This window comes from Streptomyces sp. JH002 (genome assembly GCF_050916115.1).
Taxonomy (GTDB): domain Bacteria; phylum Actinomycetota; class Actinomycetes; order Streptomycetales; family Streptomycetaceae; genus Streptomyces; species Streptomyces xiamenensis.
The window spans coordinates 1,314,994-1,430,336 of record NZ_CP087989.1; the positions used below are offsets into that span (position 1 = coordinate 1,314,994).

Annotated in this window: 99 protein-coding genes and 2 pseudogenes (2 of these 101 only partly in view); 34 read left to right on the top strand and 67 right to left on the bottom strand. The window is 71.7% G+C overall.

From position 1 onward, the window contains the following. The 4 genes and pseudogenes from H7827_RS05500 to H7827_RS05515 all read right to left on the bottom strand — a co-directional run. A protein-coding gene (locus H7827_RS05500) for a ribonuclease J (protein ID WP_200363708.1) crosses the window boundary here: on the bottom strand, window positions 1-424 show its start. 1,262 nt of this gene lie to the left of the window's left edge; 424 of the gene's 1,686 nt are visible here — the first part of the coding sequence; the start codon lies at window positions 422-424; its stop codon lies off the left edge, out of view. Between the two features lie 196 nt (window positions 425-620). Beyond that, window positions 621-1,520, bottom strand: a complete 900-nt coding sequence (gene dapA / locus H7827_RS05505) for a 4-hydroxy-tetrahydrodipicolinate synthase (RefSeq protein WP_046724970.1) — start codon at window positions 1,518-1,520, stop codon at window positions 621-623. A 194-nt stretch (window positions 1,521-1,714) separates the two neighbouring features. After that, window positions 1,715-2,914, bottom strand: coding sequence for an FAD-dependent thymidylate synthase (thyX, locus tag H7827_RS05510; protein WP_432747940.1), 1,200 nt, complete (start codon window positions 2,912-2,914; stop codon window positions 1,715-1,717). 159 nt (window positions 2,915-3,073) lie between these two features. Then, window positions 3,074-3,346 (bottom strand): annotated as a pseudogene (locus H7827_RS05515) (FAD-dependent thymidylate synthase); the annotation flags it as partial. A gap of 159 nt (window positions 3,347-3,505) precedes the next feature. On the opposite strand from H7827_RS05515, the gene H7827_RS05520 reads away from it, so the two are divergent. Next, a complete protein-coding gene (locus H7827_RS05520) occupies window positions 3,506-3,661 on the top strand; it encodes a hypothetical protein (RefSeq protein WP_158708085.1) in 156 nt (51 codons plus the stop codon). Window positions 3,662-3,720: 59 nt separating this feature from the next. After that, window positions 3,721-4,269: a hypothetical protein gene (locus H7827_RS05525; RefSeq protein WP_200363711.1), complete on the top strand. Its 549-nt coding sequence runs from the start codon at window positions 3,721-3,723 to the stop codon at window positions 4,267-4,269. A 69-nt stretch (window positions 4,270-4,338) separates the two neighbouring features. On the opposite strand, the gene H7827_RS05530 is transcribed toward H7827_RS05525, so the two are convergent. The 6 genes from H7827_RS05530 to eccD form a co-directional block, all read right to left on the bottom strand. Further along, window positions 4,339-4,782, bottom strand: coding sequence for a hypothetical protein (locus tag H7827_RS05530; RefSeq protein ID WP_386542047.1), 444 nt, complete (start codon window positions 4,780-4,782; stop codon window positions 4,339-4,341). A gap of 2 nt (window positions 4,783-4,784) precedes the next feature. Further along, window positions 4,785-5,540: a 4-hydroxy-tetrahydrodipicolinate reductase gene (dapB, locus tag H7827_RS05535; protein ID WP_432743104.1), complete on the bottom strand. Its 756-nt coding sequence runs from the start codon at window positions 5,538-5,540 to the stop codon at window positions 4,785-4,787. Between the two features lie 41 nt (window positions 5,541-5,581). Next, entirely contained in the window at window positions 5,582-6,988 is a 1,407-nt protein-coding gene (locus tag H7827_RS05540; protein WP_432743106.1) for a M16 family metallopeptidase, read from the bottom strand. Continuing rightward, window positions 6,985-9,207, bottom strand: coding sequence for a polyribonucleotide nucleotidyltransferase (locus H7827_RS05545; RefSeq protein ID WP_432743108.1), 2,223 nt, complete (start codon window positions 9,205-9,207; stop codon window positions 6,985-6,987). The genes H7827_RS05540 and H7827_RS05545 overlap by 4 nt, the downstream gene beginning before the upstream one ends. Window positions 9,208-9,521: 314 nt before the next feature. Next, window positions 9,522-9,812: a 30S ribosomal protein S15 gene (gene rpsO, locus H7827_RS05550; protein ID WP_030738110.1), complete on the bottom strand. Its 291-nt coding sequence runs from the start codon at window positions 9,810-9,812 to the stop codon at window positions 9,522-9,524. Between the two features lie 168 nt (window positions 9,813-9,980). Beyond that, the gene (gene eccD, locus H7827_RS05555; RefSeq protein ID WP_432743110.1) at window positions 9,981-11,444 is read right to left on the bottom strand and encodes a type VII secretion integral membrane protein EccD; all 1,464 of its coding nucleotides are present in this window, start codon (window positions 11,442-11,444) and stop codon (window positions 9,981-9,983) included. Window positions 11,445-11,573: 129 nt separating this feature from the next. On the opposite strand from eccD, the gene eccCa reads away from it, so the two are divergent. Then, window positions 11,574-15,530, top strand: a complete 3,957-nt coding sequence (gene eccCa / locus H7827_RS05560; RefSeq protein ID WP_432743112.1) for a type VII secretion protein EccCa — start codon at window positions 11,574-11,576, stop codon at window positions 15,528-15,530. A gap of 114 nt (window positions 15,531-15,644) precedes the next feature. On the opposite strand, the gene H7827_RS05565 is transcribed toward eccCa, so the two are convergent. Genes H7827_RS05565 through H7827_RS05575 form a run of 3 tightly spaced genes read right to left on the bottom strand, consistent with a single transcriptional unit; the run spans window position 15,645 to window position 16,813 of the window. Next, a complete protein-coding gene (locus tag H7827_RS05565; protein ID WP_432743114.1) occupies window positions 15,645-15,944 on the bottom strand; it encodes a WXG100 family type VII secretion target in 300 nt (99 codons plus the stop codon). Between the two features lie 36 nt (window positions 15,945-15,980). Then, complete coding sequence (locus tag H7827_RS05570) at window positions 15,981-16,340, bottom strand: WXG100 family type VII secretion target (protein ID WP_432743116.1); 360 nt, start codon at window positions 16,338-16,340, stop codon at window positions 15,981-15,983. Window positions 16,341-16,387: 47 nt separating this feature from the next. Continuing rightward, window positions 16,388-16,813, bottom strand: coding sequence for a hypothetical protein (locus tag H7827_RS05575; protein WP_432743118.1), 426 nt, complete (start codon window positions 16,811-16,813; stop codon window positions 16,388-16,390). 199 nt (window positions 16,814-17,012) lie between these two features. On the opposite strand from H7827_RS05575, the gene H7827_RS05580 reads away from it, so the two are divergent. Together H7827_RS05580 and H7827_RS05585 are read left to right on the top strand one after the other, a co-directional pair. Next, window positions 17,013-17,288 carry a hypothetical protein gene (locus tag H7827_RS05580; RefSeq protein ID WP_053116276.1) on the top strand — a complete coding sequence of 92 codons (276 nt, stop codon included), beginning with the start codon at window positions 17,013-17,015 and terminating at the stop codon, window positions 17,286-17,288. Window positions 17,289-17,360: 72 nt separating this feature from the next. Beyond that, entirely contained in the window at window positions 17,361-17,624 is a 264-nt protein-coding gene (locus H7827_RS05585) for a DUF397 domain-containing protein (protein ID WP_030738130.1), read from the top strand. Window positions 17,625-17,647: 23 nt separating this feature from the next. Here the strand turns inward: H7827_RS05585 and H7827_RS05590 are convergent, their stop codons facing one another. From H7827_RS05590 to eccB, 3 genes are all read right to left on the bottom strand, one after another. After that, a complete protein-coding gene (locus H7827_RS05590; protein ID WP_432743121.1) occupies window positions 17,648-17,818 on the bottom strand; it encodes a hypothetical protein in 171 nt (56 codons plus the stop codon). 1,109 nt (window positions 17,819-18,927) lie between these two features. Then, on the bottom strand, window positions 18,928-20,169 hold the full coding sequence (mycP, locus tag H7827_RS05595) for a type VII secretion-associated serine protease mycosin (protein WP_432743123.1): 1,242 nt from the start codon (window positions 20,167-20,169) through the stop codon (window positions 18,928-18,930). 14 nt (window positions 20,170-20,183) lie between these two features. Then, on the bottom strand, window positions 20,184-21,704 hold the full coding sequence (gene eccB / locus H7827_RS05600; protein ID WP_432743125.1) for a type VII secretion protein EccB: 1,521 nt from the start codon (window positions 21,702-21,704) through the stop codon (window positions 20,184-20,186). 122 nt (window positions 21,705-21,826) lie between these two features. On the opposite strand from eccB, the gene eccE reads away from it, so the two are divergent. From eccE to H7827_RS05625, 5 genes are all read left to right on the top strand, one after another. After that, entirely contained in the window at window positions 21,827-23,182 is a 1,356-nt protein-coding gene (gene eccE / locus H7827_RS05605; RefSeq protein ID WP_432747941.1) for a type VII secretion protein EccE, read from the top strand. Next, window positions 23,182-23,865, top strand: coding sequence for a hypothetical protein (locus H7827_RS05610; protein ID WP_432743127.1), 684 nt, complete (start codon window positions 23,182-23,184; stop codon window positions 23,863-23,865). The genes eccE and H7827_RS05610 overlap by 1 nt, the downstream gene beginning before the upstream one ends. 84 nt (window positions 23,866-23,949) lie before the next feature. Continuing rightward, window positions 23,950-24,249 carry a hypothetical protein gene (locus H7827_RS05615; RefSeq protein ID WP_432743129.1) on the top strand — a complete coding sequence of 100 codons (300 nt, stop codon included), beginning with the start codon at window positions 23,950-23,952 and terminating at the stop codon, window positions 24,247-24,249. A gap of 120 nt (window positions 24,250-24,369) precedes the next feature. Then, window positions 24,370-24,831, top strand: a complete 462-nt coding sequence (locus tag H7827_RS05620; RefSeq protein ID WP_432743131.1) for a hypothetical protein — start codon at window positions 24,370-24,372, stop codon at window positions 24,829-24,831. Between the two features lie 256 nt (window positions 24,832-25,087). Continuing rightward, on the top strand, window positions 25,088-27,856 hold the full coding sequence (locus H7827_RS05625) for an SCO5717 family growth-regulating ATPase (RefSeq protein ID WP_432743133.1): 2,769 nt from the start codon (window positions 25,088-25,090) through the stop codon (window positions 27,854-27,856). A gap of 76 nt (window positions 27,857-27,932) precedes the next feature. On the opposite strand, the gene H7827_RS05630 is transcribed toward H7827_RS05625, so the two are convergent. The 8 genes from H7827_RS05630 to rimP form a co-directional block, all read right to left on the bottom strand. Beyond that, entirely contained in the window at window positions 27,933-28,871 is a 939-nt protein-coding gene (locus tag H7827_RS05630; protein WP_386537175.1) for a bifunctional riboflavin kinase/FAD synthetase, read from the bottom strand. A 93-nt stretch (window positions 28,872-28,964) separates the two neighbouring features. Continuing rightward, complete coding sequence (gene truB, locus H7827_RS05635) at window positions 28,965-29,909, bottom strand: tRNA pseudouridine(55) synthase TruB (RefSeq protein WP_432743135.1); 945 nt, start codon at window positions 29,907-29,909, stop codon at window positions 28,965-28,967. Then, complete coding sequence (gene rbfA, locus H7827_RS05640; RefSeq protein WP_432743137.1) at window positions 29,906-30,427, bottom strand: 30S ribosome-binding factor RbfA; 522 nt, start codon at window positions 30,425-30,427, stop codon at window positions 29,906-29,908. The genes truB and rbfA overlap by 4 nt, the downstream gene beginning before the upstream one ends. Window positions 30,428-30,480: 53 nt before the next feature. Then, window positions 30,481-30,777 carry a DUF503 domain-containing protein gene (locus H7827_RS05645; protein WP_030738161.1) on the bottom strand — a complete coding sequence of 99 codons (297 nt, stop codon included), beginning with the start codon at window positions 30,775-30,777 and terminating at the stop codon, window positions 30,481-30,483. A 77-nt stretch (window positions 30,778-30,854) separates the two neighbouring features. After that, complete coding sequence (gene infB / locus H7827_RS05650) at window positions 30,855-33,911, bottom strand: translation initiation factor IF-2 (protein WP_432743139.1); 3,057 nt, start codon at window positions 33,909-33,911, stop codon at window positions 30,855-30,857. 153 nt (window positions 33,912-34,064) lie between these two features. Then, window positions 34,065-34,361, bottom strand: a complete 297-nt coding sequence (locus H7827_RS05655) for a YlxR family protein (RefSeq protein ID WP_078635853.1) — start codon at window positions 34,359-34,361, stop codon at window positions 34,065-34,067. Window positions 34,362-34,465: 104 nt separating this feature from the next. Then, window positions 34,466-35,479, bottom strand: a complete 1,014-nt coding sequence (nusA, locus tag H7827_RS05660) for a transcription termination factor NusA (RefSeq protein WP_030738172.1) — start codon at window positions 35,477-35,479, stop codon at window positions 34,466-34,468. A gap of 2 nt (window positions 35,480-35,481) precedes the next feature. Continuing rightward, a complete protein-coding gene (gene rimP, locus H7827_RS05665; RefSeq protein ID WP_432743142.1) occupies window positions 35,482-36,030 on the bottom strand; it encodes a ribosome maturation factor RimP in 549 nt (182 codons plus the stop codon). Between the two features lie 257 nt (window positions 36,031-36,287). Between rimP and H7827_RS05670 the strand changes: the two genes are divergently transcribed. From H7827_RS05670 to H7827_RS05685, 4 genes are read left to right on the top strand one after another with little or no spacing between them, the layout of a single operon-like run. Next, window positions 36,288-36,785, top strand: coding sequence for a hypothetical protein (locus H7827_RS05670; protein ID WP_432743144.1), 498 nt, complete (start codon window positions 36,288-36,290; stop codon window positions 36,783-36,785). Continuing rightward, window positions 36,782-37,270, top strand: coding sequence for a ferritin-like domain-containing protein (locus tag H7827_RS05675; RefSeq protein WP_432743146.1), 489 nt, complete (start codon window positions 36,782-36,784; stop codon window positions 37,268-37,270). The genes H7827_RS05670 and H7827_RS05675 overlap by 4 nt, the downstream gene beginning before the upstream one ends. Then, on the top strand, window positions 37,267-38,163 hold the full coding sequence (locus H7827_RS05680) for an aminoglycoside phosphotransferase family protein (RefSeq protein WP_432743148.1): 897 nt from the start codon (window positions 37,267-37,269) through the stop codon (window positions 38,161-38,163). The genes H7827_RS05675 and H7827_RS05680 overlap by 4 nt, the downstream gene beginning before the upstream one ends. 31 nt (window positions 38,164-38,194) lie before the next feature. Next, the gene (locus tag H7827_RS05685) at window positions 38,195-38,791 is read left to right on the top strand and encodes an alpha/beta hydrolase (RefSeq protein ID WP_432743150.1); all 597 of its coding nucleotides are present in this window, start codon (window positions 38,195-38,197) and stop codon (window positions 38,789-38,791) included. 179 nt (window positions 38,792-38,970) lie between these two features. On the opposite strand, the gene H7827_RS05690 is transcribed toward H7827_RS05685, so the two are convergent. The 6 genes from H7827_RS05690 to dxr form a co-directional block, all read right to left on the bottom strand. Beyond that, the gene (locus H7827_RS05690; protein ID WP_432743152.1) at window positions 38,971-40,683 is read right to left on the bottom strand and encodes a proline--tRNA ligase; all 1,713 of its coding nucleotides are present in this window, start codon (window positions 40,681-40,683) and stop codon (window positions 38,971-38,973) included. An 81-nt stretch (window positions 40,684-40,764) separates the two neighbouring features. After that, entirely contained in the window at window positions 40,765-41,334 is a 570-nt protein-coding gene (locus H7827_RS05695) for a GNAT family N-acetyltransferase (RefSeq protein WP_386537206.1), read from the bottom strand. A gap of 24 nt (window positions 41,335-41,358) precedes the next feature. Next, window positions 41,359-42,207, bottom strand: coding sequence for a GNAT family N-acetyltransferase (locus tag H7827_RS05700; RefSeq protein WP_432743154.1), 849 nt, complete (start codon window positions 42,205-42,207; stop codon window positions 41,359-41,361). Window positions 42,208-42,438: 231 nt separating this feature from the next. Continuing rightward, window positions 42,439-43,596, bottom strand: a complete 1,158-nt coding sequence (gene ispG / locus H7827_RS05705) for a flavodoxin-dependent (E)-4-hydroxy-3-methylbut-2-enyl-diphosphate synthase (protein WP_046724952.1) — start codon at window positions 43,594-43,596, stop codon at window positions 42,439-42,441. A gap of 86 nt (window positions 43,597-43,682) precedes the next feature. Next, window positions 43,683-44,987: a M50 family metallopeptidase gene (locus tag H7827_RS05710; RefSeq protein ID WP_386537214.1), complete on the bottom strand. Its 1,305-nt coding sequence runs from the start codon at window positions 44,985-44,987 to the stop codon at window positions 43,683-43,685. Next, window positions 44,984-46,270, bottom strand: a complete 1,287-nt coding sequence (dxr, locus tag H7827_RS05715; RefSeq protein ID WP_432743157.1) for a 1-deoxy-D-xylulose-5-phosphate reductoisomerase — start codon at window positions 46,268-46,270, stop codon at window positions 44,984-44,986. Before dxr ends, H7827_RS05710 begins: the two co-directional genes overlap by 4 nt. A gap of 239 nt (window positions 46,271-46,509) precedes the next feature. Here dxr and H7827_RS05720 point away from each other — a divergent pair, with 239 nt between their 5' ends. The 3 genes from H7827_RS05720 to H7827_RS05730 are packed head-to-tail and all read left to right on the top strand — an operon-like array spanning window position 46,510 to window position 49,767. Continuing rightward, window positions 46,510-47,022 carry a hypothetical protein gene (locus H7827_RS05720; RefSeq protein WP_432743159.1) on the top strand — a complete coding sequence of 171 codons (513 nt, stop codon included), beginning with the start codon at window positions 46,510-46,512 and terminating at the stop codon, window positions 47,020-47,022. Window positions 47,023-47,032: 10 nt separating this feature from the next. Beyond that, window positions 47,033-49,189, top strand: a complete 2,157-nt coding sequence (locus H7827_RS05725) for a hypothetical protein (protein WP_432743161.1) — start codon at window positions 47,033-47,035, stop codon at window positions 49,187-49,189. Next, window positions 49,186-49,767 carry a hypothetical protein gene (locus H7827_RS05730; RefSeq protein WP_432743163.1) on the top strand — a complete coding sequence of 194 codons (582 nt, stop codon included), beginning with the start codon at window positions 49,186-49,188 and terminating at the stop codon, window positions 49,765-49,767. The genes H7827_RS05725 and H7827_RS05730 overlap by 4 nt, the downstream gene beginning before the upstream one ends. Window positions 49,768-49,945: 178 nt before the next feature. Here H7827_RS05730 and H7827_RS05735 read toward each other — a convergent pair whose 3' ends face one another. Beyond that, complete coding sequence (locus H7827_RS05735) at window positions 49,946-51,886, bottom strand: acyl-CoA dehydrogenase family protein (protein WP_432743165.1); 1,941 nt, start codon at window positions 51,884-51,886, stop codon at window positions 49,946-49,948. 245 nt (window positions 51,887-52,131) lie between these two features. Between H7827_RS05735 and H7827_RS05740 the strand changes: the two genes are divergently transcribed. Next, complete coding sequence (locus tag H7827_RS05740; protein ID WP_432743167.1) at window positions 52,132-53,178, top strand: LacI family DNA-binding transcriptional regulator; 1,047 nt, start codon at window positions 52,132-52,134, stop codon at window positions 53,176-53,178. A gap of 175 nt (window positions 53,179-53,353) precedes the next feature. Here the strand turns inward: H7827_RS05740 and H7827_RS05745 are convergent, their stop codons facing one another. From H7827_RS05745 to H7827_RS05765, 5 genes are all read right to left on the bottom strand, one after another. Further along, window positions 53,354-54,067, bottom strand: coding sequence for a GH12 family glycosyl hydrolase domain-containing protein (locus tag H7827_RS05745; protein ID WP_432743169.1), 714 nt, complete (start codon window positions 54,065-54,067; stop codon window positions 53,354-53,356). After that, window positions 54,037-56,079: a beta-galactosidase gene (locus H7827_RS05750; protein WP_432743171.1), complete on the bottom strand. Its 2,043-nt coding sequence runs from the start codon at window positions 56,077-56,079 to the stop codon at window positions 54,037-54,039. Before H7827_RS05750 ends, H7827_RS05745 begins: the two co-directional genes overlap by 31 nt. A gap of 55 nt (window positions 56,080-56,134) precedes the next feature. Continuing rightward, window positions 56,135-57,073 (bottom strand): carbohydrate ABC transporter permease, encoded by a 939-nt coding sequence (locus tag H7827_RS05755; protein WP_386537239.1) that lies wholly within the window; start codon window positions 57,071-57,073, stop codon window positions 56,135-56,137. After that, window positions 57,070-58,146, bottom strand: coding sequence for an ABC transporter permease (locus H7827_RS05760; RefSeq protein WP_386537242.1), 1,077 nt, complete (start codon window positions 58,144-58,146; stop codon window positions 57,070-57,072). Before H7827_RS05760 ends, H7827_RS05755 begins: the two co-directional genes overlap by 4 nt. Window positions 58,147-58,283: 137 nt before the next feature. Further along, window positions 58,284-59,633 carry an extracellular solute-binding protein gene (locus H7827_RS05765; RefSeq protein WP_386537245.1) on the bottom strand — a complete coding sequence of 450 codons (1,350 nt, stop codon included), beginning with the start codon at window positions 59,631-59,633 and terminating at the stop codon, window positions 58,284-58,286. A 637-nt stretch (window positions 59,634-60,270) separates the two neighbouring features. Between H7827_RS05765 and H7827_RS05770 the strand changes: the two genes are divergently transcribed. From H7827_RS05770 to H7827_RS05780, 3 genes are all read left to right on the top strand, one after another. Next, complete coding sequence (locus H7827_RS05770; RefSeq protein ID WP_432743174.1) at window positions 60,271-63,150, top strand: glycoside hydrolase family 3 C-terminal domain-containing protein; 2,880 nt, start codon at window positions 60,271-60,273, stop codon at window positions 63,148-63,150. Window positions 63,151-63,176: 26 nt separating this feature from the next. After that, window positions 63,177-64,241, top strand: a complete 1,065-nt coding sequence (locus tag H7827_RS05775) for a TRM11 family SAM-dependent methyltransferase (RefSeq protein WP_386537251.1) — start codon at window positions 63,177-63,179, stop codon at window positions 64,239-64,241. 184 nt (window positions 64,242-64,425) lie between these two features. Next, window positions 64,426-65,379: an IS481 family transposase gene (locus H7827_RS05780; RefSeq protein WP_432743176.1), complete on the top strand. Its 954-nt coding sequence runs from the start codon at window positions 64,426-64,428 to the stop codon at window positions 65,377-65,379. On the opposite strand, the gene H7827_RS05785 is transcribed toward H7827_RS05780, so the two are convergent. Then, the gene (locus H7827_RS05785) at window positions 65,376-66,830 is read right to left on the bottom strand and encodes an aldehyde dehydrogenase family protein (protein WP_432743178.1); all 1,455 of its coding nucleotides are present in this window, start codon (window positions 66,828-66,830) and stop codon (window positions 65,376-65,378) included. The two genes, H7827_RS05780 and H7827_RS05785, sit on opposite strands and share 4 nt — an antisense overlap. A 217-nt stretch (window positions 66,831-67,047) precedes the next feature. Between H7827_RS05785 and H7827_RS05790 the strand changes: the two genes are divergently transcribed. After that, window positions 67,048-68,415, top strand: a complete 1,368-nt coding sequence (locus tag H7827_RS05790) for a M14 family metallopeptidase (protein WP_432743180.1) — start codon at window positions 67,048-67,050, stop codon at window positions 68,413-68,415. A 103-nt stretch (window positions 68,416-68,518) separates the two neighbouring features. Here the strand turns inward: H7827_RS05790 and H7827_RS05795 are convergent, their stop codons facing one another. Together H7827_RS05795 and H7827_RS05800 are read right to left on the bottom strand one after the other, a co-directional pair. Continuing rightward, entirely contained in the window at window positions 68,519-70,102 is a 1,584-nt protein-coding gene (locus tag H7827_RS05795; protein ID WP_200363790.1) for a PucR family transcriptional regulator, read from the bottom strand. 276 nt (window positions 70,103-70,378) lie between these two features. Then, the gene (locus tag H7827_RS05800) at window positions 70,379-72,751 is read right to left on the bottom strand and encodes an ATP-binding protein (protein ID WP_432743182.1); all 2,373 of its coding nucleotides are present in this window, start codon (window positions 72,749-72,751) and stop codon (window positions 70,379-70,381) included. 252 nt (window positions 72,752-73,003) lie between these two features. Here H7827_RS05800 and gabT point away from each other — a divergent pair, with 252 nt between their 5' ends. After that, window positions 73,004-74,362 (top strand): 4-aminobutyrate--2-oxoglutarate transaminase, encoded by a 1,359-nt coding sequence (gene gabT, locus H7827_RS05805; RefSeq protein ID WP_432743184.1) that lies wholly within the window; start codon window positions 73,004-73,006, stop codon window positions 74,360-74,362. 221 nt (window positions 74,363-74,583) lie between these two features. Here gabT and H7827_RS05810 read toward each other — a convergent pair whose 3' ends face one another. After that, window positions 74,584-75,021, bottom strand: coding sequence for a hypothetical protein (locus H7827_RS05810; RefSeq protein WP_375879269.1), 438 nt, complete (start codon window positions 75,019-75,021; stop codon window positions 74,584-74,586). A gap of 203 nt (window positions 75,022-75,224) precedes the next feature. Continuing rightward, window positions 75,225-76,265 carry a hypothetical protein gene (locus H7827_RS05815; protein WP_432743186.1) on the bottom strand — a complete coding sequence of 347 codons (1,041 nt, stop codon included), beginning with the start codon at window positions 76,263-76,265 and terminating at the stop codon, window positions 75,225-75,227. Between the two features lie 98 nt (window positions 76,266-76,363). Between H7827_RS05815 and H7827_RS05820 the strand changes: the two genes are divergently transcribed. From H7827_RS05820 to H7827_RS05835, 4 genes are read left to right on the top strand one after another with little or no spacing between them, the layout of a single operon-like run. Further along, a complete protein-coding gene (locus H7827_RS05820; protein ID WP_432743188.1) occupies window positions 76,364-77,386 on the top strand; it encodes an adenosine deaminase in 1,023 nt (340 codons plus the stop codon). After that, window positions 77,383-78,075 carry a glycerophosphodiester phosphodiesterase gene (locus tag H7827_RS05825; protein WP_432743190.1) on the top strand — a complete coding sequence of 231 codons (693 nt, stop codon included), beginning with the start codon at window positions 77,383-77,385 and terminating at the stop codon, window positions 78,073-78,075. The genes H7827_RS05820 and H7827_RS05825 overlap by 4 nt, the downstream gene beginning before the upstream one ends. A 57-nt stretch (window positions 78,076-78,132) precedes the next feature. After that, window positions 78,133-79,500: an SWIM zinc finger family protein gene (locus tag H7827_RS05830; protein ID WP_432743192.1), complete on the top strand. Its 1,368-nt coding sequence runs from the start codon at window positions 78,133-78,135 to the stop codon at window positions 79,498-79,500. Between the two features lie 24 nt (window positions 79,501-79,524). Then, the gene (locus H7827_RS05835) at window positions 79,525-82,263 is read left to right on the top strand and encodes a DUF6493 family protein (protein ID WP_432743194.1); all 2,739 of its coding nucleotides are present in this window, start codon (window positions 79,525-79,527) and stop codon (window positions 82,261-82,263) included. A 78-nt stretch (window positions 82,264-82,341) separates the two neighbouring features. On the opposite strand, the gene H7827_RS05840 is transcribed toward H7827_RS05835, so the two are convergent. Next, on the bottom strand, window positions 82,342-83,775 hold the full coding sequence (locus tag H7827_RS05840) for a gamma-aminobutyraldehyde dehydrogenase (protein WP_432743196.1): 1,434 nt from the start codon (window positions 83,773-83,775) through the stop codon (window positions 82,342-82,344). A 387-nt stretch (window positions 83,776-84,162) separates the two neighbouring features. Here H7827_RS05840 and H7827_RS05845 point away from each other — a divergent pair, with 387 nt between their 5' ends. Together H7827_RS05845 and H7827_RS05850 are read left to right on the top strand one after the other, a co-directional pair. Continuing rightward, complete coding sequence (locus H7827_RS05845; protein WP_432743198.1) at window positions 84,163-84,870, top strand: ABC transporter ATP-binding protein; 708 nt, start codon at window positions 84,163-84,165, stop codon at window positions 84,868-84,870. Continuing rightward, window positions 84,852-86,069, top strand: coding sequence for a hypothetical protein (locus H7827_RS05850; RefSeq protein ID WP_432743200.1), 1,218 nt, complete (start codon window positions 84,852-84,854; stop codon window positions 86,067-86,069). The genes H7827_RS05845 and H7827_RS05850 overlap by 19 nt, the downstream gene beginning before the upstream one ends. Before the next feature lie 51 nt (window positions 86,070-86,120). On the opposite strand, the gene H7827_RS05855 is transcribed toward H7827_RS05850, so the two are convergent. The 10 genes from H7827_RS05855 to rpsB form a co-directional block, all read right to left on the bottom strand. Further along, entirely contained in the window at window positions 86,121-87,695 is a 1,575-nt protein-coding gene (locus H7827_RS05855) for a family 10 glycosylhydrolase (RefSeq protein ID WP_432743202.1), read from the bottom strand. 75 nt (window positions 87,696-87,770) lie between these two features. Beyond that, window positions 87,771-88,814, bottom strand: coding sequence for an ABC transporter ATP-binding protein (locus tag H7827_RS05860; protein WP_432743204.1), 1,044 nt, complete (start codon window positions 88,812-88,814; stop codon window positions 87,771-87,773). A gap of 14 nt (window positions 88,815-88,828) precedes the next feature. Continuing rightward, window positions 88,829-90,451 carry an ABC transporter permease gene (locus H7827_RS05865; protein ID WP_432747942.1) on the bottom strand — a complete coding sequence of 541 codons (1,623 nt, stop codon included), beginning with the start codon at window positions 90,449-90,451 and terminating at the stop codon, window positions 88,829-88,831. Window positions 90,452-90,540: 89 nt separating this feature from the next. Then, complete coding sequence (locus H7827_RS05870; protein ID WP_432743206.1) at window positions 90,541-91,620, bottom strand: thiamine ABC transporter substrate-binding protein; 1,080 nt, start codon at window positions 91,618-91,620, stop codon at window positions 90,541-90,543. A gap of 236 nt (window positions 91,621-91,856) precedes the next feature. After that, entirely contained in the window at window positions 91,857-92,963 is a 1,107-nt protein-coding gene (gene rlmN, locus H7827_RS05875) for a 23S rRNA (adenine(2503)-C(2))-methyltransferase RlmN (protein WP_200363812.1), read from the bottom strand. 35 nt (window positions 92,964-92,998) lie between these two features. Beyond that, window positions 92,999-94,030: a phosphatidate cytidylyltransferase gene (locus H7827_RS05880; RefSeq protein ID WP_432743208.1), complete on the bottom strand. Its 1,032-nt coding sequence runs from the start codon at window positions 94,028-94,030 to the stop codon at window positions 92,999-93,001. Window positions 94,031-94,111: 81 nt separating this feature from the next. Next, window positions 94,112-94,669, bottom strand: a complete 558-nt coding sequence (frr, locus tag H7827_RS05885) for a ribosome recycling factor (RefSeq protein ID WP_030738298.1) — start codon at window positions 94,667-94,669, stop codon at window positions 94,112-94,114. Between the two features lie 44 nt (window positions 94,670-94,713). Then, window positions 94,714-95,484: a UMP kinase gene (gene pyrH, locus H7827_RS05890; RefSeq protein ID WP_030738299.1), complete on the bottom strand. Its 771-nt coding sequence runs from the start codon at window positions 95,482-95,484 to the stop codon at window positions 94,714-94,716. Window positions 95,485-95,675: 191 nt separating this feature from the next. Further along, window positions 95,676-96,521, bottom strand: a complete 846-nt coding sequence (gene tsf / locus H7827_RS05895) for a translation elongation factor Ts (protein WP_030738302.1) — start codon at window positions 96,519-96,521, stop codon at window positions 95,676-95,678. A gap of 53 nt (window positions 96,522-96,574) precedes the next feature. Next, window positions 96,575-97,462 carry a 30S ribosomal protein S2 gene (gene rpsB / locus H7827_RS05900; RefSeq protein ID WP_386534777.1) on the bottom strand — a complete coding sequence of 296 codons (888 nt, stop codon included), beginning with the start codon at window positions 97,460-97,462 and terminating at the stop codon, window positions 96,575-96,577. Between the two features lie 392 nt (window positions 97,463-97,854). On the opposite strand from rpsB, the gene H7827_RS05905 reads away from it, so the two are divergent. The 5 genes from H7827_RS05905 to H7827_RS05925 all read left to right on the top strand — a co-directional run bounded on the left by H7827_RS05905 (window position 97,855) and on the right by H7827_RS05925 (window position 102,732). After that, window positions 97,855-98,262 (top strand): YraN family protein, encoded by a 408-nt coding sequence (locus H7827_RS05905; protein WP_386534774.1) that lies wholly within the window; start codon window positions 97,855-97,857, stop codon window positions 98,260-98,262. Continuing rightward, complete coding sequence (locus tag H7827_RS05910; protein ID WP_432743212.1) at window positions 98,262-99,881, top strand: YifB family Mg chelatase-like AAA ATPase; 1,620 nt, start codon at window positions 98,262-98,264, stop codon at window positions 99,879-99,881. Before H7827_RS05905 ends, H7827_RS05910 begins: the two co-directional genes overlap by 1 nt. Then, complete coding sequence (gene dprA, locus H7827_RS05915) at window positions 99,878-101,044, top strand: DNA-processing protein DprA (protein ID WP_386534768.1); 1,167 nt, start codon at window positions 99,878-99,880, stop codon at window positions 101,042-101,044. The genes H7827_RS05910 and dprA overlap by 4 nt, the downstream gene beginning before the upstream one ends. Window positions 101,045-101,198: 154 nt before the next feature. Continuing rightward, window positions 101,199-102,041 (top strand): RNA polymerase sigma factor WhiG, encoded by an 843-nt coding sequence (gene whiG / locus H7827_RS05920; RefSeq protein ID WP_030738314.1) that lies wholly within the window; start codon window positions 101,199-101,201, stop codon window positions 102,039-102,041. 55 nt (window positions 102,042-102,096) lie between these two features. Next, a complete protein-coding gene (locus tag H7827_RS05925; RefSeq protein ID WP_386534764.1) occupies window positions 102,097-102,732 on the top strand; it encodes a TetR/AcrR family transcriptional regulator in 636 nt (211 codons plus the stop codon). A gap of 54 nt (window positions 102,733-102,786) precedes the next feature. Here H7827_RS05925 and H7827_RS05930 read toward each other — a convergent pair. The 15 genes and pseudogenes from H7827_RS05930 to H7827_RS06000 all read right to left on the bottom strand — a co-directional run. Next, a pseudogene (locus H7827_RS05930) lies at window positions 102,787-103,206 on the bottom strand (peptidoglycan DD-metalloendopeptidase family protein); the annotation flags it as partial. 112 nt (window positions 103,207-103,318) lie between these two features. Further along, window positions 103,319-103,654, bottom strand: a complete 336-nt coding sequence (locus tag H7827_RS05935; protein WP_030738319.1) for a DUF2469 domain-containing protein — start codon at window positions 103,652-103,654, stop codon at window positions 103,319-103,321. A gap of 28 nt (window positions 103,655-103,682) precedes the next feature. Next, window positions 103,683-104,429: a signal peptidase I gene (gene lepB / locus H7827_RS05940; RefSeq protein WP_386534760.1), complete on the bottom strand. Its 747-nt coding sequence runs from the start codon at window positions 104,427-104,429 to the stop codon at window positions 103,683-103,685. A gap of 57 nt (window positions 104,430-104,486) precedes the next feature. Then, a complete protein-coding gene (lepB, locus tag H7827_RS05945) occupies window positions 104,487-105,440 on the bottom strand; it encodes a signal peptidase I (protein WP_432743215.1) in 954 nt (317 codons plus the stop codon). Beyond that, entirely contained in the window at window positions 105,340-106,509 is a 1,170-nt protein-coding gene (lepB, locus tag H7827_RS05950) for a signal peptidase I (protein WP_432743218.1), read from the bottom strand. The genes lepB (H7827_RS05945) and lepB (H7827_RS05950) overlap by 101 nt, the downstream gene beginning before the upstream one ends. Beyond that, window positions 106,502-107,203, bottom strand: coding sequence for a signal peptidase I (lepB, locus tag H7827_RS05955; RefSeq protein WP_364244972.1), 702 nt, complete (start codon window positions 107,201-107,203; stop codon window positions 106,502-106,504). Before lepB (H7827_RS05955) ends, lepB (H7827_RS05950) begins: the two co-directional genes overlap by 8 nt. 33 nt (window positions 107,204-107,236) lie before the next feature. Beyond that, a complete protein-coding gene (gene rplS, locus H7827_RS05960; RefSeq protein WP_030738334.1) occupies window positions 107,237-107,587 on the bottom strand; it encodes a 50S ribosomal protein L19 in 351 nt (116 codons plus the stop codon). A gap of 133 nt (window positions 107,588-107,720) precedes the next feature. After that, the gene (gene trmD, locus H7827_RS05965) at window positions 107,721-108,530 is read right to left on the bottom strand and encodes a tRNA (guanosine(37)-N1)-methyltransferase TrmD (protein WP_432743221.1); all 810 of its coding nucleotides are present in this window, start codon (window positions 108,528-108,530) and stop codon (window positions 107,721-107,723) included. Then, complete coding sequence (gene rimM, locus H7827_RS05970; protein ID WP_432743223.1) at window positions 108,527-109,078, bottom strand: ribosome maturation factor RimM; 552 nt, start codon at window positions 109,076-109,078, stop codon at window positions 108,527-108,529. The genes trmD and rimM overlap by 4 nt, the downstream gene beginning before the upstream one ends. A 102-nt stretch (window positions 109,079-109,180) precedes the next feature. Further along, entirely contained in the window at window positions 109,181-109,420 is a 240-nt protein-coding gene (locus H7827_RS05975; RefSeq protein WP_019435522.1) for an RNA-binding protein, read from the bottom strand. 1 nt (window position 109,421) lies between these two features. Further along, window positions 109,422-109,871, bottom strand: coding sequence for a 30S ribosomal protein S16 (gene rpsP / locus H7827_RS05980; RefSeq protein ID WP_432743226.1), 450 nt, complete (start codon window positions 109,869-109,871; stop codon window positions 109,422-109,424). A gap of 237 nt (window positions 109,872-110,108) precedes the next feature. Further along, window positions 110,109-110,726, bottom strand: a complete 618-nt coding sequence (locus tag H7827_RS05985) for a hypothetical protein (RefSeq protein ID WP_030738346.1) — start codon at window positions 110,724-110,726, stop codon at window positions 110,109-110,111. Between the two features lie 110 nt (window positions 110,727-110,836). Beyond that, window positions 110,837-112,252, bottom strand: coding sequence for a proline--tRNA ligase (proS, locus tag H7827_RS05990; protein ID WP_432743229.1), 1,416 nt, complete (start codon window positions 112,250-112,252; stop codon window positions 110,837-110,839). 65 nt (window positions 112,253-112,317) lie between these two features. Further along, the gene (ffh, locus tag H7827_RS05995) at window positions 112,318-113,871 is read right to left on the bottom strand and encodes a signal recognition particle protein (RefSeq protein WP_432743231.1); all 1,554 of its coding nucleotides are present in this window, start codon (window positions 113,869-113,871) and stop codon (window positions 112,318-112,320) included. 78 nt (window positions 113,872-113,949) lie between these two features. Then, on the bottom strand, window positions 113,950-115,343 hold the 3' portion of the coding sequence (locus tag H7827_RS06000; protein ID WP_432743233.1) for a [protein-PII] uridylyltransferase. The gene runs 1,168 nt beyond the window's last position; the window shows 1,394 of its 2,562 coding nt (coding positions 1,169-2,562); its start codon lies off the right edge, out of view; its stop codon occupies window positions 113,950-113,952.

Below are 115,343 nucleotides of genomic sequence, written 5' to 3' on the forward strand. Positions count from 1 at the left end.
AGGGGCCGATCCGCTCGCTGGTGCCCTCCGCCACCTCCAGGGTGTAGGGGCGGATGCGGTGCTCCTGGAGCTTGGCCTCGATCAGGGCGAGGGTCAGCTTGGAGCCGATCAGCGGGATGTCCGGCTTCTCGCGGAGCAGGTACGGCACGCCACCGATGTGGTCCTCGTGGCCGTGGGTGAGGACGATGCCCTCGATGTCGTCGAGACGGTTCCGCAGGGACGTGAAGTCCGGCAGGATCAGGTCGATGCCGGGCTGCTCCTCCTCGGGGAAGAGCACTCCGCAGTCGACGATCAGCAGCCGGCCGCCGTACTCGAAGACCGTCATGTTGCGGCCGATCTCGCCGAGGCCGCCGAGCGGGGTGACCCGCAGGCCGCCCTCCGGGAGTTTCGGCGGCCGGCCGAGTTCTGGATGGGGATGACTCAAGAGACTCTCCTGACCACGCGCGCCGGGCGGCCTCGTCGAGGCGGCGGGCACGCGTGTGGGATTTCGTATGTTGATCTGTTGATATGTCGGAGTGCTTCGACGGGTCGAACCCACTCCGGGGGTACTGCCGTGCCGGGCGAACCTGATCGGTGCCGCTCGTTGTGCTGGTGCTGCTGGTCTTGCGAAGTCTGGGTTCTCAGATCTGTACCCCGCCGGCGGCCAGATCCCGCTTGAGCTGTTCGGTTTCCTCGTCGGTGAGCCCGACCATCGGGAGCCGCAGCGGACCGCCGGGCAGACCCTGGAAGCCGAGGGCCGCCTTGGAGGTGATCACACCCTGGGTGCGGAACATCCCGGTGAAGACGGGGAGCAGCTTCTGGTGGATCTCCGTGGCCTTGGCGACGTCGCCGCCGGTGTAGGCGTTCACCAGGGAGCGCAGCTCGGGGGTGACCACATGGCCCACCACGGAGACGAAGCCGACGGCGCCCACCGACAGCAGCGGCAGGTTCAGCATGTCATCGCCCGAGTACCAGGCGAGACCCGTGGTGGCGATGGCCCAGCTCGCCCGCCCCAGGTCGCCCTTGGCGTCCTTGTTGGCCACGATACGCGGGTGCTCGGCCAGCCGCACCATCGTCTCGGTGTTGATCGGCACCCCACTGCGCCCGGGAATGTCGTAGAGCATCACCGGCAGCTCGGTGGCGTCCGCGATGGCGGTGAAGTGCTGGACCAGGCCCTCCTGCGGGGGCTTGTTGTAGTACGGGGTGACGGCGAGGATGCCGTGCGCCCCGGCCTCCTGGGCGGCGCGGGCCAGCGCCAGGCTGTGCCGGGTGTCGTTGGTGCCCGCTCCGGCCACCACGTGGGCACGGTCTCCGACCGCCTCGACCACGGCGCGCACGAGCTGGGCTTTCTCCGCGTCGGAGGTGGTCGGGGATTCGCCGGTGGTGCCATTGACGATCAGGCCGTCATTGCCGGCGTCCACCAGGTGGGCGGCGAGTCGCTGCGCGCCGTCGAGATCCAGCGAGCCGTCCGGGGTGAACGGCGTGACCATCGCGGTCAGCACCCGTCCGAAGGGTGTGAGGGGTGTGGAGGTCGGAGCCATGGGAACCACGCTACTCGCAGCTCGGCGTCCCGCGATCCACCGGGATGCCCTACATGTGGATCCCGGCGCTGCCTGCTCGGGGGTTCAGACAGCGCCGGGGTCCGTTCAATCACCCTAAATGAACTTCTCGAAATGTCGCAATACGGACACTTCGCTCAGCTTTTCGGGCACCCGGGCGCCCCGGGGGGCCGAGGCTACGGGGCCACTCGGCCATTGGCGTTGAAGGCCGCGTACGTCAGTGGCATCAGCCGCGCCCACTCCGCCTCCATCTTCTCCGCGACCATCTCGATCTCACGCTGCGGGAAGGAGGGCACCGTGGCCTGTTCGTGCTGGGTGCGCAGCCCGAGGAAGTGCATGAGTGAGCGGGCGTTGCAGGTGGCGTACATCGTGGAGAACAGCCCGACCGGCAGCGTGGCCCTGGCCACCTCGCGCGCGACCCCGTCGGCGAGCATTTCCCGGTAGGCCGCGTAGGACTGCCGGTAGGAGTCCTCCATGGTCTTGCCGAGCGCCGCGTGCTGCTCGGGGGTGCCGTCGACGAACTCGTACTTGCCCGGCCGGCCGCGCTGCACCAGCTTGCGGTCCTCACCCGGGATGTAGAACACCGGCTCCAGCTCCCGGTACCTTCCGCTCTCCTCGTTGTAGGAGTTGTGGACGACCACCCCATTGGCGAGGAAGTTGTGCCACGGCCCCTCGACCGACAGGTCGTAGGTCATTTCCTCGGCATCCGGTGCGACGGAGACGATCGGGTCCGGCTTGGCCACCGCGAGCTTGCCGCCCCGCCGAGCCAGCTTCTGTTCGGTCGCGCTCTTGCGCGTGTGGCAGTCCTGGCAGGCCGGCGCGAGGTTCGTTTCGTCGAGAGCGGCACGCAGGTTCTCCGCCACTGGGACGACGTGGTCCAGGGCAAGGGCTTCCCTGGGATACGCCTCGCCACACAGATGACAGCGGTCCGTGTCCGCGATGAGCCGCTCACGCTGCATCGAGGTCCACACTCCGATGCCCCGGCGCAGACTGGGCGGCACCAACCGTTCCGACGGCCTGGGCGCGGTTGCTGCCACCATGACCGCGTCGCCCACCGCCAACTCTCCGGCCTTCGCCCAGCCCTCGGGGGTGAGAATGGCGTGGTCGACGGAGCAACGGAGGCTGCGGCCACTCGCCGTGGAGATTTTGATGAGCTGTTTCACGCCCGACTCGATCACGTCCGTGATGGGCGCCCGCTGGGCCATCAGGGTGTCCTCGTCGTAGCAGCGCACATGATTGCGCCGCACGGAGTCGAGTTTGCGCAGACGGGTGGACGGGTGCTGTTCACGGAATTCCAGCACCGCGCTCTGCGCGGCCTCACGGTTCTCGTACAGTCCGAGATAGTGCTGGGCGCCCTGATGTCCGACTTGGGCCATCCACTTACCGGCCTTCGCGTGCCAGGTGACCCCGCCCGCCGACCACGGCAACCGGTCCTGGACTCCGTGGTGCCACTGCTGGTAGAGATCGCTGATCTTCCGGCGGTGGAGATGACCGGCCTCGCTCTCGAGCGTCACCTCCGTGTCACCGGCCAGGCACCAGCCGACCCGGTGCCGATGGAACTCGCGGAAGACGAAGATCGGCGCGCTGACGAAGAAGGTCATGGAGTTGTGCTCGAACGGGCTGCCGTGCCGGTCCCGCATCAGATAGTTGATCAGCCCCTTGGACCGCTCGGGGTCCTTGCTGACCTCTTCGAGTGACTGCTCCCCCGCGGTGGAGACACGGGCCGCCCACAGCACATCGGTGTCGGAGGCGCTGTGCTTGACCAGTTCGACGGTCACATCACTGCGGAAACTGGGTGTATCGGTCACCGGCGGGCCCTTTCAGGAACGTACTGCGAGTAGCGGGGCCCACCCTACGGGCCGCCGCCGACAGTCCCGTCGGCGACCGGACAGACCAGGACCGACGGGCCGAGTCGGACTGTTCGGCTGATATTTTTGTTTTGGGGCCATTTAGGGGAAGGAGAGGGTATGCGACAGCTGACGATCGGCGTCCTCGTCACCCGCGCGCTCCTGGGCCTCGCCCTGCTGTCCGCCCTGGTCGGGGCCGTACTGCTGGCCCGGCCCGCCCTCGACGTGGAGCACGGGACCACCGCCGTGACACCGGAGGCGGCCGAGGGTTCCTGAGCGCGATAACCTCACCCGTGCACTGCCAGCGGCGAACGTGACACGAACGAGGACGAGCCTTGCCCCTGCCCTTTCTCGCGGCCGACCGTGACTTCGACTCCACCACGTCGGACGCATCCCTCCCCCACGCCGGAGCCGATCAGTGGCGCCGCCCCTACCGGCTCGGCCCGCAGCGGGTGGCGGTCTCCGCACTGGCCCTGCTGCTCTCGGCGTACCTGCTGATCTCCGCGCTGATCATCGCCATCGCCGGCACCGTCGGCGCGGCCGGGGTCACCCTGGTCATCGCGGCCGTCTCCATAGCCTTCGCCCTGCGCGTCCTGCGCATGGGCATCTGGGTCAGCCCGCGCGGACTGCGCCGGGTGGGCCTGCTGAGCACCCGGACGCTGCGCTGGCGGGAGATCGAACGGGTCTCCACCGTCCAGCAGCCGGTGCGCTGGCTCGGACTGCCGCGCACCGTACAGGGCCAGTCCATCCACATCGAGCCGCGCCGCGGTGAGCCCCTGCGGCCGCTGCTCACCGACCACAGCGCGGACTTCCTCAGCCGGCGGAAGGCCTTCGAGCGCGCCGCCGACGTCCTGGAGGCCTGGGCCGCCGAGCACCGCCACTGACGTCCGCCCGGCACACGGACCGCGGCCCGGTACGGCACACCGCCGTACCGGGCCGCGGTCCTTCCCGTCTCAGGCCCGGCCCGCCCGCAGCGCGATCGCGTGCTCCATGGCCTTGCGGGCGCGCGGGGTGTCCCGGGCGTCGTGGTACGCCAGGGCCAGGCGGAACCAGCAGCGCCAATCGCGGGGATTCGCCTCCGCCTCCGCCTGCCGCTCCGCGAACGCGGCGTCGGCCGCCGCCTGCTCGACCCGGCCGCTGGGGGTACGCGGCAGATCGTCCACCGGCAGCCCGCCCTCGGCCTCCAACTCCTTGGCCAGCTTCCCGGCGTCCCGCGCGAAGCGGGTGGTACGCCACAGGAACCAGGCACCGATCAGTGGCATCACCAGCACGGCGATCCCGAACGGGACCGTCACCCAGGTGCCCTGCCCGATCAGCACCACCCCGCGGTGCCCGGCCAGCACGAAATAGCCGACGAGCAGCACCGACACCAGCGCGTAGCCGATCTTTCCCGCCATCGCTAGCGGTCCAGATCCATGAAGTGCTCCAGGCCCAGGGTCAGGCCCGGCGCGCCCGTGACGCGGCGCACGCCCAGCAGCACCCCGGGCATGAACGAGCCACGGTTCATGGAGTCGTGGCGCAGGGTGAAGATCTCCCCCTCGTCGCCGAACAGCACTTCCTGGTGGGCCACCAGGCCGCGCAGCCGGACCGCGTGCACCGGCACCCCGTCCACGTCGGCGCCGCGGGCGCCCTCCAGCGCGGTGCTCGTGGCGTCGGGCTGGGCCGTCAGCTTCGCGTCCGCACGGGCGCGGGCGATCAGCTGGGCGGTGCGCACGGCCGTGCCGCTGGGGGCGTCGGCCTTGTGCGGGTGATGCAGCTCGACGACCTCCACCGATTCGAAGAACCGGGCGGCCTGCTGGGCGAAGTGCATGGTGAGCACGGCGCCGATGCCGAAATTCGGCGCGATCAGCACCCCGGTGCCGGGGGATCCGGCCAGCCAGGTACGCAGCAGACCAAGCCGTTCCTCGGTGAACCCGGTGGTGCCGACCACGCCGTGGATGCCGTGCCGGACGCAGAACTCCAGGTTGTCCATCACCGCGTCGGGGTGGGTCAGGTCGATGGCGACCTGGGCCCCCGTCCCGGTCAGCGTCTCCAGCCGGTCCCCCCGGCCGAGTTCCGCGACCAGCTCCAGGTCTTCGGCGGCCCCGACGGCCCGTACCGCCTCGGAGCCCATTCGCCCGCGGGCTCCCAGGACGGCGACGCGCAGCTTGCTCATTCGTTCTCTTCCGCTCTTCCGCTCTCGTCCGCTTCTCGTGCTCAGGCCATGGCCTCGTGCAGCTTGGCGGTGTGCTTGTCCTTCAGCGGACCGATGACGGACAGCGAGGGCTTGTGGCCGAGCACCTGGGCCGCCACCTCCCGCACCTCGTCCGGGGTCACCGCCCGGTACCGCTCCAGCAGACCGGTCACCGACAGCTGCTCGCCCCAGCACACCTCGCTCTTGCCGAGCCGGTGCATCAGGGCGCCGGTGTCCTCCAGGCCCAGCACCGTGGAGCCGGCCAGCTGACCGATCGCCCGCCGGGTCTCCTCCTCGCCCAGTCCGTGCTCGGCGATGTCGGCCAGCGTCTCGCGGGAGATCGCCAGCACATCGCCCAGCCGCTCGGGGCGGCAGCCGGCGTACACCCCGAACAGGCCGCAGTCGGCGTACCCGGAGGTGTGCGCGTACACGCTGTAGGCCAGCCCGCGGCGCTCCCGTACCTCCTGGAACAGCCGCGAGGACATGCCGCCGCCCAGCGCCGTGGACAGGACGGCCAGCGCCCAGCGCCGCTCGTCGTGCCGGGAGACGCCCGGCATGCCCAGGATCAGGTGTGCCTGCTCGGTCGCCCGCTCCTGGACGTCGACGGCACCCGCCGTACGGATCAGCCGTGCGCCGCCGCGCGGGTCCAGCGGGCTCGCGTCCGCCGTTCCCAGCGCGCCGGCCCGGTCGAAGGCGGCCCGCACCTGCTCCACGACGGTGTCGTGGTCGAGGTTGCCGGCCGCGGTGACGACCAGCCGGGTGGGGTCGTAGTGCCGCCGGTAGAAGCGCGCGATCTGCTCCCGGGTGAGGGCCCCGACGGTCTCCTCGGTGCCCAGCACCGGGCGGCCCAGCGGGGTGTCGCCCAGCAGGGTCTGGGCGAAGAGGTCATGGACACCGTCGCCCGGATCGTCGTCCGTCATGGCGATCTCTTCGAGGATGACGTTCCGCTCGGCCTCCACCTCCGCCGGGTCGATGACCGAGGAGGTGAGCATGTCGCACACGACGTCGACGGCCAGCGGCAGATCGCTGTCCAGCACCCGGGCGTAGTAGCAGGTGAACTCCTTCGTGGTGAAGGCGTTCATCTCACCGCCGACCGCCTCGACGACGGAGGAGATCTCCAGCGCGCTGCGCCGCTCGGTGCCCTTGAACAGCACGTGTTCGAGGTAGTGGGTGGCGCCGGCCAGCGCCGGGGTCTCGTCCCGGGAGCCGACCGCGGCCCAGATGCCGAAGGAGACCGAGCGCACGGAGGGCACGGTCTCGGTGACGACGCGCAGGCCGCCGGGGAGCACGGTCTTGCGGACGGCGCCGCCGCCCCCGGTGGGGGCGCCCCCGGCCGAGGGCCGCGGGACGGTCACGGCGTGCGGACAGGGCACGGCCCGCCCCACCGGTGCGGTGGGGCGGGCCGTCCTGGTACCGGGGGTACGCGTCACTGGTCGGCAGCGTCCTTCTCGGCGGTGTCCTCGGCGGCCTCGTCCTCCATGACGGGGATCAGCGAGAGCTTGCCACGCTGGTCGATCTCGGCGATCTCGACCTGGACCTTCTGGCCCACGCCCAGAACGTCCTCGACGTTCTCCACGCGCTTGCCACCGGCGAGCTTGCGGATCTGCGAGATGTGCAGCAGTCCGTCCTTGCCGGGGAGCAGGGAGACGAAGGCACCGAAGGTGGTGGTCTTCACCACGGTGCCCAGGTACCGCTCGCCGACCTCGGGCATCGTCGGGTTGGCGATGCCGTTGATCGTGGCGCGGGCGGCCTCGGCGGCCGGGCCGTCGGCGGCACCGATGTAGATGGTGCCGTCGTCCTCGATGGTGATGTCGGCGCCGGTGTCCTCCTGGATCTGGTTGATCATCTTGCCCTTGGGGCCGATGACCTCACCGATCTTGTCCACGGGGATCTTCACGGTGATGATCCGCGGGGCGTTCGGGGACATCTCGTCGGGCACGTCGATGGCCTCGCCCATCACATCGAGGATGTGGAGGCGGGCGTCGCGGGCCTGCTTGAGCGCGGCGGCCAGAACCGAGGCCGGGATGCCGTCCAGCTTGGTGTCCAGCTGGAGGGCGGTCACGAACTGCTTGGTGCCGGCGACCTTGAAGTCCATGTCGCCGTAGGCGTCCTCCGCACCGAGGATGTCGGTGAGGGTGACGTAGTGGGTCTCGCCCTCGATCTCCTGGGAGATCAGGCCCATGGCGATACCGGCGACGGGGGCCTTGAGCGGCACACCGGCGTTCAGCAGCGACATGGTGGAGGCGCAGACCGACCCCATGGAGGTCGAGCCGTTGGAGCCCAGCGCCTCGGAGACCTGCCGAATGGCGTAGGGGAACTCCTCGCGGGTGGGCAGCACCGGCACCAGCGCGCGCTCGGCGAGCGCCCCGTGGCCGATCTCGCGGCGCTTGGGGGAGCCGACCCGGCCGGTCTCACCGGTGGAGTAGGGCGGGAAGTTGTAGTTGTGCATGTAGCGCTTGCGGGTCACCGGGGAGAGGGTGTCCAGCTGCTGCTCCATGCGGAGCATGTTGAGCGTGGTGACACCCAGGATCTGGGTCTCGCCGCGCTCGAAGAGGGCCGAACCGTGCACCCGCGGGATGGCCTCGACCTCGGCGGCCAGCGTACGGATGTCGGTGACACCGCGGCCGTCGATGCGGACCTTGTCCTTGATGACGCGCTCACGGACCAGCTGCTTGGTGAGCGAGCGGTACGCGGCGGAGATCTCCTTCTCGCGGCCCTCGAACTGGGGCAGCAGCTTCTCGGCGGCCACGACCTTGACGCGGTCGAGCTCGCTCTCGCGCTCCTGCTTGCCGGCGATGGTCAGCGCCTGGGCCAGCTCGTCGCGGACCGCGGCGGACAGCGCCTCGAAGACGTCGTCCTCGTAGTCCAGGAAGACCGGGAACTCGCCGGTGGGCTTGGCGGCCTTGGCGGCGAGGTCGGACTGGGCGCGGCACAGCACCTTGATGAAGGGCTTGGCGGCCTCGAGACCGGCGGCGACGACCTCCTCGGTCGGCGCGGCGGCACCGCCCTTGACCAGCTCGATGGTCTTCTCGGTGGCCTCGGCCTCGACCATCATGATCGCGACGTCACCGTCGGGAAGCACCCGGCCGGCGACGACCATGTCGAAGACGGCGTTCTCCAGCTCGCTGTGGGTGGGGAAGGCCACCCACTGGCCCTGGATCAGCGCGACCCGGGTACCGCCGATGGGGCCGGAGAAGGGCAGGCCGGCCAGCTGCGTGGAGCAGGAGGCGGCGTTGATGGCGACCACGTCGTACAGGTGGTCGGGGTTGAGCGCCATGATCGTCTCGACGACCTGGATCTCGTTGCGCAGGCCCTTCTTGAAGGAGGGGCGCAGCGGGCGGTCGATCAGCCGGCAGGTGAGGATGGCGTCCTCGGAGGGGCGGCCCTCGCGCCGGAAGAAGGAGCCGGGGATCTTCCCGGCGGCGTACATCCGCTCCTCGACGTCGACGGTCAGCGGGAAGAAGTCCAGCTGGTCCTTCGGCTTCTTCGAGGCGGTGGTGGCCGACAGCACCATGGTGTCGTCGTCCAGGTAGGCCACGGCGGAACCGGCGGCCTGCCGCGCGAGGCGGCCGGTCTCGAAGCGGATGGTGCGGGTGCCGAAGGCGCCGTTGTCGATGACGGCCTCGGCGTAGTGGGTTTCGTTCTCCACCTGGGATGTCTCCTGTTTCTCGCCCCGCCGGGTGTGACCGGGCGGGACGTCAATCGGTGGAGCACCTCCGTACGGGCCGGCCATCGATCGAAGCTCCCGGGAAGTCGCCCGGGGGCCACTACCGAGGACCGGCGACGGATGAGAAGGCGCTCCGCCTCATGCTCTGTCGTTGTGCAGTGGTGGGACCAGCCTACAAAGGCATCGGTCCGGGGGCCCGGTTTCCGCGTCGGGCGGTCGCCCGCCGGGGTGCCTGCCGGGCCGGATACGGCGAAGGGAGCGGCCCCGCCAGCGGTGGCCGCTCCCTCTCCGACGTCTTAGCGGGCGCCCGCCGCGCCGCGGCGGATGCCGAGACGCTCCACCAGGCTGCGGAAGCGCTGGATGTCCTTCTTGGCCAGGTACTGGAGCAGCCGGCGGCGCTGGCCGACCAGCAGCAGCAGGCCGCGGCGGGAGTGGTGGTCGTGCTTGTGGGTCTTCAGGTGCTCGGTCAGGTCCGAGATACGGCGGGACAGCAGCGCCACCTGGACCTCGGGGGAACCGGTGTCACCCTCCTTGGTGGCGAAATCCGCGATGATCTTCTGCTTCGTGGCGGCATCGAGCGACGACACACGTACTCCTCATGGAATCGGCCCGGAAGCGGCCCCTGGTCTTCTTCACAGGGGCACAGGGATGGTGAAAGACAACTCACCGGGCGCACGACACCCTATCAGCCGGGCCGGGGTGGTCCTGACCGGTTGTTCCCTTTGTGCGGCCTTCCCCCGCGCCCAACCGGTTCGTCAGTCGCTGGTCAGCCCGCGCGCACGGGCGTAGATCCCGAGGACGGCCAGGCACAGCGGGATCAGGGACAGCAGCAGCGCGGACTCGGTGAGATCCAGGGCCCGTCCCCAGAAGGGGGTGAGCCCGGCGCGCGGCACGATGAGCGCGATCGCGGTCAGGACGGCCGCGGCGGCGGCGAGGACGGCGGTCAGCCACAGGGTGCGCAGGTCGAGCGCGGTGCTGTCACCGGCCAGCAGGTCGCGCACCGCGCCGGCGGGCGGGTGCAGCAGGAAGCCGGTGACCAGCAGGGCGAACGCGGCGAGGCCGGCCGTCAGCAGCACGGACACCTGGACGGCGTACCGGAAGAGCCGGGAGCGGGTCAGCAGGGTGCCCGCGGTGGCCAGGGCGAGCAGCTGACCCCAGCCGCTGGAGGAGAAGCCCAGCACGGCGACGGCGGTGGTGGCGGCGATGGCGCAGCCGGCGGTGAGGCCGAGCAGGATCTGGTGGCCGAGGCGGGCCTGGGCGGCTATCCGCTCGGCGTCGACGGGGCTCTCGGGCGGCGCGGGCCGGTCGGGGTCCGCGGTGTCGAAGTCGGCGCGCGGGGCCTCGTAGCCGATGGGCAGCCGGACGAGCGCCGCGGACAGTCCCGGCAGGAAGCCGAGGGCGCCGATGGCGACGGGCGCGGTGAGCGCTGCGGCGGACACCGGGCGGGCGTCGGCCACGATCGCGGCGAAGGTGGCGAGGGTGCCGATGAGGGCCGCGGTGGTGGTGGCCACGAACGGGGCGGCGGCGTCGGGCAGGGCCGCCGCGGCGACGACGGACAGCACCAGGACGGCGACGCAGCCCAGCAGCAGTTCGAGACGGCCCACGCCGTGCCCGTCGGCCAGCGGCAGGGCGCCAGTGCCCGCGATCAGCCCGTGCGGAAGGGCGGCGAGGCCGAACGCCACGGCGGCGGGCCGGTCGCCGTACACCCGGGCGCGCACCACGCTGAAGGAGATCAGCAGGACGGCCAGCACCCCGGCGATGATCCCGGGCAGGCCGTGCAGGTCGTGGCGCACCGGGTCGGCGTACCACAGCACGGCGGCGGCCAGGGTGGTGAGGACGGCGGCGCCGGTCAGCCCCGCGGTGCGCAGCCGCTGGTCCTGCCACAGGGCGCGGTCGTGGGTGACGGCGTCGGCGACGGCTTCGCTGACGTCGTCGTGCACCGGGGGCGGCAGGGCGTCGGCGACCGGGCGCAGGACGAGCACCTCGCCGTCCAGGACGCGCTGCGCGGCCAGGGTGCGGGAGCCGTCCAGAACGCTTCCGTCACGGCGCACGAGATGGTAGCCGACGGGGGCACCCTCGGCGGGTGCCTGGCCGGTGAGCTGGAGTAGCTGGGCGTAGAGGTCGGCCAGAGGCATGTCCTCCGGCAGCGCCACGTCGATCCGGCTGTCGGGCGCGGCGACGGTGACGCGGCAGAAGCCGGTGGCCGCTGTCGAGTTCACGTGTGATTCCCCCAAGATGCGCGCGGACGGGCTTGCGCACGGACTGCGTTGGTCACCCTACCGGCTGTACTCCTGGGGCCGGTCAGTAGGATCGGGCGGCGCCGAGGGGTTGCCGGATCGGGGGGCCGTATGAGCCAGATCATTGTGAAACGTCCGCCGCGTACGCTGCCGGCCGAGGTGCCGGGCGAGGAAGTGGCGGTGCAGCCGCCGCCGGAACTGCCCAAGGGGCAGCAGGACGGCGTACTGATGCAGCTCATGCCGATGCTGGGCATGGGCTCCTCCGTGGTGTTCTTCTTCATGCCGAACGCCCATCCGTTCATGCGGATCATGGGCATGCTGATGATGGTGTCGACCGGCGCCATGGTGGTGGCGATGATCATCCGCCACCGGCGCGGCACACAGGGGCAGATGGGCCAGCTGCGGCGGGACTACCTGCGGTACCTGGCACGGACCCGGCGCGCGGTGTGGGGCACGGCCCGGGCGCAGCGGGACGCGCAGCTGTATCTGCACCCGGCGCCCGAGCAGCTGTGGGCGCTGGTCGCCGAGGGCAGCCGGCTGTGGGAACGGCGCCCGGGTGACGGGGACTTCGGACAGGTGCGGCTGGGTCTGGGCGAACACGGCCTGGCCACGCCGCTGGTGCCGCCGCAGACCGCGCCGGTGGACGAGCTGGAGCCGCTGACGGCGGGCGCGATGCGGCGGTTCCTGGCGACGCACGGCACCGTGTCGGGGCTGCCGATGGCGGTGTCGCTGCGCGGCTTCTACCAGGTGGTGCTGGCGGGGGACGTGGAGGCGGCGCGGGGGACGGCGCGTGCGCTGGTGGCGTCGCTGACGGCGCTGCACTCGCCGCAGGACGTGACCGTTGCGGTGGCGTGCTCGGCCGGCGCGGCGGACGCATGGGAGTGGGCGAAGTGGCTCCCCCACGTCCAGCTGCCGTCGGTGGACGGGGCGGGTTCGCGGCGGCTGATCGCCCGCGGGGTCACGGAGCTGGAGGAGGAGCTGACCGAACGCCTGGAGGGCCGGGGCCGGTTCTCCGCGAACGGCAAGCCGGTGCTCGACCAGCCGCACGTGGTGCTGGTCCTGGACGGCGTACGGGTACCGCCGCATTCGGCGTTCGCGTCGGCGGAGGGGCTGCAGGGCGTCACGGTGGTGGAGGTCCTGCCGGGCGAGCCGGAACCGGCCAGGGGCCGGCTCTCGGTGCGGTGCGCGGCGGGGTCGCTGCGCTTCGACGCGGGAGACGGGGTGTCCTTCGACGGCGAGCCCGACCAGCTGCCGGTGGCGGCGGCCGAGGCGCTGGCGCGACAGCTGGCGCCGCTGCGGCTGAGCACGGGCGCCGAGGAGGACGAGCCGCTGCTGGCCGAGCTGGACTTCGGCGACCTGCTGGGGCTCGGCGACCCGGCGGCGGTGGACGTCTCGCGCACCTGGCGGCCGCGGTCGGCCGGGGAGCGGCTGCGGGTGCCGATCGGGGTGGACGAGAGCGGCCAGCCGGTGATGCTGGACCTGAAGGAGGCCGCGCAGGAGGGCATGGGCCCGCACGGCCTGTGCGTGGGCGCGACCGGCTCCGGCAAGTCGGAGCTGCTGCGCACGCTGGTGCTGGGGCTTGCCGTCACCCACACCTCGGAGACACTGAACTTCGTCCTGGCGGACTTCAAGGGCGGCGCGACGTTCGCGGGCATGGCGCAACTACCGCACGTCTCGGCGGTGATCACCAACCTGTCGGACGACCTGACGCTGGTGGACCGCATGGGCGACTCCATCCGGGGCGAACTCCAGCGCCGCCAGGAACTGCTGCGGGCGGCGGGCAACTACGCGAACCTGCAGGACTACGAGAAGGCGCGGGCGGCGGGCGCTCCGCTGGTGCCACTGTCCTCGCTGGTGCTGGTGATCGACGAGTTCTCCGAACTGCTGACGGCGATGCCGGACTTCATCGACATGTTCATCCAGATCGGCCGCATCGGCCGCTCGCTGGGCGTGCATCTGCTGCTGGCCTCGCAGCGTCTGGAGGAGGGCAGGCTGAAGGGCCTGGACACCTATCTGTCGTACCGGATCGGCCTGCGGACGTTCTCGGCCGCGGAGTCCCGCACGGCGATCGGGGTGCCCGACGCGTACCACCTGCCGCAGATCCCGGGCTCGGGCATCCTGAAGTCGGGCACCGAGGAGATGGTCCGCTTCAAGGCCGCGTACGTCTCGGGCGCCTACCGCGAGGGTCCGGCGAAGCCCGCGCCCTCGGGCCCGGCCCCCATGCAGCGTCATCCAGTGCTGTTCACGGCGGCCCCGGTCCCGGTCCGCCACGCGGAACCCGACCCGCGCACGGCGATGGCGGCCACCGAACCGGCCCCGCAGGACGACGCCCTGGCGGACACGGTCCTGGACGTGATCGTGCGCCGACTGGAGGGGCAGGGCCCCTCGGCCCACCAGGTCTGGCTGCCCCCACTGGACTCGGCGGCGACGCTGGACGAGTTGCTGCCGGAGCTGGTGTCCACCCCGGAACGCGGTCTGCAGGCGCGGGGCGCCACCGGCAACCTGGTGGTTCCGCTGGGACAGGTCGACAAGCCCTTCGAGCAGCGCCGCGAGGTATTTCACCGCGACTTCTCGGGAGCCGGCGGCCACATGCTGATCGTGGGCGGCCCGCAGTCCGGCAAGTCCACACTGCTGCGCACCCTCATCACGTCCTTCGCGCTGACGCACACGCCGCGGGAAGTGCAGTTCTACGGACTCGACTTCGGTGGCGGCGGGCTGTCGTCGCTGGCCGGGCTCCCTCATGTCGGCGGCATCGCCTCCCGGCTGGACGCGGACCGGGTCCGCCGCACGGTCTCGGAGGTGGCGGGCATCCTGGCCAGGCGCGAGGAGCTGTTCCGGCAGCGGAACATCGACTCCATCGCGACGTACCGGCGGCTGCGCGCCATGGGCGAACTGGCGGACGAGTCCTGGGGAGATGTCTTCCTGGTGGTCGACGGCTGGGCGGCGTTCAAGCAGGACTACGACATGACCCTGATGCCCACGGTCACGGATCTGTCCACCCGGGGCCTGGGATACGGCATCCATGTGATCGTGACGGTGTCCCGGAACATGGACCTGCTCGGCGCGATGCGGGATCAGCTGGCCAACCGTCTGGAGCTGCGGCTGGGCGACACCATGGACTCGGACTTCGACCGCAAGGTGGCGGCGGCCGTCCCGACGAACGCCCCCGGCCGGGGGCAGACCCCCGACAAGCTCCACTGGATGGCGGCGCTGCCCCGGCTGCACGGCGGAAGGTCCCCCGACGAACTGTCGGAGGGGACCGCGGTGCTGGTGAAGGCCGTCCAGGACGCGTGGGCGCACCCGCCGGCGCCGCAGGTGCGGCTGCTGCCACGGCTCCTTCCGGCGTCCGACCTCCCCCGCGGTGCCGCGGGCGATCCCGGATTGGCCATCGGCGTCGGCGAAGAGGATCTGCGGCCTGTCTTCCTGGACTTCGACCAGGAACCCTTTCTCCTCGTCTTCGGCGAGGGGGAGTCGGGAAAGACGGCGGCGCTCCGCATGCTGGTGCGTCAGATCTGCGACCGTTACCCGCCGAAGGAGGCCCGCTTCCTGGTCGGTGACTACCGCCGGTCCCTGCTGGGCGCGGTGCCGGAGGAGTACATCGGCACCTACGGCACGATGGGCCCCAAGCTGTCGGCCGACATGAAGGCGACCCGTGGCCTCATGGAGAACCGCCTGCCGCCGACCGACATCACACCCCAGCAGCTGCGAGCCGGCCGCTGGTGGGAGGGCCCGGTCGCGTTCGTGATCATCGACGACTTCGACCTGGTCGCCACGGGATCGAACCATCCGCTGGCCCAGTTGGTGGATCTGCTCCCCTACGCGCGGGACACCGGCGTACGGTTCATCATCGCCCGCAACTCCGCCGGCGTCTCCCGCGCCATGTTCGACCCCTTCCTGCAGCGGCTGCGCGAACTGGGCGCCCAGGGGCTGGTGCTTTCCAGCAACCGGTCCGAGGGGGAGGTCCTCCCGGGCGTCCGGGCCCGTTCCCTCCCTCCCGGCCGCGGAACCCTGGTCACCCGCAAGGGCGGTCCCCGGCTCATTCAGGTGGGCTGGCTCCCGGAGGAGTGAGCCGGGCCCGGGACGGGCCGTCCGTCCCGGGCGGGCCCGGCCTCCCGACCGCCGAACAGAACATGGGTGGGGCTCCGGAGTTCCGGAGCCCCACCCATGTGTGCGGGTCACGCTTCAGGGCCCGGCGAAGCCCCTGCCGCCGAGCGCGTCGATGTACTGGAAAGCGGTCGTCGCGTCGCCCGCGCGCGTCGATGTGTTGTTCTGGATCTCCGCGAGAGCCTCGATGGCCGCGCGCATGCGCTGCTGCTGGAAGAGGAAGGCCTCCTTCGTGGAGCCCTCCCACACTTCCGAAACGCGGCGCACCTCCCCCACCAGGTATTCGACATGCTCTTTCATGCCTTCGGCGTTCCGGGTGATCTCCGCGGCCTTCTCGAGGACGCCCCCGTACCGCATCATCGTTCCGTCGTTGCTCATGTGCTCTCCCTCCCGCGTCGGGTCAAGGTGCCCGTATCAGTACATGATCGGAGTCGCCGGCGCGTCGTCGATGCTGCTCTCCACCCGACGCATCTGGTTCAGCTGCTCCAGTTCCGTTTCGCCGAGGTTCTGCAGGCTGTCGTTCAGCAGATCGGACATGACCTGGAGGCTGCTGCTGATCTCGTGAAGCCGCTGGGCCGCTTTTGCCTGCGCCTCACGGAACGCCTGTCCCGAGGGGCCGCCCCACACCGCGACCGATTCCTGGCGGACGTTCTCGGTCTTCTGCCTCAAGGTCTCGAATGCCGAACTCGCCTCGGCCAGATCGGGAACCAGATCCTGGACCGTGAGACCGGCCTGTACACCACCGCCGCCGCCGCCCGTTCCTTCTCCACTCATACAACCACTTCTCCTCGTTCTCCTGCGTACTCCGTCAACAGCACCCTCTAGGGCAAGGGCGTGAGTCCCGGCCGACCGTAGAGATCCTCATCGGTGACCGGTGGCGGTGGCGTGTAGTCCTCCGCCAGATGGGACATGATCTGCTGGAGGCGCTGCCGTTGTTCCGCTTCGACGTTCTCGAAGCCTCGTTCCGAGATCAGCGTCGCGATGGTCAGGGCCTCGATCAGGTCCTGCTGGATCCGTACGAACGCCTCCAGCCGGTCCACCGCGTGGCCGAATTCGTGGGCGATCTGCGTCATCCCCGGAATGAGACCGCCGTAGTTGGCCTGGTCCATGCGCAGGTCGGCCATCAGTGAGGGCGTCAGCCCCGCGGCCTGCGTGGTGGTCAACACATCATCCAGTCGGCCCCGGAACGATCCCAGTGCCTCCGGGGAGACGACCAGGTCCACCGCCGGGCTGTTTTCGTCAGGCATACCCCACCCCCATCGTTCCCTCTACCCCCCGTGCCCCCTCCATCGCCGTTCGTAGCCCATCTTATGCGGGAGCTACATCGGGCAGACACGTGGGTAACCACGCGAGTGAGACTAGTGACGGTTCCCGGCCCGGACATCCGTGCGGATACTCATCCACGGCACTGAGTACCGAGGCACACCGAACGTCTATGCTCTTGACGTGACTTCGACACCACAGGGACTCACCCCGCGGCAGGCCAGACGGCTTCGCATGGGCATCGCTGCGGCGGCGATGACCGTGATGGCGGTGGTGCTCGTCATGCAACTCGGTGACGGTTCCTCCCTGGTGTCTCTCGGCCTGTACGGGGCCGCCTTCGTCCTGTCGGGCGCCGTCATCGAGATGAGCCGCCGTGGCCGGACCCGGCTGGGGATGGCGGTCCTGGTGACCGGCTTCGTCCTCGTCCTGGTCGCCGAATGGCTCTTGCGCAGCCGATAGTCCGCGCGCGGGTGCGCTGCGTTACGATCGCCCTCAGACCACAGCGTTGAGGGAAGAAGGGAGCCTCCGCCGATGTCCGGGACGGAGACCGAGGCCGAGATCGCCGCTCGCAAGGAGCGCGAGAAGAACGAGCTGTACGCGCTGGACATCTCGGGTGTGGAGTGGCTGAGCGCCCCGGGCAGCCCGGAGGAGGAGCGGGTCGAGATCGCCTACCTCCCCGGTGGCGGTGTCGGCATGCGCAACTCCAGCGACCCGGACACCGTGCTGCGTTACACCGCCGCCGAGTGGGAGGCCTTCGTTCTCGGGGCCAGGGACGGCGAGTTCGACATCGAGTAGTCCTGCGCGCCCGCTTCCTCGGATCAGCGGTACGCGAGCAGCGCACTGCCGGGCTGCTGTTCTCGGCTTGGTGCGTAGTCGCCCCTCGCCATGACGAAGGTGTGGCTCTCGATGTCCCAGAACATCCGCACATGGTTGATTTCGCTGGACCACAGGTCGTGCTCCATCGCTGCCGCCGTCGCGTCGAGCGCCATGACCATTCGTTCCAAAACAGGGTCTCCGGATCGATGGCCACCACGGTGCCCGCGAGTGCCTCGGTGCCCGGCCGGTATGCGAGGATCTCGCCCTCCACCACGGTCACCGGGTGATTTCCCCGGCCGTTGGCACTGACGTCCCCCACGAGATCGCCTGTGCTCAGGTCGACGATCGACAGGCCGACAGCTCCCCTGGCGGTCAGCGCGAGGTAGTCCCCATCGGCCACCGCTCGGTTGCACCACCGGATGTGCGAACTCTCGCACGGTGCATGGTGCCTGTCGGTGAAGTCGTAGCTGACTTCTCGGAGGATTGATTCCCGGGTGTCCTCCACCACGTATATGCGCGAAGTGTGGAGAGAACCATCCAGCTCCGCGAAGACCACCAGCGGATCGATGGAGATCACTCCGCTGATCTCCATCCGCGACCCCTCGGTCTCCACGTCAAAAGTCCACCGCCACAGTTCCTGACCCCCTCGGAAGCCGAGGCTGCCCGCGATGGAACTCACCACCACCTTGTCCCCCAGGATGGCCAGCCCGGCATGAGGCTGCGCCAGCCGTGCCGTTTCCAGTGAGAAGCTCGCGTGTTCCTCGCCCGTCACGACGTCGATCACGAGCAGATGTTCGCAGTTCATTCCGGAGAGCACGGCGATACGGTCGCTGTCGATCCGGTGAGAGTACAGGCGTCCGTTCACACCGGCGGCCAGCGGCACACACCACAGTTCCTCGCCCGTGGCCGGCCCGTGTGACATCAACGCCTCGGGCGTGACGCACACCACGGCGTTGTCGTGGAGCCAGAGACCTCCACGATCGACCCGTTCGCTGAAGGAACTCAGGTCGGGTGAAGGCGCCCGCCACGCCAGCGTGGCGTCGATCGGCTCCGCGGGCAGCCCGGCAGGGCGAGGCGATCCGCCTGCCGCCCGCAGTGCCCGCTCGGCCTCGTTCCGGTGCTGAACGGCCCAGACCAAACCGCCGACCGACGCCGTCACGGCCGGGGCCAGAGCGATCAGGAATGGTGCGGCCCACCGGGGATGCGCCTGCGTGACGGGCCGCACGGGAATGGCTGGGCCGAAGCCGTCTTGCGGATGAGACAGGCCGGCCTCCGGGAAGGGTCAGGGCGTGGCGGAGTCGGCGGTACGGCGCCGGCGGCGGTCGCGGAGGATCAGGGCCGTGCCGGCCACCGACGCCGTCACGACGGTGCCGGTCAGCAGGACGTAGGTGCCCAGGCGTTCGGCGCGGGCGGCGTAGGACTCGCCCAGCTCCAGCTCCGGGATGTCCGGTGCCGGGGCGGGTGGGGCGGGCTCGTCCGGGACCGGCGCGTCGCCGGGGGCGGTGGGGTCCGTCAGGGCCCGTACCGGGTCGACCACGCCCCAGCCCAGGTACGGGTCGGGTCCCGGGATGCCGCGTTCCGCCGTCTGCTGGAGGTGGGCGACGACCTGCGATGCCGTCCAGTCCGGGTACTTGGCGCGCAGCAGCGCGGCGACACCCGCGACGTACGGGGCCGCGAAGCTGGTGCCGTTGTCCACGCACTGGCCGCCGCCGGGGACCGTGGAGACCATGTCCACACCGGGCGCCGCGATGCCGACGAAGTCGCCGGCCTGGGAGAAGAAGGCCCGCTCGTTGTTGCGGTCGGAGGCGGCCACCGCCAGGACACCCTCGTACGCCGCGGGGTAGGTCTCCTTGAGCTCTCCGTCCGCGCCGTCGTTGCCGACCGAGGCGATCACCACGATGTTCTCGTCCAGCGCCCTGTCGATGGCGACCTTGAGGGTGGTGTCGTCGCTCAGGGGTATCTCGCTGTCCTGCGAGATGTTGATGATGTCGGCGTCCTGGTCCACCGCGTGGTCGATCGACCAGGCCAGCGATTCGACGGTGCCGTTGCCGTACTCGTCGTTCTGCCGCACCGGGATGATGACGGCGTCCGGGGCCAGTCCGACGAAGCCACTGGCCTCGTCCGGCCGGGCCGCGATGATGCCCGCCACCTTCGTGCCGTGACCGACGGTGTCCGTCGTACCGTCCCCATGGCTCGTGCGGGTGGGCTCGTCGTCCTCGCGCGGGTCCTCCGGGGTGAAGTCCGCGCCCGCCGCCTTGTCGACGGCGCCCGCCAGCTGCGGATTCGCCGCGTCCACACCGCTGTCGATGACGGCCACCCGCACGTTCTCGCCCGTGGTGTCCTGCCACAGCCGGTCGAGCACGACGCGTTGCAGCGACCAGGGCTGCTCCACGATCGGTTCCGAGGGGAAGGTGCAGCGCCGGTCGTCCGCCCGAGCGGTGGCCACGGGGCCGTACGGCACGTACAGGATTACGGCGCCCGCCGTGAGGGCGAGTGCCGCCGCTGTGGCGTTCAGCCGTCTCATCCGCGCTCCCCCGCTCATGAGCCCTGCGGCTGCTGTGCGCTCGCCCGGTCCAGGCGCGGTCCGACCGGCAGGAACTGCGACCAGTGGGCGGGCACCGGCACCGGGGTGACGTCCCGGTAACCCAGTCTGATCTGCGCGTCGTCGGCGCTCTTGTCGGTGGTGGCACCGGCGTCCACCGCGTACCGCAGTCCGGTGTCCGTGACCAGGTACAGGCCGCCGGCCTCCGCCTGTTCGCCCTGTACCTGGCGGTAGAGGAGCCCGGATCCCGGAGTGACGTACGCGCTGCCCGCCTCGTTCACGATCGTGGCCGGGTAGCCGGTGCCGGCCCAGGTACTCAGCTCGGTGCTTCCGTCGTCCTCATCCACGCCCCGCAGCACGGAGCACACGGTCTCGCGCGGAGTGTCGTCCCCCGCCAGGGCGTTGACCTGTTCGGCGGCGGCAGCCGGCCAGTCGTGATCGCGGTCGATGCTGTCGGCCGCGGGGGCGGGCGTGAACGTCTGGGCGCCGACCTCCAGCGCGCCACTCGCCTGGCCCAGCGAACCCGCGTCCGGGCTGTCCAGCAACAGCCGTGCGGTGAACTCCGAAACCGGTACCACCTTTCCGGGCAGCACCACATAGTGCTGCGGTCCCGCGCCGGTCGGGGCGAGCAGCACCATGCCGACGCGATCCGTATCCGGGTCCAGCCCCGGTACCCCGGCGCTCTCCCCGATGGCGCCCTCCAGCTGGGGGAAGACGATGGGGCTGCCCTCGTTCAGCGTGGCCAGCCACTCCTCGGTGACGGGCTGCGGATCGTGCTCGCTGCCGACCAGGGAACGGTGCAGCAGCTCGGTCTCGTCCTCGGCCATGTCCGCCCAGTCCGGGCCGCCGATGAGGTACTTGGTGCCCGTTCCGTCGACGAGGTAGCGGGCCTGGTCGCGGGTGGAGGTGACGTACAGCACCTGTCCGTCGCGCAGCCGCTGCCGTCCCTCGACGCGGTCGGCGTCGCGGTCGCCCAGGACGAACACGGCCTGCTGCACATGGCCGGCCTCGGCGCCGCCGGACCCGCCGGGGCGCTGGCACACCGCCCACCGCTTGGCCGTTCCGGCGTCGTCGGCGGAGGGCAGCCGGTCGGGGGCGTACGGGATGCCGAGGGTGGCGCCGTGCGGGATACGGCCGTTGTCCAGTTCGCGTTCGTTCACGCTGACGATGTCGAAGGAGTCGGGGTCCAGGAGCAGCCGGGCGGAGGAGAGGTTGAGCACCGGATGCAGTTGGTCGCGTCCGTCGGTGGTCAGCACGACGTACCGGGTGGTGGACTCGCTGCCGATGATGACGTTCTTGTTGGGCTTGTCCCACTGCGCCGGGACGGCCGGCTTGAACATCCCCCAGGCGCCGAAGCCGGCCAGCACCAGCGCGCCCACCACCATGCCGGGCACCACGGCGCGCAGGGGGCGCGGGGCGCCCTCGTCGCTGCCGGTGGGAGAGGGTTGCACAAAGGCGGCGACCCTCCGCTTCTTGGCGTACGTGTACGCGTTCAGCTCGTCCTTGCGCGAGGCCATGGCCGGGCGCTCCTCCCCCATGCGGCTGGTTCAACTGTCCGGGTCGGCTGTGCCGACCGTCGGAGTGGACATCTACTATGCCGGGTGACGGTCTGATCACCGGGAGGAGGGGGGCGTTGACGATGGCGACCACGGTGACGGGGGCGCGTACGGCGGGACCTGCCGCGACGCCGGAGCGTGCACAGCCGGTGGTGCCCAGGAGTACGCGGGCGTCCTCGGGTGGTGCGGGCGCGGCGGCCGGTCCCGGGTGGGCGGTGTGGCCCCTGGTCTGTGTACAGGCGGCGGTGGCCCTGCTGTTGGGCGGCTGGGTGGCGGACAGCTGGGCACTGATGGCGGCGGCGACCGTGCCCGCCGCCGCTTTGATACTGATCGCGGTGGGCCGGCGGCGTGGCCGGCCGCTCCCGGCGTGGGCGGGCGCGGCCTGGGCGCTGCGCCGCCGCCGGAAGCGGGCGATGGGCCCGCTGCCCCCCGGTGTCGATCCGCTGCTGTCACTGGCCGCCGAATGCGAGCCCGGACTGCGCAGTTACGCGTTCCAGCGCACCCGGCCCGGCAGCGCCGCGGCGGCGTCCGGCGCGTGGTCGGCGGACGTGGGCATGGCCGGCGACGGCAGTCGGCTGACGGCTGTGCTGCGGGTGGAGGCGCCGCGCTCCCCGCTGCAACCGGGGCGGGAGGGCAGTCCGTTGCCGCTGACGCTGCTCGCGGACGCGCTGGAGACGGACGGTGTGCTGCTGGATTCGGTGCAGTGTGTGCAGCACACCCAGCCCGCGCCGTCACCGCAGTTGCCGCAGCAGGCGATCGCGGGGCGGAACTACGCCCAGCTGCTGGGCAACGGAGGGCAGGAGGGGCACGAGATGGCGCCCGGGCTGCGTCTGACCTGGGTGGCACTCCGGCTGGATCCCGAACGCTGTCAGGAGGCCGTGTCCGAACGTGGCGGCGGGCTCAAGGGCGCGCAGCGCGCGCTGACCCGGGCCGCGGATCAGCTCGCGAGCCGGCTGACGGGCGCGGGGTTCCGGGCCACGGTGCTGTCGGAGGCGGAGCTGTTGTCGGCGGTCGCCGCCTGTGCCAGCTCCAACCCGGCGACCACCACGCTGATCGGGCAGGGGGACGGCCCCAGGCCGCGGCGTACGGCGGAGAGTTCGCGGGTGTGGCGGTGCGACGACCGCTGGCACACGACGTTCGAGGTGAGCCGCTGGCCGGCGCTCGGGGCCGGAGCTGCGCCGCTGTCGGGTCTGGTGGCGCTGCTGACCGCGGGTCCTGCCTTCGCCACGACCTTCGCGCTGACACTGCGCCGGCATGCCCCCGGGTCGGTGTCGGTGGCCGGACACGTGCGGGTCACCGGGCGCGGTGAGGATCATCTGCGTGCGGCGGGCGAGGCGTTGCTGCACGCGGCGCGGGGGGTACGGGTCGGGCTGACCCGGATGGATCACGAGCAGTTGCGCGGGGTGCGGGCCACCCTGCCGCTGGGAGGCGAGCACTGATGGGCCGGGGCGGCGGGCATGTACTGACGGCGGAGGAACTCGCGGGGCTCGCGCTGCCGGTCGGTGACGACGGTGTGGTGATCGGGGTCGATGTCCGCGGGCGTCCCGCCGTGCTGGGCATCCATCACCCCGTGCCGTACGAGATCGTGCTGATCGGCGGGCTGTGGACGGCGCAGGTGCTGGCACTGCGCGCGGTGGGCACCGGCACCCGGGTCGCGGTGGAGACCGGGCGGCCCCGGCTGTGGACACGGCTGGCCCAGGCGGCCGACGGCGGCATGGAGTTGATGACGCTGCACGAGGTGGGCAAGGTGCCGCCGCTGGGGGCGACGCTCGGCAACCCCGTGCTGGTGGTGCGGGACTGCGGCATCCGTCCGCCGCGCGGCCGGGTGGTGTCGGCGCCGTGGCAGCCGGTGCTCACCCTGCTGCCCTATCTGAGCCCGGTCGCGCCCCGGCTGGCCGAACACGCGGCGCTGGTGGGGGTGCAGCGCGTCTCACCGCAGGAGGCGGGGCGCATCGGCCCGTTGATGGGATTGCCCGCCCAGCAGACGGAGGCACTGTCGACGCTGGCGGAGGACGCCACGGTGTGGTGCACGCGGCGGGCGCGGCAGTTGGTGCGTCTGGTGCCCACCGACGGCGAGGCGGGGCTGCTGGGACATGCCAGCCGGCTGGACGCCAGTAGCTGAATGCGCACACGGGGGGAATGAGCTTTTCTGATGATGTCCGGTGGACATCCGACCGGGCCCCCTCCGTACCAGGACCCCGCCTCCATGCGGACGATCCCTGGTGCGGGGCCGGGTCCCGCGGGCACGGGTGGTGCCGGGGGAAGAGTCCGGGCTCTGGCCATCGGCCTGGGTACCACGGCACTCACCTTCACGGTGATCATCGTGGTGCTCCTGCTCACCGCCCCGGGCCCGGAGGCGAGCGGGGTGCAGGGAGCCGCGCCCGGGGCGGAAAGCCCCGGGGAAACGGACCGACTCCGCCGGCCCGATGACCCCAGAGCCCCGATGCCTGAGCCGATCGGCCCGGTGGTCGCCGAGGACTGGCGGGTGGTGACCAGCCCGCAGTGATACACCGCGTTCGATGTCCCGCCCGAGTGGGACATCGCTCCGGAGGGGACGATCCTTTCCTGGAAGGACGAGTACGACAACTGGCGGGACGGGATCGCGTTCGTCCTCAACGATCCTGCGGTGCTGCCGGACTTCGCCTGTGGAGAGTGGTCGCAGGAAGAGTTGGACGAGGCTGCGGAAGACGGTGCCGATGACGTGCTGAGCGCACGGGCCGTCGCCGGCACGCGAGGTGGCCAGGGAGCCACCGGTACGGAGGATTCGAGCCTGCTCCTGGCAGCCAATCTCCTTCTGGCGAATTGCGACCAGAACGCGGAGGCCGACAGTTCCGCCGAGACGGAGCCGTTCAGCAACGAGCACGGCATCACCGGTCACATCACCACCGCGACGGTCACGGGGCTACCGGACGACCCCGACGCTCGCTGTCCGGTGCGGGACGGACTCGTGATCGGGATTTCCTATCTCAGCCCTGACAACAACCTCGTGAGGTGGGGGCTGATGACCGACATCGGGTATGAGGACGAGCTCCCCGATGAGACCATTGAGCAGATCGTGGGCAGTATCCGGTACTACAACGCCGGTTGATCCGGCGCCGGACGGCCGGCTTCTTCCCCTGTCCGGCTCGCACCGGTTTCCGCTGTGATGCGCGTCGCGCGGTGGCGTGGAGCGGTGCGGGGTTCTCGGCTGTGATGATTAGGCTGAGAGTGGTCGCGGCGGCAGCGCCGCCGGGCCATAACCCCGGTCCATGCCGAGGGAACCGCACGGGGGCTCAAGTCCGTCATCCGCGTAACGGTCCCAATGATGCCCGGACCAGAAAGCAATACCAGCAGCGGGAGGCGTCGTGAACACCGATCGGGACAAGGTTCGCACCGGGGAGGAGAACTCCTCCCCCGACGAACGGCCCGATGATGAGCTCCTCGACGAGGAGCCCGAGAACACCGGGCAGTTCACCATCGACTACACCCCGCCCGCCTGGTATTCGGGCGGCGCGCCGGGGGGTGGGGCTGCCACGCCTCCGCCCCCGCCGGTGAGTTCCGTCCCGCCCGCGCCCCCGGCTCCGGCCGCGCCGCCGGCCGCCGTTCCACCGCCGGCCGCCCCCATCGACCGGGGTCCGGTCCCGGAACTGCATCCGCAGGATGTCTCCGTGCCGGATCCGGCGCCCGTGCAGCCGGAGGCCGAACCCGCGCGCGGCGAGGGCGAGCCGCAGAACAGCACGACGCTCCAGTTCTCGGCCGCCGCCGTGCGCAAGGCCATCGGGGAGCAGCGGCCGCCGCAGCACCCCGCGCCGGCCGCCGGGCCGGGGCCCGTGCCGCCGGTGCCGCCGGCCGGGCCGCCCGGTGGACTGCCGCCGCTGCCGCCGGACTTCCAGATCAAGCCCCCGGTACCGGCGGAGGCGCCGCCGAGCGAGCCGGCCGCGCCCGTTGAGTCGGGTGCGCCGGGTGAGCCCACCGCCCCCGAGGAGCCGGCGGAGGCCACCGCCCCGCCCACTGACGCGCCCGAGCCCTCCGCAGCCGGGGTGAGCGGCGGCGCGGGGGAGCTCGCGGACGCCACATTCGTCTTCACCCCGAAGGGTGCCTCGGGCTTCGCCCAGGACCAGCCGCCCGTCCGGGTCGAGTTCGCCCGCGCGGAGCCGGAGACGCCGATCCCCGTCGAGGAGGAGGCGGACGGGGACCCGGAGCCGGACGAGGAGCCGCAGGACGCCATTCCGCCGGCCTTCCTCCAGCAGGCCGCCCAGGCGGAGCAGCAGGCCGCCGGGCCCGCGGCCGCGAGCGTTCCCGCTCCGCAGCAGCCCGCGCCCAGCACTCCGCTCCCCCCGTACACGCCGCCGTCGGCGGGCCCGTCGGCCGGGCCGCAGCCCGGGGGCGGAGCCGGCGGTGCTCTCGCGCCGTACGCCCAGCCCGGCCCGCAGTCACCCGCACCGCCGCAGCAGGACGCGCAGCCGGGCGCCCCGTACGCCCAGCCGGGTCAGCCCGGTCGGCCCGGCGCGGGCACGGCGCTCCCCCCGTACGCGGGTGGCCCGCCGCACCAGCAGCCGGTGCCCGGCGGCGCCCCCTACGCGCAGGCCTCCGGCCCGCAACCCGGTGCCCCGTACGCGCAGCCCACCCCGCCGGGACAGCCGGGCGCGTACCCGCAGCCCGCCCCGGGGCAGCCGTACCCCCAGCCGCCGCACCAGCAGCACCCTCAGCACCAGCAGCCCGGCGGCATGGCCTACCCGCTCCCCCACCAGGGGGCCGCGCAGCCGGGCCAGGACGATCAGAGCGACCGGCCGGGCCCGCCCCCGTACGGGCAGCCCACCGGGCCGCAGTTCGCCCAGCCGCAGCCGGCCGACCCCGCACAGCAGCAGCCCGTACCGCCGGCGCAGCACGGCCAGCCCCACCAGCCGCCGCAGGACCCCCGCGCCGTGCCCGGCTGGCCCGGCACACAGCCGTACGAGGGTGCCCAGCCGGGCGCGCTCGGCTACACGGCCTCCGTGGAGTTGTCCTCCGACCGGCTGCTGCAGGACAAGCGTCGCAACAAGCAGCGTTCCCAGCCGGCCAGCAAGGCGGGTTCACGGTTCCGGATCGGTGGCAAGGCGGCGGAGGCGGAGCGGCAGCGCAAGCTCGACATCATCCGCACCCCCGTGCTGTCCTGCTACCGGATCGCCGTCATCAGCCTCAAGGGCGGCGTCGGCAAGACCACCACGACCACCGCGCTGGGCGCCACCCTCGCCAGTGAGCGGCAGGACAAGGTGATCGCGATCGACGCCAACCCGGACGCCGGTACCCTCGGCCGCCGGGTGCGCCGTGAGACCGGTGCGACGATCCGCGATCTGGTCGGCGCGATCCCGTACCTCAACAGCTACATGGACATCCGCCGGTTCACCTCGCAGGCCCCGTCCGGTCTGGAGATCCTCGCCAACGACGTGGACCCGGCCGTCTCGACGACCTTCAACGACGAGGACTACCGGCGCGTCATCGACGTGCTCGGCAAGCAGTACCCGATCATCCTCACCGACTCGGGCACCGGCCTGCTCTACAGCGCGATGCGCGGTGTGCTGGACCTCGCCGACCAGCTGATCATCGTCTCCACCCCGTCCGTGGACGGTGCCAGCAGCGCCAGCACCACCCTCGACTGGCTGGCCGCCCACGGCTACGGCGAGCTGGTGCAGCGCAGCGTCACGGTGATCTCCGGAGTGCGGGAGACCGGCCGGATGGTGAAGGTCGAGGACATCGTGGCCCACTTCCAGACCCGCTGCCGCGGCGTGGTGGTCGCCCCGTTCGACGAACACCTGGCGGCCGGTGCCGAACTGGATCTGGATCTGATGCGGCCCAAGACCCGGCAGTCCTACTTCGACCTGGCCGCGCTGATCGCCGAGGACTTCGTCCGCGCTCAGCAGCAGCAGGGGCTGTGGACCCAGGACGGGGGGCTGCCGCCGCACATGGCACCGCCGCTCCCGGGCCAGGGCCAGGCGCCGGGGCAGGTCCCCGGGCAGCCGCCGCAGGGTTACGGGTACCCGCCGCCGCACCAGCAGCCGGGGTATGGATACCCCCAACAGCCCCCGCAGCACCCCGGGTACGGCTTCCCGCAGCAGCCCGGCGGCTGGGGCGCGCCTCCGCCGCCCCAGCGCTGACACACCACGACGGCCGCCGCCGACCTCTCGGTCGGCGGCGGCCATCGCGCGTGCTGTCCCGGTGTCCCGCGCTCGCTCAGGCGGGCAGTTCGCGCACCCGCTGCTTGTCCTCCTCCAGCCGCGCCAGGAAGGCGTCCAGGCTGTCGAAGGTCTCCTGCCCACGCACGTAGGAGTGAAAGTCCACCGCCACCCACTGCCCGTACAGATCCAGATCGGTACGGTCCACGACGTGCGCCTCCACCGAGCGCGCGGTGCCCTCGAACTGCGGGTTGGTGCCGATCGAGATCGCCGCCGGCCAGCGCTCCCGGCCCGCCGTCAGCCACCCCGCGTACACCCCGTCGGCGGGGATCGCGGTGCCGGGCACCACGTCCAGGTTGGCGGTCGGAATGCCCAGGTCGCGCCCGCGCGCCGCCCCGTGCACCACCTCGCCCTCCACCCGGTGCGGCCGCCCCAGTACCTGCGCCGCGCCCGCCACATCGCCCCCGGCGATCAGCCGGCGCGCCAGTGAGGACGAGAACGGCTCGCCCTCCCCCACCGCGCCGCGCACGTACAGATCGATGACCCGGACGTCGAAGCCGTAGCTCTCCCCCAGCTCCGCCAGCGTCGCCACGGTGCCGGCCGCCCGGTGTCCGAAGCGGAAGTTGGGCCCCTCCACCACGGACCGCGCGTGCAACTTCTCCACCAGCACCTTCACCACGAACTCCGCCGGTGACAGCCGCGACAGCTCCTTGGTGAACGGCAGCACCAGCACCGCGTCCACGCCCAGCCGCTCCATCAGCTCGGCGCGCCGCGCGTGCGGGGCCAGCAGCGCCGGCTGGCTGCCCGGCCTGATCACCTCGCTCGGATGCGGGTCGAAGGTGATCACGACCGCGGGAACGCCCAGTTCCCTGGCGCGTTCCACCGCCTTGCCGATGATCAGCTGATGCCCGAGGTGCACGCCGTCGTACGACCCGATGGTGACGACGCTGCGCCCCCAGTCACCGGGGATCTCCGCCATGCCACGCCAGCGCTGCACCGTTCTCGCTCCTCGCCGATTCCTTGCGCGTTTTCATGGGCCGCCACGGTGGCCCGCCGCGGCTCCAAGGTACCCGGCCCCCGGACGGGGGCGTTACGACGGGGACGGTGCCTGCGCCGGTGCGGCGAAGACCGCCAGGCTCTTCGCCCGCGCGTCCCCCTCGCCGACCCGCTCGACCAGTGCGACCAGGTGCCGCTGCGGGCCGAACACCGCCACCGGACCGGGCGGCAGCTGCGGGGCCGCGATCCGTACGCCGTTGCCGATCAGGCGGGCCCGGCGTTCGTCCACGTCCCAGCGCGGGAACGCCGCCGCCGCGGCCTCGTCCAGCGGCAGCACGCGCAGCTCGGCGCGGAGCGCGTCGAGCGTACGGGCACCGCCGGAACCGCCGAGCCCGTACGGGCCGACGCGGGTGCGGCGGAGCGCGGTCAGGTGCCCGCCGGTGCCCAGGGCCGCGCCCACATCGCGGGCGAGCGCCCGGATGTAGGTGCCGGAGGAGCAGACCACACCCACGGTCACGTCGGTCACGGGGGTGCCGTCCGGGGTCTCCGTCGTGCTCACGTGGTGCACGTCGAAGGACCGCACCGTCACGGGCCGGGCCGGGAGTTCGACCTCCTCGCCCTCCCGCACCCGCTTGTAGGACCGCTTGCCGTCGACCTTGATGGCGCTGACGCTGGCCGGGACCTGGAGGATGTCGCCGGTCAGCGCCGCCACCGCGGCGTCCAGGGCGGCCCGGTCGACGGCGGGGGCGCCCGCCGTGCCGGTGATCTCACCCTCCGCGTCATCGGTGACCGTGGTCTGGCCGAGCCGGATGACGCCCAGGTACTCCTTCTCCGTGAGCGCCAGGTGTCCCAGCAGCTTGGTGGCCTGCCCCAGGCCCAGCACCAGGACCCCGGTGGCCATCGGGTCCAGGGTCCCGGCGTGCCCGACGCGGCGGGTGCGGGCGATGCCGCGCATCTGCGCCACCACGTCGTGCGAGGTGTGCCCGGCGGGCTTGTCGACGACGACGATCCCGTCCGGGCCGCCGCTGGCTTTGCTCATCGGTCGGTACGGCCCTCGGTGCTGTCCGTGCTGCCCGGGCCGGCACCGTCCGCGGTGTCCGCCTCATCCGCGGCGTTCGCGTCGTCCTCGGCGCGCTCGCCCTCCTCCCGGTACGGGTCGGGCTCCCCCGCGTACTGGGCACCGGCGGAGGTGCGGCGCACCTCCTCGTCCCGCTCCCGCGCCTGATCGAACAGGTGCTCAAGGTTGCGGGCGGTCTCCGGCAGCGCGTCGGGGACGAACTCCAGGCTCGGGGTGTGCTTGACCCCCGCCGCCGCACCCACCGCCGAGCGCAGCATGCCCTTGGCGCTGTTCAGTCCGGCGGCGACCTCCTCGCGGTCGCTCTCGTCCCCGTACACCGTGTAGAAGACGGTCGCTTCCCGCAGGTCCCCGGTTACCCGGGTGTCGGTGATGGTGACCCTGGTCCCCAGCCTCGGGTCCTTGATGCCCCGCTGCAGTTTCTGGGCGATCACCTCGCGGATGAGGTCCGCCAGCCTCTTCGCCCGCGCCTTGTCGGCCACTGGTCCTTCTCCTTGCCTGCTGTCCGGCCTGCCCCGTGGGGGCGTGCCGCTCGCTATTCGTCGTGCTCGCCGTGGATCCGCCGCCGTACGGACAGCAGTTCCACCTCGGGGCGGGCGGCCACCAGCCGCTCGCAGTCGTCGAGGAGTCCGGACAGATGCCCGTGGTCCCCGGAGACCGCGGCCAGGCCGATCTCGGCCCGGCGGTGGAGGTTCTGGTCACCGACCTCGGCGGCGCTGACCGCGTACTTGCGCTGCAGCTCCGCCACGATGGGCCGGACCACGGAGCGCTTCTGCTTGAGGGAATGCACGTCCCCCAGCAGCAGGTCGAACGACAACGTCCCGGTATACATGCTGGTGATCGTAACGGGAACGGCCGGGGCCGATCGACGGAGTTTCCCACCCCGCCGACCGGCCCCGGCCCACCGCGCTAGACGCGCGGCTTCTCCCGCATCTCGTACGTCGCGATGACGTCGTCGATCTTGATGTCGTTGAAGTTTCCGAGGTTGATACCGCCCTCGTAGCCTTCGCGGATCTCGGTGACGTCGTCCTTGAAGCGGCGCAGGCCCTCGATGTTGAGGTTCTCCGCCACCACTCGGCCGTCGCGCAGCAGTCGTGCCTTGGTGTTCCGCTTGACCTCGCCGGAGCGGATGAGCACACCCGCGATGTTGCCCAGCTTGGAGGAGCGGAAGACCTCGCGGATCTCCGCGGTGCCCAGCTCGACCTCTTCGTACTCGGGCTTCAGCAGACCCTTCAGGGCCGCCTCGATCTCCTCGATCGCCTGGTAGATGACCGAGTAGTACCGGACGTCCACGCCTTCACGCTCGGCCGCCTGCGTGGCACGCCCCTCGGCGCGCACGTTGAAGCCCAGGATGATGGCGTCGGAGCCGGCCGCCAGGTCGATGTCGGTCTCGGTGACCGCACCCACCCCGCGGTGCAGGACCCGCAGGTCCACACCCTCGCCGACATCCAGCTGGAGCAGCGAGGACTCCAGGGCCTCGACCGAACCGGACGCGTCGCCCTTGATGATGAGGTTGAGCTGCTGGTACTCGCCTTCCTTGAGCACCCGGTCCAGGTCCTCGAGGGAGACCCTGCGGACGCGCTTGGCGAAGGCCGCGTTGCGCTCCCGCGCCGCGCGCTTCTCGGCGATCTGCCGGGCGGTACGGTCCTCGCCGACCACCAGGAAGTTGTCGCCGGCGCCGGGCACATTGGTCAGACCCTGCACCAGGACGGGCGTGGACGGACCGGCCTCGTAGACGTTCTTGCCGGAGTCGTCCAGCATCGCCCGCACTCGGCCGTGCGCGTCGCCGGCCACCATGGTGTCGCCGACCCGCAGCGTACCGCGCTGCACCAGCACCGTGGCCACCGCACCGCGACCGCGGTCCAGGTGGGCCTCGATGGCGATGCCCTGGGCGTCCTGCGTGGGGTTGGCCCGCAGGTCGAGGGCGGCGTCCGCCGTGAGGATCACGGCCTCCAGCAGCCCTTCGATGTTGGTGCCCTGCTTCGCCGAGATGTCGACGAACATGGTCTCGCCGCCGTACTCCTCGGCGACCAGGCCGTACTCGGTCAGCTGACCGCGCACCTTGGTCGGGTCGGCGCCCTCGACGTCGATCTTGTTGACCGCGACGACGATCGGCACATCGGCGGCCTTGGCGTGGTTGAGCGCCTCGACCGTCTGCGGCATCACACCGTCGTTGGCCGCGACCACCAGGATCGCGATGTCGGTCGACTTCGCACCACGGGCACGCATGGCGGTGAACGCCTCGTGACCCGGGGTGTCGATGAAGGTGATCTTCCGCTCGATGTCGTGGACCTCGGTGGAGACCTGGTACGCACCGATGTGCTGGGTGATGCCGCCGGCTTCGCCCTCGATGACGTTGGTCTTGCGGATCGCGTCCAGCAGGCGCGTCTTACCGTGGTCGACGTGACCCATGACGGTCACCACCGGCGGACGCTTGACCAGGGCCTCTTCGCCGCCCTCGTCCTCACCGAACTCGATGTCGAAGGACCCGAGCAGCTCGCGGTCCTCCTCCTCGGGGCTGACGATCTGAACGGTGTAGTTCATCTCGTCGCCGAGGAGCTGCAGCGTCTCGTCGGAGACCGACTGGGTCGCGGTGACCATCTCGCCCAGGTTGAACATCACCTGGACCAGCGACGCCGGGTTGGCGTTGATCTTCTCCGCGAAGTCCGTCAGGGACGCACCGCGCGACAGCCGGATGGCCTCACCCTTGCCGCGCGGCAGCATCACGCCGCCGATCGACGGGGCCTGCATGGCCTCGTACTCCTGGCGCCGCTGCCGCTTCGACTTGCGGCCACGCCGGGCCGGGCCGCCGGGACGCCCGAAGGCACCCTGCGTACCACCACGGCCACCGGGGCCACCGGGACGGCCGCCGAAGCCCGGACGGCCGGCGAAACCGCCGCCACCGCCACCGGGGCCACCGGGACGGCCGGCGAAACCGCCGCCACCGCCACCGGGACGACCGGCGCCGCCCGGACGGGCACCGCCGCCGCCACCGCGGAAGCCACCGCCACCGCCGCCGCCACCGGGGCGGGGACCGCCACCGGCACCACGGCCGCCGGGACCACCGGGACCGCCACCCGGACGGCCACCGGCCGCCGGACGCTGCGGCATCATGCCAGGGTTCGGACGGTTACCGCCGCCGGGACGCGGGCCACCGGGGGCCGCACCCTGCGGACGGGGCATGTTGCCCGGAGTGGCGCGACCGCCACCGGGCGCCTGGGGGCGCGGACCGGCCGCACCCGGCTGACCGCCACCGGGACGCGGACCGCCCTGGCCCTGGCCACCGGGGCGCGGCGCGCCACCGGGACGAGGGGTCTGCGGACGGGCCATGCCCGTGGAGCCACTGGTCGTGAACGGGTTGTTGCCCGGACGCGGGCCGGCGGGACGGGCGCCCGGCTTGGGGCCACCCGGCTTGCGGGCCTCACCCGCGGGCTTGGCACCGGCCGGCTTCGGCGCGGCGGCACCCGGCTTGGGGGCCGGACGCGCACCCGGCTTGGGCGCGTTGCCACCAGGACCGGCCGCGGGGCCGGGACGCTGGGCGGCGGGACGCGGCGCCGGCTCGGGGCTCGGCGGCGCGGTGAACTCGGGCGCCGCAGGGCCCGGCTTGGCGCCGGACGGCTTGGGCGCGGCAGGCGGCGGGGTGGGACCCGGCCGCGGCGCGTTGCCCGGCTTGGGGGCCGCCGCACCCGGCTTGGGCGCGGCCGGTCCCGGACGGGGACCGGGGGCACCCGGCTTGGGCGCGCCACCCGGCTTGGGGGCGCTCCTGCCCGGCGCACCGGGCTTCGCGGACTTCCTGGCTCCGCCAGAACCCGCGCTGAGCGCATCAGTCAATTTACGGACGACCGGCGCCTCAATCGTCGAGGACGCCGAACGGACGAATTCACCGAGTTCTTGGAGTTTGGCCATGACGACCTTGCTTTCGACTCCAAGCTCCTTGGCGAGCTCGTATACCCGGACCTTAGCCACTTCGCTCCTTACGGTCCGGGGTGGGTCGTCCCTCGGACCTTCGCTATTTCACGGGCGTACTCATCGCGTACTCATCGAGTGCTCATCGCAATCTCGACCTACTTCCGACTCGCGAGGTACCTGGACCGCGTGGTGACCACCACGCGGCGCTTCTTACGTTTGGTGCGTTTCTTGCGCTTCCATCCGGCCGACCAAGCGTGCCAGCTCTCCGGTGTCAAGCGGCCCCTGGGTCCGATAGGCCCTGGGGAACGCCCGACGGCGGACCGCCAGCTCGACGCAGGCCGGTACGGGGTGCACATAGGCGCCCCGACCGGGCAGCGTACCGCGTGGATCAGGGACACAGCGCCCCTCGACCAACACCGCACGCAGCAGATCATCCCGGGCCGCGCGTTGCCTACAGCCCACGCACGTCCGCTCCGGGCATGCCTGGACATGTGTCCGGCCAGACACAGTTGATTCTACCTCCCCGTACGCACCGCTCCCCTACCGGGGTCGGCACGATCGCCGCCCCGTCACACGGGGCGTCGAACATCACAACATCACGGCCGCCGCGGTCATTCCCCGGCGTCCGGCTGCCGCTGCTCGGTGTCGGGGCGGATATCGATGCGCCAGCCGGTCAGGCGGGCCGCCAGCCGGGCGTTCTGCCCCTCCTTGCCGATGGCGAGCGACAGCTGGTAGTCCGGCACGGTGACCCGCGCCGAACGGGCCGCCGCGTCCACCACCTCGACCCGGCTCACCCGGGCGGGCGACAGGGCGTTGGCGACCATCTCGGCCGGGTCGTCGGACCAGTCCACGATGTCGATCTTCTCACCGTGCAGCTCCGCCATCACGTTGCGCACCCGCCCGCCCATCGGGCCGATGCAGGCGCCCTTGGCGTTCAGTCCGGAGCGGGTGGAGTGCACCGCGATCTTGGTGCGGTGCCCGGCCTCGCGGGCGATCGCCGCGATCTCGACCGAGCCGTCGGCGATCTCCGGGACCTCCAGCTCGAACAGCTTCTTCACCAGGTTCGGGTGGGTGCGCGAAAGCGTGACGGACGGGCCGCGCGCCCCCTTGGCCACCCGCACCACATAGCAGCGCAGCCGCGAACCGTGGGTGTACGACTCGCCCGGCACCTGCTCCTGCGGCGGCAGCACGGCCTCCATCTTGCCGATGTCCACCAGCACGCTGCGCGGGTCACGCCCCTGCTGGACGACGCCGGCCACCACGTCGCCCTCGCGCCCAGCGTACTCGCCGAAGGTGATGTCACCCTCCGCGTCGCGCAGCCGCTGGAGGATGACCTGCTTGGCGGTGGTCGCCGCGATCCGGCCGAACCCGTCCGGGGTGTCGTCGAACTCGCGCGGCTCGGGCCGCTCGCCGTCCTCGTCCGGTTCGAGGTCGGCCGCGTCCTCCTTGGCCCACACCGTCACATGGCCGGTGCCGCGGTCCAGTACCACGCGTGCGCGACGGCGGCTGCCCTCGGTGCGGTGGTACGCAATGAGGAGAGCCGATTCGATCGCCTCCACGAGCAGATCGAAGGAGATCTCCTTCTCCCGCACCAGTCCCCGCAGGGCACTCATATCGATGTCCACGACTACGCCTCCTTCTGGCTCTCGTCACCGTCGGTGTCTGTCTCTGTGTCTGTGTCGCTGTCCGGGTCAGCGTCCGTCTTGCGGCTGAACTCGATCTCCACCCGGGCGGAGGCGATCTCGTCGAACTCCACCCGGCGGGCGGTCGGCCGGCGTCCCTTGACGCCCGGGACCTCCAGGTCCAGGCCGCTCTCGTCCACGCCGATGACGCGTGCGGTCAGCTCGCCGCCGTCGTGCAGCCCGGCCTTGATCAGTCGGCCGGTGGCACGCCGGTAGTGGCGGTGCTCCGTCAGCGGCCGGTCGGCGCCGGGCGAGGAGACCTCCAGGACGTACGGGGTCGGTCCGAGCACATCCGCGGCGTCGAGGGCGGCGGAGGCGGCGCGGCTCAGTTCGGCGCAGGCCTCCAGGCCCACTCCCTCGTCGGTGTCCACCACGACCCGCAGCACGCGGCGCTTGCCCGCCGGCGTCAGCCGCACCTCTTCGAGGTCCATCCCCCGTTCCCCGGCCAGCGGCTCCAGCAGCTCCCGCAGCCTGTCGATCTGGGTCGTGCTCATCCGGGTGACTCCTCGGCCGCGTCTGCTGTTGTGGGGATCAGAGGGGTGGGGGCGCGGGGCTCAGACCCGCCGCCACAGCCTATCGCCTGTGGCACCGTACGCCGACCGCGTTGTCGTGCGGTCCTGGCACGCCGCGATCCCGGGGTCGCGGGCCGATGAGCTGACCGCACGGGTACGCTCACCCTGCGGTGATCTCCACTGGAGATACCGCTGACGCATCATCGGATGAACTCACTCGCGGGAAGTACGGGGAAGCCATGTCCAGCGGCCCGCCCATCGAGCTGCCCAGACGTACCCTTCTGCTCACCGGCGGCGCCCTCGCCGCCCTGACCGGCCTGCTCAGCGGCTGCTCCGGGGCGGACGACGCCGGCCCCCAACGTTCCGGCGAGGCCGCCGCCACCTCCGAGGGACTGCGCCGGCGGGCCGCCCGGGACAACGCCAAGCTGCTCGCCCGCTACGACGCCACCACCGCCGCCCACCCGGACCTCGCCGGAACACTGACCCCGCTGCGGGACACCGTCGCGGCGCAGCTGACGGCGCTTCAGGAGGACGGTGCTCCGTCCCCCGGCTCCGCGCCCGGGGTGCCGTCCGACGCCGACGGCGCACTCGCCGAGCTCATCGAGGCCGAACGCGCCCTGGCCGACGAGCGGCTGCGCACCCTCGGCGACGCCCCGCCCGAGCTGGCCCGGCTGCTCGCCTCGCTGTCGGCGGCCGGTTCGGTCCACGTCTATCTGCTGGGAGAGGCCCGCGCATGACGCGCACGACACGGGGGACCACGCGGCGGGCCCAGGACTCCGCCGAGGTCCCCGACACCCCGGCGCTGCGCGCCACCCAGGCGGCGCTCGCCGCCGAGCACGCCGCGGTGTACGGCTACGGCGTGGTCGGCGCGCGGATCGGCGCGGAGCGGGACGCGGAGGTGCGCGAGGCCTACACAGGACACCGGGCACGCCGCGACGCGCTGCGGCGCACGGTGTTGGATCTGGGCGCGGTGCCGGAGGCGGCCGCCGCGGCGTACGCGCTGCCGTTCGAGGTGACGGACACCGCCACGGCGCAGGCGCTCGCCGCCGATCTGGAGGCGCGGCTGGCCGGTGCCTACGCGGATCTGGTGCTGGTCGCCACGGGGGCGTCGCGCCGGGACGCCGCGGCGGCGCTGCGCGAGAGCGCGGTCCGGGCGGCCCGGTGGAGCGGCACCGGAACGGCCTTCCCCGGCCTCACCGAGTACGCGGGCGGCGGCGCATGACGGCGGCACCCGATCTGGCGCCCCCGCTGCGCCTCACCCGCGCCCAGCCCGCGGCGGCCGACACATGGCTGGCCGGGCTGCCGGAGCTGGTGGCGCGGCTCACCCGGCAATGGAATCTGAGCGTGGAGCGGGTGGCCGCCCCGGGCGGTCGCACCAGCATGACCGTGCTGGTGCGGCGCGCGGACGGCACCCCGGCCGCGCTGAAGCTGTGCGCGCCTGGCCACTCCGCCGAACTGGAGGCGGCGGCGCTGGCACGCTGGGACGGCCACGGCGCGGTCCGGATGCTGGAGGCGGCGCCGGACGCCGGCGCGCTGCTGCTGGAGCGGCTGCACGGGGAGACCTCACTGCGGTCGCTGCCGGAGACCAAGGCGATGCTGGAGGCGGTCTCGGCGCTGCACCGGCTGTGGATCGACCCGGGCGCGGGGCACCCCTTCCCCACCGTGGCCGGGCGCACGGCGGGGCTGACGGCGGACGCCGCGCTGCCGGATGGGACGGGACCGCTGATCGCGGAGGCGCTGGCGGCCCGCGCCGAACTGCTGGCCGGCCCACCGGAGGAGCTGTTGCTGCACGGGGACTTCCGGCAGGGCGCGGTGCTGGCCTGTGACACCGGGCGGGCGCCGTGGCTGGCGGTGGGCCCAGACCCGGTGGTGGGCGAGCGGGCCTACGACCTGGCCCGGCTCTCCCGGGACCGGCTGCACGATCTGACCGCCTCCGCGGGCGCTCCGGCGATCACCCGGCGCCGGATGACGAAGCTGGCGGCGTCGGTCGAGGTGGATCCGGAGCGGCTGCGCGGCTGGACGCTGTTCCGCGCGGTGGAGTCGGGCGTCCGCGCGCATGCAGAGGACCGCCGCAGGGACGCCGAGGCGCTGCTGGAGTTCGCCACCTGGCTGTGACGGGCCGGCCCGGGAGGGCTACCGTGCGGCCATGCGAGAGCCCGTCATCGATCCCGTACGTTTCTCCACTCCCACCCGTTTCGAGGGCGGCTCCGGCCGCGTCGCGCTGGTGCTGCCCGGGATGGGCTATTCGCCGGCGAGGCCGTTGCTGCACTTCGCCCGCGCCGCGCTGCTGGCGGCGGGCTGGACGGTCCGGGAACTGTGGTGGCAGGTCCCGCCGGACCTGTCCCCCGCCCGGTCGGCGGCGTGGGTACGGGAGCGGGCCGAGGAGGCGATCGCGGCGGAGGACGGTGCCTGCGGATTGCTGGTCGGCAAATCGCTGGGCACCATGGCCGCCCCGTTGGCCCAGGAGCGGGGGCTGCCGGCGATCTGGCTGACGCCGCTGCTGCGGGACGCCGGCGTGGCCGCCGCGCTGGCCGGGGCCACCGCACCCGCGCTGCTGATCGGTGGCACCGCCGACGAACGCTGGTGGGACCCGGCGATCGCGGCCTCGCTGCCGCACGAGGTGGTGGAGATCCCGGGCGCGGACCACGCCCTCGAACTCCCCGGCGACCCCGCCGGCTCGGTCCTGGCACTGCACCGGGCGGTGACGGCGATGGAGACCTTCCTGGGGCGGTGGGGTGCCTAGGTGTGGTGTTCGGGGAGGTTGGTGCCCGCGGCCCGGGTGCTGGAACGGGTGAGGGTCTCCTGGGATGGCTGGGGACTCGGAGTCTGCCCCCGACCGCGCCACACGCACGCCGCCCCGCCGCGTGGACGCGGCGGGGCGGCGTGGTGGCCCGGTCGGGGCGGGCCGGAGTACGCGGGGGGTCAGCCCAGCTGTTCGGTCAGGCGGGCGATCGCCTCGTCCACCGTCAGGTCCTCGCGCTCGCCGGTGCGGCGGTCCTTCAGTTCCACCCGGCCCTCGGCCGCGCCGCGTCCCACGATCAGGATCGTGGGAACACCGATCAGCTCCGCGTCGGTGAACTTCACGCCCGGGGAGACACCCGCGCGGTCGTCCGCCAGGACGCGCACGCCCGCCGCGCCGAGGCGGTCGGCGATCGAGAGCGCCAGCTCCGTCTGCACCGCCTTGCCCGCCGCCACCACGTGGACGTCGGCCGGCGCGATCTCCCGCGGCCAGCACAGGCCCTGCTCGTCCGCCGTCTGCTCGGCCAGGGCCGCCACGGCGCGCGAGACGCCGACGCCGTAGGAGCCCATCGTCACCCGCACCGGCTTGCCCTCGCGGCCCAGCACCTCCAGGCCGAAGGCGTCCGCGTACTTGCGGCCCAGCTGGAAGATGTGGCCGATCTCGATCGCGCGGTCCAGATTCAGTCCGGCCCCGCAGTTCGGGCACGGGTCGCCGGCCTCGACCACGACCACGTCCAGGTACTGGTCCACCTCGAAGTCGCGGCCGGCCACCACGTTGCGGGCGTGCGCCCCGGCCTTGTTGGCGCCGGTGATCCACGAGGTGCCCGGCGCGACGCGCGGGTCGGCCAGGTAGCGGAACGCCTTGCCCGCCATGCCCTGCGGGCCGACGTAGCCGCGTACCAGGTCCGGCCGCTGCGCGAAGTGCTCGGCCGTCACCAGCTCCACCTCCGCCGGGGCCAGCGCCTCGGAGAGCTTGCCGAGGTCGACCTCGCGGTCACCGGGCACACCGACGGCCGCGATCTCGCCGTCGATGGTGACCAGGAGGTTCTTCAGGGTGGCGGAGGCGGGCACCTTGAGCTGCTCGGCCAGGGTTTCGATGGTGGGGGTGTCCGGGGTGTCCAGTTCCTCGATGCCCGGGTGCGCGGCGCCCTCCACGGGCGTCAGCGCGAAGCTGACCGCCTCGGTGTTGGCGGCGTAGCCGCACGCCGGGCAGTCGGCGAAGGTGTCCTCGCCGGCCGGCGCCGGGGCCAGGAACTCCTCGGAGGCGGAGCCGCCCATCGCGCCGGAGACGGCGGAGACGATGCGGTAGTCCAGACCCAGGCGGGTGAAGATCTTGATGTAGGCCTCGCGGTGCAGCCGGTAGGACTCGGCCAGCCCCTCGTCGGTGGCGTCGAAGGAGTACGAGTCCTTCATCGTGAACTCGCGCCCGCGCAGGATGCCGGCCCGGGGCCGCGCCTCGTCGCGGTACTTGGTCTGGATCTGGTACAGCGTGACCGGCAGGTCCTTGTACGAGGTGCACTGGTCCTGGACCAGCTGGGTGAAGATCTCCTCGTGGGTGGGGCCCAGGACGTAGTCGGCGCCCTTGCGGTCCTTCAGCCTGAAGAGCAGATCACCGTACTCCTCGTAGCGGCCGGTGACCTCGTAGGGCTCCTTGGGCAGCAGCGCGGGCAGCAGCACTTCCTGGCCGCCGATCGCGTCCATCTCCTCGCGGACCACGCGTGCGACGTTGTCCAGGACCTGCTTGCCCAGCGGCAGCCAGCTCCAGATGCCGGCGGCGGAGCGGCGTACGTATCCGGCGCGCACCAGCAGCGCGTGGTTGATCGTCTCCGCGTCGGCCGGGGCGTCCCGCAGCGTCTTGAGCATGGATTGGGACAGGCGCTGTACTCGGGCTGCCATGGGAATTCGTGACTCCTGCGTGGGATGAGCGATTGGGCCCGAGAGTAGCGGGTCCCGGGCTGCCCGCGCCAAGCGGAGGGGTCAGCGGCGCAGCGGGAGCTCGGCGCCCATCACGGCGTACGGGCTCGGCGCGGAGGGGAAGTGCACGCGGCGGGCGAGGTCCTGGTAGCCGAGCCGGCGGTAGAGGCGGCGCGCGGGGCTCTCGATGTCGATGGCGGACAGGATCGAGCGGGGTTCGTCGGCGGCGTCGGTGAGGGTGGTGATGAGACGGGTGCCTATGCCGCGGCCCTGGTAGGCGGGCAGCACGTGCAGTTCGGTGATGGTGAAGGAGTCGTCCAGCCAGCCGTCGTGCCCGGCGCGGCGCAGGTACGGCTCGACGACGGTGGACCACCACTGCGCGCGGTCGTTGGGCATCCCGTAGATGAAACCTGCCAGCGCCCCGGTGGCGGTGCTGACGGCGCCCAGCGCCCGGGCGCCGGGGTGGGCGAGGTGGCGCAGCACGATGTGCCGGCGCACCGCGATCTCCTCGGGGCTCAGTCCGAACGCCTGGGCCTGGACGGCGAGCGCCTCGTCCACCCTGGCCGCCAGGTCGATGGGGCCCACGGTGATGTCCCGGGCGTCGGGGGCGGCTCCCGAGGCAGATGGTGTCATGCCGGGGAGGCTAACGCGCATCGCTCAGAACAGCACGCTCATCAGCGCGCCCGAGCCGGTGAAGCCGAGGCGGCGGTAGAGGGCGAGGGCGGGGGCGTTGTAGTCGTTGACGTAGAGGCTGACGACGGGGGCGCAGGTGTCCAGTGCGTGCCGGATGACGGTGGCGAGGCCGGCGGCGGCGAGGCCGGTGCGGCGGCGGTCGGGGGCGGTCCACACGCCGGTGAGCTGGCAGGCGTGCGGGGTGACGGCGCCGATCTCGGCCTTGAAGACGATGCGGCCGTCCTCGACGCGGGCGAAGCAGCGTCCGGTGCCCACGGTTTCCGCGACCCGGGACTGGTAGGCGAGGCCGCCGTCCTGGGCGGTGAGCGGGGAGACGCCGACCTCCTCGGTGAACATGGCGACGGCGGCCGGCAGCACCAGGTCCATCTCGTCCTTGCGCATGGGGCGCACCAGGGGGTCGGGGGTGATGGCGGGCGGCGCGGTGCTGGTGGCCATCAGCGGCTGGTGGGCGCGTACGGCGCGGGCGGGGCCCCAGTGCGGCTCCAGGTGGGCCCACAGGGCGGCGGTCGCGGGTGCCGGGCCGACGATGGAGGTGCAGCGGCGGCCCTCGCGCAGGGCGCGTTCGGCGAAGGCGCGCAGGGCGGCGGGGGCGGCGTCGATGGGGACGAGGTTGGCGCCGGAGAAGCACAGGGAGCGCAGCTGCCCGCGGTGGTACCAGCCCCACAGTTCGCCGCCGAGCAGCCGGGGGTCGAGGCCGGATTCGATGACCCGGGCGGTGACGAAGGCGTTGGCGAGCGGTTCCCGGGCGAGGAGGGCCAGGGCGTCGCCGAGATCGCCGGGGGCCAGGGGGCGGGTGGCGGGCGTGGTGAGCACGGGGTGGCCTTGCAGGTGAGCGGTGAGCGGGTTCCGCGCACTGTACCGCCCGCGGTGGCGGGGGCGCCGTACGTTCGCCGGTTGGGTACGCCCCCTCCGTACGCCCTGCACGTACGCCGCACACACGTGCCGCCGCCGGTCCGGGCTCGGGGCCGGAGCGGCGGCGGTCGGGTGCCGGCGCGGGTGCCGGGGGTGCGGGCGGACGGGGTGCCGTCGCGCCCGCGGGGACGTTCAGCCGGCGACGGAGACGGTGGGCTCGCCGGAGGTGACGCCGTCCTTCTCCATCTGCTCGGCGATCTTCATCGCCTCGTCGATGAGGGTCTCCACGATCTTGGACTCGGGAACGGTCTTGATGACCTCTCCCTTGACGAAGATCTGGCCCTTGCCGTTGCCGGAGGCGACGCCGAGGTCGGCCTCGCGGGCCTCGCCGGGACCGTTGACGACGCAGCCCATGACGGCGACGCGCAGCGGCACCTCCATGCCGTCGAGCCCGGCGGTGACCTCCTCGGCGAGCTTGTAGACATCGACCTGGGCGCGGCCGCAGGAGGGGCAGGAGACGATCTCCAGGCGGCGCTGGCGCAGGTTGAGCGATTCCAGGATCTGGATGCCGACCTTGATCTCCTCGGCGGGCGGGGCGGAGAGCGAGACCCGGATGGTGTCGCCGATGCCCTCGGAGAGCAGCGCGCCGAAGGCGACCGCCGACTTGATGGTGCCCTGGAAGGCCGGCCCCGCCTCGGTGACGCCCAGGTGCAGCGGGTAGTCGCACTGGGCGGCCAGCTGGCGGTAGGCGTTGACCATGACGACCGGGTCGTTGTGCTTGACGGAGATCTTCAGGTCGGTGAAGCCGTGCTCCTCGAACAGGGAGCACTCCCACAGCGCGGACTCCACCAGCGCCTCGGGGGTGGCCTTGCCGTACTTGGCGAGCAGCCGGCGGTCCAGCGAGCCGGCGTTGACGCCGATCCGGATCGGGGTGCCGGCGTCGGAGGCCGCCTTGGCGATCTCCTTCACCTGGTCGTCGAACTTCTTGATGTTGCCGGGGTTGACCCGGACGGCCGCGCAGCCGGCGTCGATGGCGGCGAAGACGTACTTGGGCTGGAAGTGGATGTCGGCGATCACGGGGATCTGCGACTTGCGGGCGATGACGGGCAGCGCGTCGGCGTCGTCCTGGGTGGGGCAGGCGACGCGCACGATCTGGCAGCCGGACGCGGTGAGCTCCGCGATCTGCTGGAGCGTGGCACCGATGTCCGAGGTACGGGTGGTGGTCATCGACTGCACGGACACGGGGGCGTCGCCACCCACCGCTACGGAGCCGACCTGGATCTTCTTGCTGACGCGGCGATCAGCCAGCTTGATGGGTACGGAGGGAATTCCCAGCGAGATGGCGCTCATGATGTTCGTGCAACCCCAGTGCGGATCTAGGTCCCGGGAAAGGCGGGCTCAAGCCCTCGACATTACCCTTCCCGGGTGATGGTCGGTTAACCGGTAAGCCGTACCGGCGTGACGATATCCGCCGCCAATACCAGCAGCGTGAAGCAGATGAAGACCCCCGCCACCACATAGGCAACGGGCATCAGTTTGGCCACGTCGAAGGGGCCCGGGTCCGGGCGCCTGAGCAGCCTCGCGGTGTGCCGGCGCACGCTCTCCCACGCCGCCCCCGCCATGTGTCCGCCGTCCAGCGGCAGCAGCGGCAGCATGTTGAACAGGAAGAGCGAGAGATTGAAGCCGGCGACCAGGAAGAGCGCGGTGGCGATCTGCTGGCTGGCCGGGATGTCGAGGGTGAAGATCTCCCCGCCGACGCGGGCCGCGCCGACGACGCCCATCGGGGAGTCCTGGGCGCGCTCACCGTTGCCGATGGCGGCGTTCCACAGGTCGGGAACCTTGGAGGGGATGTTGACCAGGGCCTGGACGCCGGTGGTCATGATGTCGCCCATCCGGTCCACGGCCTGCGGGAAGTCCTGCTTGACGATGCCCGAGGCCGGGGAGAAGCCGAGGAATCCGGCGCTGACGTACTCGCCCTCGACGTAGCCGCCGCTGCCGTCCGTCTTGGCGACCTGGTTCTCGATGAGGTCGGCCCGCAGCACCTGGGTGCTGCCGTCCCGCTCCACGGTGATGGTGGCCGGGCCGATGGTGTCGCGGATGCGCTGCTGGAGGGTGCCCCAGTCGTCGACCGGCTCGTTGTTGAAGGCGACGATCGTGTCGCCCGTCTTCAGTCCGGCGGCATTGGCCGGGGCCAGCGGATCGTCCGCCCGGCAGTCGCGCTGCTCCTCGCTCTGCGAGATGACGCACTGGGAGACGGAGGCCACCGTGGTGGTCTGGGTGTTGATGCCGAAGAACATCAGGACGCCGAGGAAGATCGTGACGGCGAGGATGAGGTTCATGGCGGGGCCGGCGAAGAAGACGACGATGCGCTGCCACGGCTTGCGGGTGTAGAGCAGCCGCTTCTCGTCGCCCGGTTCCAGCTCCTCGAAGGAGGCGGCGCGGGCGTCCTCGATCATGCCGCGGAACGGCGAGGTGGAGCGTTTCCTGAGGCTGCCGTCGTCGCCCGGCGGGAACATCCCGATCATGCGGATGTAGCCGCCCATCGGGATGGCCTTGATGCCGTACTCGGTCTCGCCCTTCTTCCGCGACCACAGGGTGGGGCCGAAGCCCACCATGAACTGGGGAACGCGGACGCCGAACAGCTTCGCGGTGCTGAAATGCCCCAGCTCGTGCCAGGCGATGGAAAAGAGCAGTCCGAAGACGAAGACAAGTATCCCGATCAGGAACATCAAGCCCGTCATACCGTCGTTTCTCCATTCGCCACGGGTGCCGCGGACGTGTGTCGCGGCAGTCCGGCCAGCTCGCGGGCGCGGACACGCGCCCGGGTCTCCGCTTCGAGGACGTCGGGGAGGGTGAGGGAGGTTCCGGCGAAGGCATCGCCCTGTTCCTCGACCACCTTGGCCACAGTGTCCACGATCCCGGTGAACGGCAGCAGTCCGGCGAGGAAGGCGTCGACGCACTCCTCGTTGGCCGCGTTGTAGACCGCGGGCGCGGTACCGCCGAGGCTACCCACATGGCACGCGAGCGGCACCGAGGGGAAGGCCTCGGTGTCCAGCGGGAAGAACTCCCAGGTGTGGGCGCGGGTCCAGTCGACGGCGGGGGCCGCCCGCGGGACCCGGTCGGGCCAGCCGAGACCGAGCGCGATGGGCGTGCGCATGTCCGGCGGGGAGAGCTGGGCGAGGGTGGAACCGTCCGTGAACTCGACCATGGAATGAATGTACGACTGGGGGTGGACGACGACCTCGATCCGGTCGAACGGAATGCCGTACAGCAGATGGGCCTCGATCACCTCCAGCCCTTTGTTCACCAGGGTCGCCGAGTTGATGGTGATGACCGGGCCCATGTCCCAGGTGGGATGGTTCAGTGCCTGCTCACGGGTGACAGCGGCCAGCTCGGCGCGGGTACGGCCGCGGAACGGTCCGCCGCTGGCGGTGACGACCAGCTTGCCGATCTCGGCGCGGGTACCGCCCAGCAGCGCCTGGAAGAGGGCGGAGTGCTCGGAGTCCACCGGAATGATCTGCCCCGGCTTGGCCAGGGCGGCGACCAGCGGCCCGCCGACGATCAGCGACTCCTTGTTGGCGAGCGCCAGCACCCGGCCGGCGCGCAGGGCTGCGAGGGTCGGCGCGAGCCCGATGGATCCGGTGATGCCGTTGAGGACGGTGTGACACGCGCTGCCGGCCAGCTGGGCGGCCGCGTCGGGACCGGCGAGGATCTCCGGCAGCGGCTCCCCCACCCCGTACCGGGTGCGCAGCGCCTCGCGCAGTTCGGTCGCCTTCGCCTCCTGGGCGACCGCCACGGTACGCACCTGGAGGCGGTGGGCCTGCATGGCGAGCAGTTCGACCCGGCCGCCCGCGGCGGAGATCCCGGTCACCCGGAACCGGTCCGGGTTGGCCAGCACCACATCGATGGCCTGGGTTCCGATCGATCCGGTCGACCCCAGAATGACCACCTCACGCACCCCCTCGGGCGGTGCGGCGGAATAACGCAGACGCGGATCAGCGAGGACCCCGGAAGTCTCGGTCATTCCCCCATTGTGGCCGCTCCACCGGGCGCCGCGTCCCGGGGCCGCCCCCGCCGGAGCCCTTCGGCCCGTACCGTCTCGGACCGCGGCCCCGGGCGACCGGTCCCCGGCGTCGCGCTCGGGCGCGCCGAACCCTCTCGTGACTGAGGTCCTCCCGCCCACGCGTCCTTCATGCGCACCAATCGCCGTTGCTACGCTGCTCCGGGTAGTCGAACACAAGCTGTAGCGGGGGGTGGCGCGTTATGGCCACGAACGAGGACCGAGCGCGTACGCGGCTGAACGCGGACGATGACGGCACGGGCCGCGGGGCGGCTCCGGATCCCTACACCGGTCGCGACAGCGGCCCGGATCTGGAGATGCACGCGGACGAGCTGCGGCCGATCGCGGAGGACACCCACGAACTGCGTCAGGCCCTGGGCACCGCCGCCCACCACGCGTCGAACGCGAGCGACTCGGCCGCGGGCACCCTGGAGCTGGCCGGCCTCGCCACCGGCGCCGCACTCAGCCGGGCGGCCACTCGATACAAGGAGAAGGCCGATGAGCTGGCCCAGGACTGTCGGGACATCGAGGAGCATCTCGGTTACACCGTCAGCAGCCACGCCGCTGTCGAGCAGGACATCGCCGCTCAGCTGCAGAGGGTTGGGGGCGATCTCGATCCCTATACCGAGCTCTTCCGCGCCGTGCCCGGCGGTCAGGCGTCAGGACCGCCACCGGTGATTCCGCATGTCACGCCCATCGCCGGTATCGACTACTGAGAGGGCGGGCATGCCGACCTACGAGCAGCTGACGGGTCTCGACTTCGCCCGGCTCAATCAGGCGGTCGAGGACTGGGACACCACAGCGCAGCGCATGACCGAACTGGGCGAGGAGTCCAGCGACGGCATGCTGGCCAAAACCCGCGCCGCCAACTGGTACGGCATGAACGCCACGGCCAGCGGCGAACGCATCGAACACGCCGCCCTGGCCTTCACCTACGCGGGCAGTCAGGCGAGCGGAATATACGGCGTCCTGCGCGATTTCCGGGATCAGCAGAAGGACTGTCAGCGACGCCTGCGGGAACTGTCCGAAGAAGCCTGGGAGAAGGGACTTTCCGTCACCCACGACGGCCAGGTCGTCGCCCGCGGCGGCAATGCCTATGTCGATGGCAACGGAAATCAGCAGTACCGGCTGACAGATGAAGAAGTGGAACGCTTCTATCGCCACGGCGACTACAGCCAGTTCCAGCCGCCTGAGCTACAGGCGGAGATCACCTCGATCAAGGCCCGGATTCAAGTCGTTCTTGACGAGTCCGACGAGTCGGACGCGGCGGCAGCGCGCGCACTGCGTGAACTGGCCGGGGACGATGGCGATCCCTTCGTGATGTCCTCTTACAGCACTCTGGAATCCGCAGAACGCATGCAGGGATTCGAGGACGCCGAAGAAGCGCTGGCCCTCATCGACAAGGGCCCGGCAGCGACCAACGAGGAACTGGCCCGCCTCAACGAACTCCTGGACAGCCAGCAGAACAACGCGTACTTCGCCACCCACCTGATGGGCCAGCTGCCACCGGACAAGCTGCTTCTGTTCCTCGGTGACATCTACGACGCTGAAGGGGCCGGGGCGGATGACCGCCGGGCCGCCATCGTCGGTGATGTGGGAGAGAACTTGGGTATCGTCCTGGGTCAGGCCAGCCAGAGCGGCCACGCCGGAACGGACGCCATCCAACCCGATATGGTGGCAGCCTGGGAAGACGATATGGCGGCGCTCGGCGGGCAGCGGGTTATCCTCAGCGACGGACGTCAAGGGCCCTACGGGTTCCAGCTCATGAGCAATATCATGGGCTCCGGCGAGTACAGCACGCACTATCTGACCAACTATCATGAGGCGCTTGTCTCCTGGGAACAGGAGATGAGCCCACCAGGGTCGGCCTGGAACCGAACAGCGGCGTTGTACACCCCCATCGCCGGGGACGACTTCAGGCTCGATCCGATGACCGGACTCATGGAAGCGACAGCCCGGAGCCCGGAAGCCGCTGCCACGGTCTTCAGTAACGACGACGCCTCCGAATACCTGCTGACCGGTCGCCCTCTGGAGAGCCTTCCCCCTGAACTCGGAGAGGGCGGCGGTCGCGCGGCAAGTGAAGCCATCGGCAACGCATTCCTCGCCGCAACCACCGGAATGAACCCGTACGATCCGGCAGCCCTTCCCGTAGAACACGAGGACGTGCACCGCCGAAACCTCGATCGAGGGCTCGCGATCATGGCGGAGGTCGGCGACGATCTACAGCCGGAGTTCCGCGAACCCATGGCCAAGGTATTCCTCAACCATGGCGAGGAATACGTCCAGACCTCCGGCGGCCTGTCCGAGAGGGAACGCCCCCTGCACAAGGCACACCTCTTCGAGGTCACCAAACAGCTGTCACGCGACCCGGACGCCTACGCCTTGCTCAATTTTGGCATCAACGCCAACCTCGTCGAATCGTTCCACCACACAGAGACGTTCGACGGCGAGCCCATCGACCCGGGCGACACTCTCGGCCGAGCCGGCATGGCGGTCGGCTTCCTGGAGCAGGCGCGATACGAAGCCCTGCACGGTGAACTTGCGACCGCAGAATCCCGTGCTGTGTGGGATGCGCGCATGCAATACCACGGATGGGGAGGGATAGTCGGGCAGACGCCCTACGCCGGAGACATTTTTCAACGCGGCGTGGACGTCTGGAGCCAGAAATGGCTTGATGACGAATTGAACCGAATCAACGAAGGCTACAGTCTGGACAGCCAAGAGGTCAGCGACATTCGCGACGGACAATTGGAGACATTGACCGAAGAATGGCACGAGATCCATTCCAGCTGGGCGGATTCAAGTGAAAGCTACGACACATGGAATGGCCGCCTCAGAGAAATCCACGAGAGCGCCAATCTCGGGAATAACAGGAACTCATGACACACCTCAAAACCAAAAATAAAGAGAAGTCACGAGCGCTGCGGTCACGCCTGGGAGCGCTGGTGGTCATCTCACTCATCCTGGCCTCCTCATGCAAGCAAGAAGAAGAGAAAGCCAACTATGCCGTACCGGATCACATATGCGAGGTTGATGTTGACTCAAATCTCGTCGAAGCAGTCCTTCCAGCCGGAGAAGAAATTAGGCAGAATAATGAGCGCAGCTTCGATGGATACACGAACTGTCGACTTTCCGTCGATGACCACTGGGGCCTCAACGCTGTGGTATACATTCTGAATTCTGAGAAAGATCCCCTGATTGAAGTTCTCTCATCTCAGCTCACCACGGAACATGCACCTTCAAGTACCGAAGCAGATATGGTCTTGTGGCGTGGAAAGGAATCAGCTGGAGCCACAGCATCATTCGAGTGTCAACAGCAAGATCTGGGATCTTACGCGCTACTGAAGATCAATATCATTGGCCAGATCGACGATATCGAAGACCCGCGCATGTCCAGCATTGAAGAATTTTCTCTCAACTACATGCAGAATTTCCGCACTCAGTACTGTCAGGACCATTAGCCACAGCAGAGTGAGGGCCAAGCGGGCCCCGTGGGGTGCGGCCTCCAGCGAGGCTCCGGTGTGCATCAGTCAGGCTCGGACGCAGAAAGCTCCAGGAGTCCAGGCCGTGGGCACCGCCACCAGCTGAACACGGCGCTGACCGCCCCCGGGACCGTGGCGGGGGCGGTCAGCGTCGCGGTCAGGGGATGGGGCGGTGGAGGTTGGGGTGTGCGGAGGGGCCGGGGGCTGTCTCGGCGATCCAGGGGCCCTCGAGGGAGGGGTCGAGCACGCCTTCCTCCAGCCAGGTGTACGCGCCGTCCAGCACACCGCGCGCCAGCGCGCGGTCCGCGGTGTCCGCGCTGTGGTGGAGATGGACGAACAGGTCCTCGACGCGGACCCGGGCCTGCCGGCAGAAGGTGTACGCCAGTTCGTACGCCTCCTTGCCGTTGTCCCGGTGGCCACGGGTACGCAGCCGCTCGGCGTGTACGCAGGCGGCGCTCATCGCGCACAGCTCCGCCCCGATGTCCACCAGCCGCCCGAGGTAGCCCTGCTTGCTCTCCATGGCGCCCTGCCAGCGCGCCATGCCGGAGAAGGTCGCGCGGGCGAGGCGGCGCGCGGCGCGTTCGACGTAGCGCAGTTCGGCGGACAGGTCACGGTGTCCCGGGACCCGGAAGTCGCCGTACGACAGCGGCAGCTGTCCGCGGCCCGCGGTCAGGGACGGCAGCCAGCGGGCGTAGAAGCCGCTCGCCGCGAGGGCGGCCCTGCGCTTGGCGGTGAAGTTCTGTTCCGGGTCGATCAGCGCGCCGGCCACCTTGAGGTGGGTGTCCACGGCCTCGCGGGCGATCATGAGCCGCATGATCTCGGAGGAGCCCTCGAAGATCCGGTTGATCCGCATGTCGCGCAGGAGCTGCTCGGCCGGGACGCCGCGCTCACCGCGCGCCGCCAGGGACTCGGCCGTCTCGTAGCCGCGTCCGCCGCGCAGCTGCACCAGTTCGTCCGCCATCCGCCCGGCGAACTCGCTCCCCAGCAGCTTGGCGACCGCCGCCTCCAGGCGGATGTCGGCGCGCCCCTCGTCGGCCATCTCGCTGAAGACCTCCAGCAGCGCCTCCATGGCGAAGGTGGTGGCGGCGATGTAGGAGAGCTTCGAGCCGATCGCCTCGTGCTCCCCGATCGGTTTGCCCCACTGCACCCGCTGCGCCGACCACTGGCGGGCGATCCGCAGGCACCACTTGCCGGCGCCGACGGCGACCGCCGGGACGGCGAGCCGCCCGGTGTTGAGCGTGCTGAGGGCGATCTTGAGGCCGGCGCCCTCCTCGCCGATCCGCTGGTCGCCGGGGACCTTGACCCGGTGGAAGCGGGTGACGCCGTTCTCGATGCCGCGCAGTCCCATGAAGGTGTTGCGGTGCTCGACGGTGACGCCGGGCGAGTCGGCCTCCACGACGAACGCCGTGATGCCGCCGGGGTGGTCGCCGATGCCGGGGACCTGGGCCATCACCACCAGGAGTTCGGCGATGACCCCGTTGGTGGTCCACAGCTTGACGCCGTCCAGGATGTAGTCGTCGCCGTCCGGCTCGGCGGTGGCGCCCAGCCGCGCGGGGTCGGAACCGACGTCGGGTTCGGTGAGCAGGAAGGCGGAGATGGCGCCGCGCGCGCAGCGCGGCAGGTACGTCCGCTTCTGCTCGTCGGTGCCGAAGAGGGCCAGGGGCTGCGGCACGCCGATGGACTGGTGAGCGGAGAGCAGCGCGCCGACCGCGGGGCTGGCGGAGGTGAGGACGGCGAGGGCGCGGTTGTAGTACACGTGATTCAGGCCAAGGCCCCCGTACTCCTCGGCGATGTTCATGCCGAAGGCCCCCAGCTCGCGCAGGCCCCGTATCACCTCCTCGGGGATGCGGGCCTCGCGTTCGATGAGGGCGGCGTCGATGTGCTCCGTGCAGTACGCACGCAACCGTTCGAGGAAGTGCTCCCCGATCCGTACGGCCTCCGCCTCGGGCTCCGGGCGGGGGTGGATCAGCTGGAGCCGGAGGCGGCCGAGGAAGAGCTGGCCGGCGAAACCGGGGGTACGGGCGGCCGCGCCGCGCGCGGCCTCGGCCAGCCGCCTGGCCTCCCGTTCCGCGTCCGAGGGGTCGCTGGGTGCGGTCATCTCCGCTCACCTCGCTGTGGGGGCATGAGGGATCGAGACCTGGTGTGGTGTAGGTACCCGATTCGGTGGTCGCGTACCACTGTGCGGTACCCACGAAAGCTCCATCGAAGCGCTTCGATACATCTATGGACACGAACCATTGCCCGGTCTAAGGTCAACGCGGTTCCATCGTTTGGAGCGTTCGAAATCTGCCCGGCGAACGGACGATCGAAGCGCTTCACCCAGGTTTCCACGGAGGCGCGTCTATGGTCACTCTCGCCGAGGTCGCCCGGCACGCCGGAGTCTCAGCCAGCACCGTGAGCTATGTGCTCAGCGGCAAGCGGACCATCTCGGCCCCCACCAGGGAGCGGGTGGAACGCAGCATCCAGCAGCTCGGCTACCACCCCAACGCCGGGGCCCGGGCCCTGGCGAGCAGCCGTTCCGACATCATCGCCCTGATGATGCCCCTGCGCACCGACATGTACGTGCCGGTGATGATGGAGATCGCCATGGCGGTGGCGACCACGGCGCGCGAGCACGGACGGGATGTCCTGCTGCTGACCGACCAGGAGGGTCCCGAGGCGGTGCGCCGGGTGATCGGCAGCGGCCTCGCCGACGCGATGATCCTCATGGACGTGGAGCTGGAGGACGCACGTCTGCCGCTGGTGCACGAATCACCGCGTCCCTCCGTCCTCATCGGCCTGCCGGCCGACACGGACGGACTGACCTGTGTCGATCTGGACTTCGTGGCCACCGGCCGGCTGTGCGTGGACCATCTGGCCGAGCTGGGCCACCAGGAGCTGGCGGTCATCGGCGAGGCGGCGGCGGTGTACGAACGGCACACCGGCTTCGCCGAGCGGACGATCAACGGCGTGCGGGAGCGGGTCGCCGAGCTGGGGCTGCGGATGCTGCACCGGCCGTGCGAGGGGAGTTTCGAGTCGATGGCCGGCGCTCTGGCCCGGATCTTCGACGAGCGGCCGGGGACGACGGGGATCATCGTGCAGAACGAGAGCGCGGTGGGGCCGCTGCTGTCCCTGCTGCGGCAGCAGGGCAGGGCGGTGCCGGAGGACATCTCGGTGGTGGCGATCTGTCCCGACCAGGTGGCGACGCAGACCTCGGTGGCCCTGACCTCGGTGGCGATCCCCGCGCACGAGATGGGGCGGCGGGCGGTGGAACTGGTGATGGCCAAGCTCGGCGCGGCCGGGGCCGGGCGGGCCAGGGCCGCGGCGCCGCGCGAGACGGTGGTACGCCTGCTCTCCCCCCGGCTGACCGTCCGCGCCAGTACGGGGCAGGCTCCGCGCCTGGTGCGCTGACCCCGCGCGGCGCTTGCGCACGCGCCCACCGCCGGGCCGCGGGCCCGCGCGTCCGTCGAACAGGACGTGCGCGGGTCGCGGCCCGGCGCCGTCGTGGCGTCCCGCCGCGTGGGGCCCCGGGCGGCGGGCCCTGCCTCGCGTGGCCGCGCCGCCCGGGCGTGTGGTGCGGGGCGCGTCAGCTGTGGCTGACGCTGAACTGGTTGGTGCGGAAGGTCAGACCGCCCGAGGACGAGGTGATCTCGTAGCCGAACTGGACATCACCGATCACCTCGTTCTGGCTGATCCAGCCCTGGTCGGCGATCCAGCGCAGGATCGGCAGGATGTCCACCGTCCCGGAACCGGTGTTGCCGGTGCGCAGGAACGAGTACACGTTGTTGTGCCCGTTGCTGCCCCGGTAGATGTCCCAGGTGTGGCCACCCAGGCTCACCCGCGACTGGTAGCTGCCCAGTGGTCCGACGGGGCCGTACCAGTTGGTCCACAGCATGATCTCGTGGTCGTAGTTCTGGTCCCAGATGTCATAGGCGGTGTTGTACGCGCCCGCCTGCGGCACCGTGACGTTGAAGGTGCTGGTGAGCGAGTTCAGCTGGTCGAGCGGGCGGTTCACGATGCGCTTGGCGTTCGGGTAGGACTTGATGCCGCCGGTGTCGGGGTGGTTGGCGGTCACCGTCCAGTTGGAGGAGGAGTCGGCGGCGATGCACTGGCTGCCGCCTCCCGAGCCCCAGATGTTGTTGTAGACGATGTAGCCGTCCGGCGCCGTCCAGTTGCCCCACTGGTCGCAGGACTCCCAGACGGCCGCCGCCTGCGCCGTGGAGGCGCCGTAGCCGAAGAAGGTCAGAAACGCGACCAGCGGTGCCAGGACTAACGTGCGTGCTCTCCTTGCGTGCTGCATGTGCGGCTCCCTTGTGTCGGTGTGGGGGAAAGCACGGCCACCCCGTACCGCTCCAGCCGTACGTCGGCGGCGTGGGGGTGACCGGTGAGCAGATCGCTGTGCGGGACGTCCAGGGGCACGGTGATCGGCTCACGTGTGTGGTTGAGGAGGAACAGCAGCCCGCCGCGGCGGACGGCTTCCACCCCCTCGGGTGCGCCGGGCAGCGCGGGGGCGGTGCCGGCGGCTTCGGCGGCGCGGGCCAGCAGTGCGCGCAGGGCGGCGGGTTCGGGCAGCGTGGAGACGTACCGGGCGGTGCCCTCGCCGTAGGTGTGGCGGGTGAGCGCGGGGCGGCCGGACAGCTCGCCGGCGGCGTAGCACACCTCCGCCCGCGCTCCCGCGGGCGTCAGGTCCTCGCTCCACAGGCTGCCGGTGGTGCCGTCGTCCAGGGCGACGGTCTCCCCCGCCGCCAGCGGCCACCACTCCTCGATGGTGGCCAGGCCCAGGACGGCGCGCAGGCGCGCGTCGGTGCCGCCCTCCCGGATCCGGTCGTCGGGGTCGGCGACGCCGGTGAAGAAGCCGCACACGACGTGCCCGCCGCCGCGTACGTACGCCGCCAGGCCGTCCAGCGCGGTGTCCGAGAGCAGATACAGCTGCGGGATGACGACCAGCTTGTAGCCGCTGAGGTCGGCCTCGGGGTGGGCGAGGTCGGCGGTGAGGTTCTGCTGCCACAGCGCGTGGTGCCAGGTGGCGAGGATCGCGGGGTAGTCCAGCTCGGCCGAGGGCCGGCCCGGCTGGTTCGAGGCCCACCACGCGGGCCAGTCGTGCAGGATCGCGATCTCGGCGCTCACCCCCGTACCGGTGACACCGGCCAGCCGGTCCAGTTCCGCGCCCAGGTCACGGATGCGGCGGAAGGCGCGCGAGGTCTCGCCGGCGTGCGGCAGCATCGCGGAGTGGAACTTCTCGCTGCCCTGCCGCGAGGCGCGCCACTGGAAGAAGCACAGGGAGTCCGCGCCGCGCGCCACCGCCTGGAGCGACCACAGCCGCATCAGGCCCTCGCCCTTGGGCTTGTTGACGCCGCGGAAGTTGACGGCGGAGGCGGCCTGTTCCATCAGCATCCACGGGCCGCGGGCCTGGGAGCGGGTCAGGTCGGCGACCAGCGCGCCGTGCGCGGGGCCGGCCGGGTTCTCGCGGCCGACGGCGGGGTCGGGGTAGATGTCGACCGAGACGACATCCTCCTGCGCCGCCCAGCGCCAGCCGTCGAGACCGCTGAACAGCGGCATGAAGTTGGTGGTGACCGGGATGCCGGAAGGGCTGTGCGCCGCCACGACGTCGCGTTCCGCGGTGAAGCACTCCAGCAGCGCGTCGCTGGTGAAGCGGCGGAAGTCCAGCAGTTGAGCGGGGTTGTTGAGGTACTGGGCCCGGCGCGGCGGGATCAGCTCCTCCCAGGAGTCGTAGCGCTGGCTCCAGAAGGTGGTGCCCCAGGCGTCGTTCAGGGCGTCCAGGTCCTGGTAGCGCTCGCGCAGCCAGCGGCGGAAGTGCCGGGCGCTCTCGTCGCACCAGCAGTGGGTGCCGTACTCGTTGTTGATGTGCCACACGCGCAGGGCCGGGTGGTGGCCGTAGCGGCGGGCGAGGTCGGTGGTGATGCGCTGCGCGTACTCGCGGTACAGGGGCGAGGAGGCGCAGAACTGGTTGCGGGCGCCGTACCAGACGGTGGCGCCGTTCTCGTCCTGCGGCAGTGTCTCGGGGTGCCGGGCGCCCAGCCACGGGGGCGGGGACGCGGTCGGTGTGGCCAGCGCGACGCCGATGCGGGCGTCGTGCAGGAGGTCGAGGACCTCATCCAGCCATCCGAAGTTCCGCGCCCCCGGGCGGGGTTCGAGTGTCGCCCAGGAGAAGACGCCGACGGTGGCGAGATTGACTCCGGCCTCCTTCATCAACCGGATGTCCTCGCGCCAGATCTCGGGCGTCCACTGCTCGGGGTTGTAGTCCCCCCCGAACAGCAGTCGGCCCCGGGTGGCGTCGTTCAGCCCAGCCATCGAATCGATTCTCCTCACGACACAAAAAAATGCCCAGCCATCGCCGTACGCGCGTTCAGCCCTTGACGGCGCCGATGAGCATGCCCTTCTTGAAGTGCTTCTGAACGAACGGGGACAGCACCGCGACCGGGATCAGCGCCAGCACCATCACGGCTGTCTGCACCGCGATGCTCGGGATCTGGCCGGTACCGATGGCCGCCGACATGCCCATGGGACGTTCGCCCCTCACCACGATCTGCTGCAGGACGTTCTGCAGCGGCAGCTTCTCCTGATCGGTGATGTAGATGAAGGCGGCGAAGTAGTTGCCCCAGTACCCGACCGCGTAGAACAGCGCGATCACGGCCAGCACGGCGCGCGACAGCGGCAGCACGATCTGCCACAGGATGCGGAACTCGCCGGCGCCGTCGATGCGGGCGCTGTCGATCAGCTCGGTGCCGATGTTCATGAAGAACGCGCGCAGCACCAGGATGTTGAAGACGTTCACCGCCATCGGCAGGATGATCGCCGCGTAGCTGTTCATCAGGCCCAGGGTCTGGATGAGCAGATAGGAGGGGATGAGCCCGGCGCCGCCGAAGAACATCGTCAGCAGCAGGGTCATCAGCAGCGGCCGGTGCCACAGCGAGTTCATCCGGGACAGGCCGTACGCGGCGAGCACCGAGGTGGTCATCGAGAACAGCGTGCCGATCACGGTGATGCACACCGAGATCCACATGGCGTTGGCCACCTGACCGCCGCTGAGCAGTTCGCGGTAGGCGTCCAGGCTGATGCCGTCCGGGATGATTACCAGCCCGCCAGTCCGGGCAATCGTTTCTGCATCGGACAGGCTGGTGGCGACCACGATCCACAGGGGGAAGAGGATGGCGAGCAGGGCGATGGTGAGGATGGCGCCCTTGGCCGCCAGGCCGATCTGAGTCGGCGGTTCCTCCCATGACGGCCTGGTGCGCTTCCCCTTGGTCTCTTCGTCGTCGTCGACGAGAACACTGGCGTCACTCATTGCTTCTTGTACACCCCCTGCTCGCCCATCGCGTGGGCGACCCGGTTGGCTGCCAGGACCAGCGCCAGGGAGAAGATCCCCTTGACGATGCCGACGGCGGCCGCGTAGCTGAACTGATGGTTGGCGATGCCCCGGTCCCACACATAGGTATCGAGGACCTCGGAGGCTCCGACCCCGACCGCGGTGCGCTGGATGAGGAACTGTTCCATGCCCACGGTGAGCATGTTGCCGACCTGGAGGACCAGCAGCAGCGCGATCACCGGCCGCAGCGCGGGGAGGGTGATGTGCCAGATGCGGCGCCAGCGGTTCGCGCCGTCGACGGCTGCGGACTCGTACAGCTCCTGGTTGACCATGGACAGCGCCGCCAGGAAGACGATGATGCCCCAGCCGGCGTCCTTCCAGATCACCTGGAAGGTGATCAGCCACTTGAAGAAGCCGGGGTCGGTCATCAGGTCGAAGCCGTTGCCCCAGTCGTTGTCCCGCATGATCTGGGCGATCAGTCCGGCGCCGCCGAAGATCTGCTGGAAGACGGTGATCACCAGCACCCAGGAGAAGAAGTGCGGCAGATACAGCACCGCCTGGGCCCAGGCCCGCACCTTGTTGTGCAGGATGCTGTTGATCAGGATCGCCAGCCCGATGGGGATCGGGAAGAAGAACAGCAGCTGGAGCGCGGAGAAGACCAGGGTGTTCTCGACCGCGCCCCAGAAGTAGCGGTCGTTCACCATCGTCCGGAAGTGCTCCAGGCCCACCCAGGCGCTGTTCGCCATGGAGCTGAAGAAGCCGTCCCCGGCGTACGGGCTGAAGAACTGGAAGGCGATCACGTTCCCGGCGATCGGGATGTACGCGAAGACCATCAGCAGGCCGATGACCGGGAGGGTCATCAGGATCAGCGGATAGTCGCGGCGCAACCGGTTCCGCCAGGCCTCGGTGCCCCCGCGTGCCTGCGGCGGTCCGTCTCGGCGGCCTGCGGCGGCGCGCAGGACACCCGGCTTTCGGTGCTTCGTCGGCGGCGGAGCTTGTCCGCCGCCTCCTTCCCGCGGTTTGGGGGAACGCGGGACCGTGCTCTGTGACACGGCATTCTCCTTGTTTCACGCGACCGGCCCGGCCGGGCATGACGCGCCCGGCCGGGTGGCCGCCTGCTTATGTGGTGTGGAGTGGTAGTCGGGTCAGGGGTGGTGGTACGGGGGCGGCGAGGGGCACCTCGCCGCTGTCACGCGTCCGCGTTGTCCAGCAGTTCCTGGTACCAGTCGCGGAGCTGGTCGCCGCCGTTGCGCCGCCAGTCGGTGACGGCCTGCTGCATGTCCTTGATCGACTGGTTGCCTCGGACAACGTCGTCCTCCAGCGCCTCGAAGCGGTCGGCCAGGTTGGCGAAACGATCCGGCTCCTGCACCTGGCGGCCGTAGAACAGCGGTTCCTGCGCGAAGGGCAGCATGCGCTTCTGCCAGCTGGTCAGGTCCTGCACCATCTGCGGGGTGTCGGGGTAGGCGACGAACGAGCCCGGGGAACAGATGAAGACGTAGGTCTCGGGTGCGACCTGCTCCTCGCCCAGCGGGGTGCGCACCTGCACACCGTCCTCGACGGTGTAGTGGGTGCCCTCCAGACCGTAGTTGCGCATCCGCTGCTCGACGGTGCCGTACGGGGCGGCGCAGAAGTTGGCGATCTCCAGGGCTTCGCGGACACGGTCCGGGCTCAGGCTCTTGTTGATGAACGTCCACATGTTGGAGCCGTTGGCCCGCCACAGCACCGGGTCGCCGTCGGCGCCGAAGAAGTCGAAGGCGTTCATCCGGAAGTCCGGGTTGGCGGCCTGCTGTTCGGCGACCAGGTTGTGCCAGGTGCCCTCACCGTCGTTGAACATCAGGGACTCGCCGGCGGTGAAGCGGTTCTTGCTGTCGCCCTGGACGGCGACCGCGTCCGGGTGGACGACGCCCGCGTCGTACAGCTTGCGGGTCCACTCCAGGGCCTCGAGGAAGGCGTCCGTCTCGTAGCGGTTGACGAGCTTGCCGTCCACCATGGCGAAGTAGTTGGGCTTCTCCGGCAGCACACCGTGGATGACGAAGGCCGACCACTTCATGTCCTCGCAGGCCCACACCTGGTTCTTCGGCGAGGTGATGTCCTTGGCGAAGTCGATGAACTCCTGCGGGTCGGTCGGCGGGGTCCAGCCGTTCTCCTCGAAGATGTCCTGCCGGTAGTAGGGCACCACGCCGCCGACGGGCGCCATCGGCATCGGCAGACCGCGCAGCGCGCCGCCGAAGACCGAGGACTGCCAGGCTGCGGTGGGGATCGCCGCGAGGTTCGGGTAGTCGAGGACCTTGTCACCGGAGAGGTATTCACCCAGGTCCGCGAAACGGCTGGAGATGGCCTGGGGTATCTGGCCGCCCAGCTCCCAGCCGGGAACACACACCATGTCCGGGATGTCGCTCCCGGCCAGCACGGCGCCGAGCTTCTCGCCGTAGGTGTTGCCGTCCTGGGTCTGCCAGTTCATTTTGACGCCGATGGCCTCATCCATCGCCGTCCAGTACTCATTGCCGCTCCTGGGCGGAGTACCCCACAGCGGGGTCATGGCGGTGAATGTCCCACCGTTCCCCTTGGGGGTGGGAACGGAAACGCCGAGTTCCGCGGTGGGAATAAAGGTCGTGTATCCCGGGCTCGAGCCATTCTCACTCGCGATGTCCGGCTCAATCGCCGTATCCGACTGCCGATATGTCGGAAGTATGCTCTTCAGGTCCTCCTGCGAGGCCCGTCCCTCGCTTCCGCCACTCCCCCCGTCGGAGCCGCATGCCGCCAGCAGCGGCACACCCCCCACCGTCGCCGCCGCGGCGACCGCCGTGGAAGCGAGGAATTTTCTCCGACTTGGAGCGGAGCTTGAGTTCGGCATTCGTCAACCCTTCGTGGCTCTTTGCCATCACACGACCGTTGTGCGAGGTGGTCGAAGCGCTTCGATGTGGCGCCGACATTAAGACCCGTCAGCTAGGGGGCACAACCCCTGCTTCAAAGAAAGTTCGACTGTATTTCGACGAGCTGGGTAGCCTGTATCTTCTTGGGGTTCAGCAGTCGTTGCCAAGCCGTGTCTTGACAGGAGACCTGTCGGAAACACAGCATCGAAGCGCTTCGAACGTGTGGGAGAGCCGCCCCGTTACCGCGTTACCGTATCGGCCCGTGGCGCCGCCCCGATACCGCCGTCCCCAAGGGAATCACCTGTGACAGCCCATCAGCCGGCCTTCCGCAACCCCCAGCTGAGCGTCGCGGAACGGGTCACCGATCTGCTGGACCGGCTGACCCCGGCCGAGCGGCTCGCGATGCTCCATCAGTACGCCCCCGCCGTCGGACGACTGGCGGTTCCGGCCTTCCGCACCGGCCAGGAAGCCCTGCACGGCGTCGCCTGGATGGGACCGGCCACGGTCTTCCCGCAGGCGGTCGGGCTCGGCGCCACCTGGAACCCGGAGCTGGTGCGGCGCGTCGGCGAGGCGGTGGGCCGTGAGGTGCGGGCCATGCGGGCGCACGACGACCGGGTCGGGCTCAACGTCTGGTCCCCCACCGTCAACCTGCTGCGCCACCCGCTGTGGGGCCGCAACGAGGAGGGGTACGCGGAGGACCCGCACCTGACCTCGGCCATCGCCGTCGCGTACACCCGCGGGCTGCGCGGCGAGCACCCCGTGTACTGGCGTACCGCGCCGGTGCTCAAGCACTGGCTGGCGCACAACCACGAGGCCGACCGGGACACCGCCTCCACCTCGGTGCGGGCGCGGGTGCTGCACGAGTACGAGCTGCCCGCCTTCCGCGGTCCGGTGCGGGCCGGCTCGGTGGCCGGGGTGATGCCCGCGTACAACCTCGTCAACGGCCGTCCCAACCACCTCTCCCCGCTGCTGGCGGAGCACCTGCGCACCTGGAGCGAGCAGCCGCTGGTGGTCTGCTCGGACGCCGGCGCGCCGAGCAACATCGCCGGTTCCGAGGCGTACTACCCCAGCCACGAGGAGGGTCTGGCCGCCGCGCTGCGCGCCGGGGTGGACAGCTTCACCGATCACGGCGAGGACTCCGCGCCGTCGGTGGAGCGGCTCGGCGCCGCGCTGGAGCGCGGGCTGATCGGCCAGGACGACATCGACGAGGCGGCGCGCCGTCTGCTGGACATGCGGTTCCGGCTGAGCGACTTCGACCCCGGGCTCGACCCGTTCGCGGCGGAGGCGGCGTTCGACACCCCCGAGCACCGCGAGCTGGCGCGGGAGGCCGCCGAGCAGGCGGTCGTCCTGCTGAAGAACGACGGGCTGCTGCCGCTGCGTCCGGGGCTGCGGATCGCCGTGGTCGGCCTGCTGGCGGACGAGGTGAAGCTCGACTGGTACAGCGGGACGCTGCTGCGCGGGGTCAGCCCGCTGGCCGGGCTGCGCGAGCACCCGGCGGTGGGCTCGGTGACCTTCGCGGAGGGCACCGACCGGATCCGGCTGCGTACGGCGGAGGGCTGGGTGAGCGTGCCCGCCGCCGACCCGGAGGTCGCGGTCGGCGACCGGGCGGCGGCCGGGGCCCTTGACCCGGCGCTGATCGCGGGGCGCACCGACCTGGCGCCGCTGACGGTGACGGCCGGCTCCGACCCGGAGCAGGGGTCCGTGCTGGACCTGGTCGACTGGGGCGAGGGCGTGCTGACGCTGCGCGCCGCCGACGGACTGTACGTGTCGGTCGCCGAGGACGGACTGCTGCGGGCGTCGGCGGCGCAGCCCGGAGGCTGGGTGATCCAGGAGGTGTTCACCCTGGAGCCGCACACCGACGGGCAGCTGCTGCGGCACCGGGCGACCGGACGGCTGGTCGCGGTGACCCCGGGCGGGCTGAGTGTCGCGCCGGACGCCGGCGAGGGCGCGGTGTTCACCGTGGAGACGGTGCGGCGGGGCGTGGACGAGGTGGCCCGGGCGGCGGCGGACGCCGACGTGGTGGTCGTGGTGGCGGGCAACGACCCGCATCTGAACGGCCGCGAGACCGAGGACCGGCCCTCCCTGGCGCTGCCCCCGCAGCAGGAGGCGCTGTGGCAGGCGGCGCACGCCGCCAACGAGCGCACCGTGCTGGTGCTCTCCTCCTCCTACCCCTACGCGGTCGACGCCGCCGATGCCACGCTGCCCGCGCTGCTGTGGACGGCGCACGGCGGGCAGGCGGCCGGTACGGCGCTGGCCCGGGTACTGCTGGGCGACATCTCCCCCGCGGGGCGGCTGCCGCAGACCTGGTACGGGGCGGACGCCGAGCTGCCGGGCCCGCAGGACTACGACCTGATCGGCTCGCGCACCACGTATCTCTACTACGACGGCACGCCGCTGTATCCGTTCGGCCACGGGCTCTCGTACACGTCCTTCGGCTACGCGGACGCGTCGGTGCGGCAGGACGGCGAGACGCTGACCGCCGAGGTGACCGTCCGGAACACCGGCACGGTGGCCGGCGAGGAAGTGGTCCAGGTGTACGCGGTGGCCACCGCGCCGAGCGTGCCGCGCCCGCACCGGGCGCTGGTCGCCCACCGTCGGGTGGCGCTGGCGCCGGGCGAGGCGCGGCGGCTGACGTTCGAGGTGCCGCTGGCGGAGGCGCTGGGCTTCTGGGACGTGGCGCACGGGCGGTGGACGGTGGAGCCGGGCGGCTACGAGCTGCACATCGGCTCCTCCAGCCGGGACATCAGGGAGCGCACCCATCTGACGCTGGACGGCGAGCCGGTGCCGCCGCGCGCGGTGCGGGCGGCGGGTCTCGCGGCGGCGGACTTCGACGAGGCGGACGGCGTGGAGATCATCGATCTCTCCCGTTCGGCGGGCGACGCGGTGACCGCTGCCGGCGGGGCGCCCGGCCGGCTGCTGTTCCGGCGCTGCGACCTCGGGACGGGCGGCGGCCCGGCCGTCGTCACGGTGCGGGTGGCCCGCCAGGAGCCGGGTGAGGGCGTCCTCTCGCTGCGGGTTCCGGGGGCCGGGGGTGCGGAGCTGACGCTCGCGGTGCCCTCCACGGGCGACCGCTACGCGTACACCACGGTGCGCGGCGAGCTGCCCGTCCCGCCGGACGGGGTGGCGGACCTGGAGCTGACCGTGGGCGCCGGGGTGCGGGTGGACCGGCTGGAATTCGGCTGACGCCGCGGCGGCTAGACTCCGGCGCGATGAACGCGATGCACACCTACGGTTTCCTGCTGTTGCCCTCCCACAACCGGCTGTACGCGGCCGGCGCCGCCGACCTGGCGCGCGCCGAGCTGCTGGTCCTCAGCGACGCGGTGCTGGACGGCGCCGTGCGGGAGGTGGCCGCGGCCGAACTGGGCGGGGTGCCGTATGTGACGTTCCGCGCGCCGGAGCTGACCGCCGGGCAGCTTCGCCATGTGGCGAACCTGTCCTCCCTGTACGCGCTGTTCCTGATCGAGGGGGAGCCGGACGCTCCGGCGCTGCGCCCGGTGCCGGTGGAGCGACTCGACCGGTTCCCCAGTGATCTGATCACCATCCAGAAGTACCCGGGGAAGACCAATGAGGACTTCACCAAGCTGCTGCTGAATGTGACGGCGATGGCGTGCGACGCCCCGCAGCGGCTGCTCAGCGGCGGACTGCGGGTGCTCGACCCGCTGTGCGGGCGCGGCACCACGCTCAACCAGGCACTCATGTACGGCCTGGACTCCGCAGGGGTCGAGCAGGACGCGCGCAGCGTCGAGGCGTACGAGACCTTTCTGCGGCACTGGCTGAAGGCCGGCCGGCTCAAGCACCGCGCGGAGAGCGGGCAGGTCCGCCGGGACAAGCGGACGCTGGGGCGGCGGCTGTCGGTGGAGATCGGCGAGAACAAGGAGCTGTACAAGAAGGGGCAGTCGATCGGGCTGACCGTGGTGCAGGCGGACACGGTGGCCAGTGATCAGTTCTTCAGGCCCGGCTCGTTCGACCTGATCGTGACGGACGCGCCGTACGGGGTGCGGTACGGCAGCAGGACCCGCGGCGAGGGCGGCGGGCTGACCCGTTCCCCGCTGCCGCTGCTGAGCGAGGCGGTGCCGGTGTGGGCACGGCTGCTGCGCACCGGCGGCGCCATCGGCATCTCGTGGAACACCTATGGCGCCACCCGCGCGGAGCTGGCTGAGGTGCTGGCGGACGCGGGCTTCGAGGTGCGGGACACGGAGCCGTACCGGGGCTTCGAGCACCGGGTGGATCAGGCCATCACCCGGGACCTGATCGTGGCGCGGAAGACGGCCTGAGGACCACCTGAGCGGCGTCCGAGCGCCGGAACGCCCCGCGCCGTGGACGGCGGGGGCGTTCCGCTAGATGTACTGATCACAGAGGTTGGTGACGGGGTTCACGGTTGGTTGGTCTTGATATGGGTGAGGGCCTTCTGGCCTGGTGTGGATTGCGACATCTGCACCGGCGACCAGAAAGGCCCTCGTGCCTCACCGTAACGCGCCCCTGATCGAGACCGGCCGTCTGCGGCTTGCCCGCTGCATCGTGGATGACGGATGGCCTGTGCGCCGGGCCGCTGAACGCTTCCAGGTCTCACCCACCACCGCGGCACGGTGGGCGGCCCGCTACCGCGAACAGGGCGAGGGCGGGATGTGCGACCGGACCTCCCGGCCACACAGCAGCCCGCGCCGGACCCCGACCCGCACCGAACGCCGGATCATCCAGGTCCGCGTGGTGCGTCGGTGTTGGCCGGCACGGATTGCTCATCTGCTGCGACTGGTGCCCTCCACGGTCCACCGGGTCCTGACCCGTTACCGGCTGGCCCGGCTCACGCATCTGGACCGGGCCACCGGCCGCGTCATACGCCGCTACGAACGCGAACGGCCCGGCGAGCTCGTGCACGTCGACATCAAGAAACTCGGCAACATTCCCGACGGCGGCGGACACAAGGTCCTGGGCCGGCAAGCAGGCCGCAAGACCCGAGCGGGCGCCGGCTACAGCTATCTGCACACCGCCGTCGATGACCACTCCCGCCTCGCCTACAGCGAGATCCACACCGACGAGAGGAAAGACACCGCCGCCGCGTTCTGGCAACGCGCCCAGGCGTTCTTCGAGCAAGCCGGAATCACCGTCGAACGCGTCCTGACCGACAACGGGGCCTGTTACCGGTCCCACGACTGGCGCCAGGCCATGGCCCAGGCCGGGATCGCTCACAAGCGAACCCGCCCCTACCGGCCCCAGACCAACGGCAAGGTTGAGCGGCTGAACCGGACCTTGCTGGACGAGTGGGCCTACGCCCGCCCCTACCGGACCGAGCAGGAACGACGCGACGCGTTCCCGCAATGGCTGCACACCTACAATCACCACCGCAGACACACCGCCCTCGCAGACAAACCACCCGCCAGCCGCGCCCCCAACCTCACAGGGCAATACAGCTAGAGCTCGATGCCGGTGAGCACCATCACCCGCTCGTAGGTGTAGTCCTCCATGGCGTACCGCACGCCCTCGCGGCCGACGCCGGAGTCCTTGACGCCGCCGTAGGGCATCTGGTCGGCGCGGTAGGACGGGACGTCGCCGACGATCACGCCGCCGACCTGCAGGGCCCGGTGGGCGCGGAAGGCGGCGCGCAGGTCGTGGGTGAACAGGCCCGCCTGGAGGCCGTACCGCGAGTCGTTGGCGGCGGCGTAGGCGGCTTCCTCGTTCTCGACGGTGGTGACGGTCATCACCGGGCCGAAGATCTCCTCGTGGCTCACCAGGGCGTCGGCGGGGACGTCGGCGAGCACGGTGGGCGCGTAGCTGGCGCCTTCCCGGGTGCCGCCGGTGAGGACGGTGGCGCCGGCGTCCCTGGCCTGGTCGACCCAGGACTCCACGCGCCGGGCGGCGTCCTCGCTGACGAGCGGACCGACGTCGGTGGCGTCGTCCGCCGGGTCGCCGGTGACCAGGTTCCGTACGGCTTCGATCAGCCGGGGGAGCAGCCGGTCGTGCAGGGTGGCGTCGACGACGACGCGCTGCACGGAGATGCAGGACTGGCCGCCCTGGTAGTTGGAGAAGGTGGCGATGCGCTGGGCGGCCCAGTCCAGGTCGGCGTCGGAGGAGTAGTCACCGAGGACGATCGCCGCGCCGTTGCCGCCCAGTTCCAGGGTGACGCGCTTGCGCGGCACGGAGTCGCGGATGGACCAGCCGACCGGCGCGGAGCCGGTGAAGGAGATGATCGGCAGCCGCTCGTCGCGCACCAGGTCGGGCATGGCGTCGTTCGGCACCGGCAGCACGCTGAAGGCTCCGGCGGGCAGGTCAGTCTCGGCCAGCAGTTCGCCCAGCAGCAGCCCGGAGAGCGGGGTGGCGGGGGCGGGCTTGAGGATGATCGGCGCGCCGGCGGCGATGGCGGGGGCGACCTTGTGGGCGCACAGGTTCAGCGGGAAGTTGAAGGGCGCGATGCCGAGCACCGGGCCGTAGGGGATGCGGCGGGTGAGCGCGAGCCGGCCCTCGCCACCGGCGTCGGCGTCCAGTCGCTGGCCGGTGCCGCCGTTGAAGCGGCGCGCCTCGTCGGCGGCCCAGCGGAAGACGGAGCGGCAGCGGGCGACCTCGGTCCTGGCCCACTTGATGGGTTTGCCGTTCTCCGCGCTGATGAGCTGGGCGATCTCCTCGGCGCGTTCGGCGAGCCGGGCGCCGACGTGGTCGAGCGCGGCGGCGCGTACATGCGCGGGGGTGGCGGCGAACTCGGCGGCCACGGCGGCTGCGGCGGCCACCGCCGCCTCGGTCTGTTCGTGCGTGGGCACGCTCACCGTCGCCAGATGCCGACCGTCCCAGGGGGAGGTCACCTCCAGGGTGTCCGTACCGGTGGCCTGCTGCCCGGCCAGCCAGAACGCCTGGGTGGCAGTCGCTGTCGTCATCGCGGGTCCCGCCCTTCCGAAAGGGGTGGAATTGGGTGTCCGGGCTCCACCGTAGGGGTTCGGGCACTCCTGCTTACTTGTACGCCGCGTAGGGGTGGCTGTTTCCATTCTTACGCCTTGGCCGGGTGGGACCGGAAAGGCGTCATTGACCGGAGCATGCCATGTTCGGGACCATGGCGCCGCCCCCACCCGTCGCACTGGAGAACCCGGAGCTGCGATGCGCACACCGCGTGCACCACAGGAACCAGGCACCACCCGCCGCACCCGGCGAACCCGCAGGTACGGTGCGGCCGGCGCCGCCGTCCTGTCCCTGGCCCTGGCGCTCACCCTCGGCGCCCAGGCCACCGCCGTACCCGGCCCGGCCGCGACACCCGACCCGGCCCGCTCGGCGGATCCGGCCCTTCAGCAGATCCGGCAGTACGAGGTGGCCGGACTGCGGACGGCCCAGGACCGTACGGCGCTGGCCGGGACCGGCACGGCCATCGACGAGGTGCTGCACAGTTCGGTGCTGATCACCGCCGACGCCGGCGAGGCGGAGCGGCTGCGGAAGCTCGGCTACGAGCTGACCCCGCTCGCCGACACCGCCGAGGGCGCCGACTTCCAGGCCGCCGCGCCGTCCGACTACCACACCTACGCGTCGATGACGGCGGCCGTCAACGACACCGTGGCCCGTTATCCCGGCCTGGTCAGCAGCCGGGTGATCGGCCGCAGCCACGAGGGACGTGACATCGTCGCGGTCAAGGTCAGCGCCAACGTGGCCGTCGACGAGGACGAGCCGGAGATCCTGTTCACCCACAACCAGCACGCCCGCGAACATCTCACCGTCGAGATGGCGCTCTACACGCTGGACGAACTGACCTCCCAGTACGGGCGCGACGCCCGCGTCACCGAACTGCTGGACACCCGGGAGATCTGGCTGATCCCCTCGGTCAACCCGGACGGCAAGCACTACGACACGGAGTCCGGCGCGTTCCGTTCCTGGCGCAAGAACCGCCAGCCCAACTCCGGGTCCAGCTCGATCGGCACCGACCTCAACCGCAACTGGGACCACATGTGGGGCTGCTGCGGCGGCTCCTCGGGCAGCACGAGCAGCGCCACCTACCGGGGCGCGTCACCCGAGTCGGGGCCGGAGACCAGGGTGGTCGCCGACTTCGTCCGCAGCCGGGTGGTCGGCGGCGAGCAGCAGATCACCGCGCACATCGACTTCCACACCTACGGCGAGCTGATCCTGTGGCCCTACGGCTACACCTACGCGGACACCGCGGCGGGTCTGACGGCGGACGACCGGGACGCCTTCGTCGCGGTGGGGCGCGAGATGGCCGCGAGCAACGGGTACACGGCGCAGCAGTCCAGCGATCTGTACATCACCGACGGATCCATCAACGACTGGCTCTGGGCGGACCAGGGGATCTTCTCGTACACGTTCGAGATGTATCCGCGCGGTGCGAGCGGCGGTGGCTTCTACCCGCCGGGCAACGTGATCGACCGGGAGACCGCCCGCAACCGGGAGGCCGTGCTGATCCTGCTGGAGAACGCGGACTGCATGTACCGCTCGATCGGCAAGGAGTCCCAGTACTGCTCGTGACCGATCAGGGATGATCAGTAACGATCGTCCACTGGCAAATTCTGACCGGATCTGATGGGTCCCGGCGTCCCCCAGGGGAGGTCGGGACCCCGTCCGTACCGGCTCAGGCCCCGGTGGCCTTCAGCGCCAGCCACAGCTCCATCCGGACATCCGGATCATCCAGCGAGCGGTCCAGAATCTCCTCCACCCGGCGCATCCGGTAGCGCAGCGTGTGCCGGTGCACGCCCAGATCGCCGGCTGCCGCGTCCCACTGACCATGCCGGGACAGCCAGGCCCGCAGCGAGGCGACCAGATCGCCGCGGCCCTGCGCGTCATGGGCCCGCAGCGCCCGCAGCCGCCCCTCGGCGAAGGCCCGCACGGCGTCGTCCGCCAGCAGCGGCATGACGGAGCCGGCCGCCACGTCGTCGTGCTCCACCAGCGGGCGACCGCGCCGCCGCGCCACCACCAGGGCCGCCCTGGCCTGCTGGTAAGCGGTGTCCACGGTGGCGGGCCCGGTGGGCGCCGAAAGCCCGAGGATCACGGCCGGTCCCGGAGCCGCGGGCGGCAGCTCGGTGCGGGCGAACGCCGCCCCCGCCGCGACCGCGGCCCCGCCGTCCGCCGCCAGCACCACCAGCTGCTGGCCGTCCGCCAGCGCCAGCACGGCCTCCCCCGCCCGGGCGGCGGCGGACTCGATGGCCGCGCCCAGCTCGGTCAGCGCCTCCGGCTCCCCGCCCGTCTCGGCGGCCAGCAGCCGCAGCGGCGCGTCCAGCAGTCCCCCGTACAGATCGCCGGCCACCGCCCGGGCGTGATCCGGCTCGCCACTGAGCAGCATCCGCAGCACCGCGCCGCCCAGCCGCGCCTCGGCCGCCTGATACGCCTGGGACCGCTCGGTGACCAGCGTCAGCACCGCGACCGCCGACTGCACCGCGTAGCGCTCCGCGGTGCCCGGCGGCGCGGCGGTGCCGACCGCGAGCACCGCCCGCGCGCTGCGCCCCGAACCCACCGACTGCAATTCCACCCGGTCCTCCCCCGCCCCGCCGCCCGCGGCGTCCGGGCCGGCCTCGGGCGCGCAGGAGCACACCGCGCTGGCCGGGGCCGGGCGGTCGCGCAGCCGGATCACCTCCGGCGTCATCCGGGCGGCGCGGCGCGCGGCCCACGCCGGGGCCACGGCGGTGACGGCACCCGCCACGTCGTACAGCGCGACCCAGCCGTCCAGCTGCGCGGCGAGCCGGTCGAGCAGCGCCTGGCGCCCGCCGGGGGCCAGCGCCGCGCGGGTCAGCTCGCGCTGCGCGGCGAAGCCGGCGCCGACCGACCGGTACTGCTCGGCGGCGATGGCGGCGGAGACGAACTTGCCGATCGCGATGAACGGGGTACGCCGCGGCACCTCCAGCAGCGGCATCCGCACCTCCTGCACGGCCGCCAGCAGCTGCGGGGTGACCGCCGGATGGTGCACCCCGACGCCGAAGCCCAGACCCACCACCCCGGCGGCGCTCAGCCGGCGCACGTACTCCGTCATCTTCGCCGCGTCGTCGATGTCGAGTTTCAGCCCGGTGGTCAGCAGCAGCTCGCCGCCGTCGAGATAGGGCACCGGATCGGCCAGCTCGCTGGCGTGCGCCCAGCGGACCGGGACGTCCAGCCGGTCCTCCCCCGTGAGCACGCCCAATTTGAGCGCCGTGTGCTGAACGAGTGAGGAAAGCGTCGGGTACATGGACCACCTTGGGAGACCATCTGGATGACCGGGGAACGACACGCGCCGACATCACGGTACAGCGCTTGTCATATGCGCCAGGGATACCTTCGGCCATCCCCATCGGGACCCCCGGACGGATGGCCGCGCACGGGCCGCCGGACCACGGGGCCAGGGTGGACCGCGCCGGCGGCGCCGGGCGCAAAGGCACGGATCGGGGCCCCGGCACCGCCCCGCGGCGCCGGGCGAGGCAGCACAGCACCGCCGCTCCCGGCGGAGGTGCGGTCCGCGGCGCGCTCAGCCCAGCCGCACCAGCACCGGCGGCCCGGACTCCCCCGCCACCGTGGTCAGCGACAGCACCGCGTGCCGCGGCGGCACCCGGTGCGCCAGCTCGGAGGCCGACCAGCGTTCCCGCTCCACCCGCCGCACCGTCACCGACTCCGTGGTCGCGTCCCGCCCCGTGAACAGCTTGCGCACCCCGCGCGTGAACCGCCGCACCACGCCGCCGGTGCGGTCCGGGGTACTGGTCACGTCGCGGTCCTCCGTCCACGCCGTGCCCCAGGCCCGCGCGAAGTGTTCCGCGTCCCAGGTGGTGATCCCGGAGAACGCCATCCGGCAGCCCACCGCGCCCAGCAGCCCGCTGCGCAGCGCGGCGGGCACATCGTCCAGGGTGCGCAGCGAGAGCACCGCGCCCGCGTTCGCCGGGCGCAGATGGGTCAGCCCGCGCACCGTTCCGGGGGTGATCGCGGCGGTGGCGTCGTCCAGCACCAGAGCGGCGAACAGCGTACGGTCCGGCCGCGCGGTGACCGCCGCCGTGAACTGCGCCAGCAGCAGCCGCGTGATCACCCGCCCCGCCTCCGCGTGCCCGCTGGCCGGCAGATCGATCCGTACCCGCAGCGGGTGCTCCAGCGAGCTGAGCGAGAACGGCGGTGTGCGGCGCTCCGCCTCACCCTGCGAGAAACCGGCCCGGTCCAGCAGCGCCAGCTGGTCGGCGAGCCGGGGTCCGATGTCGTCGGGCCGCTGCGCCTGCCGGGCCCGGGCGTCCAGTTCGCGCTGCTGGTCCCACGCACCGGCCAGTCCCAGGTCCTCGCGCAGCGTGGCCAGCAGGGCCGGGGCGCCGTCGAGCATGGCGCGCAGCTCCGGTATGCCGGGGAAGTGCCCGTACGCCGCCTGGAAGGGGCCGATCAGCTGGGCCAGCGCGGCGGCGGCCGTACGCGGATCGCTCTCGCTGCCACCGATCAGCGCCTCCGCCAGCAGTGCCGCGGCCTCGTCGGTGTCAGCGGCCCCGCCGTACGGGTCGAGCACATGGGTGGAGCGGACGTCGCCGACCCGCACGATGATGTCGAAGGCGTCGTCGGGCCCCAGCGCGCTGCGCGCGGTGCCGACCGCCACCACCGCGGCCTGCCCGGTGAGCGCGTGCAGGCACAGCGCCTCGGTGACCGGCCGGATCACCCGTCCGGTCTTCCCGGAACCCGGCGGCCCCACGGCCAGGAGCGAGGTGCCCAGGACGGCGGGGTCCAGGGCGATCTCCTCGCCGCGCTGTTCGTACGGGTTGCGTTCCTCGTCCACGGCGCGGCCGATGCGCACCTGCCGGGTCAGCAGATCGTGCTGCGCCGTACGCACCGTCAGGTCACGGCTGCCGGAGGGGTGGACGAACGCGCCGGCCCCGTCGTCGAGCGCGGCGCGGGTGAACTGTTCGAGCGCGGTGGGCCGGGCACGCACCGCCTGCCAGGCGTGCTCGATGCGGGCGTAGTCCAGATCGCTCATGGCGCCCGAGCGCATCTCCTCGGCCAGCCGGTCCGCGGCGGGCACCGCGCCGGCCGCGCGCAGCTCGGACCACTCCGCCAGCCGCTCCCGCTCGCGCTCCCCCCGCGTCCCGGCGCCGTCCCCGCCCAGCCACGCCGGACGGTACCGCCGCGCGGTCGCGCCCCAGCCCCCCGCCCAGCCCAGGAGCAGCGCCAGCAGCAGCGCGTAGAGCGCGTAGTGGACGTTGTACGCGACGGTGTACGCCGTACTGTCGCCGTCCTCCCACCAGGAGTCGGGCACCACGGCGTACAGCGGTTCGAGCCAGAACGTCCACACACCGCGGAAACTGAGCGTCCACACCACGTACGCGGCGACCGCGGCGGCCGTCGCGCGCAGGACCACCGCGCGCTCCAGCGGCTCGGTGCCCGCGGGCAGGCCCAGCAGCCGCAGCAGGGCCGGCCGATGCCGCCGCCACAGCGCGGGGGCGTGGCCGAGCCGGCCGAACACGTAGGCCAGCAGGCACACGAACAGCACCTGGTAGGTGTGGATGACGCTGATCCCGCCGGTGCTCGGGCCCCAGGAGGCCGCGCCCGCCCAGTCCAGCGGCCAGTCGACCGCGCGCAGATAGCGGTTGTCGTACAGCGACCACACCAGCCATCCGGCGAGCAGCGCCAGCAGCGCGGTGCCGTGCAGTTCGCGATCGCCGAGCCGGTGCGGGTCCTGCGGCGGCTTGGGCACATGGCCCAGGCGCCAGATGCCGGCCCCGGCGGCCGGCCGCGGGGTGCGTACCCAGCGCACCAGCGGCGGGGCGGCCGGTTCGGCCTCTGGCGCCTGGCGGGGCCGCGGCGGGGCGCCGTGCGGCGGCACGGCGGGGGTACGCCGTACGTCGCCTCCCGCCGCCCGCCCGGTGCCGTCCGTACTCATCTCTCCCAAGCCCCCTGACCGGCCGGATGGCTGACTGTGCGTCGCCATCAATCTAATCGAGCACGTTGATCGCCGGGAACGCCGTCCGCACGGCGGATCCACGCCCCGGCCCCCGCCCCGGGCACCGCTGTCCATCACGGCCAAGTGGTCGGGGGAACTGCTACGTGGCGGTGCATGCCAGGCCCCGGCGGCTGGCCCTAGCCTGCACAGCAGAGCGAGAAAAGCAGCCCCTTCGTACCGAGGAGTGCGCACATGAGCAGCTTGACCGAACTGTCCGGCGGCCCCGCCCTGCGCCAGGAGCGGCGCGTCGTCACCGAGATTCCCGGGCCGCTGTCCCGGGAACTGATGGCCCGCAAGCAGGCCGCGGTCGCCAACGGCGTGGGCACCGTGCTCCCGGTGTTCGTGCGGCGGGCCGGCGGCGCCATCGTGGAGGACGTCGACGGCAACGCCCTGATCGACTTCGGCTCCGGCATCGCGGTCACCTCGGTGGGCAACAGCGCGGAGGCCGTGGTGCGCCGGGCCACCGAGCAGCTGACCCGGTTCACCCACACCTGCGCGATGGTCACCCCGTACGAGGGCTATGTGGAGGTGTGCGAGGAGCTGGCCCGGGTCACCCCCGGCGACCACCCGAAGAAGTCCGCGCTGTTCAACTCCGGGGCGGAGGCGGTGGAGAACGCCGTCAAGATCGCCCGCTACGCCACCAAGCGGCAGGCGGTGGTGGTCTTCGAGCACGGCTACCACGGCCGCACCAACCTCACCATGGCGCTCACCGCCAAGAACATGCCCTACAAGCAGGGCTTCGGGCCGTTCGCGCCGGAGATCTACCGGGTGCCGGTGGCGTACCCGTACCGCTGGCTGACCGGCCCCGAGAACTGCGCCGAGGAGGCCGCCGCCCAGGCCATCGACCTCATCAGCAAGGACATCGGCCCGGAGAACGTCGCGGCGATCCTCATCGAACCGCTGCAGGGCGAGGGCGGCTTCATCGAGCCCGCGAAGGGCTTCCTGCCGCGCATGGCCGGCTTCGCGAAGGAGCACGGCATCGTCTTCATCGCCGATGAGATCCAGTCCGGGTTCTGCCGCACCGGACAGTGGTTCGCCAGCGAGGACGAGGGCCTGGTCCCCGATCTGATCACCACCGCCAAGGGCATCGCCGGCGGGCTGCCGCTGGCGGCGGTCACCGGCCGCGCCGAGCTGATGGACGCCGCGCACACCGGCGGACTGGGCGGCACGTACGGCGGCAATCCGGTCGCCTGCGCCGCGGCGCTCGGCGCCATCGAGACCATGCGGGAACTGGATCTGCCGGCCCGCGCGCGGCGCATCGAGGAGATCATGAAGCCCCGGCTGCGCGCGCTGGCCGAGCGGTTCGGGCTGATCGGCGAGGTACGGGGGCGGGGCGCGATGCTCGCCATCGAACTGGTGCGGCCGGGCACCAAGGAGCCCGCGCCGCAGGCCACCGCGGCGGTGGCGGCGGCCTGCCACCGTGCGGGGCTGCTGGTGCTGACCACCGGCACCTACGGCAATGTGATGCGCTTCCTGCCGCCGCTGGTCATCGGCGAGGACCTGCTGAACGAGGGCCTGGACATCCTGGAGGGCGCCCTCGCCGAGCAGTGACGCGCTGCCCGGCCGCCGCGCCGGACATGGCAGGAGAGGGCGGGGGGTGTGCGGCCCGGCTTCGCGTGATGAAGAAGCTGGGTGGATGTGATGCGGATCCGGCGGCCCGGGGCGTGTGGCCGCCGCCGCTGTCGTACCGTTCACAGCGGTGGCGAGCCATCGACTCCCGCCTTCTTGGGACCGGTTCCGCCCGCCCCACACCCCCCGGGGCGTGCGGCCGGTCAATCGTTCCCCGCCGGGCGGCGCGCCCTGAGAGCCGCCGCCTCGTGCATCGCCAGTTCCAGGACCACCGGGTCGTTCAGCGTCCCCGATCCGTCCGGCAGCACCAGCCAGCGCACCCCGTGACCGGTCCGGCCCGGGTGCGGGACGGCGACCCAGCTGCCGCGCCCCGCGGCCCGTACCCCGGTGCCCAGCCAGCGGTCGGCGGTGCCCGGCGGCACGAAGAAGCCGATCCTGGCGTCCCCGTAGTCCGCGAGCACCGGGCCTGGGCGGCCCAGCAGCCCGGTGAGCACCTCCAGCGTGGGGTGCCCCAGCCCGCCGTCGAGGACCAGCAGATCCCATAACCGGCCGGCCGGGAGCAGCATCACCCCCAGGGGGTGGCGCTCCCATTCCCACCGGCAGGTCTCCGGATCGGGTGCCGCCGATGCCAGCCAGCGCATCGCGGACCTCACCCTGACTGTGCCGCTCACCGTGCTCTCCTTCCTGATGCTCCGGGGCCCCCGGGCGGGGGCCGTGCGGATCACCGGGTGAGAGTGGCGGGCGAGTGGATCCTTACACCGTTTCGCCGGGTTTTCGCGTGCTGTGCGTCACATCGCCCGAAGAGTTCGGTACGCGGCGTGAGCGAGGGCGGGGTGAGGGGCGGTCAGACGTCGGCGGTGTCCTCGTTGTCGCGGTCCCGTTCCCGCTCCCGTTCCCGCTCGCCGTCGCCGCTCTCCTCGCCGTCGCCGCCGGGCAGCGGCAGCCGCCAGTAGCCGAACGCGTAGTCCCGGCCCGGGGCGTAGTCCACCCCGAACTCGCCGGCGCCGGAGGGCACGGTGACGGTGTACCGGGCGGTCCAGCTCTGGCCAGGATCCAGACTGCCGGGGAGCGGTGTCTCCAGCCGTACGTCACGGCCGGGCAGTTCACGTTCACCGACCAGGACGTACAGTTCGGCGCCGCCCAGGCCCGCGGCGTCGCTGCCCTCGTTGCGCAGCCGCACCTCGACGGTGGCGATCGCCCCGCTGGCGGAGAGCTGCGGCTCGGGCATGGTCACGGTCAGGCCGTCCGCGAACCGGACCGTCACACCGGCCCCGGCCAGCAGTTCGGAGCCGGCCTCCGACTCCACCTCGATCACCTGGAGCAGATGACCGACCAGCAGCGCGGACAGCACGGCACCGATGGCCGACGCGCCCGCTCCCGTCCACAGGCCGCCGAGCGCCGCGCCGCGGTTGGTGGCGCCGCCGCCGCGTGCGCGGGCGGCACCCAGCACGCCCAGCACCAGGGCGAGGACGCCCAGGATCACGGCCAGCGGGCTGAGGTAGAACGTCCAGCAGACGGCGGCGGCGATCACCCCGAGGACCAGCGACGCGGTACCCAGGCCGTTGCGCGGCGGGCCCGGCGGCATCATGGCGTAGGGCGCCCCGTACGGCGCGTTCACGGCGTACGACGGCGGCCCGTACAGCCCCTGCCGCGGCAGGGGCACAGCGCCGGTGGCGGGCCCGGGGCCCGGCACCGGAGCGGGGGCCGGTACGGGTACGGGGGCCGGTACGACGCCCGCCGCGGGTGGCTGCGGCGGCGCCGCGGGCACGGCCCCGGGCGGGGAAACCGTCGCCGCGCCGCCCGGTGGCTCCCAGCCCGTTCCCCGCCCCGTGGGCCCGCTCTCCTCCGGTACCCGGAACGGGTCGGGCTCCTCCATCGTGGTCACACTTCCTCCCCTGAGTCCCCATACCCTATGGGCCGCCGCACCCGGCGAGGCCCCTGCCTACCATGAACGGGCCCCACCAGCCCGCACCGGAGGCCCCCTTGTCCGACCTGACCGCTTTCATCGCCCGGCTTCCCAAGGCTGAGCTGCATGTTCACCATGTGGGCTCAGCCTCTCCGCGTATCGTCGCGGAGCTGGCGGCCCGGCATCCCGATACCTCGGTCCCCAAGGATCCGGAGCTCCTCGCCGAGTACTTCACCTTCCGGGACTTCGCGCACTTCATCGAGGTGTACATCTCGGTCGTCGACCTGATCCGGGACGCCGAGGACATCCGGCTGCTGACCTACGAGGTCGCCCGGGACATGGCCGCCCAGCAGATCCGCTACGCCGAGCTGACGCTCACCCCCTACTCCTCCGTCATCCGCGACATCCCCGCCCCCGCGTACATGGAGGCCATCGAGGACGCCCGCGTCGCCGCCGAGCGCGACCTGGGTGTCGTGCTGCGCTGGTGCTTCGACATCCCCGGCGAACTGGGCCTGCCCGCCGCCGAGGAGACCGCCCGGCTGGCGACCGAACTCCCGCCGGACGGCCTGGTCTCCTTCGGCCTGGGCGGTCCGGAGAAGGGCTGGCCGCGCGGACTGTTCAAGCCGGCCTTCGACCGCGCCATCGCCACCGGGCTGCACAGCGTCCCGCACGCCGGGGAGAGCACCGGGCCGCAGACCGTCTGGGACGCCCTGACCGAGCTGCGCGCGGAGCGCATCGGGCACGGGAACAACGCCGTCCACGACCTCGCTCTGCTGGCGCACCTCGCGGAGCGCGGCATCCCGCTGGAGATCTGCCCCACCTCCGAGGTCGCCACCCGCTCGGTGTCCTCCATGGCGGAGCACCCCCTTCCGCAGCTGATCGACGCCGGGGTCACGGTGACCATCAACTCCGACGACCCGCCGATGTTCGGCACCGACCTGAACACGGAGTACGCGATCGCCGCGCGGCTGCTCGGCCTGGACGCGGCGGGGGTGGCGGCGCTGGCGAAGAACGCGGTGACCGCCTCCTTCCTCGACCCGGCCGGAAAGGCCGCCCTGGCGGCGGAGATCGACGCGCATCTGGCGGCGTGGCCCGCATGAGCACGGTTCTCGCGGTGGCCCACCGGGGCGACCCGTACCGCGCCCGGGAGAACACCGTCGCCTCCTTCCGGTCCGCGATCGCCGCGGGCGCGGACATGGTGGAACTGGACGTCAGACTGACGCGCGACGGCGTGCCGGTGGTGCTGCACGATGCGACCCTGGACCGGCTGTGGGGCCACGACCGCCCCGTCGCGGAGCTGACGGCCCAGCAGGTACGGGAACGGACCGCGGGCGGTGTCCCGACGCTCGCCGAGGTCCTGGCGGTCACGGCGCCGGTGCGCACCCTGATCGATCTGCCGATGCGCGACGCGGCGCCGGCCCGCGCGGCGGTGGCGGCGGTACGGGAGGCCGGCGCGGGCGAGCGGGTGAGCTACTGCGGCGATCCGGCCGCGCTCAAGGCGGTGCGAGCGGCGGACGAGGGGGCGGAGATCGGCCTCACCTGGAAGCGCACGGGCCCGCCCCGCCCCGCCGTGCTGAGCGACCTGCGCCCCGCCTGGCTGACGTACCGCTTCGGTCTGCTGGACCACGCGCTGGTGGAGCGGGCCCACGCGCGGGAGCTGCGGGTGATGGCCTGGACGGTGGACTCGCCGCGCGCCATGCGCCGCCTGCTGGCGATGGGCGTGGACGCCATCACGAGCAACCGCGTCACGGAACTGCGCCGCGTCCTCGGACCGTTGTCCGGGCACTGAGCCGAACCACCCTCGCCCCGGGCCGGATTGTCAGTGCCTGGCCCTACGGTTCGGGGCATGGTGGCGATGACTCATTCCTATCGGTATCTGCGGCCCTCGGCCGTCGACGCCCCCGCCCGCCGGGTCGGGCTGGCGACCTCGGGCGGGACGACCTCGCGCGGGCCACAGCCACATCCGCGGTTCTTCAGCGGAACGCTGACCCGTCCGGAGGCGGCGGCACGCGGCCTGCTGGCGGTCGCCGCGGTGGCACGCACCCGCTACTTCCGGCCATCTCTGGACGCGCTCCGCGACCCTGTGGTGACCTGCGACGGGCAGCGGCTGCGCTTCGAGTCGTTCTCGGCGTGCTGCGGAGTGCACGCCCGGCTGGACGTGCTGCCGGGCGGGCTGGACGGCGAGGTCCTGGACCGCGGCACCACCAATGTCGATGTGAACGACCCGCTGCGCGAGGCACTGGCCCGGGTGCGCGGCGAGGACCCGCTGCGGCTGTCCGTCGGCGCAGATGAGCTGACGGTGACCACGGCCGACGGCGCGGTGGTCGAGAAGAAGGTGCCCCTGCCGGAGCGCTGGCTGCGGGGGTTCGCCGAACTGCAGGTGATGTCCGCGCCGTTCGACCTGCGGGCCGAGCTGCCGGCGGCGGAGGCGGTGCGGCTGCTGCGGTCCTTGCCGGCCGGCACGCAGGTGCTGTGGATGGTGCCCGCCGGGCGGACCCTGCGCCGCTCGGCGCGGCCGGTGCCGGGCGCGGTGGCGCTGGCCGGGGCGCGGCGCCTCGAGGTGCTGGCGCCGCTGCTGCGCTTCGCGCGTGCGCTGCGGGTGTACGGCCCGACGGTGGGGGCGGGTTCGCTCCCGGTGGCCTCGGCCTGGGAGCTGGAGCTGCCCGGGATGCGGCTGGTGCTGACGCTCTCCCCCGAGGTCACGCGCGGTTTCAGCGGGGAGGGCGCGGTCCTCGACGCGCTCGCGGCGGACGAGGTCGAGGCGGACGCCGAGCTGATCGGCGCGCTGGTGGACTTCGAGCCCGCCGTGGACACCGGGGAGCTGGCGCGGCTGTCCGGGCTGCCGCTGCCCCGGGTGAAGGCGGCGCTGGGACAGCTGGGAACGGCCGGCCGGGTCGGCTACGACGTGGCGGAGGCGGCCTACTTCCACCGCGAGCTGCCGTACGACGCGGCGGGCGCGGAGCGGCTGAACCCCCGGCTGCGCGGGGCGCGGGCGCTGCTGGCGGACGACGTGGTGCGGCTCGCGGAGGGCGGCGACACCGCCACCATCGCCGTGCCGGACCACGTCCACCGGGTGCGGTTGTCCCCGCAGGGCGCGGCGCTGGGGTGCACCTGCCCCTGGTGGTCGCGGTACCGGGGGACGCGGGGCAAGTGCAAGCACGCGCTGGCGGCGGAGCTGAGGGCGCGGCGCGGGCGCGGTGGCGGGAACGACTGAGAGCGGCTGGGGAGGAACGGGATCATGACGGATGACGCGTTCGGCCTTCTGGAGAAGGCGCTGGAAGCCGCCGACCACGCGGCGGTGGGGGCGGCGGTCTCGGGGCTGGGCGACCGGGAGCGGCGGTCCATGGTCAAGCCGCTGCGGGCCTACCGCCTGCGGTGGCAGCAGGAGCGCGACGCGGCGGATCAGTGGCTGTGGGGCCGCGGGGCGCGGGAGCGGCGCGCGGCCCAGGGGCGCCGCCAGCTGGTGTACGACCGGGGCCCGGCGCTGCGGCTGGCCGGGGCCGGGGTGCTGCGCGGCCCGGAGGAGCTGGCGCGCTGGCTGACCGACCGGCGGTTCTTCCAGGGTCCTTACCGGGAGGGCTTCACGGGGGAGTTGGAGCTGCTGCGGGAACGGGAGGCGCCGTGGCTGCGGGAGTTGACCGAGCGGCTGGCGGCGCGGGTCGACGACGCCACCCGGCCGGACTGCCGGCTGGCCGTGCTCGATCTGCTGGCCGAGACCGGCGTGACGCCGCCGCCGCGCGCCGAGCTGGTGCGCTCGTGGGTGCACCGTAGCCACAACCGGGACGCCGCGGCGGCGGGGCTGGGGAAGGACCCGCTGCTGAAGGCGATGGTCCCCCTGCTGTTCGCGGTGGACGAGGTGGGAGAGCTGCTGGAGAACGGGCCGTTCGCCCAGCGGCTGGTGGCGGCCGCCGACGGCGACGGCGGCGCGCTGCCCCGCGCCGTCCTGCTGGACGGCGTGCTGCGCCGGCTGCTGCGCGGCGGCCGGGCGGGGGACCTGCGTGGACATCTGCGGCTCTACACGCTGCTGGAGGTGACGACGGCGGAGGCCGCCGAACGGGTGCGGGAGCTGACCCTGCTGCTGTCCGACGCGCCGTCCGCGGTCGCGGCGCTGGCGCAGGCGGAGCTGCGCCGGCTGGAGGAGGCCGAGCGGTTCACGGCGAGTGAGCTGTGCGAGGTCACCGAAGTGGTGCTGTTCCGGCCCGAGCGGAAGCTGGCGGACGCTCAGCTGTCCTGGCTGGCCAAGGCCGTTCCGCGGCATCCGGAGCACGCGGCGGCCCTGCTGACGGCGGCGGGCGCGGCCTTCGCCCACTCCTCCACGCAGGTCGCGCAGCGGGCCACCCGGCTGGTGGTGCGGCACGCAGGGGTGCTGACCCCGGCCGCCGCCGAGGAACTGTCGGTGCGGGCGGAGTCCCTGCCGGCGGATCTGCGCACGGTGCTCGGTCCGGCGCTGGGCATCGAGGTCAGCGCGCCGGACGGCGCACCGCCGCCGCCCCCGCCCGCGCCACCGGCGCGGACCTCGCGCGCACCGATCGGCTCGCTCGCGGAGCTGGCCGAGGAGACGGCGCAGTTGCTGTCGGTGATGACCGACGGCGTACGGTTCTCGCACCGCGCCGAGGTGGATCCGCCGGCGCTGGAGCGGGTGCTGGCGGCCGTGGTGTCCGCCGCGCACGAGGACCGGCCGGGGCTGATCGCCGCGCTGACACCGGTGCTCGACCGGCACGGCATCGGTCCCGGGGAGAGCGAGTCGTATCTGCGGTCGTACACCGATCCGCTCGGCGAGCTGTGTGATCTGCTGGGCGCGGCGACCGGGGAGGTGCGGCGGCGGGACAGCGGGCTCCGGCGGTTCTACGGGACCGCCGCGGCGGACGAGGCCCCCGACCCGGACCCCTTCTTCGGTACCCGGCTATATCAGTGGCGCACCAACACCGAGCGCTGCCCGGGGCCGCTGCGGGTGCTGCTCCACCGGCTGCGGGAGATCGCCTTCGGCCTGGCGCACGCGCCGGTGCCGATGCTGGTGGCCACGCCCACGGAGCCCGACGGAACGCTGGCGGCGGCACAGCTGACGGAGCGCCTGGAACGGGCGGCGCGTGCGGGGTGGACGCCCTGGGAGTACGACCTCCAGCTGGCGCTGCTGCGGCTCGCACCGGATCCGGAGCCGCGGCTCGCGGAGCGCGCGAACGCCATCGGCAGCCCGGCAGGGGACCGGCTGGCGGACTGGCTGAGCTTCGGCGCCGCGCGGGCGACGGTGCAACGGCCGCGAGGTCTGCACGCCATCGGGCTGCGGCCCGCCGCGGTGCCCGCGCGCCCCGGCGTCCCGGCGGCGGGGAACGACGCCCTGTTGTCGTGGCTCACCACCCCGCCCGATGTCCGGCGCCCCCTGTATCCGAGGGCGCAACTGGCCAGTTGCTGGCCCGCGCTGTGGCCCGCTCAGCCGGAGCTGATGGCGGCGTTCGTGGTGTCCGCGCTGCCCGACCTGGTGGACAACAGGTCGAACGAGGGTTCCGGCATGATCGCCGCGCTGGCGGAGACGCCCGGCTCCGGTGGCCCGGTGCTGCTGCTCGCGATCACCCTGACCCTGAGCGCGACCCGCGCCGAGGACCGTGCGGTCGCGGTGGACGCACTGCTGGCCCTGGCGGCAGGCCGGCGGCTGGACGGCGCGACGCTGGGCGCGGAAGTGGCGGCCCGCGCCCGGCAGGGCGAGGTCAAACTCAGCAGGGTGGTGCCGGCCCTGCGGGAGGCGGCCGGATCCGGTGCCTACCGGGAAATCTGGGACGCGGTGGCGGCGGCGCTGCCGTCCGCGCTGGCCGATCCGCCGCACCGGCTGGCGGATCTGGTGGCGCTGGGCACCGAATGCGCCGCCTGGGCCGGGGCGGGCGAGGAGATTCCCGCCCTGACCGAGTACGCCGCACGGCCGGGCTCCACCCGTCTCCTGACCGAGACCAGGCGGCTGCGGGACGTCCTGGCGCGGCATTCCTGACCGCCCGCCCGGGCGGACGCCGTCGGCCGCCGCGCACCACGATGATCGGGTGCGCGGCGGCCGGCGGCGGTCATCGCCTCACAGCGCGGTCATCACGTGCTTGACGCGGGTGTAGTCCTCCATGCCGTACGCGGAGAGGTCCTTGCCGTAGCCGGACTTCTTGAAGCCACCGTGCGGCATCTCGCCGACCAGCGGAATGTGGGTGTTGATCCACACGCAGCCGAACTCCAGCTCCTTGGAGAGCCGCATCGCCCGCGAGTGGTCCTTGGTCCACACGGAGGAGGCCAGGCCGTACTCGACGTCGTTGGCCCACCGCACGCCCTCGGCCTCGTCGGTGAACTTCTGCACGGTGATGACCGGGCCGAAGACCTCCTGCTGGATGATCTCGTCGTCCTGGCGCAGTCCGCTGATCACGGTCGGGGCGTAGAAGTACCCGCGGTCGCCGACCTGCTTGCCGCCGGTCTCGATCCGCGCGTGGTCGGGGAGCCGCTCGATGAAGCCGGCCACCTTCGCCAGGTGCGCGGCGCTGTTGAGCGGTCCGTAGAAGCAGTCGGGATCGGTCACGTCGCCGGTCTTGACCTCCTGCGTCGCCTTGGTGAGCGCGGCGACGAAGTCGTCGTGCAGCGACTCGTGCACCAGCACCCGGGTAGCGGCCGTACAGTCCTGCCCGGCGTTGAAGAAGCCGGCGTCACGGATGCCCTCCACCGCCGCCCGGAGGTCGGCGTCCTCGAAGACCAGACAGGGCGCCTTGCCGCCCAGCTCCAGGTGCACCCGCTTGAGTCCGGCGGCCGCCCCTGCCGCCACCTCGCCGCCGGCCCGTACCGAGCCGGTGATCGACACCATGGCGGGGGTGGGGTGATCCACCATCAGCCGGCCGGTGTCGCGGTCGCCGCAGACCACGTTGAGCACGCCGGGCGGCAGGATCTCCCCCATCAGTCCGGCGGCGTAGACGGTGGAGGCCGGTGTGGTGTCCGAGGGCTTGAGCACCACGGTGTTGCCCGCCGCCAGGGCCGGGGCGAACTTCCACACCGCCATCATGATCGGGTAGTTCCAGGGCGCCACCTGGGCGCACACGCCCACGGGTTCGCGGCGTACGAAGGAGGTCATGCCGGCCATGTACTCGCCGGCGGACTTGCCCTCCAGCATGCGCGCGGCACCGGCGAAGAAGCGGATCTGCTCCAGCATCATCGGCAGTTCCTCCTGCCGGGTCAGCTCCAGCGGTTTGCCGGTGTTCTCGCACTCGATGGCCAGCAGTTCGTCCGCGTGCCGTTCGAAGGCGTCGGCGATCTTCAGCAGCGCCAACTGGCGGGTGGCGGGGGTGGCGTCCCGCCAGGCGGGGAACGCGGCCTCGGCGGCGGCCATGGCGTCGTCCACATCGGCCTGTCCGGAGAGCGGGGCCAGGGCGTACGGGGCGCCCGTCACGGGATCGACCACCTCGGTGGTGCGCCCGTCGTGGGCATCGCGGTACGTACCGCCGATGTAGTTGCGCAGCCGACGCGGTTCGGTGGTCACAACAGCCTCCTGCTCACTGTCCTGGGGAGGGCGGGACACCTCACCCTATGCCCGCAGGCCCCTGTGGCAACACTGCCGCAGTCGAGAAATCAACACCCCACACCGCTTCCCATCGGGAAAAACAACGAACACATGGCATGAGTGAGGGAGATTTTGCGGTCACCCGCATCCGACTTCCCCCGTCCGGCCCCCAGCGCGACCGCGCTGGAACCCCCATCCGTACGACCGGCCGCGCGCCTCGCCGACCCGCTCCGCTATGTCCTGATTCGCCGCCCCGCGTTGTTAGCATCGCCGCTCCGGCGGCAGCAGCCCCTGTCACCGAAACCCCGGCCACTCGTTCACCCGGCCGGGGGGAATCAGACCCCATGAGCGGAGGTCCCGGCAAGGATGGCCCCACCCGACGACGATGTGCTGTGGGCGCGTGACCTGCACTACTCCCACGGCGGATCCCCGGCACTGCTCGGGGTCTCCCTGGGCATCCAGGAAGGCGAGATCGTGGCCGTCACCGGCCCCCGGGGCTGCGGCAAGACCACGCTCCTGGGCTGTCTCTCCGGGCAACTGGTGCCCGCCGGCGGCGAGGTCTGGTTCAGCGGCATGCCCGTCCACACCCTCACCCCCACCTCCCGGGAGCGGTTGCGCCGCGACAAGTTCGGCTGGGTGGGCGACCGTCCGCACCTGGTTCCCGAGCTGACCGCCTGGGAGAACGCCGCCCTGCCGCTGCTGCTCACCGGCACCGGCCACCGCGCCGCCAAACGCGCCGCGCTGGACTGGCTGGAACGCCTGGACGTGCGCGACTGCGCCCGCAAGCGCCCCGCCGCCCTGCTCCAGGCGCAGCGGCAGCGGATCGCCATCGCCCGGGCCCTGGTCCACACCCCGGACGTGGTCTTCGCGGACGAGCCCACCGCGCCGCTGCACCAGGCCGACCGAGCCCAGGCGCTGCGCACCCTCACCAGCGCCGGCCGGTCCCACGGCATCACCGTCGTGCTCGCCACCCACGATCCGGAGGTCGCCACGCTCGCCGACCGCACCCTCACCCTCCTCGACGGCCGCCAGCCCGACTCGACGGCCGAGCCGGCATGCTCGCTCTCCGCCTAGCCCGCGGCTCGAGGCCGCTGGCCCTGGCCCGCCGGCTGCTCCTCGCGGTGACGGCCGGCGGGGTCGGGTTCCTACTGCTCAGCGGCCTGGGCTGGGCCAGCGCCCACCCGGGGGACGGCGACCAGGCGGTGCTGCGACTGGCCTGGTGCGTGCTGCCGATCGCCGCGACGGTCCAACTGGCGGTGGCCGTGGCCCGCGCGGATCCGGCGGGACGGCCGCGTTCGGGACTCGACTCGGCGGGCCTGGGACCGGCCCGGCTGCCGATGCTGGCGGCGGTGTCCACAGCGGTCGCCGCGCTGCTGGGCAGCGCGCTCGCCCTGCTGGTCTTCCTGCATCTGCGCGGCGACATCTCGGGGCTGCCCTTCGACGGGGCGGCGGCGGGTCTGCTCGCGGCCGACCGGCCGCTGCCCCTGGCCGCCGCGCTGACCCTGCTGACGATCGTCCCCGCTGCCGCAGCCGTCGCCAGCGCGCTCGCGCTGCGCGGCAGGACGGCGCCGGTACGGCACTCCGCACCACTGCCCCCGCCGCCCGCGCCCCCCACCGCTCCCTCCGCCACGGCGACGGGGCTGGTCGAGGAGCCGGTGCAGGTGCCCACCGGACTGCCCTGGGGAGCGGCCCTGACCGGGGCCGGGATCGCCTTCAGCGGCTACGCCGGCTTCACGGAGCGGCCGCCGAGCGACGCGGAGGGGGCGCTGACCCTGCCGGGCGCGCTCAGCGGGCTGACGCCCGGCGTGGTCGCGGGCTGGCTGCTGATCGCCACCGGCGTCATCGTGGCGGCACCCTCCCTCACCCATCTGTGCGGCAGGATGCTGGCGGTGGGCCGGCCGGGCGCGCTGCGACTGCTGGCGGGGCGCATCCTGCAGAGCGAGGCGGAACGACTGGGGCATCCCCTGGGGGCCCTGTGCGTGGCACTCGCGGCGGCACTGGCGGCGCTGCATCTCGACGGACCGCGGCTGTTCGGGCCGCTCAGCGCGCTGGGCACCGGCATCGTGCTGGTGTGCGCGCTGGGCACGATCGCGGCGGCGGTTCACGAGTCCCGCACCGCGCGGTCCGCGGCGACCACCTCACTGCTGCGGCTCGGCGCACCCCGGGCGCTGATCCGCCGCGCGGCGATGCTGCGACTGGCGGCGCTGCTGCTGGTGTTCGCACCGCTCAGCTGGCTGGTCTTCCAGACGCTGGTGCTGCCGATCCGCGCATAGGTCCTGTCCGGTCGGCCGCGGCGCGGGCCGCGGCCAACCGGGAGGTCAGGGTCAGCGCACCTGCCAGAACGGGGCGAACGGCGCCTGGGCGATGCGGCCCTCGCGCACCTCGACGGCGGAGACCGGAGCTCCCACCACCCCCGAGGGCAGATCGACCGTCAGCAGATAGCGTCCCGGGGCCGCGTGCGCGAAGCCGAACCAGCCGGAACCGTCCGTCACCGTACGGACCGCCTGCGGCGCTCCCCCGCCGCCCCGGCCGCCGAGCGGCCGCAGCGTGATCCGGGCCTGATCCAGCGGCGTACCGTCACGCAGCGCCAGCTGACCCGTCACGTGTCCCTCCCGCGGCGCCTCCTTCCATCCCATGCCGGGCACGGCGGCCGGGTCGGCGAAGGGGGCGTCGGGGCCGGTGGTGAGCGCGGCGGTGAGCCGTTCCCGTTCCGCCACCGCTCCGTCGGCCGCCACGTCCATGCTCGGCGAGGCGTAGGAGTAGCCGCTCCAGCCGGCCGCCACATTGCCGGAGGCGGTCGGCGTGAGCGCCTCGCGCACCTGCGCCAGGCTGCCCTCGACCGGGTTGAGGTAGAGCGCGGGCCCGGTCACCCCTTGCCGCCCGGCCTGCGAGTCGGCCAGGAACTCCGTCCACTCGCTGTACATCCGCGCCTGATCGGGGTTCCAGTCCCGCTTGTAGTTCATGGTGACCACGGTGTCGGTGATGCCCTCCGCCAGCCAGCCCGACCAGTCCTGGAGTACCTCCGCGTAGGTGCGCGTCGCCTCCCAGCCGCCCACCGACCGGGGGCCGAAGCCGTACGTGATGGCGTTGACGGACAGCCGCGCGGCCGGATCCTCCTCCCACATGCCGAGGTAGATCCGCCGCACCAGGGAGGTGATCTGGTCCCGGCGCCACTCGCTCCACCGCGCGTCGTCGGGCGCGGGGATGCCGGTGTGCCCGGTGGCCTGGCGGAAGCGTTCCAGCGCGACCTCGTTGTACCCCCAGTCGCTGTGGGTGGTGGTGGAGCTGCCGTCGGGGTAGCGGATGTAGTCGAGGTTGATGCCGTCCACGTCGTACTGGCGGACGAGGGAACGGATGGCGTCCACGATGTACGCGGCGGCGTCCGGGTGCCCCGGGTCGATGTAGGCGTTGACGCCCTGGAGTTCGGTGCCGTCCGCCTTCTTGTTCAGCCAGCGGTCACGGCCCTGTGCGGTGGGCCCGTGCCGGTTGAAGACATGGTCGGCCGCGCGGGGCGGGGTGGCACTGTTCCACAACGTGTTGACGTTGACCCAGGCGTGCACCTGGAGCCCTGCCGCGTGCGCCTGGGCGATGACCTCGTCCAGCGGGTCGTACGGGGCCGGGTCGATCGCGGCGTCGGTGCGCGGGTACAGCGCCCGGTTGCAGAAGCAGTCGTAGCGGCGGGCGGTCTGGACGATGAGCACGTTGGCGTTGACGGCGAGGGCGTCCTCGATCAGGGCGCTGACCTGATCAGGGGTGTAGATGCCGTCGTTGAAGGCGTCGACCCAGTAGCTGCGCCACTGTTCGGGGATGTCCTGCTCGGCACGGGCGGGGCCGGCCAGCGCGACACTGCCCAGCAGCAGACTCAGCGCGACGAGCCAGGTGGCGACGATCCGTCTCATACGGCCCCTCCAGGGGTGGTTGACCGGACTCCGACAATTTACTTCGCCGCCCGGCCGACGTACAGACAGAAACTTTCACCCGTCACCGGGTTCGGCACCGGCCAGCGGCACCACCTCGCGCGGATCGAAGACGAGCGTCACCCGCTCACCCTCCGCCGGCGCCAGCCGCAGCGGTACGGAGGCCTCCAGTCGCGGCCCGCGCTCGGGATCCAGGAGCAGCACGACCCGCTCGCCGCGGAACGTGCGCGCGGCGACCGTGCAGCGCGGACCGCGGCCCTCACCCGTCAGCCCCACACCGGAGGGGCGGATGAGCAGTTGCCCCACGCCCTCGGGGGTCCCGGCGGGCACCGGCACCTCACCCCACGGGGTGTGCGCCGTCCCGCCCCGTACGGTCGCCTCCGTCACATTGCGGAAGCCGAGGAACCGCGCGACGAACTCCGAGGCCGGACGCTGCCACACCTCGGCCGGGCTGCCGCTCTGGGCGATCCGGCCGGCCCGCATCACCACCACCCGGTCCGCGAGCGCGAACGCCTCCCCCTGATCGTGGGTGACCGCCAGCACCGTGGTGCCCAGTTGCCGGAACAACTGCCGCAACTCCACCACCAGGCGCTCCCGCAGACCCCGGTCCAGCTGACCGAGCGGTTCGTCCAGCATCAGCAGCCGGGGGCTCGGCGCCAGCGCGCGGGCCAGCGCCACCCGCTGCTGCTCTCCCCCGGACAGCGCACCCACCGACCGACCGGCGGCGTCCGGCAGTCCGACCAGGTCGAGGAGTTCCGCCACCCGGCGCTCCGCCGCCTGGCGCGATACGCCGCGCATCCGCAGGCCGAACGCGATGTTGCCGCCCACGTCCCGCTGCGGGAACAGCTGATGGTCCTGGAACATCAGCCCCAGGCCGCGGCGGTGGGTGGGCACCGCCGACTGGTCCTGCCCACCGAGCGTGACCGTACCGGCGTCGGCGGGCCGCAGCCCGGCCACCGCGCGCAGCAGCGTGGACTTGCCGCTGCCGCTGGGGCCCAGCACGCTCACGATCTCGCGTTCGGCGACAGCGAGGTCGACGGCGTCCAGCGCGGTGTGCGCGCCGAACCGTACCGTCAGCCCGTCCAGGCTCAGCAGAGGCATCGGGTTGTCTTCCTTCACAGCTCCCCCGTACGGCCCGGGCGCAGCCGCTCCAGAACCAGCAGCGTGGCGGCGCACACCAGCATGAGAATGGTGGACAGGGCCATCGCCTGCCCGTAGTTGAGTTCCCCGGCGCGCCCCAGCAGCCGGGCCACCGCGACCGGCAGCGTGGGGGTGTCGGCCCGGGCGATGAAGACCGTGGCGCCGAACTCGCCCAGGGACACGGCGAACGCGAACCCCGCCGCGACCAGCGCCGCCCGCCGCACCAGCGGCAGGTCGACCTCCCGCCACACCCGCAGCGGGGAGGCGCCCAGGACCGCCGCCGCCTCCCGCAGCCGGTCATCGACCGCGCGCAGGACGGGCAGCAGCACCCGCACGACGAACGGGACCCCGACCAGTGCCTGGGCGAGCGGCACGAGGATCCACGAGGACCGCAGGTCCAGGGGCGGTTCGTCGAGCGCGATCAGGAAACCGAAGCCCACGGTGACCGCCGAGGTGCCCAGCGGCAGCATCAGCAAGGCGTCGAAGCCCCGGGTGAAGCGGCCGGCCCGCCGGGTGAGCGCGGCGGCGGCCAGCCCGCCCACGGTCAGGGCGATCAGCGTGGCCACCGCTCCGTACGCCAGGGAGTGCCCGATGGCCTCCCACGGTGCCACCACGAAGGTGCCGCTGTCCGTGTTGGTCAGCGCCCGGTAATAAGCGAAGCCGTAGCCGTCGGGACCGGACAGGGACCGTTCGACCAGCACCGCGAGCGGCAGCAGGAGCAGCAGCACGATGGAGAGCAGGACCCCGGCCAGCAGCGACCACTGGCCGGCGCCGCGCGGACGGTGTGCCGCGGAACCCGCGTCCACCAGCCGCAGTGAGGTCTCGGCGCGGCGTACGGTGCGCGCGTGCAGGAGCAGCAGCGCGCCGACCGCCGCGAACTGGAGCAGCGTGAGCACGGCCGCGGTCGGCAGGTCGAGCAGTTGCGCGGTCTGCCGGTAGATCTCCACCTCCAGCGTGGCGTAGCGGGGCCCGCCGAGGATCTGCACGACGCCGAAGGAGGTGAAGGTGAAGAGAAAGACCATCAGCGCGGCGGAGGCCACGGCCGGGGCCAGTGCCGGGAGGGTGACCCGCCGCCAGGCCGCCGCCGGATTCGCCCCCAGGACGCGGGCGGCCTCCTCCTGGCGGGGGTCGAGCTGTGCCCACAGCCCGCCCACGGTGCGGACGACCACCGCGTAGTTGAAGAACACGTGAGCCAGCAGGATCGCCCACACGGTGGTGTCCAGGCGTATCCCCCACAGGTCCTCCAGCAACCCGCCCCGGCCCAGCAGCGCCAGGAAGGCGGCGCCGGCCACCACGGTGGGCAGCACGAAGGGCACGGTGACGGCGGCGTGCAGCAGCCGTTTGCCGGGAAAGTCGAGCCGGGCGAAGACATACGCGCCGGGCAGCGCCAGGGCGAGGGTGAGGGCGGTGGAGGCGGTGGCCTGCCACAGCGTGAACCACAGCACCTTGCGGATACCGGGGTCCGAGAGCACCTCGGCGGCCGGACCCAGTTGCCAGGCCCCGCCGTCGCGCAGTCCGCGGCCGATGATGGCGGCGACCGGGTAGGCGAAGAACAGCGCGAAGAAGACCAGCGGCACCGCCAGCAGGGCCAGCCGCACGGCGGTGGAACGGCGCCGCGCCCGGGCGGACGCCGGAGAGGTCGGGGCGGGCGGCGGACCGTGCTCCGCCGCCGCGCCCTGTTCGCGAACTACCTGATGACCAGCGAGGTCCACGTCGACACCCAGTCCTCGCGGTGCTCCGCTATCCGCTGCGGCTCCATCGTCAGCGGCGTCTCGATCGTCTCGCCGTAGGTGACGAACTCCTGCGGCAGTTCGGCGTCGGGGCGCACCGGGTTGACGAACATCTGCAGCGGCAGGTCCTCCTGGAAGTCCAGGCCGATCAGGAAGTCGAGCAGTGCCTGGCCACCCTCGGGGTTGCCGGCGCCGGCGAGCAGCCCGGCGAACTCGATCTGCCGGAAGCAGGTACCGCTCGACACCCCGGTCGGACCTTCCTCGGGAAGCTCGCCCTCGCCGTAGATGACCTCGGCGGGCGGGCTGGAGGCGTAGGAGACCACCAGCGGCCGGTCACCCGCGCCGCCGCCCGCGCCGGAGAAGCGCTCGTTGTACGCCTGCTCCCAGCCGTCGACGACCTCCACACCGTTGTCGCGCAACGCCTGCCAGTACTCCTGCCAGCCGTCGTCCCCGTAGGCCGCGACGGTGCCCAGCAGGAAGCCGAGACCGGGCGAGGAGGTGGCGGCGTTCTGCACCACGAGGAGATCCCGGTACGCGGGGTCGATGAGGTCGTCCAGGTCCTGCGGCGGCGCCAGGTCGTGCTCGGCGAAGTACGCGCGGTCGTAGTTGACGCAGATGTCGCCGCTGTCGACGGGCGTCACTCGGTGCTCCCCCGCGTCCAGCTGGTACGTCTCGGGGACCGCGTCGAGACCGGCCGCCTCGTACGGGGTGAAGACGCCCTCGTCCAGAGCGCGGGAGAGCAGGGTGTTGTCGACCCCGAAGAGCACATCGCCCTGCGGGTTGTTCTTGGAGAGCACCGCCTGGTTGACCATCACCCCGGCGTCACCGGCGCGCAGCACCTGGACGCGGTAGCCAGTCTGCTCGGTGAATTTCTCCAGCACCTCGGCCGAGACGTTGAACGAGTCGTGGGTGACGAGGGTGACCTGCTCGCCGCCGGAGCTGCCGGAGTCTCCGCCGCTTCCGCAGGCGGTCAGGGCCACCGCCGCCGCGGGGAGGGCGAGGGCCGCCGCGAGCCGTCGGGCACTGCTGCGCGTCATCGTGCTGCTTTCTCAAGGAGGGCACACGCGGGCAGCACGAGAGAGATCGACTTCCTACCCAGCATGACCTGGGCGAGGTTCGAGGGTCTGCGGCCTGGTGCCGCACTCTCAGCGCTGCGAGCGCTCCCCTGTCGGAGTAATGCGTTTGTTCGACGTCACGATAGCAGCAGGTCCGGACAGAACCGCCCGGACCGCTGAAGACCGACCGGACCGGCCCGGACCGCCCGGGACCGCCGCTATCGCTCCGCCGCCGCCAGCTGCCCGCAGGCACCCTCGATCTCCTGGCCACGGGTGTCCCGTACGGTGACCGGCACACCCTGTGCCCGGAGGGCCTCGACGAAGGCCGCCTCGTCCTCGGGGCGGGAGGCCGTCCACTTCGAACCGGGCGTCGGGTTCAGCGGGATGAGGTTGACGTGCGCCCGGTGTCCGCGCAGCATCTTGCCCAGCAGATCGGCCCGCCACGCCTGGTCGTTGATGTCCCTGATCAGCGCGTACTCGATGGAGATGCGGCGCCCGGAGCGCTCCGCGTACTCCCACGCCGCGTCCAGGACCTCACGGACCTTCCAGCGGGTGTTCACCGGCACCAGGGTGTCGCGCAGCTCGTCGTCGGGGGCGTGCAGCGAAACCGCCAGCCGGCAGCTCAGCCCCTCGTCGGCGAACCGTCGCATCGCCGGGACCAGACCGACGGTGGAGACCGTGATGCCCCGCTGGGAGAGCCCGATGCCGTCCGGCTCGGGGTCGGTCAGCCGCCGGATCGCGCCGATGACGCGGTTGTAGTTGGCCAGCGGCTCGCCCATGCCCATGAAGACGATGTTCGACAGCCGCGCCGGGCCGCCGGGCACCTCGCCGTCCCGCAGTGCGCGCATCCCGTCCACGATCTGGTGCACGATCTCGGCGGTGGACAGATTGCGGTCGAGCCCGGCCTGGCCGGTGGCGCAGAACGGGCAGTTCATGCCGCAGCCGGCCTGTGAGGAGATGCACATGGTGACCCGGTCCGGGTACCGCATCAGCACGGACTCCACCAGTGTCCCGTCGTGCAGCCGCCACAGGGTCTTGCGGGTGGCGCCGTCGTCGCAGCTGATGTGCCGGACCACCGACATCAGCTGCGGCAGCAGCCCGCTCGCCAGCCGCTCCCGGGCGGCGGCCGGAATGTCCGTCCAGGCGGCCGGGTCATCGTTGAGGCGGGCGAAGTAGTGCCGCGACAGCTGCTGGGCGCGGAACGGCTTCTCGCCGAGGGCGGCCACCGCCTCGCGGCGCTCCGCGGGGGTCAGATCGGCGAGGTGGCGCGGCGGCTTCTTGGCTCCGCGGGGCGCGACAAAGGTCAGTTCTCCGGGCTTAGGCATGGTTCTGCCAGTGTCGCAGATTCACCCGGGTGGGCTCACCCGGCGCCGGTGAAGGCCAGGTAGAGCAGCCAGGCCACCGGGGCGGTGGGCAGCAGCGAGTCGAGCCGGTCCATGATGCCGCCGTGGCCCGGCAGCAGTGTGCCCATGTCCTTGATGCCCAGATCGCGCTTGATCATGGACTCGCCCAGGTCACCGAGCGTCGCGCAGATGGCGACGGCCAGCCCCATCAGGAGGCCCTGCCACCACACGGCGTCCTCGATGAGGAAGGCGAAGCACAGGGCGCCGCCCACCATCGCGAAGGAGATGGCGCCCGCCAGCCCTTCCAGGGTCTTGCCGGGGCTGATGCGGGGGGCGAGCTTGCGCCGGCCCAGCCGCCAGCCGACGGCGTAGGCGCCGGTGTCGCTGAGCACCACCAGCACCAGGAAGGTCAGCACCCGCCACGCGCCGTCGTCGGCGGCGAGCATGAGCGCCACGAACGTGGCCAGGAAGGGAACGTAGAAGGCGGCGAAGACCGACGCGGTGGCGTCCCGCAGGTAGGTCTCGGGCGAGAACGCCATCCGCCACAGGAGCACCACGAGCACCGTGAGCCCCAGGGCGACCCAGGCACCCGCCGCCCCGCGCAGGTACCCCGCCACCACGATGGCGGCGCCGCCGATCGCCAGCGGCACCATGGGCACCTGGATCTGCTTGCGCTCGGCGAGCCGGGAGCACAGCTCCCACACCCCGACCATGACGGCGACCGCTATCACGCCGAGGAAGACCGGCTTGTAGATGAAGAGCGAGGCGATGATCACCGCGCCCAGCGCCAGCCCCACCCCGACGGCGGCCCGCAGGTCGCGTCCCGCCCGCTTGCCGCCGCCCGATCCGCCCTGCCCCTGGGGGCCGCCGCCGGCGGCGACGCCCGGCGTGGACGCCGCCGACGCGGCGGAGGCGGGTGGAGTGCCCGCCCCGTCACGCCCGTGGCCCCGGCTCTCACCCTCGTGACCCGCCGCGTGGGGACGGGCGTTCGCCGGCGGTTCCCCGTAACCGGCGGCGGGCTGGGGCGGGCGCCAGGATGGTTCGTTCACGGGTGGCGGTGTCCTTCGTCCTTCGGTGGCGGCGGTGCGGAGTGACAGCGGGAGCGGCGACGTGGGGACGCCGCCCGGCGCTCAGATTTCGAGCAGCTCGGCTTCCTTGTGCTTGAGCAGCTCATCGACCTGGGCGACGTACTTGCTGGTGGTGTCGTCCAGTTCCTTCTCCGCGCGCCGGCCCTCGTCCTCGCCGACCTCGCCGTCCTTGACGGACTTGTCGATCGATTCCTTGGCCTTGCGGCGCACCCCGCGGATCGAGATCTTGGCGTCCTCGCCCTTGGTCTTGGCGACCTTGATGTAGTCCCGGCGCCGTTCCTCGCTCAATTCGGGAAGGACCACCCGGATGATGTGACCGTCGTTGGTGGGGTTGACGCCCAGGTCCGAGTCGCGGATCGCCTGCTCGATGTTGCGCAGCGCGGTCTTGTCGAACGGGGTCACCACCGCCATCCGGGCCTCGGGCACCGAGAACGAGGCCAGCTGGTTGATCGGGGTCATCGCGCCGTAGTACTCGGCCACGATCTTGTTGAACATCGCCGGGTGGGCACGGCCGGTACGGATCGCGGCCAGATCCTCCTTGGCGACGACGACTGCCTTCTCCATCTTCTCCTCAGCCTCGAGGAGGGCTTCTTCGATCACCACGTGCTCCTGGTTCGATGTGTATGACGTGACGTGACGGGCGGTCAGGCCCGTCGGCCCTGGCTGTTCACGAGCGTGCCGATCTTCTCACCCTTTACGGCGCGGGCGATATTGCCTTCGGCCAGCAGTTCGAAGACCAGAATGGGGAGCGAATTGTCCCGGCACAGCGTGATGGCCGTGGCATCGGCGACCCGCAGATCGCGCGTGATGACCTCGCCGTAGTCGAGGGCGTCGTACTTCACCGCGTCGGGGTTCTTGGCCGGGTCGGAATCGTAGACTCCGTCGACCCCGTTCTTGCCCATCAGCAGCGCCTCGGCGTTGATCTCCAGCGCACGCTGGGCGGCCGTGGTGTCGGTGGAGAAGTAGGGCATGCCCATGCCGGCGCCGAAGATGACGACCCGGCCCTTCTCCAGGTGCCGCACCGCGCGCAGCGGAATGTACGGCTCGGCGACCTGCCCCATGGTGATGGCCGTCTGGACCCGGGAGTCGATGCCCTCCTTCTCCAGGAAGTCCTGGAGCGCGAGGCAGTTCATCACCGTGCCCAGCATGCCCATGTAGTCGGACCTGGCCCGGTCCATGCCGCGCTGCTGGAGTTCGGCCCCGCGGAAGAAGTTCCCGCCGCCGATGACCACGGCGATCTGAGCACCGTCCCGGACCACGGCAGCGATCTCCCGCGCCATCTTGTGGACGATGTCGGGGTCGACGCCGAGCCCTCCATTGCCCGCGAAGGCTTCTCCCGAAAGCTTCAGGAGAAAGCGGGGAGGTGTGACGTCCTTGCCGTCCGTCCTTTCGGCGGCGGCGGCGCCCTGGTTCATGGAAATCTCCTCGTGCGCATGCTGAGGAGGCCATTGCCCGTGGATCCTTGACGGTCCTGTTCGGCAATGGCCTCCTCGTCACAACTGCGGCCGACCGGGTCCTGACCCGGCTCGGCCGTACGGCCTGCCGCCCCCGACAATAGCCGGGCGCGGTCCCGTCCGGCGCCGATGGCGCGGGACGGATTCCGTGATCAGGCGCCGACGCGGAAGCGGGCGAAGTTCTTGACCGTGGCGCCCGCCTCGGTCAGGACCTTCTGCACCGTCTTCTTGTTGTCCTTCGCGAAGGCCTGGTCGAGGAGAACGTTCTCCTTGTAGAAGCCGTTCACCCGACCCTCGACGATGCGCGCCAGGGCGGCCTCGGGCTTGCCCTCCTCGCGGGCGGTCGCCTCGGCGACGCGACGCTCGGAGTCGACCAGCTCGGCGGGCACGTCTTCGCGGGACAGGTAGCGCGGGCCGAACGCGGCGATGTGCTGCGCGACGTCCTTGACCACCTGGGCCGCCTGGTCGCCGGCCTCGGCCAGCTCCACCAGCACACCCACCTGCGGCGGCAGGTCGGGGTTGGTGCGGTGCAGGTAGGAGCCGACGTAGCCGCCGGTGAAGCGCGCGAAGCGGTCGAGAACGATCTTCTCGCCCAGGGTCGCGTTGGCCTCGTCGACGTACGCCTGCACGGACTTGCCGGGCTCGATCTCCGAGGCCAGCAGGGTCTCCAGGTCCGCGGGGGCGGTCGCGGAGACGTGCTGCGCGATGGTGGCGAGGGCGGCCTGGAACTTCTCGCCCTTGGCGACGAAGTCCGTCTCGCACTTGAGCTCGACCAGCACACCGGAGGTGGCGTCGTCGGAGATCAGCGAGGTGACGGCGCCGTTCTCGGTGGTGCGGCTCTCACGCTTGGCCACACCCTTCTGGCCCTTGACGCGCAGGATCTCAACGGCCTTGTCGACGTTGCCCTCGGCCTCGTCCAGCGCCTTCTTGCAGTCCATCATGCCGGCGCCGGTCAGCTCACGGAGCTTCTTGACGTCAGCGGCGGTGTAGTTCGCCATGGTTGTCTGATTCTCTTCCCGGAATGTCGATGAATCGCTCTGCGCGGCTCGCGTCAGCCCTGCTCGGCGGGGGTGTCCGCCGCGGGGGCCTCGGGGGCAGCCTCGGGGGCGGCCTCGGCGGGGGCCTGCTCGGCGGGCTTGTCCTCGGCCTTGGCCTCGGCGGACTCACCGCGCTCCAGCAGCTCGCGCTCCCACTCGGGCAGCGGCTCGGCGGCCGCCTTCTCGCCGCCCTTGGCCGCCTCGGCGGCACCGGAGCGGGAGATCAGGCCCTCGGCGACGGCGTCGGCGATGACCCGGGTGAGCAGCGTGACGGAGCGGATCGCGTCGTCGTTGCCGGGGATCTTGTAGTCGACCTCGTCCGGGTCGCAGTTGGTGTCGAGGATCGCGACCACCGGGATGTTGAGCTTGCGGGCCTCGCCGACGGCGATGTGCTCCTTCTTGGTGTCCACGATCCAGACGGCGCTGGGCACCTTCTGCATGTCGCGGATACCGCCCAGGGTCTTCTCCAGCTTGGCCTTCTCGCGGGAGAGGACCAGCAGTTCCTTCTTGGTCAGGCCGGAGGCGGCCACGTCCTCGAAGTCGATCTGCTCCAGCTCCTTGAGGCGCTGGAGGCGCTTGTGCACGGTGGAGAAGTTGGTGAGCATGCCGCCGAGCCAGCGCTGGTTGACGAAGGGCATGCCAACCCGGGTGGCCTGCTCCGCGATGGCCTGCTGAGCCTGCTTCTTGGTGCCGACGAACATGACCGTGCCGCCGTGGGCGACGGTCTCCTTGACGAACTCGTAGGCGCGGTCGATGTACGACAGCGACTGGAGCAGGTCGATGATGTAGATGCCGTTGCGCTCGGTGAAGATGAAGCGCTTCATCTTCGGGTTCCAGCGGCGGGTCTGGTGCCCGAAGTGGACGCCGCTCTCCAGCAGCTCCCGCATCGTGACGACGGCCATGGCCGTTCTCCTCGTGGTACTCGGTTGTCAGCGCCGACCGGGCGGCCGGCGCTCCTGACGCCCCTGCGCGCTGTGCCGGGGAAGCCGGTGAGGGCCGTCCCGCGGACCGAGAGTCGCGGCCACCTCAGCGCTTCGGCTGCGAGGCCGGGACGCGGTGGTGGCGGGGCATGCGAGGTCGATCCGGGTCCCCGGATCGCCACCAGAAGTGTACGGGACCCCGGGCATGCGGGGCGACAGCCCATCGGTGGCCGTCCGGGCACCCGCCGGCCCCGCCACGACGGGACCCCGTTCACCCGCAAGGGTGAACGAGTTGTCCACACCCCCGGGGTTGTCCACAGGCCTCCGCGGGCTTCCTCCGGCTGGGGCACCGTCCGGGGCGGAGGTGATGCGCGATGGCGCGTGCGACGGGACGCACCGGAGGACAGCGGGGAGCGCTGGGCCGGTTCGGCGAGGACCTGGCGGTACGGCGGCTGGTGGCCGCGGGCACGACCGTGCTGGAGCGGAACTGGCGCTGCCGGGCCGGGGAGATCGACATCGTGGCCCGGGAACCCGGCCGGGCCGGGGCCGTGCTGGTGTGCGAGGTGAAGACCCGCAGGGGCGCGGGGTTCCAGCACCCGATGGCGGGCGTGACGCCCAGCAAGGCGGAACGGCTGCGACGGCTGGCCGAGTGGTGGCTGAGCGAACGCTGGCTGCCGGCGTACGGCACCCCGCCGGCCGGCGGGGTACGGATCGATCTGATCGGGGTGCTGCTGCCCCGCCGAGGTGCTCCGGTCGTGGAGCACGCCAAGGGGGTGGCGTGATGGGGTTCGCGCGTACCGGAGCCGTCGCCCTCGTCGGGGTCGAGGGCGTCGTGGTGGAGGTGCAGGCGGATCTGGAGCCGGGGGTGGCGGCCTTCACCCTGGTCGGCCTCGCGGACCGAACGCTGAACGAGAGCCGGGACCGGGTGCGGGCCGCGGTGCTCAACTCGGGCGCCGAGTGGCCCCAGAAGAAACTCACCGTGGGGCTCAGCCCGGCGGCGGTGCCCAAGCGCGGCAGCGGCTTCGACCTGGCCGTGGCCTGCGCCGTCCTGGCGGCGGCCGAACGCATCGACCCCAAGGCGATCGCGGATCTGCTGCTGATCGGGGAGCTGGGCCTGGACGGCGGGGTCCGGCCGGTGCGCGGGGTGCTGCCCGCCGTGCTCACCGCTGCGGAGGCCGGGTACCGGCAGGTGGTGGTGCCCGAGCAGACCGCCGCCGAGGCGGCGCTGGTGCCGGATGTGGCGGTGCTGGGGGTACGCAGCCTGCGGCAGCTGATCGCGGTACTGGCCGGTGAGCCGGTGCCGGAGGAGCCCGCGCCCGGGACCGGGCCCGAGGGAGCCGACCCCGGGGCACGTGGCACGAGCTGGGGCTATCCGCGGCCGGGCGGCCTGTATCGCACCTTCGACGGAACGGAGCGGCCACCCGATCTGGCGGAGGTGGCGGGCCAGCGGCTGGCCCGCCGGGCGCTGGAGGTGGCGGCGGCCGGGCGGCACCATCTGTTCCTCAAGGGCTCGCCCGGTGCGGGCAAGACCATGCTGGCCGAGCGGCTGCCGGGACTGCTGCCGCCGCTCACCCGCCAGGAGGCGCTGGAGGTCACGGCGGTGCACTCGGTGAGCGGTTCACTGCCGCCGGGGCGTCCCCTGGTGGACCGGCCGCCGTACTGCGCCCCGCACCACTCCGCCTCACTGCCCGCACTGGTGGGCGGCGGCAGCGGACTGCCCCGGCCCGGTGCGGCCTCCCTCGCCCACCACGGGGTGCTCTTTCTGGACGAGGCGGCCGAGATGAGCAGCCAGGTGCTGGACGCGCTGCGGCAGCCGCTGGAGTCCGGGCAAGTGGTGGTGGCACGCTCGGCCGGGATGCTGCGGATGCCGGCCCGGGTGCTGCTGGTGCTGGCCGCCAATCCCTGTCCGTGCGGGCTGCACGGTTCGCCCGCCGGTGAGTGCGAGTGTCCGCCCAGTACGGTGCGGCGCTACCGGGCTCGGCTGTCCGGCCCGCTGCTGGACCGGATCGATCTTCGGGTGCCGGTGGAGCCGGTGGGGCGGGCCGAATTGACGTCGCCGGGCGGCGGCGAGTCGACCGCCGAGGTGGCGGAACGGGTGGGTGCGGCCAGGGAGCGGGCTGCGGCCCGCTACGCAGGGATGGCGTGGTCCACCAACGGCGAGGCTCCGGGTCACGAGCTGCGGAGCCGCTGGGCGCTGGCCCCCGGAGCACTGGCCAGGGCGGAGACGGACCTGGATCGCGGCACGCTGACGGCCCGGGGCCTGGACCGGGTGCTGCGGGTGGCCTGGACGGTGGCGGACCTGGCCGGGCACGACCGGCCCACGGCGGACGACGTGGATGCCGCGCTGGAGTTCCGCACCGGGGTACGACGGGGCGCCGGGGTGGCGGGGAGTCTGCCGTGAGCGGCTCGGTGTCGCACGAGGAACGGCTGGCGCGGGCGGCGCTCACCGGGGTGATCGAGCCTGGGGACGAACTCATGGGCCGGCAGCTGGCCCGGCTGGGCGCCGAACAGGTGTGGCGTGCCCTGGAGCGGGACGAGCCGCTGCCGGAGGTGCCGGCCGGCCGCTGGGCCGGCCTGCGGCTGCGGGCCGAGCGGGCCACGCCGGGCCCCGATCTGGAGGAGATGGCCCGATGCGGCGGCCGGCTGGTGTGCCCGGGTGACTGGGAGTGGCCAGGACAGCTGGACGATCTCGGGGAGACCCGTCCCGTTGCGCTGTGGGCGCGCGGGGGCTGCTCACTGCGGTTCGTGGCGCTGCGGTCGGTCTCCTTGGTGGGAGCGCGAGCGTGCACCGACTACGGGGGACACATGGCGGCGGAGCTGGGAGCCGCACTCGCCGAGCGCGGCTGGACGGTGATCTCGGGTGCCGCGTACGGGATCGACGGCGCGGCGCACCGCGGCGCGCTCGCGGTGGCCGGCCCCACGGTGGCCGTTCTGGCCTGCGGTCTCGATGTGGCCTACCCGGCAGGCCACCGGGAACTGCTGAGCCGGATCGCCGAGAGCGGGCTGCTGGTCAGCGAGCTGCCACCGGGGGAACGTCCCACCCGGGGCAGGTTCGTGCAGCGGAACCGGGTGATCGCCGCGCTGAGCCGCGGGACTGTGGTGGTGGAGGCCGCTTTGCGCAGCGGTTCGCTGATCACCGCCCGGCGGGCGGCCGGGCTCGGGCGGCATCTGATGGCGGTGCCGGGCCCGGTGACCTCGGGACTCTCGGCAGGGGCGCACCGGCTGATCCGTCAGGAGGCGACCTTGGTGGGCGGGGCGGACGAGGTCATCGAGCTCGTCGGCGACATGGGGGAGGTGGCGGACACGGAGGCCGGCCCGGTGGTTCCCCGGGACCTGCTGGGTGAGACGGCGGGTCGGGTGCTGGACGCGCTGCCGGCCTCGGGAGCGGTCACGGTGGCGGAGGTCGCCCGCGGGGCCTGCATGGCCGCCGACACGGCTCTGGCACGGCTGCTCGAACTCGGCTCCCTCGGCTTTGTCGAACATGTGGGCGATCGCTGGCAGTTACGGCATTGCCACGGCCGACACGCCCTCCCCTGCGTGTCACACGTTGGTGCGGGGGCGTAACACGACGGTGCGGCCAGCGGAACGTATCTGCGCATCGGTCAACTTCGGCCACCTGCACAAAGCGACCCACCAGTCACGCTACGCTCACAGAGTTCGCCATCCCGGAACTCCGCATCACCGGCTCAGATCCCTGCAGAACGGCTCAAGACAACGCATGCCCCAGCACTCTCCCGGGCCCGCGCACCCGGCGCCGGCCGCACCGGCCGTGGTGGAGAGCGCGACGCTTCCCGCCGCGCCCACCTCGCTCGATGGGCTGTGGCGCACCTACAAGGCCACTGGCGACGAGCGGCTGCGGGAGCAGCTGATCCTGCATTACTCCCCCCTGGTGAAGTACGTGGCGGGCCGGGTGAGTGTGGGGCTGCCACCCAATGTGGAGCAGGCCGACTTCGTCTCCTCCGGGGTGTTCGGTCTGATCGACGCGATCGAGAAGTTCGACCCCGAGCGCTCCATCAAGTTCGAGACCTACGCCATCACCCGGATCCGTGGCGCGATGATCGACGAGCTGCGGGCCCTGGACTGGATCCCGCGCTCGGTACGGCAGAAGGCACGCGCCATCGAGCGGGCCTACGCCACTTTGGAGGCGTCGCTGCGCCGCACCCCCTCGGAGTCCGAGGTGGCCCGGGAGATGGACATCACCCTGGAGGAACTCCACGCGGTATTCAGCCAGTTGTCACTTGCCAATGTGGTGGCACTGGAGGAGTTGCTGCATGTGGGCGGGGAGAGCGGCGACCGGCTGAGCCTGATGGACACGCTGGAGGACACGGCCGCCGACGATCCGGTGGAGGTGGCCGAGGACCGCGAACTGCGGCGCCTGCTGGCCCGGGCCGTCAACACCCTGCCGGAGCGGGAGAAGACGGTGGTGACGCTGTACTACTACGAAGGGCTGACGCTGGCGGAGATCGGCCAGGTTCTGGGGGTCACCGAGAGCCGGGTCAGCCAGATCCACACCAAGTCCGTGCTCCAGCTGCGGGCGAAGCTCGCCGAGGTGAGCGGTTGAGGCACCTCTTGCGCACAGGGCTGAACCGCGCCGCCGCACGCTCTACAGTGGTCTGGTGCCCAGGATCCAAGCGGCCTCCGTGGCCGAGCACCGCTCGCTGCAGCGCGGCGCCCTGCTGGACGCCGCCCGGTCACTGCTGTCCGAGGGCGGAGCGGCCGCACTGACCTTCCCCGCGCTTGCTGCCCGTACGGGCCTGGCGCGTTCCTCCGTGTACGAGTACTTCCGCTCCCGGGGTGCTGTGGTCGAGGCGCTGTGCGCGGTCGACTTCCCCCTGTGGGCCGCCGAGGTCGAGGCGGCGGTGGCCGCGGCGGACTCCCCGCGCGGCCAGGTGGAGGCCTATGTGCGTGCGCAGCTCGCGCTCGCCTGCGACGGTCGGCACCGAGCGGTGGTGGCGCTGTCCGCCATGGAACTTGACGCGGCGGCCCGGGAGAAGATCAAGGCGGCGCACGGCGGCCTGTTTGAGCTGATCACCGAAGCGCTTCGCGGCCTGGGGCACACCGAGCCGCGGCCGGCGGCGGCGCTCCTCCAGGGAGTGGTGGACGCCGCGGTGCGCCGGGCGCTGTCCGGGTTCGACGACCCGGCCGAGATCGCCGGTACCGCCGTGCGGATCGCGCTGGACGGGGTGGCCGGGGCCGTTCCCGGGGAGCGGGACGCCGTGGACGGGCAGCAGCCGGGAGGGGCCCGGGCGTAGCAGCTCGGCGGGCAGCAGGCTCAGCGGGTCCTGATAGCGGCGGGTGCCGCTCTCCTTGAAGCCCCAGTGCAGGCAGGGCCGATCGCAGTGGTAGGGGCCGCTCTCCAGGATTCCCACCGGCTGACCGGCGGTGACCTCCTCCCCCACGGCCACGGTCGCCCGCACCGGCTCGTAGGTGATGCGCATCGGAGGGCCGTCGTCACCGGCGAGCTCGATGCTGATCACCCCGCGGCCCCCGACCTGGCCCGCGAACACCACGGTGCCCGGAGCTGCCGCCACCACGGTGGCGCCCGGGTCGGTGTGCAGGTCCACTCCGCGGTGGCCGGCGCCCCAGGGGGTGGCGGGAGGATCGAAGAGCCGGAGGATCAACGGCCGGGACGCCCCTTGGGCGCCGGGGACGGGCCAGGCACGGTCGGGCGGTGAGCCGCCACCGGCCAGAGCGAGCAGAAGACAACACAGAGTGATCGGAGCCATGCGGGCAGGCTGCCCGATACGGGCCGGTCAAGGTGCAGGGCCGCCGGAATCTGTGGAAAACCTGGCCGCTGTGGATAACTCACTCACTCGTCCGAGTGAGTCTGTGGTGCGGTCACTGCCCGTGCGATCCGCCGAATCCGGAGTCCTCGGGCAGGTCGAGATCGCTCTTGTTGAGCTCCTCGATGTTCACGTCCTTGAAGGTGAGGACACGCACCTGCTTGACGAAACGGGCGGGACGGTACATGTCCCACACCCAGGCGTCGGCCATCGACACCTCGAAGAACACCTCGCCCTGGACCGAGTGCACCTGCATCTCGTAGTCGTTGGTGAGGTAGAAGCGCCGCTCGGTCTCAATCACATATGTGAACAGACCGACGACGTCACGGTACTCCCGGTAGAGCTTCAGCTCCATCTCGGTCTCGTACTTTTCGAGGTCCTCGGCGCTCATGGCGTGATCCCCTTCAGCCGTGCTTCCCTCATTGTGCGTCACCCGTCGGTTTCGGCACCCCTCGGTGGCCCGATCGGGATGAGCGACGCGCCAGCGGGCCGTAAAGCGCCCCGGCGAGGATCAGCAGCAGGCCGGTGCCGATGGCCCAGCACAGCAGGAGAAACGGTCCTGTACCGGATATGCCGCCGGGCTGGTCGGCGAACCCGGTGGGGCTCGGCAACAGCCCCGCGGAGCCGGGGGGCCACAGCGTGGCCTCCACCCGGGCGGTGACCGCCTGCACGGGCACGCTGCCCGCCGTGGCCTCGCTGATCTGATCGCGGGAGTCGATGGAGGCCAGCCGCTGGTCCCCCAGCAGGAACAGCTCGCCCTCCGGGATCCGGACCTCGTAGGCCGTGGGTGACTCACTCCACCGCGGATCCAGGTACGGCTCGTGGACCGGCTCGCCGTTCACCAGCAGCAGCCCGCCCGGGTCGCAGCAGGCCACGGTGTCCCCGCCCAGGCCCACGACGCGCTTGATCATCGGGGCGTCCCCCCAGGTCGCCTCCCGGAAGACCACGACATCCCCGCGGCGCACCTGCTCGCCCTCGATGCGCTGGGCCAGCACCCGGTCCCCCGCCGCGACCGAGGGGTGCATGGAGTCGGTGGGCACGGCGTACGGCTGATAGAGCAGGGCGCCCACGGCGAAGCCGCCCACGAACAGCACGCAGCCCAGGGCGACGGCGATCTGGGACAGCCGATGCCCCACCCCCGTGGGACGGCGCGGCGCTCCGTTCATCACACCCTCCAGATTTTTGGTCCGGAGTGACTCTACCCAGCGCCGGGTGTCCCACGATCAGCGTTGTGCCGACTCCTCCTTGCGGAGCAGTGTCCGGCGCCGCCACAGCACCAGCGGGACGGCCAGGGCCAGCCCCAGTCCGGCCGGGCCGGCCGCCGTCGCGACGGCGGTGGCCATCGCCGCGCTGGGAATGTCGTCGTAGCTGGAGGGGACGGGCAGGGTGGACCAGCGGTTCACCGGCCAGGCGACGACGATGGCACGGCCGACGACCTTGCTCTCCGGCACGGTGCCGCCGCCGGGGAGGTTCTGGTGGTAACGGGAGTCCAGCGAATCCTGCCGGTGATCGCCCATCACCCACAGCTGTCCGTCCGGGATGGTGATCGGCCCGAACTCCTGGTCGTCACAGGCCGTGTTGCCGGGGAAGAGGTACGCGCTCTCGTCCAGTTCCTTGCCGTTGAGGATCACCGGACCGCCCTTGCGGCACGAGACGGTGTCGCCACCGACCGCGATCACCCGCTTGATCAGGTCCTGGTCCTCGGCGGAGGGCATCAGGCCGATCCAGCTCAACCCCTGCTGCACGGCGGCGCCGAATCCGCTCTGCTCCGGGCTCTCGCCCAGCCAGCCGCCCGGGTCGTTGAAGACGACCACCTCGCCGCGCTCGGGGGTGGAGCCGAACCAGGGGGTGAGCTTGTCGACCAGCACACGATCGCCCCGCTGCAAGGTGTTCTGCATCGAGTTCGAGGGGATCGAGAACGCCTGAACCAGGAAGGTCTTGATCAGCAACGCCAGCACGATGGCGATGCCGATCAGGATCGGCAGCTCCTTCCAGAAGGAGCGCTGCTTCTTGCCCGGTGCCGGCTTGCTCTCGCCGTCGTCGGGCTGGTAACCGCCCTTGCCCTGACCCTCGGGGTCAGGACCGTCGCCTGGGGGCTCCTCGCCAGATGCTCCGCCGCCGGGACTCACCGGGGATTCCTCCGGATCGTCCGCACCGGACCGTGCACCGACTGCCACATCCCCCACATCCACTCCTCACGCTGTGTTTCTGCCCATGCGGTATCCGCCACAGGCCCACTACTCCCATAACGAGCGGAAGTTCCACAGGGATCGGGAGTGGCGCCAAAACATTGTTCCCGAGCGTGGCCCGTTCCGGCGGAGCGGCCCGCGCCTCGGCGTCCTCGGCTGCCCCGTCCCTCCCGGCCGGGTCCGGCACCGCCGCGAAGACGTCGGTGGCGTCCAGCCGCTGCCAGTGGGAGAACGGCCAGGCGATGACCACGGCACGGCCCACGACCAGCTCAGTGGGAACCGTACCCTGCTCCGGCCCCTCCAGGTGGTACCGGGAGTCCGCGGAGTTCGACCGGTGGTCGCCCATGACAAAGATGTGCCCCTCGGGCACCGTCACGTCGAACTCGATCCGTGAAGGTGGATTCCCGGGGTAGAGGTAGGGCTCGTCCACCGCGACGCCGTTCACCGTGATCCGGCCGGCCTCCTCGCAGCAGACCACCCGGTCCCCGCCGACCCCGATCACCCGCTTGATCAGATCCTGGTCCTCGGCGGAGGGCAGCAGTCCGATCCAGGTCAGCCCGTCCCGCAGTTGCTTGATCCCGGCCGGCGGATCGCCCGCGGCGGCCTGCGGGTCCTGCTCCAGCCAGCCTCCCGGGTCCCGGAAGACGACCACCTCACCACGCTGCGGCTCCCAGCCGAACCAGGGGGTCAGCTTGTCCACCAGCACCCGGTCGTCGATCTTGATCGTCTGTTCCATCGACCCCGACGGGATGACGAACGCCTGGACCAGAAAGGTCTTGAGTACCAGCGCGATCAGGAGCGCCACTCCGATGAGGATCGGTATCTCACGGGTGGCGCGCAACCGCCGCCGCCGCCTGATCCGCTTCGCCGCCCGCCGCCGGTCCGCGCGGCCCTCGCCGGGCCCGCGCAGCGTCGGCCGGTCCGCCGCGCCCTCCGCCTGTTCCCCGGACTGCCCGTCCAGATCCTCCGGAGCGTCGTACTCCGCGCCCTGCGGCTCCTGCGGCGCCCCACGGCCCAGCCGTCCACGCCCGCTTCGGGGCTTCCCCCGCTCACCCATCGCCGGACCGCAGGGAGCTCATTCTGCTGGGCGGCCAGCCGATCCAATCGGCCCGGCCGATCACCTTGTCCTCGGAAATCGTGCCACCCCCTGGGGCCCCCAGATACTCCCGGGAGTCCGCCGAATCGGAACGGTGGTCACCCATTACCCACAACCGTCCCTCCGGCACCTCGATGTCAAACCTGACCGTCGACGGCTCGTCCCCCGGATACAGATAGGACTCGTCGAGCGGTTCACCGTTCACCTCGATCCGCCCCTGGGCGTCGCAACAGACCACCCGGTCCCCGCCGATCCCGATCACGCGCTTCACATAGTCGGTACCCGACGCCGGAGCGAGACCCACCACGGCGCCCGCCGTGCGCAACAGACCGCCGAACAGCCCGGGCTCCTCCGGCTCGGCGGCGAAGGTGCCGGCGCCGTCGAAGACGATGACATCGCCGCGCCGGATCTCCCCGCCGAAGCGGTACGCGAGCTTGTTGACCAACACCCGGTCACCGACCTGGAGCGTGCCCTCCATGGAACCGCTGGGGATGACGAAGGGCTGCACGACATAAGCGCTGGTGAGTCCGAAGACCAGCACCGTACTCAGCAGCGAGACGGTCCAGACACGCACGGAGCGCGACCGCCACCACCTGCCCCATTCGGAGCCGGAGGAGCGGTCGCGCTCCGGAAGTTGTGCGTCGGATTCGGTCACGCCTGATGGTAACCGGCCACCGGGCGGGGCCGATCAGCGCTCGCGCTTCTCCTTGATCTTGGCGGCCTTGCCGCGCAGCTCGCGGAGGTAGTACAGCTTCGCGCGGCGGACGGCGCCGCGGGTCACGACCTCGATCTTCTCCACGACGGGGGTGTGCACCGGGAAGGTACGCTCCACGCCCACGCCGAAGCTGACCTTGCGGACCGTGAAGGTCTCGCGGATGCCGGAGCCCTGGCGGCGGATGACAACGCCCTTGAACTGCTGCACACGGGAGCGGTTGCCCTCGATGACGCGCACGTGGACGTTGATGGTGTCACCGGGCCGGAAGGCCGGGACGTCGTCGCGCAGCGACGCGGAGTCGACAGAGTCGAGAAGGTGGGTCATGTCTGGCTGCTCTCCTCGCGGATGCCACAGGTCATCAGCGGTTCTGGTCATGGTGGGGACACTTCGGTGCGCTCTCCGCCGGCGGGCGTCGATCCCCCTGTGGCAGGGTCGCGCGCGGGCGGGGTGAGCCGGGCTATTCTTCCACGCCCGGTGACCCGGGCCCAAATCGGCCGTCCGGCCGCGGCCACCAGCCCTCGTCCGCCAGGGTCGCGCGGTCCCGTTTGTCGAATGCCTCCGGCTCGGCACCGGCGATCAGATCGGGACGGTGGGCGACCGTTCGGCGCAGCGCCTCGTCCCTGCGCCAGCGGGCGATCTTCCCGTGGTGCCCGCTGACCAGCACGTCGGGCACCTCGTGCCCGCGCCAGCTGGGCGGCTTGGTGTAGACGGGCCCCTCCAGCAGAGCCGCCATCGTGCCCGGCGCGAAGGAGTCGTCCTGGTGGGAGGCGGCGTTGCCGAGCACGCCGGGGAGCAGCCTGGCGATGGCCTCGGTCATCACGAGCACCGGGGCCTCGCCGCCCGCCAGGACGTAATCGCCGATGGAGACCTCGCGCACCGGCAGCCGGGCGCCGTACTCCTCGATCACCCGGCGGTCGATCCCCTCGTACCGGGCGGGGGTGAAGATCAGCCACGGCGCGGCGGACAGCTCCACGGCGAGCCGCTGCGTGAACGGCACTCCGCTGGGGGTGGGGACGATCAGCTCGGGGGTGCCCTCGCCGTCCGCGATGATCGCGTCCAGCGCCTCTCCCCAGGGATCGGGCTTCATGACCATGCCGGGGCCGCCGCCGTAGGGCGTGTCGTCCACGGTGTGGTGCCGGTCGTGCGTCCACTGGCGCAGATCGTGCACCCGCACGTCGAGCTGTCCGCGGGCGCGGGCCTTGCCGACCAGGGAGACGTTCAGGGGCTCCAGGTACTCGGGGAAGATGCTGACGACGTCGATCCTCACCGCCGGCCGTCCTCAGTGCCGTCGGCGCCGGCGTCCGCCGGCTCCTCCAGGAGCCCGGGCGGCGGGTCGATGACGGCGCGCTGTTCGGTCAGGTCGATCTCGGGAACGATCTCCTCGACGAAGGGGATGAGCGCCTCGCCGCCGCCGGGACGGGCCACCACGAGCAGATCCTGGTACGGCAGGTGCGAGATCTCGGTGATCCGGCCGATGTGGGTGCCGTCACGGGTGACCACGTCGAGGTCGATCAACTGGTGGTCGTAGTACTCCTCCGGGTCGTCCGGGGTCTCCTCGGGGTCGACCTCGGCGATCAGCAGGGTGTTGCGCAGGGCCTCGGCTCCGCTCCGGTCGCTCACCCCGGCGAACCGCAGCAGCAGCCGCCCGCTGTGTACCCGGCCGGTCTCGATCGTCAGCGGTCCGGTGCCGGGCGGATCGGTGGCGAGCACCGTGCCCGGTGCCAGCCGCGCCTCCGGCTCGTCCGTCCGTACCTCGACGGTGACCTCGCCCTTGATGCCATGGGCACGCCCGATGCGGGCTACAACCAGCTCCACGGTGACTGTTCCGTCTCTTCCCTCAGTGCTGCGCGAACAGCCGAAGGCCGGGGGCGCTGTGCTCGGCCCCCGGCCTTCGGTGTGATGCCATCGCGACGGGTCCTAACGGACCTCGTCCACGTCGACCAGATCGACCCGGATGCCCCGGCCGCCGAGCGCGCCCACGACCGTACGCAGCGATCGGGCGGTCCGGCCATTGCGGCCGATCACCTTGCCGAGGTCGTCGGGGTGCACCCGGACCTCCAGCACGCGCCCACGGCGCAAGGTGCGCGAGGCGACCTGGACCTCGTCGGGATTGTCGACGATGCCCTTCACCAAGTGCTCCAGGGCCTCCTCAAGCATCTCAGCCCTCGGTCGACTCGGCCGGAGCGTCGGTGCCCTCGGTGTCGGCCTTCTTGTCGGCCTTGTCGCTCTTCTTGGCCTTCTGGGTGATGGCCTCGCCCTTGGGCTCGCCACCCGACTCCTTGGCCGCGGCCTCGAAGAGGGCGCGCTTGTCGGGCTTCGGCTCGGCGACCTTCATCGGCGGCGGGGCGGGCAGACCCTTGAACTTCTGCCAGTCGCCGGTGACCTTCAGAATGGCCAGCACGGGCTCGGTCGGCTGGGCGCCGACCCCCAGCCAGTACTGGGCACGCTCGGAGTCGACCTCGATGCGCGAGGGGTTCTGCACCGGGTGGTACAGGCCGATCTCCTCGATCGCACGGCCGTCACGGCGGGTGCGGGAGTCGGCGACGACGATGCGGTAGTGCGGCGAACGGATCTTGCCCAGTCGCTTCAGCTTGATCTTGACTGCCACTGCTGTGGTGTCTCCTGAGTCTTGACGTATGGGCCACAGCGTTCTGCCACGTGGGGTTGCGGCTCAGGAGGGCCCGATGGACGCGCCAGCCGAAGGCGAGAGGGTCCTGTACGACTGTCGAGTTCAGCGTTTCATTCTGCCACATGGGCACAGGGCCCGAAGCACGCCCGGGTAAAGGTGGGGGGACCGGCGCTCGGCGCCGCCCCGGGGGCGTCTCAGGAGACGGGCCCGATCGCGTCACACGGACGCGGCGACCGCCATCGTCTTTCCGGCCACTGCCGTCTCGGCGATCTGGAAGGGCTTCTTGCAGGCGCCGCACATGATGGGGGCCTGTGCGAGGACGGAGGGGACGACTCGCACATTGCGTCCGCATTCGCAGACGGCCTTGACCCGTACGCCGCCACCGGAGGAACCGTGGCGGGCGGCGGGCCCGCGGAAACTGCGCTTGGTGTCGGTGGCGGTCGCCGCCAGGTGGGCCTTGAGGGCTCGCTGGAGGCGCTCGGCCGTGGGTCGGTAACGCCTGCGGGCCTCGGCGTTCATGGTCACCAGGGAGAATCCGCTGCTGGGATGCGGATCCTCTGCGTGGTCGAGACCGAGCTCCTCGGCGATCGCCAGGAAGCGGCGGTTGTGATACCGCCCCGCCCGGGAGGTGTCCCGCACTCCGCGGGCGGCGGCGATGCCATGCACGGCCTCGTGCAACAGTCGTTCGAAGGAGAGCTCGTGTCCACAGGCGGACGACGACTCCCCGATCAGGGATTCAGGGGCGGCCAGGTCTGGCAACTCCGGGTGGTGCCGTTGAATGTCGGCCCACGCGTGCGCCAGCTCGGCGGCGAGAACTGGTGGTGTCGTGCTCACGTCGTGTGTAACGAGCAAGGCCCACCGGGTGTTCCGATTCCGGTGCCAAGTCCGCGAATTTGCACTTACCCGTCAGTTCATGGCGACGCCGAAATCCCCGGAGATCTCGGTCAGTAGGCGCGACCCACCACTGCGACCGTACCGGGTGCGTCGTCCGAGGCCGGCACCGACCCGTCCGCCGCCACCAGGACCCGCACCGACACGCCGTCCTGCGCCAGGCGCGCCTCGCCCTCCGGACCGAGATCCGCCCAGGGGATCCGCGCCCAGCCGCCCGCCGCGGCCGCCGCCACCGCCTCCTGGACGCCGGACACCTCGGCGGTACGGGCCTCACGCCGCTCGCGCGACTCGCGCAGCAACTGCGCCTGGTCCTCCTCCAGCAGGCCCGGCAGCAGCCCCGGCAGCGCCGCCAGCGCCACCGGCTGCTTCCCGCCCGGGATACGGCGCACCAGGGTGGCCGCACCGTCCGCCAGGTCGCGCGGTCCGATCTCGACCCGGGCCGGTACGCCCTTCAGCTCCCAGTCCACGGCACGCCGCCCGAAGGGGATCTCCACGCGCTCATCGGTCTCCACCCGGACCCCCGCCGCACGCAGTGCCGCGGCGGTCTCGCTCACCGCCGTCAGCACCGCCCCGTCGCCCTTGACCGCGAGCACCACGGCCTGCACCGGCGCCAGCCGCGGCGGCACCCGCAGTCCCTGATCGTCACCGTGGGACATGATCAGCCCGCCCACCATGCGGGTGGAGGCGCCCCAGGAGGTCTGCCACACCAGCTGACGCGCGCCGTCCGGGCCGAGATAGCGGGTGTCGAAGGCCTTCGCGAAGTTCTGGCCCAGCTCGTGACTGGTGCCCAGCTGCAGAGCCTTCCCGTCGCGCATCATGCCCTCCAGGGTGAGGGTGTTGATGGCGCCGGCGAACCGCTCCGCGGGGGACTTGCGGCCCAGGACGACGTCGATGGCCAGCACATTGCGCAGGAAGTCGGCGTACACCTCGCGGTGGATGCGGGCGGCGTAGTCGCGGGCCTCCTCGTAACTCGCGTGCGCGGTGTGCCCCTCCTGCCACAGGAACTCGGTGGTCCGCAGGAAGACCCGCGGCCGCATCTCCCAGCGCACCACATTCGCCCACTGGTTGATCAGCAGCGGCAGGTCGCGGTAGCTGTTCACCCACTTGGAGAAGTACTCGTTGACGATCGTCTCCGAGGTGGGCCGGACCACCACCGGCTCCTCCAGGCGCTTGCCGCCGCCGTGGGTGACCACCGCCAGCTCCGGTGCGAAGCCCTCCACGTGCTCGGCCTCGCGGCTGAGATAGGACTCGGGGATGAACAGCGGGAAATAGGCGTTACGGGCGCCCGCCGCCTTGATCCGGGCGTCCAGCTCCTGCTGCATCCGCTCCCACAGCCCGTACCCGTACGGTCGGATCACCATGGTGCCGCGCACCGGCCCGTTGTCCGCCAGCTCGGCCTTGCCGATCAGATCCTGGTACCAGCGGGGGAAGTCCTGGTCCTGCGGGGTGAGTACGGGAGCCTTGGCCATGGCGGACATGGTACGGCGCCCGGAGACGTGCGGTACGTCTCCGGGCGCCGTGGGCACCGCTTCGGTCACTTGGGGGGCAGGATGTCCCGGAACTCCTTGGGCAGTTCGAAGTCGCCCGGGTCCTGACCTGCGCCGGGGACGCCGAACGCGGCACCGCCGCCCTCGGCCTTGCGCTGGGCCTCGGCGCGCTCCTGCTGCTGACGCTTCATCGGGTTGCCCGACTGGCGCTTGCCCTTGGTCTTCTTCTGCTGCTTGCCCTTGCGCTTGCCCGCGCCGCCCATGCCGGGGATACCGGGCATGCCGGGCATCCCGCCGCCCTGGGCCATCTTCGACATCATCTTGCGGGCCTCGAAGAAGCGCTCCACCAGGCCCTTGACCGTGGAGACGTCGACCCCGGAGCCGCGCGCGATACGGGCCCGCCGCGAGCCGTTGATGATCTTGGGGTCGGCTCGCTCGGCCGGCGTCATGGACTTGATGATCGCGGCGGTGCGGTCCACCTCGCGCTCGTCCAGGTTGTTGATCTGCTCCTTCATCTGGCCCATGCCGGGCATCATGCCGAGCAGCTTAGAGATGGAGCCCATCTTGCGGACCTGCTCCATCTGGGCCAGGAAGTCGTCGAGGGTGAACTCCTTGGGGCCCTTGGCCAGCTTGGAGGCCATCGCCTCGGCCTCTTGCTGGCTGAAGGTGCGCTCGGCCCGCTCGATGAGGCTGAGCACATCGCCCATGCCCAGGATCCGGGAGGCCATCCGGTCCGGGTGGAAGGCGTCGAAGTCGTCCAGCTTCTCGCCGTTGGAGGCGAACATGATCTGCCGGCCGGTGACCTGGGCGATCGACAGCGCCGCACCACCGCGCGCGTCACCGTCCAGTTTGGAGAGCACCACACCGTCGAAGCCGACGCCGTCGCGGAACGCCTCCGCGGTGGTGACCGCGTCCTGGCCGATCATCGCGTCGACGACGAAGAGCACCTCGTCCGGGCGCACGGCGTCCCGGATGTCGGCGGCCTGCGCCATCATCTCCTGGTCGATGCCCAGACGGCCGGCGGTGTCGACGACGACCACGTCGAACTGCTTGTCGCGGGCGTGGACCAGGGAGTCCTCGGCGACCTTGACCGGGTCGCCCACGCCATTGCCGGGTTCGGGGGCGAAGATGCCGACGCCGGCGCGTTCGGCGACGACGGCGAGCTGGTTGACGGCGTTGGGCCGCTGGAGGTCGGCGGCGACCAGCAGCGGGGTGTGGCCCTGCTCCTTCAGCCAGCGGCCGAGCTTGCCGGCGAGGGTGGTCTTACCGGCACCCTGGAGGCCGGCCAGCATGATCACGGTGGGCGGGTTCTTGGCGAACCGCAGCCGCCTGGTCTCGCCGCCGAGGATGCCGATGAGCTCCTCGTTGACGATCTTGATGACCTGCTGGGCGGGGTTGAGCGCCTTGGAGACCTCGGCGCCCCTGGCCCGCTCCTTGATCTGCCCGATGAAGGCGCGCACCACGGGCAGGGCGACATCGGCCTCCAGCAGGGCGATACGGATCTCGCGCGCCGTGGCGTCGATGTCCGCCTCGCTGAGGCGGCCCTTGCCTCTGAGGTTCTTGAACGTCGCCGCTAGGCGGTCGGAGAGTGTGTCGAACACGGCGCTGGCGGATCCCTTATGCGTCGGCGGTCTCGGATGAGCGGTGACCTCCAGCGTATCCGTATGGCACGGGTACGGTCAGCCCGCGGGTTCGGCGGCTTCCTGATCGGGGGTGGGAGCGAGGGCGCGTTCCAGGTCCTGGGCGAGCTGCGCGGCCTGTTCGGCGGGCAGTGGGCCGCCGGTCGGGCGGGTCACGTAGAAGGCGTCGACCGCGTTGGCGCCGAGCGTGCTGACGTGGGCGCTGCGTACCCGGACGCCCGCTCCCTCCAGGGCCCGGCCGATGCGGTGGAGCAGCCCGGGGGCGTCCTGGGCCCGGACCTCGATGACGGTGGCCAGGGCCGAGCCGAACGGTGCGACGGTGACGCGCGGCGGCGGGGTCCGCGGCGTCCTGCGGCGCGGGCGGCGGTAGGCGGCCTCGCGCTCGGCGAGCCGGCCGGTGATGTCGAGGGAGCCGTCCAGGGCGCGGACCAGGTCGGCGCGCAGCCGTTCGGCCTGCGGCAGGGAGCCGTACGCGGCGGCGACCCGCCACTGGAGCAGCAGTACCTCGCCCTGTCCTGCGGGGTCGACGCTGCTGAGTTCGGCGGAGCGGACGGTGAGCCGGTGCAGGGCGAGGACGCCGGACACGGCGGGCAGCACGCCGGGCTGGTCGGGCAGGGCGACGACGAGTTCGACGCCGACGGGTTCGGGGCCGGCGGCGTCGCCGTCCGGGAGGTCCGGGGACGGCGCGGCGTCGGCGCGGCCCGGTTCCCGCCCGGTGGGCGGCGTGGCGGGGTCGGGGCGGGCGGTGTGCAGGGCGAGCACCGGCGCCTGGGTGCGGAAGGCCTCGATGGCCAGCCGTTCGGCGGCGACGGTGGCCCGTGGCGGGACGGAGCGCGGCGAAGGGCTGCCCTCCTCCAGCGCGGCGGCGACCCGCGTGGCGAGGTCGTCGATGAGGGAGGCCCGCCAGGTGGACCAGGCGGCGGGGCCGGTGGCCAGGGCATCGGCCTCGGTGAGGGCCCGGAGGAGTTCGAGGGTGCCGGTGGAGCCGACGGCCGTGGCGACGTGGGCGATGGTGGCGGGGTCGGCCAGGTCGCGGCGGGTGGCGGTCTCCACGAGCAGCAGGTGGTGCCGTACCAGGGTGGCCAGCACCTCGGCATCGGCCGGGCCGAAGCCGACGCGGGCGGCCATGTCGCGGGCGATGGTCTCCCCGGCGACGCTGTGGTCTCCGGGCCAGCCCTTGCCGATGTCGTGCAGGAGGGCGGCGACCAGCAGCAGGTCGGGACGCTGGACGCGGCGGGTGAGCGCGGAGGCGCGGACCGCGGTCTCGACCAGGTGCCGGTCGACGGTCCAGCGGTGCACGGGGTTGCGCTGGGGGCGGCAGCGCACACGTTCCCAGTCGGGCAGCAGGGCGTCGATCAGCCCGCCGGCCTCGAGGGCCTCCCACACCGGGACGGTGTCCGGCCCCGCGCCGAGGAGGGTGATGAACTCCTCGC

Coding starts and splice junctions, on each gene's coding strand:
- dapA (WP_046724970.1), bottom strand. CDS start 1,520: ATGGCTCCGACCTCCACACCCCTCACACCCTTCGGACGGGTGCTGACC.
- thyX (WP_432747940.1), bottom strand. CDS start 2,914: ATGGCCCAAGTCGGACATCAGGGCGCCCAGCACTATCTCGGACTGTAC.
- H7827_RS05520 (WP_158708085.1), top strand. CDS start 3,506: ATGCGACAGCTGACGATCGGCGTCCTCGTCACCCGCGCGCTCCTGGGC.
- H7827_RS05530 (WP_386542047.1), bottom strand. CDS start 4,782: ATGGCGGGAAAGATCGGCTACGCGCTGGTGTCGGTGCTGCTCGTCGGC.
- dapB (WP_432743104.1), bottom strand. CDS start 5,540: ATGAGCAAGCTGCGCGTCGCCGTCCTGGGAGCCCGCGGGCGAATGGGC.
- eccCa (WP_432743112.1), top strand. CDS start 11,574: ATGAGCCAGATCATTGTGAAACGTCCGCCGCGTACGCTGCCGGCCGAG.
- H7827_RS05565 (WP_432743114.1), bottom strand. CDS start 15,944: ATGAGCAACGACGGAACGATGATGCGGTACGGGGGCGTCCTCGAGAAG.
- H7827_RS05570 (WP_432743116.1), bottom strand. CDS start 16,340: ATGAGTGGAGAAGGAACGGGCGGCGGCGGCGGTGGTGTACAGGCCGGT.
- H7827_RS05575 (WP_432743118.1), bottom strand. CDS start 16,813: ATGCCTGACGAAAACAGCCCGGCGGTGGACCTGGTCGTCTCCCCGGAG.
- H7827_RS05585 (WP_030738130.1), top strand. CDS start 17,361: ATGTCCGGGACGGAGACCGAGGCCGAGATCGCCGCTCGCAAGGAGCGC.
- H7827_RS05590 (WP_432743121.1), bottom strand. CDS start 17,818: ATGGCGCTCGACGCGACGGCGGCAGCGATGGAGCACGACCTGTGGTCC.
- mycP (WP_432743123.1), bottom strand. CDS start 20,169: ATGAGACGGCTGAACGCCACAGCGGCGGCACTCGCCCTCACGGCGGGC.
- eccB (WP_432743125.1), bottom strand. CDS start 21,704: ATGGCCTCGCGCAAGGACGAGCTGAACGCGTACACGTACGCCAAGAAG.
- eccE (WP_432747941.1), top strand. CDS start 21,827: ATGGCGACCACGGTGACGGGGGCGCGTACGGCGGGACCTGCCGCGACG.
- H7827_RS05610 (WP_432743127.1), top strand. CDS start 23,182: ATGGGCCGGGGCGGCGGGCATGTACTGACGGCGGAGGAACTCGCGGGG.
- H7827_RS05615 (WP_432743129.1), top strand. CDS start 23,950: ATGCGGACGATCCCTGGTGCGGGGCCGGGTCCCGCGGGCACGGGTGGT.
- truB (WP_432743135.1), bottom strand. CDS start 29,909: ATGAGCAAAGCCAGCGGCGGCCCGGACGGGATCGTCGTCGTCGACAAG.
- H7827_RS05645 (WP_030738161.1), bottom strand. CDS start 30,777: ATGTATACCGGGACGTTGTCGTTCGACCTGCTGCTGGGGGACGTGCAT.
- rimP (WP_432743142.1), bottom strand. CDS start 36,030: ATGAGCACGACCCAGATCGACAGGCTGCGGGAGCTGCTGGAGCCGCTG.
- H7827_RS05670 (WP_432743144.1), top strand. CDS start 36,288: ATGTCCAGCGGCCCGCCCATCGAGCTGCCCAGACGTACCCTTCTGCTC.
- H7827_RS05675 (WP_432743146.1), top strand. CDS start 36,782: ATGACGCGCACGACACGGGGGACCACGCGGCGGGCCCAGGACTCCGCC.
- H7827_RS05680 (WP_432743148.1), top strand. CDS start 37,267: ATGACGGCGGCACCCGATCTGGCGCCCCCGCTGCGCCTCACCCGCGCC.
- H7827_RS05685 (WP_432743150.1), top strand. CDS start 38,195: ATGCGAGAGCCCGTCATCGATCCCGTACGTTTCTCCACTCCCACCCGT.
- H7827_RS05690 (WP_432743152.1), bottom strand. CDS start 40,683: ATGGCAGCCCGAGTACAGCGCCTGTCCCAATCCATGCTCAAGACGCTG.
- H7827_RS05695 (WP_386537206.1), bottom strand. CDS start 41,334: ATGACACCATCTGCCTCGGGAGCCGCCCCCGACGCCCGGGACATCACC.
- ispG (WP_046724952.1), bottom strand. CDS start 43,596: ATGAGCGCCATCTCGCTGGGAATTCCCTCCGTACCCATCAAGCTGGCT.
- H7827_RS05710 (WP_386537214.1), bottom strand. CDS start 44,987: ATGACGGGCTTGATGTTCCTGATCGGGATACTTGTCTTCGTCTTCGGA.
- dxr (WP_432743157.1), bottom strand. CDS start 46,270: ATGACCGAGACTTCCGGGGTCCTCGCTGATCCGCGTCTGCGTTATTCC.
- H7827_RS05720 (WP_432743159.1), top strand. CDS start 46,510: ATGGCCACGAACGAGGACCGAGCGCGTACGCGGCTGAACGCGGACGAT.
- H7827_RS05725 (WP_432743161.1), top strand. CDS start 47,033: ATGCCGACCTACGAGCAGCTGACGGGTCTCGACTTCGCCCGGCTCAAT.
- H7827_RS05730 (WP_432743163.1), top strand. CDS start 49,186: ATGACACACCTCAAAACCAAAAATAAAGAGAAGTCACGAGCGCTGCGG.
- H7827_RS05735 (WP_432743165.1), bottom strand. CDS start 51,886: ATGACCGCACCCAGCGACCCCTCGGACGCGGAACGGGAGGCCAGGCGG.
- H7827_RS05740 (WP_432743167.1), top strand. CDS start 52,132: ATGGTCACTCTCGCCGAGGTCGCCCGGCACGCCGGAGTCTCAGCCAGC.
- H7827_RS05745 (WP_432743169.1), bottom strand. CDS start 54,067: ATGCAGCACGCAAGGAGAGCACGCACGTTAGTCCTGGCACCGCTGGTC.
- H7827_RS05750 (WP_432743171.1), bottom strand. CDS start 56,079: ATGGCTGGGCTGAACGACGCCACCCGGGGCCGACTGCTGTTCGGGGGG.
- H7827_RS05755 (WP_386537239.1), bottom strand. CDS start 57,073: ATGAGTGACGCCAGTGTTCTCGTCGACGACGACGAAGAGACCAAGGGG.
- H7827_RS05765 (WP_386537245.1), bottom strand. CDS start 59,633: ATGACCCCGCTGTGGGGTACTCCGCCCAGGAGCGGCAATGAGTACTGG.
- H7827_RS05775 (WP_386537251.1), top strand. CDS start 63,177: ATGAACGCGATGCACACCTACGGTTTCCTGCTGTTGCCCTCCCACAAC.
- H7827_RS05785 (WP_432743178.1), bottom strand. CDS start 66,830: ATGACGACAGCGACTGCCACCCAGGCGTTCTGGCTGGCCGGGCAGCAG.
- H7827_RS05790 (WP_432743180.1), top strand. CDS start 67,048: ATGCGCACACCGCGTGCACCACAGGAACCAGGCACCACCCGCCGCACC.
- H7827_RS05795 (WP_200363790.1), bottom strand. CDS start 70,102: ATGTACCCGACGCTTTCCTCACTCGTTCAGCACACGGCGCTCAAATTG.
- H7827_RS05800 (WP_432743182.1), bottom strand. CDS start 72,751: ATGAGTACGGACGGCACCGGGCGGGCGGCGGGAGGCGACGTACGGCGT.
- gabT (WP_432743184.1), top strand. CDS start 73,004: ATGAGCAGCTTGACCGAACTGTCCGGCGGCCCCGCCCTGCGCCAGGAG.
- H7827_RS05810 (WP_375879269.1), bottom strand. CDS start 75,021: ATGCGCTGGCTGGCATCGGCGGCACCCGATCCGGAGACCTGCCGGTGG.
- H7827_RS05825 (WP_432743190.1), top strand. CDS start 77,383: ATGAGCACGGTTCTCGCGGTGGCCCACCGGGGCGACCCGTACCGCGCC.
- H7827_RS05830 (WP_432743192.1), top strand. CDS start 78,133: ATGGTGGCGATGACTCATTCCTATCGGTATCTGCGGCCCTCGGCCGTC.
- H7827_RS05835 (WP_432743194.1), top strand. CDS start 79,525: ATGACGGATGACGCGTTCGGCCTTCTGGAGAAGGCGCTGGAAGCCGCC.
- H7827_RS05845 (WP_432743198.1), top strand. CDS start 84,163: ATGGCCCCACCCGACGACGATGTGCTGTGGGCGCGTGACCTGCACTAC.
- H7827_RS05850 (WP_432743200.1), top strand. CDS start 84,852: ATGCTCGCTCTCCGCCTAGCCCGCGGCTCGAGGCCGCTGGCCCTGGCC.
- H7827_RS05855 (WP_432743202.1), bottom strand. CDS start 87,695: ATGAGACGGATCGTCGCCACCTGGCTCGTCGCGCTGAGTCTGCTGCTG.
- H7827_RS05860 (WP_432743204.1), bottom strand. CDS start 88,814: ATGCCTCTGCTGAGCCTGGACGGGCTGACGGTACGGTTCGGCGCGCAC.
- H7827_RS05870 (WP_432743206.1), bottom strand. CDS start 91,620: ATGACGCGCAGCAGTGCCCGACGGCTCGCGGCGGCCCTCGCCCTCCCC.
- rlmN (WP_200363812.1), bottom strand. CDS start 92,963: ATGCCTAAGCCCGGAGAACTGACCTTTGTCGCGCCCCGCGGAGCCAAG.
- pyrH (WP_030738299.1), bottom strand. CDS start 95,484: ATGAACCAGGGCGCCGCCGCCGCCGAAAGGACGGACGGCAAGGACGTC.
- tsf (WP_030738302.1), bottom strand. CDS start 96,521: ATGGCGAACTACACCGCCGCTGACGTCAAGAAGCTCCGTGAGCTGACC.
- rpsB (WP_386534777.1), bottom strand. CDS start 97,462: ATGGCCGTCGTCACGATGCGGGAGCTGCTGGAGAGCGGCGTCCACTTC.
- H7827_RS05905 (WP_386534774.1), top strand. CDS start 97,855: ATGGCGCGTGCGACGGGACGCACCGGAGGACAGCGGGGAGCGCTGGGC.
- H7827_RS05910 (WP_432743212.1), top strand. CDS start 98,262: ATGGGGTTCGCGCGTACCGGAGCCGTCGCCCTCGTCGGGGTCGAGGGC.
- whiG (WP_030738314.1), top strand. CDS start 101,199: ATGCCCCAGCACTCTCCCGGGCCCGCGCACCCGGCGCCGGCCGCACCG.
- H7827_RS05935 (WP_030738319.1), bottom strand. CDS start 103,654: ATGAGCGCCGAGGACCTCGAAAAGTACGAGACCGAGATGGAGCTGAAG.
- lepB (WP_386534760.1), bottom strand. CDS start 104,429: ATGAACGGAGCGCCGCGCCGTCCCACGGGGGTGGGGCATCGGCTGTCC.
- lepB (WP_432743218.1), bottom strand. CDS start 106,509: ATGGGTGAGCGGGGGAAGCCCCGAAGCGGGCGTGGACGGCTGGGCCGT.
- rplS (WP_030738334.1), bottom strand. CDS start 107,587: ATGACCCACCTTCTCGACTCTGTCGACTCCGCGTCGCTGCGCGACGAC.
- H7827_RS05975 (WP_019435522.1), bottom strand. CDS start 109,420: ATGCTTGAGGAGGCCCTGGAGCACTTGGTGAAGGGCATCGTCGACAAT.
- proS (WP_432743229.1), bottom strand. CDS start 112,252: ATGGCCAAGGCTCCCGTACTCACCCCGCAGGACCAGGACTTCCCCCGC.